This window comes from Leclercia sp. CFBP8987 (assembly GCF_034044995.2).
GTDB lineage: Bacteria > Pseudomonadota > Gammaproteobacteria > Enterobacterales > Enterobacteriaceae > Enterobacter > Enterobacter tamurae.
On record NZ_CM188255.1, the window covers coordinates 4067401 to 4182743 of the forward strand.

97 protein-coding genes, 2 tRNA genes, 3 rRNA genes and 1 riboswitch (2 of these 103 only partly in view) are annotated in these 115343 nt (G+C 56.9%); of the genes, 50 read left to right on the plus strand and 52 right to left on the minus strand.

The window, feature by feature from the left end:
- Both mltC and SOM40_RS19565 read left to right on the plus strand, forming a co-directional pair.
- On the plus strand, positions 1 to 525 hold the 3' end of the coding sequence (mltC, locus tag SOM40_RS19560; RefSeq protein ID WP_106994337.1) for a membrane-bound lytic murein transglycosylase MltC. Its footprint begins 555 nt before the window's first position; only the last 525 of its 1080 coding nucleotides appear in the window; its start codon lies beyond the left edge, outside the window; the stop codon is at positions 523 to 525.
- Between the two features lie 237 nt (positions 526 to 762).
- Positions 763 to 2022 carry a nucleoside permease gene (locus tag SOM40_RS19565; RefSeq protein WP_312997044.1) on the plus strand — a complete coding sequence of 420 codons (1260 nt, stop codon included), beginning with the start codon at positions 763 to 765 and terminating at the stop codon, positions 2020 to 2022.
- A 37-nt stretch (positions 2023 to 2059) separates the two neighbouring features.
- Here the strand turns inward: SOM40_RS19565 and SOM40_RS19570 are convergent, their stop codons facing one another.
- Positions 2060 to 4195 carry an ornithine decarboxylase gene (locus SOM40_RS19570; protein ID WP_320530581.1) on the minus strand — a complete coding sequence of 712 codons (2136 nt, stop codon included), beginning with the start codon at positions 4193 to 4195 and terminating at the stop codon, positions 2060 to 2062.
- 399 nt (positions 4196 to 4594) lie between these two features.
- Between SOM40_RS19570 and SOM40_RS19575 the strand changes: the two genes are divergently transcribed.
- Entirely contained in the window at positions 4595 to 5305 is a 711-nt protein-coding gene (locus SOM40_RS19575) for a DUF554 domain-containing protein (protein ID WP_261645056.1), read from the plus strand.
- 95 nt (positions 5306 to 5400) lie between these two features.
- Positions 5401 to 5476: transfer RNA gene (locus SOM40_RS19580), tRNA-Phe, on the plus strand.
- A gap of 79 nt (positions 5477 to 5555) precedes the next feature.
- Here SOM40_RS19580 and SOM40_RS19585 read toward each other — a convergent pair.
- From SOM40_RS19585 to SOM40_RS19610, 6 genes are all read right to left on the minus strand, one after another.
- Positions 5556 to 5774 carry a hypothetical protein gene (locus SOM40_RS19585; protein WP_225758095.1) on the minus strand — a complete coding sequence of 73 codons (219 nt, stop codon included), beginning with the start codon at positions 5772 to 5774 and terminating at the stop codon, positions 5556 to 5558.
- Positions 5775 to 5827: 53 nt separating this feature from the next.
- The gene (locus SOM40_RS19590) at positions 5828 to 6169 is read right to left on the minus strand and encodes a TehB family protein (protein ID WP_261645057.1); all 342 of its coding nucleotides are present in this window, start codon (positions 6167 to 6169) and stop codon (positions 5828 to 5830) included.
- A gap of 200 nt (positions 6170 to 6369) precedes the next feature.
- Positions 6370 to 6485, minus strand: a 5S ribosomal RNA gene (gene rrf / locus SOM40_RS19595).
- Between the two features lie 95 nt (positions 6486 to 6580).
- A 23S ribosomal RNA gene (locus SOM40_RS19600) occupies positions 6581 to 9487 on the minus strand.
- Positions 9488 to 9721: 234 nt separating this feature from the next.
- Positions 9722 to 11261, minus strand: a 16S ribosomal RNA gene (locus SOM40_RS19605).
- The 16S, 23S and 5S rRNA genes sit together here, the layout of an rRNA operon.
- Before the next feature lie 441 nt (positions 11262 to 11702).
- A complete protein-coding gene (locus SOM40_RS19610) occupies positions 11703 to 13076 on the minus strand; it encodes a PTS transporter subunit EIIC (RefSeq protein WP_312999186.1) in 1374 nt (457 codons plus the stop codon).
- A 274-nt stretch (positions 13077 to 13350) separates the two neighbouring features.
- Here SOM40_RS19610 and SOM40_RS19615 point away from each other — a divergent pair, with 274 nt between their 5' ends.
- Positions 13351 to 14550: an enolase C-terminal domain-like protein gene (locus tag SOM40_RS19615; RefSeq protein WP_320531055.1), complete on the plus strand. Its 1200-nt coding sequence runs from the start codon at positions 13351 to 13353 to the stop codon at positions 14548 to 14550.
- On the opposite strand, the gene SOM40_RS19620 is transcribed toward SOM40_RS19615, so the two are convergent.
- Positions 14538 to 15257, minus strand: a complete 720-nt coding sequence (locus SOM40_RS19620) for a GntR family transcriptional regulator (RefSeq protein WP_106996096.1) — start codon at positions 15255 to 15257, stop codon at positions 14538 to 14540. The two genes, SOM40_RS19615 and SOM40_RS19620, sit on opposite strands and share 13 nt — an antisense overlap.
- 36 nt (positions 15258 to 15293) lie before the next feature.
- A complete protein-coding gene (locus SOM40_RS19625) occupies positions 15294 to 16133 on the minus strand; it encodes an alpha/beta hydrolase (RefSeq protein ID WP_320531054.1) in 840 nt (279 codons plus the stop codon).
- Between the two features lie 188 nt (positions 16134 to 16321).
- On the opposite strand from SOM40_RS19625, the gene SOM40_RS19630 reads away from it, so the two are divergent.
- Together SOM40_RS19630 and SOM40_RS19635 are read left to right on the plus strand one after the other, a co-directional pair.
- On the plus strand, positions 16322 to 19204 hold the full coding sequence (locus tag SOM40_RS19630; protein WP_320531053.1) for an autotransporter family protein: 2883 nt from the start codon (positions 16322 to 16324) through the stop codon (positions 19202 to 19204).
- 119 nt (positions 19205 to 19323) lie between these two features.
- Positions 19324 to 19953 carry a DUF2238 domain-containing protein gene (locus SOM40_RS19635; protein WP_166183973.1) on the plus strand — a complete coding sequence of 210 codons (630 nt, stop codon included), beginning with the start codon at positions 19324 to 19326 and terminating at the stop codon, positions 19951 to 19953.
- 62 nt (positions 19954 to 20015) lie between these two features.
- Here the strand turns inward: SOM40_RS19635 and SOM40_RS19640 are convergent, their stop codons facing one another.
- The 5 genes from SOM40_RS19640 to SOM40_RS19660 are packed head-to-tail and all read right to left on the minus strand — an operon-like array spanning position 20016 to position 25413.
- Complete coding sequence (locus SOM40_RS19640; protein ID WP_313825293.1) at positions 20016 to 20993, minus strand: ABC transporter ATP-binding protein; 978 nt, start codon at positions 20991 to 20993, stop codon at positions 20016 to 20018.
- Entirely contained in the window at positions 20990 to 21967 is a 978-nt protein-coding gene (locus SOM40_RS19645; protein WP_225758090.1) for an ABC transporter ATP-binding protein, read from the minus strand. Before SOM40_RS19645 ends, SOM40_RS19640 begins: the two co-directional genes overlap by 4 nt.
- Positions 21960 to 22805: an ABC transporter permease gene (locus tag SOM40_RS19650; protein WP_166183979.1), complete on the minus strand. Its 846-nt coding sequence runs from the start codon at positions 22803 to 22805 to the stop codon at positions 21960 to 21962. The genes SOM40_RS19645 and SOM40_RS19650 overlap by 8 nt, the downstream gene beginning before the upstream one ends.
- Before the next feature lie 6 nt (positions 22806 to 22811).
- Positions 22812 to 23765, minus strand: coding sequence for an ABC transporter permease (locus SOM40_RS19655; RefSeq protein ID WP_166183981.1), 954 nt, complete (start codon positions 23763 to 23765; stop codon positions 22812 to 22814).
- A 58-nt stretch (positions 23766 to 23823) separates the two neighbouring features.
- Positions 23824 to 25413: an ABC transporter substrate-binding protein gene (locus tag SOM40_RS19660; RefSeq protein ID WP_262672069.1), complete on the minus strand. Its 1590-nt coding sequence runs from the start codon at positions 25411 to 25413 to the stop codon at positions 23824 to 23826.
- A 256-nt stretch (positions 25414 to 25669) separates the two neighbouring features.
- On the opposite strand from SOM40_RS19660, the gene yghU reads away from it, so the two are divergent.
- From yghU to fucR, 3 genes are all read left to right on the plus strand, one after another.
- Positions 25670 to 26539 (plus strand): glutathione-dependent disulfide-bond oxidoreductase, encoded by an 870-nt coding sequence (gene yghU, locus SOM40_RS19665; protein ID WP_106996087.1) that lies wholly within the window; start codon positions 25670 to 25672, stop codon positions 26537 to 26539.
- 205 nt (positions 26540 to 26744) lie between these two features.
- Positions 26745 to 27728 carry a diguanylate cyclase domain-containing protein gene (locus tag SOM40_RS19670; protein ID WP_320531052.1) on the plus strand — a complete coding sequence of 328 codons (984 nt, stop codon included), beginning with the start codon at positions 26745 to 26747 and terminating at the stop codon, positions 27726 to 27728.
- Positions 27725 to 28441, plus strand: coding sequence for an L-fucose operon activator (fucR, locus tag SOM40_RS19675; RefSeq protein ID WP_166183993.1), 717 nt, complete (start codon positions 27725 to 27727; stop codon positions 28439 to 28441). The genes SOM40_RS19670 and fucR overlap by 4 nt, the downstream gene beginning before the upstream one ends.
- Here the strand turns inward: fucR and SOM40_RS19680 are convergent.
- The gene (locus SOM40_RS19680; protein ID WP_320531051.1) at positions 28438 to 29985 is read right to left on the minus strand and encodes a methyl-accepting chemotaxis protein; all 1548 of its coding nucleotides are present in this window, start codon (positions 29983 to 29985) and stop codon (positions 28438 to 28440) included. The two genes, fucR and SOM40_RS19680, sit on opposite strands and share 4 nt — an antisense overlap.
- A gap of 517 nt (positions 29986 to 30502) precedes the next feature.
- On the opposite strand from SOM40_RS19680, the gene SOM40_RS19685 reads away from it, so the two are divergent.
- Positions 30503 to 33085: an autotransporter domain-containing protein gene (locus SOM40_RS19685; protein WP_320531050.1), complete on the plus strand. Its 2583-nt coding sequence runs from the start codon at positions 30503 to 30505 to the stop codon at positions 33083 to 33085.
- Positions 33086 to 33128: 43 nt separating this feature from the next.
- Here the strand turns inward: SOM40_RS19685 and yghX are convergent, their stop codons facing one another.
- Positions 33129 to 34016, minus strand: a complete 888-nt coding sequence (gene yghX / locus SOM40_RS19690) for a YghX family hydrolase (protein ID WP_166183998.1) — start codon at positions 34014 to 34016, stop codon at positions 33129 to 33131.
- A gap of 83 nt (positions 34017 to 34099) precedes the next feature.
- Between yghX and SOM40_RS19695 the strand changes: the two genes are divergently transcribed.
- The gene (locus tag SOM40_RS19695; protein WP_312191302.1) at positions 34100 to 35140 is read left to right on the plus strand and encodes an aldo/keto reductase; all 1041 of its coding nucleotides are present in this window, start codon (positions 34100 to 34102) and stop codon (positions 35138 to 35140) included.
- 39 nt (positions 35141 to 35179) lie between these two features.
- On the opposite strand, the gene SOM40_RS19700 is transcribed toward SOM40_RS19695, so the two are convergent.
- Both SOM40_RS19700 and SOM40_RS19705 read right to left on the minus strand, forming a co-directional pair.
- The gene (locus tag SOM40_RS19700; RefSeq protein ID WP_106995810.1) at positions 35180 to 35668 is read right to left on the minus strand and encodes a TIGR00645 family protein; all 489 of its coding nucleotides are present in this window, start codon (positions 35666 to 35668) and stop codon (positions 35180 to 35182) included.
- An 81-nt stretch (positions 35669 to 35749) separates the two neighbouring features.
- Positions 35750 to 36253: an ESA_00282 family adhesion-associated protein gene (locus SOM40_RS19705; protein ID WP_225758080.1), complete on the minus strand. Its 504-nt coding sequence runs from the start codon at positions 36251 to 36253 to the stop codon at positions 35750 to 35752.
- Between the two features lie 105 nt (positions 36254 to 36358).
- Between SOM40_RS19705 and SOM40_RS19710 the strand changes: the two genes are divergently transcribed.
- From SOM40_RS19710 to SOM40_RS19720, 3 genes are all read left to right on the plus strand, one after another.
- The gene (locus SOM40_RS19710) at positions 36359 to 36763 is read left to right on the plus strand and encodes a hypothetical protein (RefSeq protein WP_106995812.1); all 405 of its coding nucleotides are present in this window, start codon (positions 36359 to 36361) and stop codon (positions 36761 to 36763) included.
- Entirely contained in the window at positions 36756 to 37208 is a 453-nt protein-coding gene (locus SOM40_RS19715) for a cytoplasmic protein (protein WP_320531049.1), read from the plus strand. Before SOM40_RS19710 ends, SOM40_RS19715 begins: the two co-directional genes overlap by 8 nt.
- A gap of 119 nt (positions 37209 to 37327) precedes the next feature.
- On the plus strand, positions 37328 to 38224 hold the full coding sequence (locus tag SOM40_RS19720; protein ID WP_106995814.1) for an SDR family oxidoreductase: 897 nt from the start codon (positions 37328 to 37330) through the stop codon (positions 38222 to 38224).
- Between the two features lie 136 nt (positions 38225 to 38360).
- On the opposite strand, the gene exbD is transcribed toward SOM40_RS19720, so the two are convergent.
- On the minus strand, positions 38361 to 38786 hold the full coding sequence (gene exbD / locus SOM40_RS19725) for a TonB system transport protein ExbD (RefSeq protein WP_106995815.1): 426 nt from the start codon (positions 38784 to 38786) through the stop codon (positions 38361 to 38363).
- A gap of 6 nt (positions 38787 to 38792) precedes the next feature.
- Positions 38793 to 39524, minus strand: coding sequence for a tol-pal system-associated acyl-CoA thioesterase (exbB, locus tag SOM40_RS19730; RefSeq protein ID WP_320531048.1), 732 nt, complete (start codon positions 39522 to 39524; stop codon positions 38793 to 38795).
- 251 nt (positions 39525 to 39775) lie between these two features.
- On the opposite strand from exbB, the gene metC reads away from it, so the two are divergent.
- Together metC and yghB are read left to right on the plus strand one after the other, a co-directional pair.
- Complete coding sequence (metC, locus tag SOM40_RS19735; protein WP_320531047.1) at positions 39776 to 40963, plus strand: cystathionine beta-lyase; 1188 nt, start codon at positions 39776 to 39778, stop codon at positions 40961 to 40963.
- Between the two features lie 141 nt (positions 40964 to 41104).
- Positions 41105 to 41764, plus strand: a complete 660-nt coding sequence (gene yghB / locus SOM40_RS19740; RefSeq protein WP_106995818.1) for a DedA family general envelope maintenance protein YghB — start codon at positions 41105 to 41107, stop codon at positions 41762 to 41764.
- Positions 41765 to 41871: 107 nt separating this feature from the next.
- Here the strand turns inward: yghB and SOM40_RS19745 are convergent, their stop codons facing one another.
- Positions 41872 to 42768 carry an AraC family transcriptional regulator gene (locus SOM40_RS19745; RefSeq protein ID WP_106995819.1) on the minus strand — a complete coding sequence of 299 codons (897 nt, stop codon included), beginning with the start codon at positions 42766 to 42768 and terminating at the stop codon, positions 41872 to 41874.
- A 183-nt stretch (positions 42769 to 42951) separates the two neighbouring features.
- Between SOM40_RS19745 and yqhD the strand changes: the two genes are divergently transcribed.
- Positions 42952 to 44115: an alcohol dehydrogenase gene (gene yqhD, locus SOM40_RS19750; protein WP_320531046.1), complete on the plus strand. Its 1164-nt coding sequence runs from the start codon at positions 42952 to 42954 to the stop codon at positions 44113 to 44115.
- 105 nt (positions 44116 to 44220) lie between these two features.
- On the plus strand, positions 44221 to 45048 hold the full coding sequence (dkgA, locus tag SOM40_RS19755; RefSeq protein WP_225758076.1) for a 2,5-didehydrogluconate reductase DkgA: 828 nt from the start codon (positions 44221 to 44223) through the stop codon (positions 45046 to 45048).
- A gap of 88 nt (positions 45049 to 45136) precedes the next feature.
- Here dkgA and SOM40_RS19760 read toward each other — a convergent pair whose 3' ends face one another.
- The 5 genes from SOM40_RS19760 to SOM40_RS19780 all read right to left on the minus strand — a co-directional run bounded on the left by SOM40_RS19760 (position 45137) and on the right by SOM40_RS19780 (position 52586).
- Positions 45137 to 47311, minus strand: coding sequence for a YgiQ family radical SAM protein (locus SOM40_RS19760; protein WP_261644810.1), 2175 nt, complete (start codon positions 47309 to 47311; stop codon positions 45137 to 45139).
- Positions 47312 to 47474: 163 nt separating this feature from the next.
- A complete protein-coding gene (ftsP, locus tag SOM40_RS19765) occupies positions 47475 to 48887 on the minus strand; it encodes a cell division protein FtsP (protein WP_320531045.1) in 1413 nt (470 codons plus the stop codon).
- A 59-nt stretch (positions 48888 to 48946) separates the two neighbouring features.
- The gene (gene plsC / locus SOM40_RS19770) at positions 48947 to 49684 is read right to left on the minus strand and encodes a 1-acylglycerol-3-phosphate O-acyltransferase (protein WP_106995824.1); all 738 of its coding nucleotides are present in this window, start codon (positions 49682 to 49684) and stop codon (positions 48947 to 48949) included.
- Between the two features lie 122 nt (positions 49685 to 49806).
- Entirely contained in the window at positions 49807 to 52065 is a 2259-nt protein-coding gene (gene parC, locus SOM40_RS19775) for a DNA topoisomerase IV subunit A (RefSeq protein ID WP_320531044.1), read from the minus strand.
- Positions 52066 to 52184: 119 nt separating this feature from the next.
- Positions 52185 to 52586 carry a YgiW/YdeI family stress tolerance OB fold protein gene (locus SOM40_RS19780; protein WP_106995826.1) on the minus strand — a complete coding sequence of 134 codons (402 nt, stop codon included), beginning with the start codon at positions 52584 to 52586 and terminating at the stop codon, positions 52185 to 52187.
- Positions 52587 to 52724: 138 nt separating this feature from the next.
- Between SOM40_RS19780 and qseB the strand changes: the two genes are divergently transcribed.
- The 6 genes from qseB to SOM40_RS19810 all read left to right on the plus strand — a co-directional run bounded on the left by qseB (position 52725) and on the right by SOM40_RS19810 (position 56852).
- Positions 52725 to 53384: a quorum sensing response regulator transcription factor QseB gene (qseB, locus tag SOM40_RS19785; RefSeq protein ID WP_320531043.1), complete on the plus strand. Its 660-nt coding sequence runs from the start codon at positions 52725 to 52727 to the stop codon at positions 53382 to 53384.
- A complete protein-coding gene (gene qseC / locus SOM40_RS19790) occupies positions 53381 to 54730 on the plus strand; it encodes a quorum sensing histidine kinase QseC (protein ID WP_320531042.1) in 1350 nt (449 codons plus the stop codon). Before qseB ends, qseC begins: the two co-directional genes overlap by 4 nt.
- A 106-nt stretch (positions 54731 to 54836) precedes the next feature.
- Positions 54837 to 55418, plus strand: coding sequence for an NAD(P)H-dependent oxidoreductase (locus SOM40_RS19795; RefSeq protein ID WP_166184023.1), 582 nt, complete (start codon positions 54837 to 54839; stop codon positions 55416 to 55418).
- Positions 55419 to 55447: 29 nt separating this feature from the next.
- Positions 55448 to 55762: a putative quinol monooxygenase gene (locus SOM40_RS19800; protein ID WP_225758070.1), complete on the plus strand. Its 315-nt coding sequence runs from the start codon at positions 55448 to 55450 to the stop codon at positions 55760 to 55762.
- Positions 55763 to 55860: 98 nt separating this feature from the next.
- A complete protein-coding gene (gene lysM, locus SOM40_RS19805; RefSeq protein WP_106995830.1) occupies positions 55861 to 56301 on the plus strand; it encodes a peptidoglycan-binding protein LysM in 441 nt (146 codons plus the stop codon).
- Positions 56302 to 56324: 23 nt separating this feature from the next.
- A complete protein-coding gene (locus tag SOM40_RS19810) occupies positions 56325 to 56852 on the plus strand; it encodes a hypothetical protein (protein ID WP_106995831.1) in 528 nt (175 codons plus the stop codon).
- A gap of 22 nt (positions 56853 to 56874) precedes the next feature.
- Here SOM40_RS19810 and SOM40_RS19815 read toward each other — a convergent pair whose 3' ends face one another.
- The 3 genes from SOM40_RS19815 to SOM40_RS19825 are packed head-to-tail and all read right to left on the minus strand — an operon-like array spanning position 56875 to position 61175.
- Entirely contained in the window at positions 56875 to 58062 is a 1188-nt protein-coding gene (locus SOM40_RS19815; RefSeq protein ID WP_312189009.1) for a glycoside hydrolase family 88 protein, read from the minus strand.
- A gap of 28 nt (positions 58063 to 58090) precedes the next feature.
- On the minus strand, positions 58091 to 59335 hold the full coding sequence (locus tag SOM40_RS19820; protein ID WP_320531041.1) for an oligosaccharide MFS transporter: 1245 nt from the start codon (positions 59333 to 59335) through the stop codon (positions 58091 to 58093).
- 31 nt (positions 59336 to 59366) lie between these two features.
- The gene (locus SOM40_RS19825; RefSeq protein ID WP_320531040.1) at positions 59367 to 61175 is read right to left on the minus strand and encodes a DUF2264 domain-containing protein; all 1809 of its coding nucleotides are present in this window, start codon (positions 61173 to 61175) and stop codon (positions 59367 to 59369) included.
- A gap of 166 nt (positions 61176 to 61341) precedes the next feature.
- On the opposite strand from SOM40_RS19825, the gene SOM40_RS19830 reads away from it, so the two are divergent.
- A complete protein-coding gene (locus tag SOM40_RS19830) occupies positions 61342 to 62178 on the plus strand; it encodes a helix-turn-helix transcriptional regulator (protein WP_320531039.1) in 837 nt (278 codons plus the stop codon).
- A gap of 54 nt (positions 62179 to 62232) precedes the next feature.
- Here SOM40_RS19830 and parE read toward each other — a convergent pair whose 3' ends face one another.
- From parE to nudF, 5 genes are read right to left on the minus strand one after another with little or no spacing between them, the layout of a single operon-like run.
- Complete coding sequence (gene parE / locus SOM40_RS19835) at positions 62233 to 64125, minus strand: DNA topoisomerase IV subunit B (RefSeq protein ID WP_106995836.1); 1893 nt, start codon at positions 64123 to 64125, stop codon at positions 62233 to 62235.
- 28 nt (positions 64126 to 64153) lie between these two features.
- Positions 64154 to 64735, minus strand: coding sequence for an esterase YqiA (gene yqiA, locus SOM40_RS19840; protein WP_106995837.1), 582 nt, complete (start codon positions 64733 to 64735; stop codon positions 64154 to 64156).
- A complete protein-coding gene (gene cpdA / locus SOM40_RS19845; RefSeq protein WP_106995838.1) occupies positions 64735 to 65562 on the minus strand; it encodes a 3',5'-cyclic-AMP phosphodiesterase in 828 nt (275 codons plus the stop codon). Before cpdA ends, yqiA begins: the two co-directional genes overlap by 1 nt.
- Positions 65563 to 65589: 27 nt before the next feature.
- The gene (locus SOM40_RS19850) at positions 65590 to 66012 is read right to left on the minus strand and encodes a DUF1249 family protein (RefSeq protein ID WP_032614182.1); all 423 of its coding nucleotides are present in this window, start codon (positions 66010 to 66012) and stop codon (positions 65590 to 65592) included.
- Positions 66009 to 66641: an ADP-ribose diphosphatase gene (gene nudF, locus SOM40_RS19855; RefSeq protein WP_320531038.1), complete on the minus strand. Its 633-nt coding sequence runs from the start codon at positions 66639 to 66641 to the stop codon at positions 66009 to 66011. The genes SOM40_RS19850 and nudF overlap by 4 nt, the downstream gene beginning before the upstream one ends.
- Before the next feature lie 203 nt (positions 66642 to 66844).
- Here nudF and tolC point away from each other — a divergent pair, with 203 nt between their 5' ends.
- From tolC to SOM40_RS19870, 3 genes are all read left to right on the plus strand, one after another.
- Positions 66845 to 68275 carry an outer membrane channel protein TolC gene (gene tolC, locus SOM40_RS19860; protein ID WP_225758064.1) on the plus strand — a complete coding sequence of 477 codons (1431 nt, stop codon included), beginning with the start codon at positions 66845 to 66847 and terminating at the stop codon, positions 68273 to 68275.
- A gap of 173 nt (positions 68276 to 68448) precedes the next feature.
- Positions 68449 to 69114, plus strand: a complete 666-nt coding sequence (locus tag SOM40_RS19865; RefSeq protein ID WP_106995841.1) for a DUF1190 family protein — start codon at positions 68449 to 68451, stop codon at positions 69112 to 69114.
- A gap of 2 nt (positions 69115 to 69116) precedes the next feature.
- Positions 69117 to 70277 (plus strand): glutathionylspermidine synthase family protein, encoded by a 1161-nt coding sequence (locus tag SOM40_RS19870; protein ID WP_320531037.1) that lies wholly within the window; start codon positions 69117 to 69119, stop codon positions 70275 to 70277.
- 103 nt (positions 70278 to 70380) lie between these two features.
- On the opposite strand, the gene ygiD is transcribed toward SOM40_RS19870, so the two are convergent.
- Positions 70381 to 71172 (minus strand): 4,5-DOPA-extradiol-dioxygenase, encoded by a 792-nt coding sequence (gene ygiD / locus SOM40_RS19875; protein ID WP_106995843.1) that lies wholly within the window; start codon positions 71170 to 71172, stop codon positions 70381 to 70383.
- A 196-nt stretch (positions 71173 to 71368) separates the two neighbouring features.
- Here ygiD and zupT point away from each other — a divergent pair, with 196 nt between their 5' ends.
- Positions 71369 to 72142, plus strand: a complete 774-nt coding sequence (gene zupT / locus SOM40_RS19880) for a zinc transporter ZupT (protein WP_106995844.1) — start codon at positions 71369 to 71371, stop codon at positions 72140 to 72142.
- A 42-nt stretch (positions 72143 to 72184) separates the two neighbouring features.
- On the opposite strand, the gene ribB is transcribed toward zupT, so the two are convergent.
- A complete protein-coding gene (gene ribB, locus SOM40_RS19885) occupies positions 72185 to 72838 on the minus strand; it encodes a 3,4-dihydroxy-2-butanone-4-phosphate synthase (RefSeq protein ID WP_262672099.1) in 654 nt (217 codons plus the stop codon).
- 104 nt (positions 72839 to 72942) lie between these two features.
- Positions 72943 to 73093, minus strand: a riboswitch (FMN riboswitch).
- Between the two features lie 120 nt (positions 73094 to 73213).
- Between ribB and ubiK the strand changes: the two genes are divergently transcribed.
- On the plus strand, positions 73214 to 73510 hold the full coding sequence (gene ubiK, locus SOM40_RS19890; RefSeq protein ID WP_225758062.1) for a ubiquinone biosynthesis accessory factor UbiK: 297 nt from the start codon (positions 73214 to 73216) through the stop codon (positions 73508 to 73510).
- Positions 73511 to 73646: 136 nt separating this feature from the next.
- On the opposite strand, the gene hldE is transcribed toward ubiK, so the two are convergent.
- Genes hldE through SOM40_RS19905 form a run of 3 tightly spaced genes read right to left on the minus strand, consistent with a single transcriptional unit; the run spans position 73647 to position 79296 of the window.
- Positions 73647 to 75077, minus strand: coding sequence for a bifunctional D-glycero-beta-D-manno-heptose-7-phosphate kinase/D-glycero-beta-D-manno-heptose 1-phosphate adenylyltransferase HldE (gene hldE / locus SOM40_RS19895; protein WP_225758061.1), 1431 nt, complete (start codon positions 75075 to 75077; stop codon positions 73647 to 73649).
- A gap of 40 nt (positions 75078 to 75117) precedes the next feature.
- A complete protein-coding gene (glnE, locus tag SOM40_RS19900; protein WP_320531036.1) occupies positions 75118 to 77976 on the minus strand; it encodes a bifunctional [glutamate--ammonia ligase]-adenylyl-L-tyrosine phosphorylase/[glutamate--ammonia-ligase] adenylyltransferase in 2859 nt (952 codons plus the stop codon).
- Positions 77977 to 77994: 18 nt separating this feature from the next.
- Entirely contained in the window at positions 77995 to 79296 is a 1302-nt protein-coding gene (locus SOM40_RS19905; protein ID WP_320531035.1) for a CYTH domain-containing protein, read from the minus strand.
- A 238-nt stretch (positions 79297 to 79534) separates the two neighbouring features.
- Between SOM40_RS19905 and SOM40_RS19910 the strand changes: the two genes are divergently transcribed.
- Both SOM40_RS19910 and SOM40_RS19915 read left to right on the plus strand, forming a co-directional pair.
- Positions 79535 to 80155: a TIGR04211 family SH3 domain-containing protein gene (locus SOM40_RS19910; RefSeq protein WP_106995850.1), complete on the plus strand. Its 621-nt coding sequence runs from the start codon at positions 79535 to 79537 to the stop codon at positions 80153 to 80155.
- A gap of 61 nt (positions 80156 to 80216) precedes the next feature.
- A complete protein-coding gene (locus SOM40_RS19915) occupies positions 80217 to 81458 on the plus strand; it encodes a multifunctional CCA addition/repair protein (protein WP_320531034.1) in 1242 nt (413 codons plus the stop codon).
- A gap of 13 nt (positions 81459 to 81471) precedes the next feature.
- Here the strand turns inward: SOM40_RS19915 and bacA are convergent, their stop codons facing one another.
- Positions 81472 to 82290 (minus strand): undecaprenyl-diphosphate phosphatase, encoded by an 819-nt coding sequence (bacA, locus tag SOM40_RS19920; protein WP_166184058.1) that lies wholly within the window; start codon positions 82288 to 82290, stop codon positions 81472 to 81474.
- Between the two features lie 106 nt (positions 82291 to 82396).
- Positions 82397 to 82765, minus strand: a complete 369-nt coding sequence (folB, locus tag SOM40_RS19925) for a bifunctional dihydroneopterin aldolase/7,8-dihydroneopterin epimerase (RefSeq protein ID WP_106995853.1) — start codon at positions 82763 to 82765, stop codon at positions 82397 to 82399.
- A 107-nt stretch (positions 82766 to 82872) separates the two neighbouring features.
- On the opposite strand from folB, the gene plsY reads away from it, so the two are divergent.
- The 10 genes from plsY to ureG all read left to right on the plus strand — a co-directional run bounded on the left by plsY (position 82873) and on the right by ureG (position 90740).
- Entirely contained in the window at positions 82873 to 83487 is a 615-nt protein-coding gene (gene plsY, locus SOM40_RS19930; RefSeq protein ID WP_106995854.1) for a glycerol-3-phosphate 1-O-acyltransferase PlsY, read from the plus strand.
- Between the two features lie 109 nt (positions 83488 to 83596).
- A complete protein-coding gene (locus tag SOM40_RS19935) occupies positions 83597 to 85063 on the plus strand; it encodes an MFS transporter (RefSeq protein ID WP_320531033.1) in 1467 nt (488 codons plus the stop codon).
- Positions 85064 to 85273: 210 nt separating this feature from the next.
- Positions 85274 to 86086, plus strand: a complete 813-nt coding sequence (locus SOM40_RS19940; RefSeq protein ID WP_414672300.1) for an urease accessory protein UreD — start codon at positions 85274 to 85276, stop codon at positions 86084 to 86086.
- Between the two features lie 10 nt (positions 86087 to 86096).
- A complete protein-coding gene (locus SOM40_RS19945) occupies positions 86097 to 86399 on the plus strand; it encodes an urease subunit gamma (RefSeq protein WP_261644825.1) in 303 nt (100 codons plus the stop codon).
- A gap of 9 nt (positions 86400 to 86408) precedes the next feature.
- Positions 86409 to 86723 (plus strand): urease subunit beta, encoded by a 315-nt coding sequence (locus tag SOM40_RS19950; protein ID WP_320531031.1) that lies wholly within the window; start codon positions 86409 to 86411, stop codon positions 86721 to 86723.
- Positions 86716 to 88419 (plus strand): urease subunit alpha, encoded by a 1704-nt coding sequence (gene ureC, locus SOM40_RS19955; RefSeq protein WP_320531030.1) that lies wholly within the window; start codon positions 86716 to 86718, stop codon positions 88417 to 88419. Before SOM40_RS19950 ends, ureC begins: the two co-directional genes overlap by 8 nt.
- 9 nt (positions 88420 to 88428) lie before the next feature.
- Positions 88429 to 88893 carry an urease accessory protein UreE gene (ureE, locus tag SOM40_RS19960; protein WP_261644828.1) on the plus strand — a complete coding sequence of 155 codons (465 nt, stop codon included), beginning with the start codon at positions 88429 to 88431 and terminating at the stop codon, positions 88891 to 88893.
- A 9-nt stretch (positions 88894 to 88902) separates the two neighbouring features.
- A complete protein-coding gene (locus SOM40_RS19965; protein ID WP_225758052.1) occupies positions 88903 to 89442 on the plus strand; it encodes a HupE/UreJ family protein in 540 nt (179 codons plus the stop codon).
- Positions 89442 to 90113: an urease accessory protein UreF gene (locus tag SOM40_RS19970; RefSeq protein WP_312078040.1), complete on the plus strand. Its 672-nt coding sequence runs from the start codon at positions 89442 to 89444 to the stop codon at positions 90111 to 90113. Before SOM40_RS19965 ends, SOM40_RS19970 begins: the two co-directional genes overlap by 1 nt.
- A 9-nt stretch (positions 90114 to 90122) precedes the next feature.
- Positions 90123 to 90740 carry an urease accessory protein UreG gene (gene ureG, locus SOM40_RS19975; protein WP_106995862.1) on the plus strand — a complete coding sequence of 206 codons (618 nt, stop codon included), beginning with the start codon at positions 90123 to 90125 and terminating at the stop codon, positions 90738 to 90740.
- A 31-nt stretch (positions 90741 to 90771) separates the two neighbouring features.
- Here the strand turns inward: ureG and SOM40_RS19980 are convergent, their stop codons facing one another.
- Entirely contained in the window at positions 90772 to 92799 is a 2028-nt protein-coding gene (locus SOM40_RS19980) for a S8 family peptidase (RefSeq protein WP_320531029.1), read from the minus strand.
- A 263-nt stretch (positions 92800 to 93062) separates the two neighbouring features.
- Between SOM40_RS19980 and SOM40_RS19985 the strand changes: the two genes are divergently transcribed.
- Positions 93063 to 93710: a LuxR C-terminal-related transcriptional regulator gene (locus SOM40_RS19985; protein ID WP_106995864.1), complete on the plus strand. Its 648-nt coding sequence runs from the start codon at positions 93063 to 93065 to the stop codon at positions 93708 to 93710.
- Positions 93711 to 93727: 17 nt separating this feature from the next.
- Here the strand turns inward: SOM40_RS19985 and tsaD are convergent, their stop codons facing one another.
- Entirely contained in the window at positions 93728 to 94741 is a 1014-nt protein-coding gene (gene tsaD / locus SOM40_RS19990; protein WP_106995865.1) for a tRNA (adenosine(37)-N6)-threonylcarbamoyltransferase complex transferase subunit TsaD, read from the minus strand.
- 236 nt (positions 94742 to 94977) lie between these two features.
- Here tsaD and rpsU point away from each other — a divergent pair, with 236 nt between their 5' ends.
- From rpsU to rpoD, 3 genes are all read left to right on the plus strand, one after another.
- On the plus strand, positions 94978 to 95193 hold the full coding sequence (gene rpsU / locus SOM40_RS19995; protein ID WP_001144069.1) for a 30S ribosomal protein S21: 216 nt from the start codon (positions 94978 to 94980) through the stop codon (positions 95191 to 95193).
- 236 nt (positions 95194 to 95429) lie between these two features.
- Positions 95430 to 97175, plus strand: coding sequence for a DNA primase (gene dnaG / locus SOM40_RS20000; protein WP_106995866.1), 1746 nt, complete (start codon positions 95430 to 95432; stop codon positions 97173 to 97175).
- A gap of 153 nt (positions 97176 to 97328) precedes the next feature.
- Positions 97329 to 99176: an RNA polymerase sigma factor RpoD gene (gene rpoD / locus SOM40_RS20005; protein ID WP_146145547.1), complete on the plus strand. Its 1848-nt coding sequence runs from the start codon at positions 97329 to 97331 to the stop codon at positions 99174 to 99176.
- 99 nt (positions 99177 to 99275) lie between these two features.
- Here rpoD and mug read toward each other — a convergent pair whose 3' ends face one another.
- Entirely contained in the window at positions 99276 to 99782 is a 507-nt protein-coding gene (gene mug / locus SOM40_RS20010; protein WP_262672115.1) for a G/U mismatch-specific DNA glycosylase, read from the minus strand.
- 125 nt (positions 99783 to 99907) lie between these two features.
- On the opposite strand from mug, the gene SOM40_RS20015 reads away from it, so the two are divergent.
- The 3 genes from SOM40_RS20015 to SOM40_RS20025 all read left to right on the plus strand — a co-directional run bounded on the left by SOM40_RS20015 (position 99908) and on the right by SOM40_RS20025 (position 103071).
- A tRNA-Ile gene (locus SOM40_RS20015) sits at positions 99908 to 99983 on the plus strand.
- A 497-nt stretch (positions 99984 to 100480) separates the two neighbouring features.
- The gene (locus SOM40_RS20020) at positions 100481 to 101749 is read left to right on the plus strand and encodes a phosphoribosyltransferase-like protein (protein ID WP_320531028.1); all 1269 of its coding nucleotides are present in this window, start codon (positions 100481 to 100483) and stop codon (positions 101747 to 101749) included.
- Positions 101750 to 101907: 158 nt separating this feature from the next.
- Positions 101908 to 103071, plus strand: a complete 1164-nt coding sequence (locus SOM40_RS20025) for a reverse transcriptase family protein (RefSeq protein WP_320531027.1) — start codon at positions 101908 to 101910, stop codon at positions 103069 to 103071.
- A gap of 258 nt (positions 103072 to 103329) precedes the next feature.
- Here the strand turns inward: SOM40_RS20025 and SOM40_RS20030 are convergent, their stop codons facing one another.
- The 8 genes from SOM40_RS20030 to bcsO form a co-directional block, all read right to left on the minus strand.
- Positions 103330 to 103782, minus strand: coding sequence for a hypothetical protein (locus SOM40_RS20030; RefSeq protein ID WP_320531026.1), 453 nt, complete (start codon positions 103780 to 103782; stop codon positions 103330 to 103332).
- A 334-nt stretch (positions 103783 to 104116) separates the two neighbouring features.
- Positions 104117 to 105106, minus strand: coding sequence for a family 8 glycosyl hydrolase (locus SOM40_RS20035; RefSeq protein WP_320531025.1), 990 nt, complete (start codon positions 105104 to 105106; stop codon positions 104117 to 104119).
- Positions 105107 to 105115: 9 nt separating this feature from the next.
- Complete coding sequence (gene bcsD, locus SOM40_RS20040; protein WP_320531024.1) at positions 105116 to 105583, minus strand: cellulose biosynthesis protein BcsD; 468 nt, start codon at positions 105581 to 105583, stop codon at positions 105116 to 105118.
- Entirely contained in the window at positions 105583 to 109455 is a 3873-nt protein-coding gene (locus SOM40_RS20045) for a cellulose biosynthesis protein BcsC (protein ID WP_320531023.1), read from the minus strand. The genes bcsD and SOM40_RS20045 overlap by 1 nt, the downstream gene beginning before the upstream one ends.
- 13 nt (positions 109456 to 109468) lie before the next feature.
- Positions 109469 to 111934 carry a cellulose biosynthesis cyclic di-GMP-binding regulatory protein BcsB gene (bcsB, locus tag SOM40_RS20050; RefSeq protein ID WP_320531022.1) on the minus strand — a complete coding sequence of 822 codons (2466 nt, stop codon included), beginning with the start codon at positions 111932 to 111934 and terminating at the stop codon, positions 109469 to 109471.
- Positions 111931 to 114051 (minus strand): UDP-forming cellulose synthase catalytic subunit, encoded by a 2121-nt coding sequence (gene bcsA / locus SOM40_RS20055; RefSeq protein WP_320531021.1) that lies wholly within the window; start codon positions 114049 to 114051, stop codon positions 111931 to 111933. The genes bcsB and bcsA overlap by 4 nt, the downstream gene beginning before the upstream one ends.
- Positions 114052 to 114071: 20 nt before the next feature.
- Positions 114072 to 114878, minus strand: a complete 807-nt coding sequence (gene bcsQ / locus SOM40_RS20060; protein WP_106995877.1) for a cellulose biosynthesis protein BcsQ — start codon at positions 114876 to 114878, stop codon at positions 114072 to 114074.
- Positions 114869 to 115343, minus strand: partial view of a cellulose biosynthesis protein BcsO gene (bcsO, locus tag SOM40_RS20065; protein WP_320531020.1) — the 3' portion only. The gene runs 131 nt beyond the window's last position; the window shows 475 of its 606 coding nt (coding positions 132-606); its start codon lies off the right edge, out of view — the gene reads right to left on this strand; the stop codon is at positions 114869 to 114871. Before bcsO ends, bcsQ begins: the two co-directional genes overlap by 10 nt.

The window sequence follows — 115343 nt, forward strand, 5'->3', positions numbered from 1 at the left end:
GATAAACGTGCGCACAAGTACTTCGGGATGGTACGCCAGGCATCGCGTAAATACGGTGTCGATGAGTCGCTGATCCTGGCGATTATGCAGACCGAATCCTCTTTTAACCCGTATGCGGTGAGTCGCTCCGACGCCCTGGGCCTGATGCAGGTTGTCCAGCACAGCGCCGGGAAAGATGTCTTCCGCGCGCAGGGGAAATCCGGCATGCCGGGCCGCAGCTATCTGTTCGATCCTGCGAGTAACATTGATACCGGCACCGCCTATCTGGCGATGCTGAACAACGTCTACCTGAGCGGTATCGATAACCCGACCTCGCGCCGCTATGCGGTGATCACCGCCTATAACGGTGGCGCGGGCAGCGTGCTGCGGGTCTTCTCCAACGATAAAGTGAAGGCGGCAAGCATTATCAACAGCATGTCGCCAGGGGATGTTTACCAGACCCTGACCACCCGTCACCCCGCCGCTGAGTCACGGCGCTATCTGTACAAGGTCAATACGGCGCAAAAGAACTATCGTAGAAAGTAGCCCTCTCTCTTTTACCCTCTCCTCCCCGGAGAGGGTAAAGATGCTCTCCAGCTGTCCAGACCTCATCCATAGGAAAGTGTTATTTGCATCACAATCCAAACTGCAAATTAATGTTGATTGCATTTTTTTGCGGGAGGTAACAAAACATCACGCCACTCGCTGATAGAATTGCATCAAATACAAAACCCAAATGTTTCTACACCAACATACAGCCCGCTCTCTTGTGAGGAAAGTAACATGAACCTTAAGCTGCAGCTTAAAATCTTGTCGTTTCTGCAGTTCTGTCTGTGGGGGAGCTGGCTAACCACGCTCGGTTCCTACATGTTTGTCACGCTCAAGTTCGATGGCGCCTCAATCGGCGCGGTCTACAGTTCTTTGGGCATTGCCGCCGTTCTGATGCCGACGCTGCTTGGGATCGTGGCGGATAAATGGATAAGCGCCAAGTGGGTGTATGCGCTTTGCCATCTGGTGGGGGCGGGTACGCTGTTTATGGCGGCCGAGGTCACGACGCCAGGGGCGATGTTCCTGGTGATCCTGTTCAACTCGCTGGCCTATATGCCAACGCTGGGCCTGATTAACACCATCTCCTACTACCGTCTGAAAGAAGCCGGTATGGATATCGTGACGGACTTCCCACCGATTCGTATCTGGGGCACCATCGGCTTTATTATGGCGATGTGGGCTGTCAGCTTCGCCGGCTTCGAACTGAGTCACATGCAGCTCTATATCGGTGCTGCGCTGTCTGTGGTGCTGGCGCTGTTTACCCTGACCCTGCCGCATATCCCAGTCTCTAATCAGCAGAAAAACCAGAGCTGGAGCGCAATGCTCGGTCTGGATGCGTTCGCGCTGTTTAAAAACAAACGCATGGCGATCTTCTTTATCTTCTCCATGCTGCTGGGTGCGGAACTGCAGATCACCAACATGTTCGGCAACACCTTCCTGCACAGCTTCGATAACGACCCGCTGTTCTCAGGGAGCTTTATCGTTGAGCACGCGTCGGTGATGATGTCGATTTCACAGATCTCCGAAACGCTGTTCATCCTGACCATCCCGTTCTTCCTGAGCCGCTACGGCATTAAAAACGTGATGATGATCAGTATCTTCGCGTGGATGCTGCGCTTCGGTCTGTTTGCCTACGGCGACCCGTCAGCCTTCGGTACCGTGCTGCTGGTGCTGTCGATGATCGTCTACGGCTGTGCCTTCGACTTCTTCAACATCTCCGGTTCGGTGTTTGTGGAAAAAGAAGTACGCCCGGAAATCCGTGCCAGCGCCCAGGGTATGTTCCTGATGATGACCAACGGCTTCGGCTGTATTCTCGGCGGTGTGGTGAGCGGTAAGGTTGTGGAGATGTATACCACCAACGGTATTACTGACTGGCAGCCGGTGTGGCTGATCTTTGCTGGCTACTCACTGGTTCTGGCCTTCGCGTTCATGGTGCTGTTCAAGTACAAACATGTTCGTACGCCAACAGGTGCGCAGACTACTGTCGCGCATTAATCTGTAAGTCCCCCCTCCTGGCGGAGGGGGGATTTTTTTACTTCAGTACATAGCCGTACAACCGCTTAATCCCGTCCGCATCCTTCTCGCTGTAAACGCCCTGTAACTCCGGTGAAAAACCGGGCAGCAGATTGACGCCCTCTTCCAGCGCCAGGAAGTAACGCTGTACCGCCCCGCCCCACAGTTCGCCCGGCACAACGCACAGCACGCCTGGCGGGTATGGCAGCGCGCCTTCTGCCGCAATGCGCCCTTCGGCTTCACTGATGCGCACCAGCTCGACGTTACCGCGAATAAAGGCCTGGTTAGCATCCTGCGGATTCATCGCCACGGTGGGCAGGCTCTCTTTGCGGAACATCGCTTTCTGCAGATCCTTCACGTCAAAGCTAACGTACAGATCGTGCATCTCCTGGCAGAGCTGACGAATGGTGTAGTCGCGATAGCGCACCGGATACTTCTTCCAGATGGTCGGCAGGACATCGGCCAGCGGGGTGTCGTCCTCAATGTGCTGTTCAAACTGGCCCAACATTGCCACCAGTTGCGCCATCTTCTCCGCGCTCTCTGCCGGGGTGAGCAGGAAGAGAATGGAGTTGAGATCGCACTTCTCCGGGACAATGCCTTTCTCGCGCAGGTAGTGCGCCAGAATGGTCGCCGGGATGCCAAAGTCGGTGTACTTCCCGCTTTCGGCATCAATGCCCGGCGTGGTCAGCAGCAGCTTGCACGGATCGACAAAGTATTGCTCCCGGGCATAGCCTTCAAAGCCGTGCCATTTCGCCCCCGGCTCAAAGCTGAAGAAGCGCAGCTCGCTGGCAATCGCATGGGTAGGATGATCCTGCCACGGACGACCAGCCACTTCTGGCGGGATAAACGGCTTAATCATTTTGCAGTTGGCGATAATCGCCTTACGCGCTTCGATCCCGAGCTCCACGCATTCGGCCCACAGCCGACGCCCGCTCTCTCCTTCATGGATCTTGGCGTTAACGTCGAGAGCCGCAAACAGCGGGTAGAACGGGCTGGTAGAGGCGTGCAGCATAAAGGCGTTGTTGAGACGCTTGTGCGGACAGAAACGCGCCTGGCCGCGGATATGGTTATCCTTCTTGTGGATCTGCGAAGTCTGGGAGAACCCTGCCTGCTGTTTATGCACCGACTGGGTGACAAAGATCCCCGGATCGTTCTCGTTGAGTTCCAGCAACAGCGGCGAGCTGTCGGCCATCATCGGGATAAACTGCTCGTAACCCACCCACGCGGAGTCAAACAGGATGTAGTCGCACAGCTGACCGATCTTGTCGATCACCTGGCGGGCGTTATAAATGGTGCCGTCATAGGTGCCGAGCTGGATCACCGCCAGACGGAACGGACGCGCTTCACGGGCTTTTTCCGGGGCGACTTCACGGATCAGCTCCCGCAGATAGGTCTCGTCAAAGCAGCGGTCATCGATGCCGCCGATAAAGCCAAACGGGTTACGCGCCGCTTCAAGATAGACTGGCGTGGCCCCGGCCTGGATTAGCGCGCCATGGTGGTTAGATTTATGGTTATTACGGTCAAACAGCACCAGATCGCCGCGGGTCAGCAGCGCATTGGTCACTACCTTGTTGGCGGCCGAGGTGCCGTTAAGGACGAAATAGGTCTTGTCGGCATTAAACACCTTCGCCGCGAACTTTTGCGCGTGTTTGGCGGAACCTTCATGGATCAGCAGATCGCCCAGCTTCACGTCGGCGTTGCACATATCGGCACGAAAGACATTTTCGCCAAAGAAATCGAAGAACTGTCGTCCGGCGGGGTGTTTCTTAAAGAACGCGCCGTGCTGGTGCCCCGGACAAGCAAAAGTGCTGTTGTCCATCGCCACATACTGACTGAGGGTGTCGAAAAACGGCGGCAGCAGGTTCTCTTCATAGCGACAGGCCGCCGCTTCGAGCTCTAACCACTCCTGCGCTTTGCCATCGATCACCGCATCAACTCCCGCCGGGATCTCAACAGGCTGGGGCGAGAACATTAATACAGGCAGCTTAAAGCCGGTGCGTTTCAGCAACGCGAGGATGCCGCTGTGACTGTCAGCGACGGTAATGACGACTGCCGCCACATCCGTAAAATCTGTGTTATCCAGCGTCACCACTTCCCGGTGCGTGGACAAGGCGGACGCCAGCTCGCGGCTGACGGCAATTTTCATTGATTTCATAAGCGCAAATACCCGTGCAAGGCGAGAAAAAGCCCCGGACAGGGAGTCCCCCCTGCCCAACGAATGTGTCTGACCGGAGTTCAGCTCCGACCGCCAGACATCAGTAAAAGCAGAACGCGTCTGATTTTACTGTTGTCCTGCAGTGAGCCTGCAGTACCCTCACCGCATGGTGAGCGTAGAATAAGATGTGTCGATACGGCCAGCCATTCGCGCAGTAAAAGAGAGTCGGTTCATTGGCGGCCCCGTATCTGAGAGGAGAAAATTCGCGCAATAATGTCACCTTTCGCCAGGAGGCGCAACAAAGAATCATTATGCAAAAAATGGGATTACATTTGGCGATTACTCACTGAAAAGAGTAATAATAATGCAATATCAATGAGTAAATAACAGGAGTTCACAGTGGTTATTGGACCGTTCATTAATGCGGGAGCCGTGCTGCTGGGCGGCGTACTGGGTGCCGTACTTAGCCAGCGCTTACCGGAGCGTATTCGCTCCTCGATGCCCTCCATCTTCGGCCTCGCCTCACTGGGAATTGGTATTCTGCTGGTCATCAAGTGCGCCAATTTGCCGGTGATGGTGCTGGCAACGCTGCTCGGGGCGTTGATCGGGGAGTTCTGCTATCTGGAGAAAGGGATTAACGGCGCCGTCAGCAAAGCGAAAGATCTGCTCTCGCGCGGTAAGCAGAAAGTCAGTGGCCACGATGCCTATATTCAGAACTATGTCGCCATCATCATACTGTTTTGCGCCAGCGGCACCGGGATCTTTGGTTCGATGCAGGAAGGGATGACCGGCGACCCTAGCATCCTGATCGCCAAAGCCTTCCTCGATTTCTTCACCGCCACGATTTTCGCGACCACTCTGGGTATCGCGGTTGCCGCGATCTGCGTGCCGATGCTGCTTATCCAGCTCGCCCTCGCAACCTGTGCCACGCTGATTTTACCCCTGACCACACCGGCGATGATGGCGGACTTCACCGCGGTAGGCGGCCTGCTGCTGCTGGCAACCGGGCTGCGGATCTGTGGAATTAAGATGTTTGCGGTGGTAAATATGCTGCCTGCGCTGGTGATCGCCATGCCGCTTTCTGCTCTGTGGACCGCGTTTTTTGCCTGAGATAGCAGCAAACTGGCGACAGAGTGTGCGGTCAGTAACGAAATCATCAAATTCCGTTGACGGCACAAGGCAGATCGGGTTTAATTCGCCCCGTTGCCCGGATAGCTCAGTCGGTAGAGCAGGGGATTGAAAATCCCCGTGTCCTTGGTTCGATTCCGAGTCCGGGCACCACTATTTAAAGAAACCAGCCTACGGGCTGGTTTTTTGCTTTTGGAAAGCTATAAACCCCTTCCCTGTTCGACCAATAGATCTACTGATGGGTAATTTGCGCCATACAGGCTTCGTGGCAGGCTTTGACGTCTTCAGTATAGTCCAGCGTATATTTACTCTCTCCTCGCTGTCCACGCGCGATACAGTCGTTAAAAAGATACTCCTGATATTCTGCCACGAGCAGCAGAGACGGCTCTGCGCAACACTCCTGCTCACCGTAGTCCGCCTGCATTGAAGAGTTCTTGAAGAAAGTAATCATAACGCTTTCACACCGTATGAAGGGGCTCCCTCAGGGATAAGGGAGCATCGGGATTATGCCTTTTTCGTGCTGTAGACTTCATCACCGGAGAATGCTGGTTCGGCCCAGAAATTGATGTTGAACTGCGCATCGTCGGTCATCTCAATACGGTGCCAGTACTGGGGTGGGCTGGTCGCAAAGGTTCCTGCGTTAATCACAACTTTCACTTCTGGCTCTGTCGCCTCTTCATTGGCGAAACCGTAGTACGTCACCGTCCCTTCCATTACACAGAGCTGGCCAAAGATACCGGCTGCGGTGTTGTGATGGCTCAGAAGCGCTGCGGGGACGTTGTCTTTAGTAAAAAAGGGAGTGGAACGTTTGATGGTCCAGTTTTTGGGAATTCTGTGATGGCTCATAATTACCTCCGGCTTTAAACATGTATTTAAAATACATCTTTATAGTCCGCCTGTAAAGCATTATTGATAATAAATCTCATTTACGTGGGAGGATGGGTAATTAGATTGTAGGTCGGGTAAGGCGCAGCCGCCACCCGGCGGTTTTTCCCGCCGCAACGCAAAAAGCCCATCCGGGAGGATGGGCTTTTTGCTTATTTGATGCCTGGCAGTTCCCTACTCTCGCATGGGGAGACCCCACACTACCATCGGCGCTACGGCGTTTCACTTCTGAGTTCGGCATGGGGTCAGGTGGGACCACCGCGCTACAGCCGCCAGGCAAATTCTGTTGTTCACCCCGCCCTCAGGCGTGATGAGTAATCTGTAATCAGCTGAAAATCGTCTTCAAATCCGCCGAAACAGCTTCGGCGTTGTAAGGTTAAGCCTCACGGTTCATTAGTATCGGTTAGCTCAACGCATCGCTGCGCTTACACACCCGACCTATCAACGTCGTCGTCTTCAACGTTCCTTCAGGACCCTTAAAGGGTCAGGGAGAACTCATCTCGGGGCAAGTTTCGTGCTTAGATGCTTTCAGCACTTATCTTTTCCGCATTTAGCTACCGGGCAGTGCCATTGGCATGACAACCCGAACACCAGTGATGCGTCCACTCCGGTCCTCTCGTACTAGGAGCAGCCCCCCTCAATTCTCCAGCGCCCACGGCAGATAGGGACCGAACTGTCTCACGACGTTCTAAACCCAGCTCGCGTACCACTTTAAACGGCGAACAGCCGTACCCTTGGGACCTACTTCAGCCCCAGGATGTGATGAGCCGACATCGAGGTGCCAAACACCGCCGTCGATATGAACTCTTGGGCGGTATCAGCCTGTTATCCCCGGAGTACCTTTTATCCGTTGAGCGATGGCCCTTCCATACAGAACCACCGGATCACTATGACCTGCTTTCGCACCTGCTCGAGCCGTCACTCTCGCAGTCAAGCTAGCTTATGCCATTGCACTAACCTCCTGATGTCCGACCAGGATTAGCTAACCTTCGTGCTCCTCCGTTACTCTTTAGGAGGAGACCGCCCCAGTCAAACTACCCACCAGACACTGTCCGCAACCCGGATTACGGGTCCACGTTAGAACACCAGCCATTAAAGGGTGGTATTTCAAGGTTGGCTCCACGCAGACTGGCGTCCACGCTTCAAAGCCTCCCACCTATCCTACACATCAAGGACCAGTGTTCAGTGTCAAGCTATAGTAAAGGTTCACGGGGTCTTTCCGTCTTGCCGCGGGTACACTGCATCTTCACAGCGATTTCAATTTCACTGAGTCTCGGGTGGAGACAGCCTGGCCATCATTACGCCATTCGTGCAGGTCGGAACTTACCCGACAAGGAATTTCGCTACCTTAGGACCGTTATAGTTACGGCCGCCGTTTACCGGGGCTTCGATCAAGAGCTTCGCGTTGCCGCTAACCCCATCAATTAACCTTCCGGCACCGGGCAGGCGTCACACCGTATACGTCCACTTTCGTGTTTGCACAGTGCTGTGTTTTTAATAAACAGTTGCAGCCAGCTGGTATCTTCGACTGATTTCAGCTCCACGAGCAAGTCGCTTCACCTACCATCAGCGTGCCTTCTCCCGAAGTTACGGCACCATTTTGCCTAGTTCCTTCACCCGAGTTCTCTCAAGCGCCTTGGTATTCTCTACCTGACCACCTGTGTCGGTTTGGGGTACGATTTGATGTTACCTGATGCTTAGAGGCTTTTCCTGGAAGCAGGGCATTTGTTGCTTCAGCACCGTAGTGCCTCGTCATCACACCTCAGCGTTAGTAAGGTTCCGGATTTACCTGGAACCTCCGCCTACATGCTTAAACCGGGACAACCGTCGCCCGGCCAACATAGCCTTCTCCGTCCCCCCTTCGCAGTAACACCGAGTACAGGAATATTAACCTGTTTCCCATCGACTACGCCTTTCGGCCTCGCCTTAGGGGTCGACTCACCCTGCCCCGATTAACGTTGGACAGGAACCCTTGGTCTTCCGGCGAGCGGGTTTTTCACCCGCTTTATCGTTACTTATGTCAGCATTCGCACTTCTGATACCTCCAGCAGACCTCACAGTCCACCTTCAACGGCTTACAGAACGCTCCCCTACCCAACAACACATAGTGTCGCTGCCGCAGCTTCGGTGCATGGTTTAGCCCCGTTACATCTTCCGCGCAGGCCGACTCGACCAGTGAGCTATTACGCTTTCTTTAAATGATGGCTGCTTCTAAGCCAACATCCTGGCTGTCTGTGCCTTCCCACATCGTTTCCCACTTAACCATGACTTTGGGACCTTAGCTGGCGGTCTGGGTTGTTTCCCTCTTCACGACGGACGTTAGCACCCGCCGTGTGTCTCCCGTGATAACATTCTCCGGTATTCGCAGTTTGCATCGGGTTGGTAAGCCGGGATGGCCCCCTAGCCGAAACAGTGCTCTACCCCCGGAGATGAATTCACGAGGCGCTACCTAAATAGCTTTCGGGGAGAACCAGCTATCTCCCGGTTTGATTGGCCTTTCACCCCCAGCCACAAGTCATCCGCTAATTTTTCAACATTAGTCGGTTCGGTCCTCCAGTTAGTGTTACCCAACCTTCAACCTGCCCATGGCTAGATCACCGGGTTTCGGGTCTATACCCTGCAACTTAACGCCCAGTTAAGACTCGGTTTCCCTTCGGCTCCCCTATACGGTTAACCTTGCTACAGAATATAAGTCGCTGACCCATTATACAAAAGGTACGCAGTCACCTGACGAATCAGGCTCCCACTGCTTGTACGTACACGGTTTCAGGTTCTTTTTCACTCCCCTCGCCGGGGTTCTTTTCGCCTTTCCCTCACGGTACTGGTTCACTATCGGTCAGTCAGGAGTATTTAGCCTTGGAGGATGGTCCCCCCATATTCAGACAGGATACCACGTGTCCCGCCCTACTCTTCGAGTTCACAGCAGGTGTATCTTCGTGTACGGGAGTATCACCCTGTACCCTGCGACTTTCCAGACGCTTCCACTGACACACATGCTGATTCAGACTCTGGGCTGCTCCCCGTTCGCTCGCCGCTACTGGGGGAATCTCGGTTGATTTCTTTTCCTCAGGGTACTTAGATGTTTCAGTTCCCCTGGTTCGCTTCGTTAAGCTATGTATTCACTTAACGATAGTGCAACGGATTGCACTGGGTTTCCCCATTCGGAAATCGTCGGTTATAACGGTTCATATCACCTTACCGACGCTTATCGCAGATTAGCACGTCCTTCATCGCCTCTGACTGCCTAGGCATCCACCGTGTACGCTTAGTCGCTTAACCTCACAACCCGAAGATGTCTCTTTCGATTCATCATCGTTTTGCGAAAATTTGAGAGACTCGAACACACCTTCATCTGCTCTTATTACGGAGAGCAGACACAGTGTGTCGTTTCAATTTTCAGCTTGATCCAGATTTTTAAAGAGCAAAACTTCTCAATGCACTCGAAAGTACATTTAGAAGTTCATCATTCATCAGACAATCTGTGTGAGCACTACAAAGGCAGGTTCTTTAAGGTAAGGAGGTGATCCAACCGCAGGTTCCCCTACGGTTACCTTGTTACGACTTCACCCCAGTCATGAATCACAAAGTGGTAAGCGCCCTCCCGAAGGTTAAGCTACCTACTTCTTTTGCAACCCACTCCCATGGTGTGACGGGCGGTGTGTACAAGGCCCGGGAACGTATTCACCGTAGCATTCTGATCTACGATTACTAGCGATTCCGACTTCATGGAGTCGAGTTGCAGACTCCAATCCGGACTACGACGCACTTTATGAGGTCCGCTTGCTCTCGCGAGGTCGCTTCTCTTTGTATGCGCCATTGTAGCACGTGTGTAGCCCTACTCGTAAGGGCCATGATGACTTGACGTCATCCCCACCTTCCTCCAGTTTATCACTGGCAGTCTCCTTTGAGTTCCCGGCCTAACCGCTGGCAACAAAGGATAAGGGTTGCGCTCGTTGCGGGACTTAACCCAACATTTCACAACACGAGCTGACGACAGCCATGCAGCACCTGTCTCAGAGTTCCCGAAGGCACCAAAGCATCTCTGCTAAGTTCTCTGGATGTCAAGAGTAGGTAAGGTTCTTCGCGTTGCATCGAATTAAACCACATGCTCCACCGCTTGTGCGGGCCCCCGTCAATTCATTTGAGTTTTAACCTTGCGGCCGTACTCCCCAGGCGGTCGACTTAACGCGTTAGCTCCGGAAGCCACTCCTCAAGGGAACAACCTCCAAGTCGACATCGTTTACGGCGTGGACTACCAGGGTATCTAATCCTGTTTGCTCCCCACGCTTTCGCACCTGAGCGTCAGTCTTTGTCCAGGGGGCCGCCTTCGCCACCGGTATTCCTCCAGATCTCTACGCATTTCACCGCTACACCTGGAATTCTACCCCCCTCTACAAGACTCTAGCCTGCCAGTTTCGAATGCAGTTCCCAGGTTGAGCCCGGGGATTTCACATCCGACTTGACAGACCGCCTGCGTGCGCTTTACGCCCAGTAATTCCGATTAACGCTTGCACCCTCCGTATTACCGCGGCTGCTGGCACGGAGTTAGCCGGTGCTTCTTCTGCGAGTAACGTCAATTGCTGAGGTTATTAACCTCAACACCTTCCTCCTCGCTGAAAGTACTTTACAACCCGAAGGCCTTCTTCATACACGCGGCATGGCTGCATCAGGCTTGCGCCCATTGTGCAATATTCCCCACTGCTGCCTCCCGTAGGAGTCTGGACCGTGTCTCAGTTCCAGTGTGGCTGGTCATCCTCTCAGACCAGCTAGGGATCGTCGCCTAGGTGAGCCATTACCCCACCTACTAGCTAATCCCATCTGGGCACATCTGATGGCAAGAGGCCCGAAGGTCCCCCTCTTTGGTCTTGCGACGTTATGCGGTATTAGCTACCGTTTCCAGTAGTTATCCCCCTCCATCAGGCAGTTTCCCAGACATTACTCACCCGTCCGCCACTCGTCACCCGAGAGCAAGCTCTCTGTGCTACCGTTCGACTTGCATGTGTTAGGCCTGCCGCCAGCGTTCAATCTGAGCCATGATCAAACTCTTCAATTTAAGTTTGATGCTCGTGAATTAAACTTCGTAATGAATTACGTATGTTCACTCAGAGACTTTGGTATTCATTTAGTGTCCGAAGACATTAAGAATCCATGTCACTTTGAGTGCCCACACAGATTGTCTGATAAATTGTTAAAGAGCAGTGCAACGCGGCTTTCGCTCACCGTTGCGAGGTGGCGTATATTACGCCTTCCTCTTTCAGAGTCAAGCAATAATTTCACGCTTTTCTCTGCTGACCCGGCGGCTTGTTTGCCGTTGTTCCGTGTCGATGGAGGCGCATTATAGGGAGTTCTCCCGGGGCCGCAACCCTTAAATGACAGAAAAATGACTGACTGCTGCATTCCCCAGCAAAACCCCGTCTTATACGCATTTGCCCACAGAGTTATCCACAAACTGACTGATATTCTCTGCAGCACGCCCTCTAAGACGGGGTCAAAATCACTCTGCAGCTTGCTCTTTTCCTACCAGGATGGTGGTTAACGTAAAGGAAAGTACCAGCGATATCGCTACTCCCGCCAGAGCAAAGACAAAATACGGGCCTATATAAGCAGGCAAACTGAAGATGCTCGACAGAATGTAGCCATAAAGACGCACGCCGAAGAAAGCAATAAAGGCTGAAGCCAGCGAGCTGGCCACCGTGGCGGCGATAAAAGCTTTCTTGTAGCGCGTCAGGACACCAAAGAGTGCCGGTTCGGTAATGCCCAGCAGCGCAGAGATGCCTGCCGACAGCGTAACGGTCTTCTCCTGACGGTCCCGACTCAGACGCCAGATAGCAAATGTCGCCCCCGCAATCGCCATATTGGCCATAAACATCATCGGCATCAGCATATCGTAGCCACGGTCACTGAAGTTCTGCAGGGCGATTGGCGTCATCGCATGGTGCATCCCGGTCAGGATCGCCACCGGTCGGATGGCACCGACCACCAGCCCGGCAAAGCTGGACGACACACTAAACAGTCCTTCTATAAAGAAGGCGAGTCCTTTACCCAGCCAGATACCAATCGGGCCGATCACCACCAGCGCCGCCAGGGCACCTATAAAGAGGGTGAGCGTCGGCGTGAAGACGGTTTTCAGGACATCGGGCATGATGCTGTCTACCCAGCGATGGATATAGCTTAATGCCAGTACCGAGAAGATCACCGGAATGACGCTCGAAGAATAGTTAAAGACGGATACCGGGATCGCATTCATTAACCAGATGGCACTGACCGCCCCTTCCTGATGCGTCGCCAGGGCTTTCGCTGCTTCTATTAAGGAGGGATACATCAGACAGGCGGCAACCGCCGCGGCAAGATACTCATTGGTCTTGAAGATCTTCGCCGCCGACACAGCGAGGAAGAACGGCAAGAAGTAGAAGACGCCGCTGGCAATCAGGTCGATAACCATGACGGTATCGCTTTTCGCCGAGACCACCTTTAAGGCGATCAGCCCGGCGAGCAATCCTTTTATCATCCCGGCACCGGCAATGGCCGGGACAATCGGACCAAAAACGCCCGAGACGGTATCCATAAAGAGGGAGACCAGACTTTTACGCCCTTTTGTCGCCGTCGGTGATTTATCAGCGCCCTGGCCGAGCACATCCAGCATTTGCTCGTACCAGCTGTTCACCTTCGGCCCAATGATCACCTGAAACTGATCGCTCTGCAGTTGCGCGCCCAGCACCCCAGGCAGATTTTTGATCGCAGCCTGGTCAACTTTATTATCGTCGATTAAATCAAACCGTAGCCGCGTCATACAGTGCCAGACTTTATTAATATTCCCCTGGCCGCCGACCAGACGAATAATATTATTGATGGCTTCTTGCGTCCCCATAAAGACTCCTGCCGGTAGGGTTGTTGTTTTATTGATGCCACGAGAATAGATAAACCCACACTACAAAACAAACCAATAAAAGTTGATATTGCTCACACTTAGCTACCCAGGGAGCCACAAAACAGCTAACAAACCAAAATTGGTACGGTTTTTAATTAAAATAGAATCAAATAACTGACCAAAATAAATAATAAAAAAACGGTTTACCGGTAAACATTTTTAGGGCGATGATATTCCCATTCCGTATTTCCACAGAGCAGCAAAGGAGTTTTTCGTGACGCCTGAGATCATCACTAATATCGAGTGCTTTATTACCCGCCCGGATCGACATAACCTGGTGACCGTTCGCGTTACCACGGAGCATGGCCCCGTCGGACACGGCTGTGCCACCTTCCAGCAGCGCCCGCTGGCGGTTAAAACTCTGGTGGATGAGTATCTCAAGCCGCTGCTGATCGGCCGGGATGCCAGTAACATCGAAGATCTATGGCAGATGATGAACGTTAACGCCTACTGGCGTAACGGTCCGGCGATGAATAACGCCATTTCCGGTGTGGACATGGCCCTGTGGGATATTAAAGGGCAGCTGGCCGGTATGCCGCTGTACCAATTGTTGGGTGGAAAATCCCGCGACGCGATCCCGGCTTACAGCCACGCCAGCGGCGAGACGCTGGAGGAACTCTTTGCCTCCGTCGATAAACTGGTGGCGCAAGGCTATCGTCATATCCGTTGTCAGCTCGGTTTTTATGGCGGCACGCCGTCGGCGCTGCATGCCCCGGAAAACCCGACCGCGGGTGCCTGGTTCGATCAGCATGAATACATGGCGAATACCGTGGAGATGTTCCGCGCCCTGCGCGAAAAATATGGCTGGAAACTCCATTTCTTACATGATGTCCACGAGCGTCTCTTCCCGCAGCAGGCCGTGCAGCTGGCAAAACAACTTGAGCCCTACCAGCCCTACTTTATCGAAGATATTCTGCCGCCACAGCAAAGTGCCTGGCTGGAACAGGTTCGCCAGCAGAGCTGCGTGCCGCTGGCGATGGGCGAGCTTTTCAATAATCCAGCTGAATGGCACGACCTGATCGTCAATCGTCGCATCGACTTTATTCGCTGCCACATCTCGCAGATCGGCGGCATTACGCCAGCATTAAAACTGGCGCACCTGTGTCAGGCCTTCGGCGTGCGTCTCGCCTGGCATGGCCCCGGCGATATGACGCCCATCGGCGTGGCGGTGAATACGCACCTGAACATTCACCTGCACAATGCGGCCATTCAGGAGTTTATTCCGCGTTCCACGACCACCGACGGCGTCTTCCCCGGCGCGCCTGAGGTGAAGGACGGGTTTATCTATCCCCCGACCGCGCCCGGCATCGGTACAGGCTTTAATGAAGAGCTGGCTCTGGCGCATCCTGTGGCCTATCGCCCACACGAGTGGACGCAGAGCCGCCTGCCGGACGGGACGATTCATACGCCCTGATTTTGTCGCCAGGCTAAATTATCGCGGTTATAGGGGCTGACCCAGGTGCAGGTGTAGTTGATATCGATAATATCGCTCACCTCAAAAACCCGGCCCCCCTCCAGTATTCCGCGATTATTAATATGCATTGCCGGGCTGCCTTTTTTGCAGCCCAGTATTACCGCCTGCTCACGGCTGACGCTGACTGCCCGATAGGTGGTCAGCATATGGGAAATGATCAATCCTTTGCTTAATACGTACTGCTGAATGGAGCGCTCAATCGCCTGCTGATTGAGGTCGGGAAAATCGGCAACCGGCATGCTGGACACTTCCAGCTGTACGGGCTGGTCATCGACGTAGCGCAGGCGGCAAAAGTGCCAGATAAAACTCTCTTCATCGATACCAAAAATTTGCTGCGCCGCGCGATCGGGCCTTCTCTTATGCAGGCTAATCATCCGGTAGCGCATCTGATCGAATCGCTTCTCGGTGATCGAGTTGTAGATCAGCGGATTATTGCGCGCATGCTCGTTGATCCAGATCCCCGAGCCCTGCACGATCCGCACCACGCCAATGCTGACCAGTTTCTCCAGCGCCTGGCGGATAGTGAAACGCGACACGCCATACTCTTCGGCCAGTTGCCGTTCAGGGGGAAGTTTGCGTGGCCCCGCCGTGGTGTCCTGATAGATTTTGCTTAGCAGATCCTGAGTCACAAACTCTTTCTTTTTCATTGTTCGGTCCTGAAGTCATTCAATGTTGATCACCCCTCAGCAGTCCGGCATACCCTGCGCCAGCAATCGCGGCCAGACTGCCGCCCAGTCCGAGCCATGCCCCATCCCGCTAACCACCTCCGTTCGCACACACCTCTCCCCTACCGCCTGTTGAAAACGTCGGGCGACAGCGGGTGGCACGGTGGTGTCGGCGTCGCCACTGTAATGGATCTGCGGCAGGTCACGCAGTGCAGCAGCGCGATCGATAGCGCTGCGGGCTGCGGGCATCGGGGTAACATGATGCAGGGCATTGACATACGCAACATCGAGATTGCCTGCCACCGTGCGCAGGGAGCGCACATCATCTCGGCGTTCCGCCAGCAGCGCGGCGATATTGCCACCCCCGGAGTAGCCAACCAGATCGATCTTCACCCCCGGATAGCGCAGCACCATCTGGCTGAGCGCCTCGTTCATTGCATCAATAACCGCCGGTGAGAAACGATCCTGCGTCCAGACATTTACGCGGCAGGCGGCCGGTAGCGGCGGCCCGATGAACTGGCAGGGTCGGGCAAGGTAAAACACATTTGCCTGCTTATCCGCCGCAGCCAGCTTCAGACCGGTCGGATTACGCGGAGTCGGATTATCGGAGGGCGCTGTGCGGCTCTTCCAGGCAAAGCCATCCCCTTCGATGTAGACCCGCAGGGAATGAACCGGAGGGGCGATTCGCTGCCATGTCACAATCGGGAACGGATCTGTGTCAAATTTCTCACTGATCAGACCACTTTCACTGGCTATTTTTTGCGCAGCGCGGTGCGAATCGTCGGTAATACACCCTACCAATAATAAAGATAAACTAATCAATACGGTTCCCTGCAAAAAGTGAGGATATATCCTCATACCGCACCAGCCTTAACTCAAATTATCAACATGACCAAATATGTGAAATGAATTCAACCGGAAATAATTAAGCATCGCTTATTGTTTTCGGCAACGAATTGTATATTCTGCGCCCGAAGATATCGGATTAATCCGAAGAAATCACAACTGCATTTTGCATAAACATCGCAACGTTATGATGGTACACCATGGAAAAGAAACGTCTTAGCCAGCTGATCTCTCTGCTGGTGGCATCAACGACCGCCCAGGCCTACGCCACATCTCCAGAGTTAATTATTGATACCCCGACAAGCAACGTGCAGATTGCCGACGCTAAAGAATTAGTGCATATCACCCAGAATGGATTTGTGACTGGCATGCCAGTTTCTGCCCTGGCGGTAAATGCGGGGGTGACTGTAACAACGCTTACCAATGATGGCGTTATTAACGACCAGAATGGTATGCCTTTATTTTTAAGTAACAATCTTGTTCAGATAGATGGAACAGTCGATCAGCTTAATAATAACGGCACCATTGCCAGCGTTAATGAAAATCAGATTAACAGCGTGTTCGCGGTGGGCGCTTCGGGAGTGGTTAATACCTTAACCAACACCGGCACCATTAAGGGAAATTCGAATAATTACTATAGCGGTAATTACAACACCGGCACGCTCAACAATGCCGGGACAATTCATACCCTAAACAATACCGCTGATGGCAAGATCCTCGGTTCCCTCGGCATCAGTAATCAGGGAACCATTGATAACTTAATCAATGCGGGCCTTATCGGCGCCACGGATGCTGAGAATAACAACTACATTGGCCAGAACGGTGCCATTTTTAACAGTGGTACGATTGGCACGTTGCACAATACCGGTTCGATTGACGGGGGGACGTCTGATAATTACGGCCGTTCCGGGATCTCTAACCAGGGCAACATTACTACCCTCGTCAATGATAATAAGATTAATGGCAGCTTCGCCGGTATCATTAACTATGGCACCATTGGTTCCATTGAAAACAACGGCCAAATTACCGGAAATTACGTCGCAATCTATAGTTATGGTCCTCTTGACTCCATCGTTAACAATGGCCTGTTAACCGGCGGTAATTATGCTCTGATGGTCGGGAGCAATAACAGCGATGGCGTGATCCTGACCAACACGGGCGATATTGCCGGTGATATTTACGCCTTAAATGCGACAAGATTAATCATCAATGGCGGCACCACTACCACGGGCACGCTGAGCGGCATCGACGGCGCGACTGGCACTATCATGGGCTCCGACGTGGTATTCAACACCGGCTCGCTGCTGCTGAACGATAATATCGTTACCAGCCTGCCTGAATACGGCCTGATGTCACTCCAGATGAGCGATGAAAGGCCTGTGTCAAACGGCACCGTGGTGAACGAAGCGGCCTCCCTGCAGGTGAACAACAGCATCAATATCGCCGGGGATTATCATCAGAAAGCGGCCGCAACGCTGATTTCCGGTGTCTCCGATCTGGCAACTGCTAACGGCGACCTGCTTGCCGATACCGGTTATGGCCGCCTCAACGTCAGCGGCAATGCCACTATCGATGCGGGTTCCAGCGTTAATCTGTTGCGTACCGGCAGCACTTACCAGTTCGCCGAAGGCCAGCGCTATGTGGTGATCAATGCCGCAGGCACAGAGACCGACTACCACGCCGACCAGCTGAAGTACAAAGCTTTCGGCTATCGCGGTGTGGTTAACGGCAGCGTCTATGAAGAGGCTGAAAGCAAGGCCCTGGTGTTAACCCTGGGTGCAGAGCCGGTGATCCCCGATCCGGTAGAGCCTCAGCCTGAGCCAACGCCAGACGTCACGCCGCCGGTAGTGACCGAACCCGAGGTCACCCCCCCGGTTGTCACGGTGCCAACGCCGACGCAGCCTGCGCCAGCAGAACCTGCACCTGCTCAGCCGACCAAACGGGGTTATGCCACCATCCCGAGCGCCACGGCGGCGCTGGGTGGGCTCGCGCACTACTCCGGTATCTCGTCTCCGCAGCTGCTGGATCTGTATAACGCCTCGCTGGCGATCGAAGGTAAACAGGAAGCGAACCGTGCTGGCGAGCGTCTCTCTACCAGCCAGAACCTCAATACCAGCTCCGCGGCCACCGTTGCTACCTCTACCGCTCAGGCAGTAGTGGGTGCTCACATCGATGCCGTACGTAACCCTCAGGCCTCCGGCACCAGCGGTGTGGCCACCGGTGATGACTACGCCAACAACTGGATCGTCTGGGGTCAGCCGTTCGGCGGTTACGCTCGCCAGGACAGCACCGACAACGTCAGTGGCTACACCGCGAAATTTGGCGGCCTGATCATCGGTGCCGACCGTGCACTGGGTGACAACTGGCGTCTGGGGGCAGCCCTGAACTACAGCAACACCTCCGTCCACGGCAAAGACAACCTGAGCGGCAACAACTCCACCGCCAATAACTACGGGGTGATTGGTTACGCGGGTTACACCGGCAATCCGTGGTACCTGAACCTCTCTGCGGGTCTCAACCGTCAGAACTACAGCTCCGTGCGTCGCGCTGATTTCACCGGCTTCTCCGGCGCTGCTCACGGCAAGTTCAACGGTCAGTCCATCACCCTGCAAAGCGAACTGGGCTATCCAATCGCCCTGCCGGCTGACGTGGTGCTGACCCCGCTGGCGGGCCTGACCTATGGCTATCAGCATGTGGATGGCTACAGTGAAACCGGCGGCAACGGTATGGCGCTGGATGTCAGCAGCACCCATGCGCAGTCTGTCATGAGCGATATCGGTGTCCGCATCGAGAAGAGCTTCGCCACCGGTCTGGGTAACCTGACGCCGTTCGCCCAGGTCTCGTGGATCCACCAGTACGATAACCGTCAGGTCAGCAGCCATGCGACCTACGCCGCCGATGCTATCGGTGAAACCAGCTTTATCACCAAAGGGGCCTCTCCGGTGGAGGATATGGCGGGCGTGGCTGTGGGCACCACCCTGTATGACGCCAACGATCTGAGTCTCGACGCGCGTTACGATCTGCAGGCCGGCGACCGCTACCAGGCGCACACCTTCAGTCTGCGTTTACGCAAGTCGTTCTGATTGTTATGAACGATCAACGGGGCCGCGAATGGCCCCGTTTTTTTATGCTCCGCTGGCAAACATTGTATTTTTCGCCGCGTCGGTCGATAGTGTCTGTTTTTACTCAACAGTTAACTCACATGACGCAAACTGCACTCTCCTCTGGATTGAAGGTCGGCGCGCTGCTTCTGCTGCTGATCCTGATTTATACCGGTCTCTATACCTCGGACCGCATCACCTGGCTGATGGAGGTGACGCCGGTCATCATCATCGTGCCGCTGCTGCTTGCCACCCAACGGCGCTACCCGCTGACACCCCTGCTCTACACGCTGATCTTCTGGCACGCCATCATCCTGATGGTGGGCGGAATGTACACCTACGCCAAAGTGCCCATCGGCTTTGACGTACAGGAGATGTTTAACCTGAGCCGTAACCCGTACGACAAGCTGGGACACTTTTTCCAGGGGCTGGTGCCTGCGCTGGCGGCCCGGGAGATCCTGGTTCGCGGTGGCTACATCAATGGCCGCAAAATGACGGCCTTTGTGGTGTGCTGTATTGCGCTGGCGATCAGCGCCACCTACGAGCTGATCGAGTGGTGGGCGGCGCTGGCGATGGGCCAGGGCGCGGATGATTTCCTCGGCACTCAGGGCGATCAGTGGGATACCCAGTCCGATATGTTCTGCGCCCTGCTCGGGGCGCTCACAACGGTGCTGCTCCTCGGGCGCTGGCATCAGCGCCAGATTACGCATTCAGTCGTACATAATATTTGAGACCAGGTTTTGTAGGCCGGGTAAGGCAAAGCCGCCACCCGGCGGATGTTGGCACATAACCCTCAAACCTTAAACAACCAGCATGCCGCCAAATGACCGGGGGCAATCTCCTGCATCGCGGGGGCTTCGCGTCGGCATACCGGCATCACGTGCGGGCAACGGCTGCAGAACTTACAGCCCGGCAGCACGGAGGTCGGGCCGGGGATCTCCCCGCGCAGGGTCGCCTGCTCCAGATTGCGGATCCGCGGATCGGGCTGCGGTACCGAGGCTAACAGGGCCCGGGTATAGGGGTGCGCCGGATGCTGATACAGGGTGTCAGAAGGTGCCACCTCCACCAGCTTGCCGAGGTACATCACCCCGATTCGGGTCGAGATGTGGCGCACCATCGACAGATCGTGGGCGATAAACAGATAGGTCAGCCCCAGCTCCTGCTGCAGATCCTGGAGAATGTTCACCACCTGCGCCTGCACCGAGACATCCAGCGCCGACAGCGGCTCATCGCACAGGACAAACTCCGGACGCACCGACAGCGCCCGGGCAATGCTGATGCGCTGGCGCTGGCCGCCGCTGAACTCGTGCGGGAAGCGCTGGAGGTGTTCCTGCTTGAGTCCCACTTTATAGAGCAGGGTTTCAGTACGCTCCCGCTGCTCCTCGCGGCTGTAGCCGTGGATCTGCATCGGCTCTGCCACCAGCTGCTGGACGGTCATTCCGGGGTTCAGCGATGAATATGGGTCCTGGAAAATGGCCTGCATCCGCTTGCGCAGCGGCTTGAGCTGCTTTTCGCTGGCCTGGGCGATCGCCTGTCCGGCAAAATCAATCTCGCCGGAGGTGATATCAAACAGCCGCAGAATGGCGCGCCCGAGGGTCGATTTACCGCAGCCGGACTCGCCCACCAGGCCAAAGGTCTCCCCCTGGCGGATATCAAAGCTGACGCCGTCCACCGCTTTCACCGCCACCCCTTTGCGCAGCAGGCCGCCGTTGAGAGTGAAGTGCTTATGCAGGTCCCGCACGCTGACCAGCGGGGAATGGTGTTCACTCATGCCTGAATCTCCTTATCGGCCAGCAGCCAGCAGGCCGCGCGATGCCCCGGTTCGGGGCGGTAAAACGCGGGCTGACGCTCGCACTGCGGCATCCGCTGCGGGCAGCGTTCGGCAAACGGGCAGCCCGGGGGCGGATTAAGCAGGCCCGGAGGCGATCCTTCGATAGGCGACAGGCGATGGCTGGTCTGCTCCGGGTGCGGCAGAGACGCCAGTAGCCCCTGGGTGTAAGGATGTGCCGGACGATAAAAGATGTCCTCTACGCTGCCCTCTTCCATTACCAGCCCGCCGTACATTACCACTACCCGGCTGCACACCTGGGCGACGACGCCCAGATCGTGGGTGATCAGCAGGATGGCGGTGTGGGTTTTCTGCTGCAAACTTTTTAACAGCCGCAGGATCTGCGCCTGAATGGTGACGTCCAGCGCGGTGGTCGGTTCATCGGCGATCAACAGTTTGGGATCGCAGGAGAGCGCGATGGCGATCATCACCCGCTGGCGCATCCCGCCGCTGAATTCGTGCGGGTACTGGTCGTAACGGCGCTCCGCTTCGGCAATGCCCACCTGCTCCAGCATGGCGATGCTCGCCGCGCGGGCCGCTTTTTTGTTTAAGCCTTTATTCCGGATCAGGATCTCGGACATCTGCCTGCCGATGGTCACCACCGGATTAAGCGCGGTCATCGGATCCTGAAAAATCATCGCGATCTGATTCCCGCGAATGGCGCGCATCTGCTCCGGGGTTTTCTGCGCCAGATCGTCATTGTCGAACCGGATCTGCCCCCCGGTGATGCGCCCGTTGCTGCCCAGCAGCTGGATAATGGATTTGCAGGTGACGCTCTTGCCGCAGCCGGACTCCCCGACAATGCCCACCAGCTCGCCCGGCTGAACGTGAAAGCTCACCCCGCGCACCGCGTGGACATCGCCATCCCGGGTGCGGAAGGTGGTTTGCAGGTTGTCGAGTTCAAGTAAGTTATTCATCGCGGTTCGCTCCCGGCTCAAAGGCGGTGCGGAACACGTCGCCTAACACGTTAAAACTGAATACCGTCAGCAAAATCAGAATGCCGGGGAACATCGCCAGCCAGGAGGCCTCCCCGATATACGACTGGGCGTTGTTGAGCATACTGCCCCAGGAGGCAGCAGGCGCCTGCACCCCGAGCCCGAGGAAGCTGAGGGTCGACTCCATCAGAATCGCCGAGGCGATATTCAGGGTGGCGGCGACGATAATGGTCGGCAGCACGCCGGGAATGATATGACGCAGAATAATCCGTAGCGGATGCTCCCCGGAGGCGCGGGCATAGAGCACATACTCGCGTTCTTTTACTGAGAGCGTTTCGGCTCGCACCAGCCGGGACATGTTCATCCACGTCAGCAGGCTGATGATCATGATGATGTTATCCACACCGGGCTTCAGGTAGGCGTTGAGCACCAGCAGCAGGAAGAAGGCCGGGATCGCCATCAGGATATCCACCGCGCGCATCATCAGGTTATCGAGCCAGCCGCCGAAGTAGCCGCTCACCGTGCCGACGATGGTGCCGATCAGGGTTGAAAAGACCATCGCCAGACAGCCGACCATCAGCGAGATCTGCCCGCCGTACAGGGCGCGGGTAAAGTAGTCGCGTCCGTACTCGTCGGTGCCGAACCAGTGGGCGCCATCAGGCGGCAGGGTGCGCGCCCCCAGCGACATCTGATCGGGATCGTAAGGGCTCAGCCCCGCACAGAGCGCGGCGACGACAAAAATAAAGAGGACAAAAAGCGAGAACTGCGCCGGACGATTGCGGCGCAGCTGGTGACGAACCTGTTGCCAGCGTCTGCTCATCCGGGGTTACCTCAGGGTACGTATGCGGGGATCGGCGAAGCGATATAACAGGTCGGCGATCAGGTTACCGACGATCAGCATCAGCGACGAGAGCATGATGATCGCCATAATCAGCGGGTAGTCGAGGGAGGTGATCGACTGGATCCCCAGCAGCCCCATTCCCGGCCAGGAGAAGACGCTCTCGGTGACATAGGCTCCGACAACCAGCTCGCCAAACGACAGGCCAAACAGGGTGATCACCGGCAGGAGGACGTTTTTCAGCACATGGCGGAACAGGATGCTGGAACGGGTGGCCCCATAGGCCAGCTGGGTCTGCACGTAGTCAGCCGAGAGCTGCGAAATGGTATTGGAGCGGATGTAGCGCACGTAGCTGGAGAGGTTATAGAAGGTGAGTGCAATGCACGGCAGCACGCCGTGGCGCACCACGTCAAGCCAATTGTCTTCCATGCCGATGGTGCGCATCCCCATGCTGGGGAACCAGTTGAGCTGCACGGCAAAGACGGTGATCAGCAGGATACCAAACCAGAAGATCGGCACCGAGATGCCAATATAGGCGAACAGGTTCAGGACATGATCCAGCCAGCGGTGCTTAAAGGCTCCGGCCAGCAGCCCCAGCGGAATGGCAAGGATAATCGCCATCAGCAGCGAGGCCCCCATCAGCCCAAGGGTGGCCGGAATGCGCTCACCAATCATCACCAGCACCGGTCGGTGGTAGATCAGCGAATAGCCCAGATCGCCCTGCAGAATGTTTTTCAGCCACAGAAAATATTGCGTCACCAGCGGCTTATCCAGGCCCAGACTCTGGCGAATACGCTCGATGTCCTCTGGTGCCATGCGCGGGGTGATGTACGCCGCCACCGGATCGCCCGGAGCGAGTTTGACCAGCAAAAACGCCACCAGCGAGATAAAGAACAGCATCGGCACCAGTTGCAGCAGCCGACGCATCAGTAATGTGTTCACGACATGCCCTTACGACTTACCCAACAAAAAGCCCCGATCGGTTGACCGGGGCGACAGCTTATTTTTGGTAGATTTTTGACAGGTCCTGGAACAGATACACCGGCTTCGGTTCCGCTTCCTGAGTGCCGCCAAAGCGTTTATCCACCGCCACGGTGGCGTTGGTGTAGGCGATCGGGTAGTAGGTCATGTCGTTGGCCACGGTCTGCTGGATCTGCTTGTAGATCTCCGCGCGTTTGCCAGTGTCGGTTTCTACGGCACCTTTATCCCACAGGGCATCGAACTGCGGGTTTTTATAGTGGGCGTAGTTATAGGCTTCGTTGCTCATGAACAGCGATTTGTAGCCATCCGGCTCAGCGCCCATGATGTAGCCGCCAAGGTTCAGCTCCCAGGCGGTGTTGTTCATGTCGAGGCTGCGCTGGGACATAGCATTGGAGTCGAGCGGCATCAGCTCCACGTTCACGCCAATGCCCTTCAGCGCCTGCTGGATGTAGAGCGCCTGGCTCTCCTGGGTTTTGTTGGTGTTCACGTAGGCCAGACGCAGCTTGAGGTTCGCCGGTGCGCCGGAAGCCTTCAGCAGATCTTTGGCTTTCTGCTGGTCGAACTTGTACTGCTCAACGTCGTTGCTCTGGTAGAGCGTATCCGGCGTCAGGAACGAGGTCGCCGGTTTGGCGTAATCCAGCGAGGTGAACGCGGTCTGGGTCAGCTCGTCCTTATTAATGGCGTACGCGATGGCCTGGCGCAGCTCCTTGCTCTTCATCACCGGCACGTTCTGGTTGAAGGTCATGTAGGCCAGACGCCCTTCCGGGTAGACCACGAAATCAAACTTGCCGGTATTCTTCAGGCGCGACACATCCTGCGGATCGACCATCTTGAGGTTGATCTCGCCGTTTTGCAGCGCGAGGTTGGCGGAGTTGCTGTCTTTGGCGAAACGGTAGGTCACGGAGTCGAGCTTCGCTTTGCCATTCCAGTAGTCGTCAAAGCGGGTCAGGGCGTAATACTGCCCGGCGCGGTACTCTTTAAATTTGAACGGCCCGGAACCGACCGGCGCATCGTTTTTGGTGCTCTTTTCCAGATCGGCTTCATTGGCGAAGACGTGCTGCGGGATCGGGTAGATCTGCACCAGGGTGCCGGTAAAGGCGGCGCTCACCTGCGGCAGGGTGAACTTCACGGTGCGATCGTCCACCTTGCTCACCGCCACCGGCTTGCCGCCGAAGGTGAACATGCTGCGGAAGAAGCTGTGCTGTTTCTCCTCCAGCAGCTTATTGAAGGTGAACACCACGTCGTCGGCGGTCAGCGGCTGGCCGTCCTGCCATTTCAGATTCGGTTTTAAGGTCAGGGTGTAGCTGAGGTTATCGGCGGATGGCGTCAGGCTTTCGGCCAGACCCCATTCGATTTTGCCATCGTTAAAGCTGTAGAGCGGGGCGTAAAGCGCCTGCATGATCGTCAGGGTGGTGCGGTCACTGGCATATAATGGGTTGACCGCCAGCGGGTCGCCGGAGGTAATGCCAATAATCAGTGAACCGCCCTCTTTCGGCGTATCGCTTTTGGCCGCCGGGGCCGACGCGGTCTCTTTATTTTTGGCATCATCACAGCCCGCGGCAACCAGCGCCAGCGCGACCAGAACAGCAGATACTAATGGCTTACGCATATCTCACTAACTCCTTGCCTTGAAAGTTTTTTTAACTGCTCATTTTTATTTTTTACAGATATCTGTTTGCGCATCATATTCAGCTTTAAGCCCTTTCGCATTAACAATGAAAATGCCATTTTTGATTAAGCTTATGCGGAATTTATATATATAAGCGCCAGAAGGAATAGTGCATATGCTTATGCGCTCAGTTCGTTAAACCGTTCACGGAATGCCTGCTAAACTGCCTCAACACATCCCAAAAAGGCAGATCAACATGTCCGACAACAACTACCAGCCAGCGAAAGTCTGGGAATGGAAGCAGAACCCCAACGGCGGCGCGTTCGCCAGCATCAACCGTCCGATCTCGGGCGCCACCCATGACAAAGAACTGCCGGTGGGTTCGCATCCGCTGCAGCTCTACTCTCTGGGCACGCCAAATGGCCAGAAAGTAACAATCATGCTGGAAGAGCTTCTGGCGTTGGGCGTGACCGGGGCGGAATATGACGCCTGGCTGATCCGCATCGGCGAGGGCGATCAGTTCTCCAGCGGCTTTGTTGAGGTGAACCCGAACTCCAAAATCCCGGCCCTGCGTGACCACTCCACCACGCCGCCAACCCGGGTGTTTGAATCGGGCAATATCCTGCTCTATCTGGCAGAAAAATTCGGCCACTTCCTGCCAAAAGATCCGGCTGGCCGGGTGGAAACCCTGAACTGGCTGTTCTGGCTGCAGGGCTCCGCCCCGTTCCTCGGCGGCGGTTTCGGTCACTTCTATCACTATGCCCCGGTGAAAATTGAGTACGCGATTGACCGCTTCACCATGGAAGCCAAACGCCTGTTCGACGTGCTGGATAAGCAGCTGGCGCGCGGTCGCTATGTGGCGGGAGAAGAGTACAGCATCGCGGATATCGCTATCTGGCCGTGGTTCGGCAGCGTGGCGCTCGGCCAGGTCTACGGCGCAGCGGAGTTCCTCGACGCGGAGAGCTACAAAAACGTCCAGCGCTGGGCGAAGGATGTCGCCAGCCGTCCGGCGGTGAAGCGCGGGCGTATCGTCAATCGCACCAACGGCGAGCTGAACGAACAGCTGCATGAGCGTCATGCGGCGAGCGATTTTGATACCAATACCGAAGACAAACGTCAGGGTTAATGTGCTGACCCCTTGCCCGGCGGCGCTACGCTTGCCGGGCCTACGGATTGGGTTTTGTAGGCCGGGTAAGCGCAGCGCCACCCGGCAGAATTACTCTGCTGGTGCCATTATCACCGCACATAGTAAATCCCTCTCTTTTTTCAACAGCATATTTACAACCATCCGGTAAACTGGCATCAATAATTTCTTTCTTCAGATTATTCGCATGTCAGAAAAGGCGCTGGAACATCAGATTCAGATTCTCAAAAAGCATAATGCCCGGCTTGCCAGGCTGGCGCGCGACGCCCGCAGCAAGCTCAGCGCGGCGCTCGACGGGACGGGTCTCTGTTTATGGCAGCTCGACGTTCCCACCGGGAAGCTGATTATCTATAACCGCCGCTGGGGCTCAATGCTGGGCTATCAGCCCAAAGAGCTCAACGCGCAGTTTGAGATCTGGCGCGAACATCTGCATCCCGATGACAAACAGAGCGTGCTCGACGCCTTCTACGATCATCTGCACGGCAAAACCCCCTTCTACGAAGCGCTGCATCGCATGCAGCACAAAAACGGCACCGTCACCTGGGTGCTGGATCGCGGCCGCGTCACCGAATGGGATGAGCAAGGAAACCCGCTGAAGGTCACCGGCACGCACATCGACATGACCAAAGAGAAGCAGTACGAGGAGCAGCTCGCCCTGCTGGCGAATCACGATCCGCTCACCGGCCTGGCGAATCGCCATGCGCTGATCACCCACTTCGCGCAGCTCAAAACCCAGGGCCCGCTGTGCATTGCCTTTATCGATCTGGATGATTTTAAAACGGTGAACGACACCTTCGGTCACCGCAGCGGCGATGAACTGCTGATCCAGCTCAGCCAGCGTCTGCGCGACACCTGCCCGCCGGGGGCCGTTGTCGGGCGTCTGGGTGGGGACGAGTTTGTCCTGCTGCTGCCCTTCCCGCTCACCAGCCTGATGGTGAACAGCACCGCGCAACAGTGTCTGAATGCGGCCCTGACGCCGTTCGAACTGGATAACGGCCAGGCGCGGGTGGGCGCCTCGGTGGGGATCGATGAAGTGCAGGAGCAGGACGATTTCGTCAATGCATTGCGCCGCGCCGATCGGTCGATGTATCAGATTAAGCACACCGGTAAGAATGGGGTGGCGATTGGCCAGACGCTGATCTCCCACTCCCGCAGCGGAACGCATCCATGAAAAGCACCCGTCATCAGGATCTTATCCGCCTGCTGTCGGCGTCTGACTGGCTGACGACGGATGCGCTTGCCGCGGAGCTTAACGTCAGCAAAGAGACGATTCGTCGCGATCTGAAACAACTTCAGCAGCAGGGCAAGATCGTGCGCCATCATGGGCGGGCGCGGGCGATCCACCCGGATCACCGCGACGGCGGGGAACCCTTTGGCGCGCGGCTGAAAAGCCATTACGCCGATAAAGCCGACATTGCCCGCCACGCCCTCGACTGGATCAGCGAGGGAATGACCCTCGCCCTGGATGCCAGCTCAACCTGCTTTCATCTGGCTCGACAGCTGCCGGATATCGCCCTGACGGTGTTTACCAACAGCCTGCCGATCTGCCATGAAATGGCGAAGCGCGAACGCATCACCCTGATCTGTTCGGGCGGGACGCTGGAGCGCAAATATCGTTGCTATGTGAATCCGGCCCTGGTGACGCAGCTGAAGGCGCTGGAGATCGACCTGTTTATTTTCTCGTGCGAAGGGGTGGATGAGCAGGGTGTGATGTGGGATCCCACCCCGCACAGCGCCGGATTTAAATCGCAGCTGCTCAGCCGCGCCAGCCAGTCGCTGCTGCTGATCGACAGGAGCAAGTTCCAGCGTTCCAGCGAAGTGAAAATAGGCCACCTGTCACAGGTGACCCAATTGATCAGCGACGTACAGCTCGCCCGCCGCTAGCTCGCCAGACGGAACTTCTGCACCGAGCGTTGCAGCTCCTCGGTCTGACGCTCCAGGGCGGAGGCCGCAGCTGACACCTGCTCCACCAGGGAGGCGTTCTGCTGGGTCACACCGTCCATCTGGGTGATGGCCACTCCCACCTGCGAAATGCCTTTGCTCTGCTCTTCCGAGGCGGCGGCAATCTGCTTCATGATGGTGGTCACGCCGGTAATATCCCGCAGCACCGCCTCCATGGTGGTGCCGGTATCGTTCACCAGCCGGGCCCCTTCCGCCACGCGGGAGACGGAGTCAGCGATCAGCCCTTCGATCTCTTTTGCCGCACTGGCACTGCGGCTGGCGAGATTACGCACCTCCCCCGCCACCACCGCAAAGCCACGCCCCTGCTCGCCCGCTCGCGCCGCTTCCACTGCCGCGTTGAGGGCCAGGATATTGGTCTGGAAGGCGATGCTGTTAATGACGCTGGTGATCTCCGCGATTTTCTTCGAGCTGACGGAGATCCCGGTCATGGTGTTGACCACGTTCTCTACCAGCACCCCGCCGCGGCTGGCGGTGACTGAGGCTACATCCGCCAGCTCGCTGGCCTGACGAGCGTTGTCGGCATTCAACTTCACCGTGGCGGTGAGCTGCTCCATGCTGGCCGCCGTCTCTTCCAGGGCGGCAGCCTGCTCTTCGGTACGTGACGAGAGATCGTTATTACCGGTGGAGATCTCCGTGGCACCGCGCCAGATGTTCTCGCTGCCGGCGCGGATGGTGCTTACCGCTTCGCGCAGGCTGTCCTGCATCGTCGTCAGCAGCGGTACCAGCTGGCCCACGCAGTTACGACCAAAAGGAACGATCGGCTGGCTGAGATCGCCCTGCGCAATCTGACGAAAGTGATGGCGGATCTGATCCAGGGGTTTCACCAGCATCGCGACCAGGTAGCGATCGGCGAACAGCAGGATCAGCAGGCCTATAATCGTTGCGGTGATGATCACCGTACGGGTGGTGCTGGTCATGCCGTCCACCGTCACGCGGGTGCTGTCGAGAATGCTGTCGGCGGCTTTATTGAACTGCCCGGCACTTTCGCCAAAGGCGCGGCTCAGCGGCGGGGTGACGTTATTCGCCTGCTGACGATAAGCGTCGAGATTGCCCTGCTGCGCCAGCTGGAACTGGGGCTTTACGCCGTTCTCCAGCAGCGCCTGCCAGTTGGCAATCACCTGGGAGGAGATCTGCGCATCCATCGGCCCCGGAGAGATGGCTTTCATCTCATCGAGCTTGCTGCTCATCGTCTCCAGCGCCTGCTGTACGGCGGTGAGATCTGCCGTACCACCTGCCGCCTGCACGTCCATCGCCCGGGTCAGGCGGGTGACGAAGCGGAAGTACTGATCGTTACCCTGGCTAAGCACCGTCATCTGTTTGACCAGCTGGCGATCAACCTCATTGCCATCAGCCACGCGTGAAAGTGCCCAGGAGCTGTAGAGCCCGGCTGCCGCCCACATTAAACAGAAAATCCCCAGAATCGTCAGCATGACGAACCGGATAGTGAAATTACGAAACACGTGCATAGTTATTTCCTTGCCATGGGGGAGATATCGCCTGGAGGGCGAGTATTACCCTCGTTATCGGCAATAAAATGCAAAGCAATACCTTTTATCGGTTAATTTTATAAACCTTTTCATTTCTGTTTACCGGACCGGGAAATGATAATCACGCTGGAGCAAATACCCCTTCAAATAACGTGTTATTAGATTTCATACAATTTACAAATGTAAATCACATTCTCCATTCATTACCCTCATAATTCCAAAGGATTAGGCCTCTGTTTTTTATCAACAAGGAATATTCCTTTTTCTACAAGAAAAGTCTTACTTTTAGTGCGTTAATAAAACTGCAACATTCATAAAATGAATGCATTTAAAAAAACCAATTAACGCCCTTTATTAAAATGACCATTTAATCGATTGATATCACTTCAAATTTCATTACACCCTTTTCCCTTGGGAAAGTTCTTAATTACGCAAATTTCATTTAAAAAGAGCTCACTTTGATCCGGTTATATGAGATGAAAAAATGCGTATTTCAATGAAAAGGACCTTGTTGTCACAATGTGTATTACTGTCACTTGCGTCGTTTGCTGCTCAGGCAGGTGCTACCGATGCCCCCGCTTGCCAGAGTGGTGACACCACCCAGACCTGCGGCCTGTCAGAATATAAAGACGGCAGTTTCTATCAGGACCCGGGCGTCACTGATGCGGTGATGGCGAATGAAACGGCGTCCAATATTTATATGGATGGCCACCGTGAAGCGGGAGATACGCAGACCCTGACCGTTACAGGCTCTGACATGTCAGGTCATTATATTCAGGGAAGCAATGGCGGTACGGTGAATATTAACGTCACCAACAATGCCAAAGTGGATATGATCGAAGCAGGTTCTGCACTTAAGACCACCAACACCACCATCAACGTCAATGACTCCACCCTCAACGGCCAGAACAGCGACGGAACCTATCAGCGAGACAAAGATTATATGATGGGGGCCGCCATCTATCTCGATCCGCTCGATGCGGGCTACCACGATGTGAACATCAGCAACGGCAGCGCCCTGCATGGCAGTATTATCAGCGCTGGTCAGGGTACCCAAACTATCGCCATAAGCGACAGCATCATGGATAACGGTGGCATCTACGTCGGTAGCGACAAATCAGATACCTCCCTTACCCTGACTAACGCCAGCGTGGATGCGACCAACAGCCAGGTGGCGCAAAATCTCGATACCATCGTTGAAAGCCTGAGTCAGTACAAACCTTTCCAGGATATCAACGTCGATGCCTTTAGCGATCTGGCCGTGGCCCTGTATGGCACCACTCAGGATACGCTGGCACTGAATAACAGCACCGTGACCGGCGACATCGGCGTCATTAACGAAAAAGGCCAGACCAACCTCTCCTTCACCAATAACAGCGTCGTGAACGGCAACGTTACGCTGAGCGGTAACTCCACCAATACCCTTCTGGTGGATAACAGCACCATCAATGGCGATCTGAACGCCAGCCAGAACAGCGGCGATACCACCGTCACCCTGCAAAACGGCGCCAACGTTGACGGCAATATTACGACCGGCGCAGGCAATGACACCGTGGTCCTGGTGAATGATTCCCACGTCACCGGCAATGTTACCGGCGGGGACGGCACCGATACCCTGTCGATGGATGCAGGCAGCTCTATTTCCGGGCAAATTAATCAGTTTGAAACCGTAAATACCACCAGCGACAACAGCATCACTCTCGACACCATTAATGATTCCACCACCTGGAGTCTGCAGAACGGCTCTACCCTGACCGCCGCCACGACCGGCAGCAATGCCGAAGTGAACATGAGCACCGACAGCAGGGTTAACTTCGGCCAAATCACCGGCTCCCGTAACGCTGTAGTGGTCAATAACATCACCGCTTCGGCGATCAATCAGCAAAACATCGTGCTGGGAACCTTTACCACCACGACGGCAACCACCACGCCGCAAACGGCCGCCAATGCGACCTTCAGCAACGGTCAGCAGCAGGTTGAAAACCGCAGCGCAGCCTACAACTACAACAATGACCTGAGCATCGTGGCCGCTGATACGGCGCCGCAGAGCCTGCTCACCGCTGATAGTAGCCAGAACTGGAATATTGTCTTTAGCAGCTCACGCGGCGCACTGGCCAGCGATGTCCAGGGGATGATTGCCGGGCTGGATGCGGCCGAACAGGCGGGCCATCAGGTCACCGATGACATCACCAGCCATCTGGATCGCCTGCACTTTGCTGGCCTGATGGGCGATCGGCAGGAAGGGGCGCAGCTGTGGGGCGATTTCCTCTATCAGAACGGTAACTTCAGCAACGATGTGGATTACAAGAGCATCACTCAGGGCGCGCAGGGTGGCGTTGACTGGACGGCTTACCTCGCTAACGGGGACAGTCTGACCGGAGGTGTGGCGCTGGCCTGGACCCGCAGCCGCGTTGAAGATACCGACAATGGCCCGGACAGCTTCAAGGACACCGTCTATGGTAACTACTACAGCCTGTACGGCGGCTGGCAGCAGGCGCTGAACGGTCGTCAGTGGGGAATGTTCGCCGACGCCAGCTTCAGCTATGGCGATATGCGCTACTCCCTCTCCGCCCACAACGTCACCGGCGACACCAGCGGCATGACCGAAGCGCTGCACGGCTCCACAGACGGTAGCCTGTATATGGCCCAGGCACGTACCGGGGTGAACGTACTGCTGCCGGGCGAAACCGTGCTGCAACCGTACGCCATTCTCGGCTGGGATCAGACCAAAGCTAACGGCTTCTCCGACAGAGAAGTGACCTTTGCTGACAGCCAGGTCTCTTCCTGGAACGGCGGCGCGGGTCTGCGTCTGACCACCACCCTGACCGATCTGAACAAAAACGTGGCGATCATGCCATGGCTGGATGTCCGCGTGCAGAAAGAGTTCAGCGATGATACCGATATCCAGGCAGCGGATTATCACAACACCGAAGGTCATAACAACAGCATGGGAATGTTTGGTGCGGGCGTGAATGCCACTATCGCGCACAACTTCTCGGTGAATACCGGCATTTACTATGGCACAGGCGATGTCGATAACGACGCCAGTGTTCAGGCAGGTATGAGCTACAGCTTCTGATGACCACGCCTGCCCGGCAGCCTGAGGCTGCCGGGCATTTTTGTTAGCTCAAATACTTCTCAAACCATCCCAGGGTTCGTTTCCAGGCTAATTCGGCAGCGGGTTCGTCGTAACGCGGGGTCGAATCGTTGTGGAACCCGTGGTTTACGCCAGGGTAGATCCAGGCCTCATACACCTTACCGTTCGCTTTTAACGCGGCTTCATAGGCAGGCCATCCCTCGTTAACATTCTTGTCGTTTTCCGCATAGTGCAGCAGCAACGGTGCCTTAATTTTGGCGACGTCGGCGGTCGGAGCCTGTCGGCCATAAAACGGCACGGCGCACGCCAGCTCTGGCCAGGCCACCGCCGCGGCGTTAGAGACCCCACCGCCATAGCAGAAGCCGGTGATCCCCACCTTGCCCGTGGCGTCCGGGTGTTTCTGCATAAACCCGACCGCGGCAAAGAAGTCGTTCATCAGCTTCGTGGGATCGACCTTCTGCTGCAGGACTTTCCCCTCCTCATCGTTGCCGGGATACCCCCCCACCGAGCTTAAGCCATCCGGCGCCAGGGCGATGTATCCTGCTTTCGCCACCCGACGCGCCACATCCTCGATGTAAGGGTTGAGGCCGCGGTTTTCGTGCACCACCACCACCGCCGGGACTTTGCCGGTAGCGTGAGCGGGTTTCACCAGATAGCCACGCACCTGGCCATGACCGTCTGGCGAAGGATAGGTGATGTATTCAGGCAGAATATCGGGATCGGTGAACTTTACCTGCTCGGCAAGGGCGTAATTCGGCTTGAGCATATTGAACAGTGCCAGCGCCGTAACCCCGCCGACGGCATAGCGGGCAGCCAGATTGAGGAACTCACGTTTGTTGATTTTGCCGTGAGCGTAATAATCGTAGTAGTCGAGCAATTCCTGAGGAAAGTCTTTGGCGGTCATACGCGTCATCGCATATCTCCATGAATTGTGCACTGAGTAAGGTTAGAATAGAAACGCTGTTTCGAAAATCAAAAACCTTGAAAGGAGACATCATGCCCTGGAACGCTTCCCCTGAACGCTACGAGAATATGCAGTACCGGTACTGTGGAAAAAGCGGCCTGCGTTTACCCGCCCTGTCGCTCGGTTTGTGGCACAGCTTTGGCCACGTTCACGCCCTCGACTCGCAGCGCGCCCTGCTGCGAAAAGCCTTTGACTGCGGCATCACCCACTTTGATCTCGCCAATAACTATGGCCCACCGGCGGGCAGTGCGGAGGAAAATTTTGGCCGCCTGCTGCGGGATGATTTCGCAGCGTATCGCGACGAGCTGATTATCTCCACTAAAGCGGGCTATGACATGTGGCCGGGCCCGTACGGTGCGGGTGGTTCGCGCAAGTATCTGCTCGCCAGTCTCGACCAGAGCCTGAAGCGGATGGGGCTGGAGTATGTGGATATCTTCTACTCGCACCGGGTAGATGAAAATACGCCGATGGAAGAGACCGCCTCGGCGCTGGCGCAGGCGGTGCAGAGCGGGAAGGCGCTGTACGTTGGCATCTCGTCCTATTCGCCGGAACGCACCCAGAAAATGGCGGAGCTGCTGCGCGAGTGGAAGATCCCCCTGCTGATCCATCAGCCTTCCTACAACCTGCTTAACCGCTGGGTGGACAAGAGCGGCCTGCTGGATATCCTGGCCGCTAACGGCACCGGCTGTATCGCCTTTACGCCGCTGGCGCAGGGCCTGTTGACCGGCAAATATCTGAACGGCATTCCTGACGGCTCCCGCATGCAGCGCGAAGGCAAAAAGGCGCGCGGCCTGACCGAAAACATGCTGACCGAGGCCAACCTCAACAGCCTGCGCTTGCTGAACGAAATGGCGCAGGCGCGTGGTCAGACGATGGCGCAGATGGCCCTGAGCTGGCTGCTGAAAGACGATCGCGTGACGTCAGTATTGATTGGTGCCAGCCGGACAGAGCAGCTGGAGGAGAACGTGCAGGCGTTGAATAATCTGCACTTTAGCGAGGATGAGCTGCAGCGGATCGATCAGCATGTGGCTGACGGGCAGCTCAATCTGTGGCAGGCGTCGTCAGATAAGTAGTTAAATGCCGGGTGGCGCTGCGCTTACCCGGCTTTTTTATTACTTGCGACTCAGCTTATCCAGATACCCCATCACAAACGCTGACAGCACAAACGTCAGGTGGATAATCACATACCACATCAGCTTGTTATCCGGGATATTTTTGGCATCCATAAACACCCGCAGCAGGTGAATCGACGAGATAGCCACAATCGAGGCAGCCACTTTATTTTTCAGCGACGAGGCGTCCATTTTGCCCAGCCAGCTCAGCTTCTCTTTATCCGCGGCAATGTCCAGCTGCGACACGAAGTTTTCGTAGCCTGAGAACATCACCATCACCAGCAGGCCGCCCACCAGGGTCATATCCACCAGCGACAGCAGGAGCAGAATCAGGTCGGATTCCGCAACGCTGAATATGTGCGGCAGGACGTGAAAAATTTCCTGAAAGAATTTAATACAGAGGGCCACCAGCGCCAGCGAGAGGCCAAAATAGACCGGGGCTAACAGCCAGCGGGAGGCATACATTGCGTTTTCAAAAAAGCGTTCCATAGAGTCCTGTCTGCAAACGAAACCAGCGTGCAGTATATCGCAACGCGACAAAGTGTTTGCAACAACTAAACAACAAAGACCCTATACCTGCTCCGGCTTAACCTCAGGCCGCTGATACTCCGGCCACACCAGCACCACCAGCGCCGGATAGGCCTCCAGGCTGAACTCACGAAAACACTGGCGCAGGTTCATCACCTCCAGATCGGAATGCGACACTTTCTCACCATTCAGGCAGCGCTTCTTGATATTGTCGTAATATTTGTACACCGCCGAGTTGAGATCGCTGCAACGACGCTGCGCATCAAAAAGGTCAGGCGTACTATTTATTTCCACCATATTCATTCGTTTAATTGTGGCATGAAGGAAATCAATATATTCATGATTAACACGCCAGTACCAGACCGGCGTAATCGCATTCATTAACACAGAAAAATGGTCTTCGCCCTCTTCTTTTGACATCCGTTCTGGCTGCGCATGGGGGTGCGCGTTATCCGCTTCGCTACTTTTATTGAACTCGCGCATCAATAAAAGAACCACGGCAGTAAGCAATAACAAAGTAATGACAGTATAAAAAATGCTGTTCATATAGGCAGGCTCCATTTTTTTTGATTTTAAATTTGCCTCATGTTATTGTCAACGAATCTCACACTCCAGACAAGCCCACCCCGTTGAAATTAAAGGAAATATAAAATGTTGCCCGACAATCTGGTCCCGGCTAAGTTTCACATTTCTACCGTGGAACCGAAACCACCAGAAGCAGAAAGCAATGCAAATTTCACTAAGGGGAAAAGAACACTCGCTGATTACGAGCCTGATATATTAATTGGTGTTACCCGTACCGGTAACTCCCGCAATATGTTGCTCGAAGAGCACGACCGCCATATAAAGGACCGGTTATTCCGGGTGGTTAAAATCGAGGTGTTCGCCCGCCTGCTCAATGACCTGCAAGCGGAAGGGGAAATAGATGCCCAGGCACTAAGTCAAATATTGTCGGAAAAAACCGCTGAGATAAACGAAGCTGGTAATGATATCTGGCTGAATCTAATTACCTGTGAAAAAAACACGCCCATTTTTTATAAGCTAGAGGATGAATAACGTGAAGGATGTTGATAACAACAACGTTTATTTAGCTTTAGATGATAAAAAGAGCGATGAATTTATCTTAGAGCAAAATCTGGCTGCGCTGAAAGAGATTAAAAACGCTGAAATACAACGTATTGCCAAAGAATTGCTCTCGATTCCAGCAGGTCTGGTGCGGCTGAAATGGCAGAACCGCCGTGAAATTTATCCGTTACAGGTTAAAGAAGAGATCTACGGTGCGGCAATTAATGCCATTATGCAGCAGCGCCCAGACTTAAAAGAGAAAATACTGGCCCGGCTGGAAACCAATTATCAGTATTTGCGGGCCCGTGAAACCGCCACCCTGCGCGTTACCCGTAAACTGGCCGATGAAGGCTATCGTACCACCAGCGTGAGCACCGTCGCGCTGAATGAAGACGTACTCGCCGCGAAAACGACACCCCCTGCGCAAAAGCCGTAACCCCCAGCGCGTCCCGCTCCGCCTGTTGCTATTGGTTTAAGGATTATCCTGAATGATCCTCACTTCCCGGTTGATTCTTCTAAGCTTAAAGCCTGATCACCCACTCAAGGAGAACCTCAATGGCAAATTCCCAGAGCAAAATTCAGGACCCAACCACCCAGTACTACACTGGCGAATTCCCGAAGCAAAAACAGCCCATCCCCGGGGTGCAGAGCAAGATGGATCCGGTCCCGGATTGCGGCGAGAAGAGCTACAAAGGCAGCGGCAGACTACAGGATCGTAAGGCACTGGTGACAGGGGGCGACTCCGGTATTGGACGCGCTGCCGCCATCGCTTACGCGCGTGAAGGCGCAGACGTTGCGATTAACTATCTGCCTGCCGAAGAAGAAGACGCGCAGCAGGTTAAGCAGCTGATTGAAGAAGCCGGACGCAAAGCGGTACTGATCCCCGGTGACCTGAGCGATGAAAAATTTGCCCGTTCGCTGGTGCATAAAGCCCATCAGGAACTCGGCGGACTCGATGTGCTGGCGCTGGTGGCCGGTAAGCAGGTGGCAGTCGAGAATATTGCTGATATTACAACGGAGCAGTTTACACAGACATTTACCGTGAACGTGTTCGCCCTGTTCTGGATAACCCAGGAGGCGCTGCCGCTGCTGCCGGCCGGGGCGAGTATCATCACCACCTCGTCGATTCAGGCCTATCAGCCAAGTCCGCACCTGCTGGACTATGCGTCTACCAAAGCGGCGATCCTTAACTTCAGCCGCGGGCTGGCGAAGCAGGTGGCGGAGAGCGGCGTGCGCGTTAACGTGGTGGCCCCAGGCCCTGTCTGGACGGCGCTGCAAATTTCCGGCGGTCAGCCGCAGGAGAAGATCCCGCAGTTTGGTCAGCAGACCCCAATGAAGCGCGCAGGGCAGCCTGCGGAGCTGGCACCGGTGTACGTCTATCTGGCGAGCCAGGAATCAAGCTATGTGACGGCGGAAGTGCACGGCGTGTGCGGCGGGGAACATCTGGGGTAGTTGTGCAGTGCCGGGTGGCGGCTTCGCCTTACCCGGCCTACCGATTCTTTGCGGGCTGATGCCCTCACCCTGACCCTCTCCCACGGGGAGAGGGAACAAACATTAAAAAAGGCAACTTACGTTGCCTTTTTGCGTTTTATTTCGCCACAGTCTTCTCTTCGCCTACCAGGCCAATCTTCAGGTAACCCGCCTGATGCAGCGTGTCCATTACCCTCATCATGGTTTCGTAGTCGACGGTCTTGTCAGCACGGAAGAAGATGGTGGTCTCTTTCTTGCCGTTAGTCAGGGTATTCAGCGCCGGGATCACCGACTCATCCGTTACCAGATCGTTACCCAGGAACATGGATTTATCGGCTTTCACGGACAGATAAATCGGTTTTTCCGGGCGCGGCTGCGGCTGACTGGATGATGCAGGCAGATTGACCTTCACGTCTACCGTCGCCAGCGGCGCAGCAACCATGAAGATAATCAGCAGAACCAGCATGACGTCGATAAACGGCGTCACGTTGATTTCGTGCATTTCGCCGTTATCGTCCAGATTTTCATTAAGACGCATTGCCATGACGAATCAACCTAAGTGTAATTTCTGAGCAGAACGGACCGGCTTCACGGCGCTGGCACTGAGGTCCAGATCGCGGCTTTGCAGCAGCAGGACCTGAGCGGCAACGTCACCGAGGGTCGCTTTGTAGCTGCCGATCATACGGGCAAAGATGTTATAGATGACCACCGCCGGGATAGCGGCAACCAGACCAATCGCCGTCGCCAGCAGGGCTTCTGCGATGCCGGGGGCCACAACCGCGAGGTTGGTGGTTTGGGTCTGGGCGATGCCGATGAAGCTGTTCATGATGCCCCAGACCGTACCGAACAGACCGACGAACGGTGAAATCGCACCGATGGTCGCCAGGTAGCCGTTACCGCGCCCCATATGACGACCAATGGCCGCCACGCGACGCTCCAGACGGAAGCCGGTACGCTCTTTAATCCCTTCGTTGTCTTCGCTGCCTGCAGAAAGCTCAAGCTCGTTCTGGGCTTCGTTGATTAACTGGGTGGTCAGGCTTTTGGCCTGGAAGGAAGAGGTCATGTCGCTCGCCTGATTCAGGTTGCGGGCCTCGGCCAGCTGCTGCTGCTCGCGCTTAAGACGGCGCTTGTGAGAGATAAGCTCCACGCTCTTGCTAAAGAAAATAGCCCAGGTGACGACGGACGCCAGAATCAGGCCGATCATCACAATCTTCACCACGATGTCGGCATGATTATACATACCCCAGACGGAGAGATCCGTCTGCATCAAATTATTACCCACTCGGTATCTCCAGGACGCAAATCACAAAATCTGAGCATAATAATATCAAAACAACGTCGAATTGATAGTAGTTCTCATTAGTATTTACATAGTGCCGTAAATTCGTTTCATTTTCCTTGCGCTTACGCAGGAAAAATTTCCCGGAAACATATTTTAAAAAATATTCCGCTGATCCCACCACCCTTATCGCGACCATTTTTACTTTCGTGATAGTGTGGACGTCCAGACGTATAAAAACAGGTTGCGCAGACATGAAAGAGAAGCATCTTGATACCACCCTTGTCCAGGCGGGACGCAGCAAGAAATATACCCTCGGTTCGGTGAACAGCGTGATTCAGCGCGCCTCGTCGCTGGTGTTTGAGACCGTCGAGGCGAAAAAGCACGCCACCCGCAACCGGGCGAAGGGCGAGCTGTTTTACGGGCGTCGCGGGACGCTGACCCACTTCTCATTACAGGAAGCGATGTGCGAGCTGGAAGGCGGCGCAGGCTGCGCCCTGTTCCCGTGCGGTGCGGCGGCGGTGGCCAATACTATTCTGGCGTTTGTTGAACAGGGCGACCATATCCTGATGACCAACACCGCCTACGAGCCGAGCCAGGACTTCTGCACCAAAATCCTCAGCAAGCTGGGCGTGACCACCGGCTGGTTCGATCCGCAGATCGGCGCGAAGATTGCCGATCTGATCCAGCCCAATACCCGGATCGTGTTCCTCGAATCGCCTGGCTCCATCACCATGGAAGTGCATGATGTGCCGGCCATCGTACAGGCGGTACGCAGCAAAGCGCCGGACGCCATCATCATGATCGATAACACCTGGGCGGCAGGGGTGCTGTTTAAGGCGCTTGATTTTGGTATCGACATCTCTATTCAGGCGGCGACCAAGTACCTGATCGGCCACTCGGACGGCATGATCGGTACGGCGGTCTCCAACGCCCGCTGCTGGGAGCAGCTGTGTGAAAACGCCTATCTGATGGGACAGATGGTGGATGCCGATACCGCCTACATGACCAGTCGCGGCCTGCGTACCCTGAGCGTCCGCCTGCGCCAGCATCATGAAAGCAGCCTGAAAGTCGCCCAGTGGCTGGCGCAGCATCCGCAGGTGGCGCGGGTTAACCATCCTGCCCTGGCGGGCAGCGTCGGGCATGAATTCTGGCAACGTGATTTTACGGGCAGCAGCGGCCTGTTCTCGTTTGTGCTCAACAAGCGCCTGAGCAATGACGAGCTGGCAAACTACCTCGATAATTTCTCCCTGTTCAGCATGGCCTACTCGTGGGGCGGCTTTGAGTCGCTGATCCTGCCCAACCAGCCAGAGCAGATTGCCGCCCTGCGTCCGGGCGGAGAAGTAGACTTTACCGGGACCCTGATCCGTCTGCATATCGGCCTGGAAAACGTCGAGGATTTGATTGCCGATTTAGAGGCCGGATTTGCGCGTATCGAATAACACCGGGTCATAAAAGCACTCCGCGGACACTTTTCTCCTCAATCGATGCAGAAAAGTCTGATTTGTTGCGCCTGCGATCAAAGCCCGCAGGCGAAATAGGGAGTACAATAGGCCCATATACGCTGTTCCACAGGAAAGCCCATGGCTGTTATTCAAGATATTATCGCTGCACTCTGGCAACACGATTTTGCAGCACTGGCGGACCCTCACGTGGTTGGGGTTGTTTATCTCGTGATGTTCGCCACGCTGTTTCTGGAAAATGGGTTACTGCCTGCCTCATTTTTACCGGGTGACAGCCTTCTGCTGCTGGCGGGGGCGTTAATCGGGAAAGGGGTGATGGATTTTGCGCCGACGATGGTGATCCTGACCTCCGCCGCCAGCCTGGGCTGCTGGCTCAGCTATTTGCAGGGCCGCTGGCTGGGCAATACGCGGGTAGTGAAAGGCTGGCTGGCGCAGTTGCCGCATAAGTATCACCAGCGCGCGGCCTGCATGTTTGATCGCCACGGCCTGCTGGCGCTGCTCGCCGGACGTTTCCTGGCCTTTGTGCGCACCCTGCTGCCGACCATGGCGGGCATCTCCGGGCTCTCTAACCGCCGCTTCCAGTTCTTTAACTGGCTGAGCGCGCTGCTGTGGGTCGGCGTGGTGACCACCTTCGGCTATGCCCTGAGCATGATCCCATTCGTGAAACGCCATGAAGATCAGGTCATGACCTTCCTGATGATCCTGCCGGTGTTCCTGCTGGTGGCCGGGCTGGTGGGCACTATCGTCGTGGTGATCCGTAAGAAATACTGTCGCGCCTGACAGTAATACCCCTCACCCTAACCCTCTCCCCATAGGGGAGAGGGAACCTGGACACCCTCTCCCCTATGGGGAGAGGGCCGGGGTGAGGGGACAAGCCCGCACCATCACTATCCCTGCATCATCCTGATCCGCGCCGCGTCTTCCCCTGGCGTCACCCCGAAGTAACGTTTGAACTCCCGACTGAACTGCGACGCGCTTTCATAGCCTACCCGCAGCGCCGCCGCGCTGGCTTTCATCCCGTCGTGGATCATCATCATCCGCGCCTTGTGCAGGCGGTAGCTCTTGAGATATTGCAGCGGCGAGGTGCTGGTCACCGATTTGAAGTTATGGTGGAACGCCGAGACGCTCATATTGGCCTCGGCCGCCAGCTGATCGACACTCAGGTTTTCGGTGTACTGGCTCTCGATGCGCTTCAGCACCCGGCTGATGAGGCTGAAGTGAGTCTGCCGGCTGACCAGCGCCAGCAGCGCCCCGCCGCCCGGCCCCAGCAGCACGTGGTAGAGGATCTCACGAATAATCTGCTTACCCAAAATGCGCGCATCCAGCGGGCGCTCCATCACATCCAGCAGGCGCTCAATGGCACAGAGTATCTCATCCGTCAGCGTGGCGGAGTTGATCCCGCTTGCCGCCATCGACGGGCAAAACAGCTCGTCCTCGCCAATATCCATCAGCAGCTCCTGCAGCTGCAGGATATCCACATTTAAACGAATACCTGCCAGCGGCACGGCTTCTGTCGCGAAGGTTTCACATTCGAAGGGTAAAGGTACTGTCAGGAGCAGATATTCGCGCGGGTCATAGCGGAATACACGCTCATTGATATAGCCAATTTTATGCCCGGAAAAGAGAAAAATGATACCTGGCTGATACATCACCGGCGTGCGGGTGCCGGGCTGGGTACCGTACAGCAGACGTACATCCGGCAGCAGTTCGCTGAGCTTATTTGCATTATCTTTCAGTCTGTTAATTTGCGCCGTTAGCTGCAGGCAGGTTTCATCGCGGTTCATCTTTGCTCAATCCGGGTAAGGTTTCCGACGTTTGCAGTGTGCGCGGTTTTTCGCAGTTTCTCCAGCACCCTGTAGAAATGGGCAAGACAACGGCAGAAATGTGCATTGAGAGGAGCGCTGGCGCTCGCCACAATGGGCACCATCAGTTAGCCCGGTATTTTCACCCACCCAAGGGAAAGAACAATGAACAATTTCAATCTGCATACCCCGACCCGCATTCTGTTTGGTAAAGACGCTATCGCCGATCTGCGCGAGCAGATCCCGGCCGACGCCCGCGTGCTGATCACCTACGGTGGCGGCAGCGTGAAGAAAAACGGCGTGCTGGATCAGGTCTACAGCGCCCTGCAAGGTCTGGACGTGCGTGAGTTTGGCGGCATTGAGCCGAACCCGTCTTACGAAACCCTGATGAACGCGGTGAAAATCGCCCGCGACGAGAAGATCACCTTCCTGCTGGCAGTGGGCGGCGGCTCGGTGCTGGACGGCACCAAGTTTATCGCTGCGGCGGCCCACTACGCTGACGGCATCGACCCGTGGCACATCCTGCAGACCGGCGGCAGCGACATCAAAAGCGCCATCCCGATGGGCTCCGTGCTGACCCTGCCTGCTACCGGCTCCGAATCCAACAAAGGCGCGGTGATCTCCCGTAAAACCACCGGCGACAAACAGGCCTTTATGAACGAGCACGTGCAGCCGGTGTTTGCGGTGCTGGATCCGGTTTATACCTACACCCTGCCGCCGCGTCAGGTGGCGAACGGCGTAGTGGATGCCTTTGTTCATACCGTTGAGCAGTACGTTACTTACCCGGTAAACGCCAAAATTCAGGATCGTTTCGCCGAGGGCATTCTGCTGACCCTGATCGAAGACGGCCCGCTGGCCCTGCAAGAGCCAGAGAACTACGAAGTACGTGCCAACGTGATGTGGGCCGCGACTCAGGCGCTGAACGGCCTGATCGGTGCCGGCGTGCCGCAGGACTGGGCCACCCACATGCTGGGCCACGAGCTGACGGCGATGCACGGTCTCGATCATGCCCAGACCCTGGCGGTGGTGCTGCCTGCGCTGTGGAATGAAAAACGCGACACCAAGCGCGGCAAACTGCTGCAGTATGCTGAGCGCGTCTGGGGTATCACCGACGGTTCGGACGACGAGCGTATCGATGCCGCTATCGCCGCGACCCGTAACTTCTTCGAACAGTTGGGCGTGCCAACGCGTCTTTCCGGCTACGGCCTGGACGGGAGCTCCATCCCTGCCCTGCTGGCGAAACTCGAAGAGCACGGCATGACCCAGATCGGTGAGCATCACGACATTACCCTCGACGTGAGCCGCCGTATTTACGAGGCTGCTCGCTAAGCGATTTTGCGCGCTTACCTTTCGTTTTTCGGCATTTAGGCCAGGCTTAATGCACATACGCCACCAGAGGATTACCTCTGGTGGATGTCCCATGAAGGAGGAAAGATGGCAAACCAAACCGTAATCAAGCTTCAGGACGGCAACGTAATGCCCCAGTTGGGGCTCGGCGTATGGAAAGCCGGTAACGACGAGGTCGTGTCCGCCATTCACAAAGCACTGGAAGTCGGCTATCGCTCTATTGATACCGCAGCCGCCTACAAAAATGAGGACGGCGTGGGCAACGCGCTGGCCAGCGCCGGTGTGTCACGCGATGAGTTATTCATCACCACCAAGCTGTGGAACGACGACCAGAAACGTCCAGCGGAAGCACTCCAGGAGAGCCTGGACAAGCTGCAACTCGATTTCGTCGATCTCTATCTGATGCACTGGCCGGTTCCGGCGATCGATCACTATGTTGACGCCTGGAAAGGGATGATTGACCTGCAGAAAGCCGGGCTGGTGAAGAGCATCGGGGTCTGTAATTTCCAGGTCCACCATCTGCAGCGTCTGATTGATGAGACGGGCGTTGCCCCGGTGATTAACCAGATTGAACTGCACCCGCTGATGCAGCAGCGTCAACTGCACTCATGGAATGCGACCCACAAGATCCAGACCGAATCCTGGAGCCCGCTGGCCCAGGGCGGCGAAGGGGTCTTCGATCAGAAAATCATTCGCGACCTGGCCGATAAGTACGGCAAAACCCCGGCACAGATTGTCATTCGCTGGCATCTGGACTGCGGCCTGGTGGTGATCCCGAAATCCGTTACCCCAGCGCGTATCGCGGAGAACTTCGCGGTGTGGGATTTCCGTCTGGATAAAGATGAGTTAGGTGAAATTGCGAAGCTGGATAAAGGCAAGCGTTTAGGCCCGGATCCGGACCAGTTTGGCGGTTAGTCCCCTCACCCTGCCCTCTCCCCATAGGGGAGAGGGTAAGATATTGTAGGCCCGGTAAGCGCTAGCGCCACCGGGCATTTTTACAGGTTTAACCAATCTTACGTTTTACATTTTTCTTCGCCGTCGCGCCCGCGTTCGAACGCTGGTGCACAATCGGCGTGTGCTTGGTCAGTGCCGGGCGCGTATTGCGATTCTGGCGACGCGCTTCGCGCATCTCATCCAGCGTCGGGGCAGGCACCAGGCAGTCACGACGTGAGCCGATCAGGTGCTTTTTACCCATCTCTTCCAGCGCCTGGCGGATCAGCGGCCAGTTAGCCGGATCGTGGTAGCGCAGCAGGGCTTTATGCAGGCGACGCTGTTTGTCCCCCTTCGGCACCACCACATCTTCACTCTTGTAACCAATCTTACTCAGCGGGTTCTTGCCGGTGTAATACATGGTGGTCGAGTTCGCCAGCGGTGACGGGTAGAAGTTCTGCACCTGATCCAGACGGAAGCGGCGCTGCTTCAGCCACAGGGCCAGGTTCACCATGTCTTCGTCACGCGTACCCGGGTGCGCGGAGATGAAGTACGGGATCAGATACTGCTCTTTCCCGGCCTGTTTGGAGTAGGTATCGAACAGCTCTTTGAAGCGGTCGTAGCTGCCCATCCCCGGCTTCATCATCTTCGACAGCGGGCCTTCTTCAGTATGCTCAGGGGCAATCTTCAGGTAGCCGCCCACGTGGTGGGTCGCCAGCTCTTTGATGTAGCGCGGATCTTCCACGGCGATGTCGTAACGCACGCCGGAAGCGATGAGGATCTTCTTGATGCCTTTCAGGTCGCGGGCGCGGCGATAGAGGTTGATCGTCGGTTCGTGGTTGGTGTCCATGTGCTCGCAAATGCTCGGATAGACACAGGAGAGACGACGGCAGGTCTGCTCCGCACGCGGCGACTTACAGCGCAGCATATACATGTTGGCCGTCGGGCCACCCAGATCGGAGATCACGCCAGTAAAACCCGGAACCGTGTCGCGAATAGCTTCGATCTCGTTAACAATCGACTCTTCGGAACGGCTCTGGATAATACGGCCTTCGTGCTCGGTGATGGAGCAGAAGGAGCACCCGCCGAAGCAGCCGCGCATGATGTTGATCGAGAAGCGGATCATCTCATAGGCCGGAATGCGGCTGTCACCGTATGAAGGGTGCGGCACACGCTTGTACGGCAAGGCAAAGACGCTGTCCATCTCTTCGGTAGAGAGCGGGATGGCCGGCGGGTTGACCCAGATATAGCGCTCGCCGTGCTTTTGCATCAGCGCACGGGCACAGCCCGGGTTGGTTTCGTGGTGCAGAATTCGGGAAGCGTGAGCGTAAAGCACTTTGTCCGCTTTAACTTTCTCAAAGGACGGCAGCAGCACGTAGGTCTTTTCCCACGGCTTTGGACGCGGCGGCTGAACGGTGATCGCTTTAGCTTCGGCTTTCTTCGGCTCGACGGGCTTATTATCGGCGCACGGCAGATCTTCGCCATACGGGTGCGGGATCGGGTCGATTTTGCCTGGCATATCGATGATACGGGAATCCACCCCGCTCCAGCCCGGCAGGGCCTCTTTCACCATGATCGCGGTATTACGCACGTCGCGGATGTTGCCTACCGGCTCGCCCTGAGAGAGACGGTGCGCCACTTCCACCAGCGGACGCTCGCCGTTGCCGAAGATCAGCATGTCGGCTTTGGAGTCCACCAGCACCGAACGGCGCACGGTATCAGACCAGTAGTCGTAATGGGCGGTACGGCGCAGGCTCGCTTCGATGCCACCCAGGATGACCGGCACGTCTTTCCATGCTTCTTTGCATCGTTGGGTGTAGACGAGCGTCGCGCGGTCCGGACGCTTGCCCGCCACGTTATCCGCGGTGTAGGCATCGTCGTGACGCAGTTTGCGGTCGGCGGTGTAACGGTTGATCATCGAGTCCATGTTGCCCGCGGTGACGCCGAAGAACAGGTTCGGTTTACCGAGGCGCATAAAGTCCTCTTTGCTGTTCCAGTCCGGCTGGGCAATGATCCCGACGCGGAAGCCCTGGGCTTCAAGCATACGACCGCAGATCGCCATGCCAAAGCTCGGGTGATCGACATAGGCATCGCCGGTCACCAGAATAATGTCGCAGCTGTCCCAGCCAAGTTGGTCCATCTCTTCACGAGACATCGGCAGGAACGGCGCCGGTCCAAAGCAGGCCGCCCAGTACTGGGGCCAGGAGAAGAGGTCACGATCCGGCTGGATCAGGGAAATTGCGCTCATAATGCTTCCGAAGAAAAAATAGACAAAAGGAGCGGGATTATACGCTGGAACAATGTGGGAAATGAAGGAGTATTGTGCGCAGATATTATTGCCCGGTGGCGCTGCGCTTACCGGGCCTACGGGGCATGTAGGCCGGGTAAGGCGAAGCCGCCACCCGGCACAATTACGGTGCCGGATTAATTAACATTTGCCCTACCGAGCCCCTGTCCATCATCTCCAGCGTCTGGCTGTGGAACAGGAACGGGAAGTGCGGCCAGGAGGGCTGACTGTAATAGACCAGCAGTTCAACCTGCCCGTCGACCCAGACGGTATCTTTCCAGCCCCGGTCTTCCGGGAACGGCATGGCGCCGTTGACGTTACGCACCAGGAACTTCACCCCTTCGATATGGAATGACTGCGGCATGTCGGCGCGTACCGTCCAGCGCTCCCAGGTGCCCTGCTGGGCGGTGATATCAATGCGGTTCACATCCCATAGCTGGCCGTTAATGCCCGGATCGTCACCGAGGCTGATATCCCGGCTGCGCACCGGCGTCCCGCTCAGCACCTCGTCCGGGAGCAGGCGCATCGGCAGGGTATCGGTCACCAGCGGCAACAGCCCGGTTGGTCGCAGGGTCAACACCAGGGTCGACACCAGAATGCTCGAGGGTTCAAAGAAGCCGCGCAGGCGGTCAACGATGCTCGCCGCCTCGCCGCAGGTGATCGACACTTCATCGCCGTTGGTCATATCCACCAGGATTTCGCGTCGCTCGCCCGGCGCCAGCGCCAGCTGCTTAACCGGTACCGGGGCCGGTAAGAAGCCCTGATCCCCGGCAATCACGTGTAGCGCCCGGCCATCGCTCATCTGCAGCTGATAGCGGCGCGAGTTGGACGCATTCAGCAGACGCAGGCGCACCCAGCCGCGGGAGACTTCGACATACGGGCTTTGCGCGCCGTTCACCAGCAGCGTGTCACCGACAAAGCCGCCGCTGCCTGGCTCGCTGTACTCCGGCGTACCGAAGTTATCCAGCCGCTTGTCCTGAATGATGATCGGGAAGTCGTCGACCCCGTAATGATTCGGGATCGGCAGAGATTTGCTGACCTCATCTTCCACCAGCCACATCCCCGCCAGGCCGGTATAGACCTGCTGCGCGGTGCGGTTTGGGGTGTTGGCGTGATACCAGAGGGTGGCAGCGTTCTGGCGAATCGGCAGAACCGGCGCCCAGTCGGCGCTCGGGGACATCATGCGAGGCGCGCCGCCCAGCAGCGGGCCCGGCACCTGCAAACCGCTGACGGTCATGGCAACGTTCTCCGCCAGACGGTTGCTGTAGATCAGTTTGACGTCATCGCCGCTCCAGACGCGCACGGTCGGGCCAAGGTAGCGCCCGTTAACGCCCCAGACATTAGCCCGCGTCCCCTGGGTGAACGACCAGTGGGAGCGCTGTAACGTCAGGAACAGCGGCTGACCACGACGGGACTCGAGTAACGGCGGGATGGGCAGCGGCTGTTGCTGCCCGGCGGCGTTTGCCCTCAGCGGAACCGCACCTGCACAAAGGGCGATACCCGATGCCTGAATAAACTGACGGCGACTGAGTGACATATTAGCTCCATGGATAAACGTACTAACAACGCGGGAATTCGTTTTCCCTTCAGGCCGGCTTAAACCCTGCCAGCGGCTTCGCGCTCTGCGACTTCTTTATCGAGCTCAGCGATTTTATTCAGCATTAATTCGCGGCAATGGGCCGCCAGCTCACGCACCTGATCTTTGCCATATTTACTGACATCGACCGGCGGCAGCATCTCGACGATCACCAGGCCGTTACGCAGGCGGTTGAGGTTAATCTTATTCGATGTGTTGGAAACACACACCGGAATAATCGGTACACCTGCCGCAATTGCGGCGTGAAACGCGCCAGTTTTGAACGGCAGCAGGCCGCGGCCGCGGCTGCGGGTCCCTTCCGGGAACATCCAGATGGAGATCCTGCGCTTTTTGAAGTGGTTCACCACCTCGGCAATGGTGCCGTGCGCTTTGGCGCGGTTGTTACGATCGATCAGCAGGTTGCCGGTCAGCCAGTAGAGCAGGCCAAAGAACGGCACCCACAGCAGGCTTTTTTTGCCCACGGTCACGGTTGGCGGCTGGACGATTTTGGCGGCGGTGATCATATCGTAGTTGTTCTGATGGTTACCGATATAGATAGCGTTGCCGTGCTTCTCTACCCCTTCCGGCAGACGCGTCTCGACTTTCACACCAAACAGCGGCCCCAGACGGGCAAACATGTGGCCAAAGGTGGCAACGTGCTTTGGATTGCGCGGGCTGAACAGGCAGTAAATACAGCCGAAAATACAGACCAGAATGCAGTAAATCACGGCAAGAATGGAACGAACAATTAATAGCATAGCGACCTCAAAAACCCCTGACAGCTGACGATTATACTGCAACTGTAAGCGGGTAACTCTTTTGTTTTTATAACGGATGTTTTACGCGAGACCCCCTCCTGAACGGAGGGGGAGGTGCTCTGTTACGCTTCGTTATCGCCCGCTTTAGCGCGGTGCGGCGAGTCGATCTCCACGCGTTCAATGCGTTGCAGGCCACGCATCAGCGACCCTTTGCGTCCACGTTCGCCGACCACTTTCTGCAGCTCCTCCGGACGCATTTTGATTTTGCGTTTGCCCATGTGGATGGTCAGGGTGCTTTGCGGCGGCAGAATAAAGAGGTGCGCCAGGCTGTCTTCGCCTGAGGCCGCGTCCGCCGTCGGGATGTTGATGATCTTGTTGCCCTTCCCTTTCGACAGCTGCGGCAGATCGCTGAGCGGGAACATCAGCATGCGGCCTGCGGCAGAGATCGCCAGCAGCATATCGCTCTCGTTTGCAATCACCAGCGGTGTCATGACGCGGGCGTTTTCCGGCAGGCTAATCAATGCCTTGCCCGCACGGTTACGCGATACCAGATCGTTAAAGGTACAGATGAAGCCGTAGCCCGCATCGGAGGCCAGCAGCAGCTTCTGCTCATCGCTTTCCATCAGCATGTGCTCAACCGTGGCACCCGGCGGCAGCGTCAGCTTGCCGGTCAGCGGCTCGCCCTGCCCGCGCGCCGATGGCAGGGTAATCGGATCGATGGCGTAGCTGCGTCCGGTGGTGTCGATAAAGGCCACCGGCTGGTTGCTCTTACCCTTCACCGCGGCTTTGAAGCTGTCCCCCGCTTTGTAACTCAGGCCCGGGGCGTCGATGTCGTGACCCTTGGCGCTGCGTACCCAGCCGCTTTGTGACAGCACGATGGTCACCGGCTCGGACGGCAGCATGTCATGCTCGTTCATCGCTTTCGCTTCTTCGCGCTCGTGCAGCGGAGAACGACGCTCGTCACCGAAGGCTTCGGCATCCGCCTGCAGCTCTTTCTTCAGCAGGTTGTTCATCTTACGGTCGGAGGCGAGGATCGCCTGCAGCTGATCGCGCTCTTTTTCCAGCTCATTCTGCTCACCGCGGATCTTCATCTCTTCCAGTTTGGCGAGATGGCGCAGTTTCAGCTCGAGGATCGCTTCAGCCTGGGTTTCGCTGATGCCAAAGCGCGACATCAATGCCGGCTTCGGCTCATCCTCGGTACGAATGATCTCGATCACTTCATCGATATTGAGGAACGCCACCAGCAAACCTTCAAGGATATGCAGGCGCTTAAGCACTTTTTCCAGACGGTGATTCAGACGACGGCGCACCGTATCCCGACGGAAGGTCAGCCATTCGGTGAGGATCTCCAGCAGGTTTTTCACCGCCGGACGACCGTCGAGGCCGATCATGTTCAGGTTGATACGGTAGCTTTTTTCCAGATCGGTGGTGGCGAACAGGTGGTTCATCACCTGTTCCATGTCCACGCGGTTAGAGCGCGGCACGATCACCAGACGGGTCGGGTTTTCGTGGTCGGATTCGTCGCGCAGGTCATCCACCATCGGCAGCTTTTTATTGCGCATCTGGGCGGCGATCTGCTCCAGCACTTTCGCGCCGGAGACCTGGTGTGGCAGCGCCGTGATCACCACCGCGCCGTCCTCTTTGGTCCACACCGCGCGCATGCGCACCGAGCCGCGACCGTTCTCGTAGATTTTGCGGATTTCCGCGCGGGAGGTGATGATCTCCGCTTCGGTCGGGTAGTCCGGCCCCTGGACGATATCCAGCAGCTCATCCAGCGAGGTTTTCGGCTGTTCAATCAGGGTGATCGCCGCTTTCGCCACTTCACGCAGGTTGTGCGGCGGGATATCCGTCGCCATCCCCACGGCAATGCCGGTGGTGCCGTTCAGCAGGATGTTCGGTAGACGCGCAGGCAGCATTTTCGGCTCCTGCATCGTACCGTCGAAGTTTGGTACCCACTCCACGGTGCCCTGGCCCAGCTCGCTGAGCAGCAGTTCGGCATATTTAGAGAGGCGGGATTCGGTGTAACGCATCGCCGCGAACGACTTCGGATCGTCCGGCGCACCCCAGTTCCCCTGACCGTCGACCAGCGGATAGCGGTACGAGAACGGCTGGGCCATCAACACCATCGCTTCATAACAGGCGCTGTCGCCGTGCGGATGGTATTTACCCAGCACGTCACCGACGGTACGGGCGGATTTTTTAAACTTGGCGCTGGCATTCAGACCCAGTTCAGACATCGCATACACGATGCGGCGCTGAACGGGTTTCAGCCCATCACCGATAAACGGCAACGCCCTGTCCATGATGACGTACATGGAGTAGTTCAGGTAGGCGTTTTCCGTGAATTCATGTAGCGCGAGGCGCTCTGCCATATCGCTCATTAAATGGGATTCCTCAACTCAGAAACCAGTTGGTTTCAGGCAATATTGCCGCAGATACTACCTTATCTGGCGAGTCGAGTCACAAAGAAAAAGGGGCCGAATAGCGGCCCCTTTCCGGGTTATTTGCTCAGCTTGATAACCTGTTTCACGTCGATTTCGAAATCGTTCCACTCTTTATCGACCTTGCCCTGCAGCTCAACCTTATCCTGCGGGGAAATGGTCTGGCCGTTCCAGTGTTTGTTGTCGATCTCAACGTTCACCGTGCCGCTCTCATCGCGGAAGGTGTAGCGGTCGTCGGACAGGCGCTCGGTGATGTTCCCGCGCAGTTTTACCCAGCTGTCGTCCTTCAGATCCTTGACCTTGGCGGCGGTGGTGAGGTTGGCGTCGTTATCGACAAAACCGCCCTGCTGGGTTTGCGTCTGGGTTGCCGTCGCTGACGGGCCATTGAACCCGCCCTGAGCAGCAAACACCGGCGCGGTGGTGATCATCATGATGGCAGCAATCGCAGCATATTTTTTCATCTTAACTCTCCCTTTAATGTCGTTTCGCAATCCATTAAACAGGGTAAACCTTAACAACTTCTTAAGCGGAAAATTTAAATTTTTTTACTGTACAGCCGGGCGTGACAGAGGGTTTACTGGCCGCGACAGGGAGGGAACATGCGCATTTTACTGGTAGAAGACGACAAGCTGATCGGCGACGGCATCAAGGCCGGGCTGACAAAACTGGGCTTCAGCGTGGACTGGTTCACCGAGGGTGAAACCGGCAGAGCAGCGCTCTACAGCGCCCCCTATGACGCGGTGGTGCTCGACCTGACGCTGCCCGGCATCGACGGGCTGCAGCTCCTGCGCGAATGGCGGGAGCAGGGCCGCAGCGAGCCGGTACTGATCCTCACCGCGCGGGATGCGCTTAACCAGCGCGTCGAGGGGCTGCGTCTCGGGGCCGACGACTATCTCTGTAAACCCTTCGCGCTGATCGAAGTGGCCGCCCGCCTTGAGGCGCTGGTGCGCCGTAGTCACGGTCAGGCGCACAGCGAATTGCGCCACGGCGGCGTCACGCTCGATCCCACCCGGCTGGTGGCCAGCCTTAATGGCGAAACCCTGCTGCTCAAGCCGAAAGAGTTCGCCCTGCTGGAGCTGTTAATGCGCAACGCGGGCCGGGTGCTGCCGCGCAAGCTGATTGAAGAGAAGCTCTATACCTGGGACGACGATGTCTCCAGCAACGCCATAGAGGTCCACGTCCACCATCTGCGCCGCAAGCTCGGCAGCGATTTTATCCGCACCGTGCACGGCATCGGTTATACCCTGGGTGATGCATGAAACTGACCCAACGCCTGAGCCTCAAGCTGCGCCTGACGCTGCTATTCCTCGTCCTGTCGCTGACGGCGTGGTTTGCCGCCAGCCTGGTCGCCTGGCAGCAGACCAGCGAGAAGCTCGATAAGCTATTCGACACCCAGCAGATGCTGTTTGCTAAACGGCTCCTGACCATGGATCTGGATGAGATCCGCGCCCCGGAGCGGATGCGCGAGGTGCCGAAAAAAGCGAAACACGGGCATCTGGATGACGATGCGCTGGCCTTTGCCATCTACACCCCCGACGGCAAAATGGTGCTCAACGACGGCGAGAACGGGCGCGAGATCCCGTATCACTATCGTCGGGAAGGGTTTGATAACGGCCAGCTCAACGACGATAACGACGACTGGCGCTTCTTATGGCTTACCGCACCGGACGGCAAGTACCGGGTGGTGGTGGGCCAGGAGCGGGAGTACCGCCAGGAGATGGCGCTGGACGTGGTGAGATCCCAGCTCACCCCGTGGCTGGTGGCCCTGCCGGTGATGCTGCTGGTGCTGATCGTTCTGTTGAGCCGTGAACTCTGGCCGCTGAAAAAGCTGGCGCAAACCCTGCGCGCTCGCTCCCCCGATGCCACCGACCAGCTGCCGACGCACGGGGTGCCCGCGGAGGTCAGCCCGCTGGTGGAGGCGCTGAATCAGCTTTTCGCCCGCACCGGGGAGATGATGGCCCGCGAGCGCCGCTTTACCTCGGATGCTGCCCACGAGCTGCGCAGCCCGCTAACCGCCCTGAAAGTGCAGACCGACGTCGCGCAGCTCTCGCTGGACGACCCGCAGGCGCAGGCGAAAGCCCTGGACCAGCTGCACGCCGGGATCGACCGGGCATCAAGGCTGGTTGAGCAGCTCCTGACGCTGTCGCGGCTGGATTCGCTGGAAAATCTGGACGATGTCGAACCCCTTAAGCTGGCCGATTTACTCCAGTCGGCGGTGATGGATATCTATCACCCGGCGCAGCAGGCCGGGATCGAGATCCGCCTCCATATTCACGACCCGCAGGTCACCCGCACCGGGCAGCAGCTGCTCCTGAGCCTGCTGGTGCGTAACCTGCTGGATAACGCCGTGCGCTACAGCCCGCGCGGCAGTGTGGTGGAGGTGACGCTGGATACCCACAGCTTTACCGTGCGCGACACCGGCCCGGGTATTGCGCCCGAGGCCCTGGCGCGGATCGGGGAGCGTTTTTATCGCCCGCCAGGCCAGGATCAGACCGGCAGCGGCCTGGGTCTGTCGATCGTCAAGCGCATTGCCACGCTGCACCGGATGCAGGTTTCTCTCCGCAACGGGCAGGATGGCGGGTTTGAGGTCAGGATCGGCTGGTAAGGGATTATTGCTGTTTCAGCAAAAGACTTTGCACATTTTGCTAATTTCACCGCACCGCTGTCGCGCGTAGAATGGCCCTCAGACTCGCTACTCTGAGGACAACGTAATGAGCAATATTCTGATTATCAACGGCGCGAAAAAATTCGCCCACTCTAATGGCCAACTGAATGACACCCTGACCGAGGTCGCGGACGGCTTCCTGCGCGACGCCGGGCATGATGTTAAGGTCGTGCGCACCGACGGTGAGTACGATATCCAGGCCGAAGTGCAGAACTTCCTCTGGGCTGACGTGGTTATCTGGCAGATGCCTGGCTGGTGGATGGGCGCGCCATGGACCGTGAAAAAGTACATGGACGACGTCTTTACCGAAGGTCACGGCGCGCTGTATGCCAGCGACGGCCGCACCCGCTCTGATGCCTCGAAGAAGTACGGCTCCGGCGGCCTGATTCAGGGGAAAAAATATATGCTCTCCCTGACCTGGAACGCCCCGATGGAGGCCTTCACCGACGAAGATCAGTTCTTCCACGGCGTGGGCGTTGACGGTGTTTATCTCCCGTTCCACAAGGCCAACCAGTTCCTGGGGATGGAGGCGCTGCCGACCTTTATCACCAATGACGTGATTAAAATGCCGGATGTGCCACGCTATATCGCAGAATATCGCAAGCATCTCGCGGAAATTTTTGCTTAACTGGTGGCATGTTATCAGGAGAAATGACCATGCTTACCGTTATTGCTGAAATCCGCACCCGCCCAGGTCAACATCACCGTCAGGCGGTGCTGGATGAGTTTGCGAAGATTATCCCGACCGTTTTAGAAGAAGCAGGCTGCCACGGCTACGCGCCAATGGTGGATACCGCCGCTGGCGTCAGCTTCCAGACCACTGCCCCGGACTCCATCGTCATGGTTGAGCAGTGGGAAACCGTGGCCCACCTCGAAGCCCACCTGCAGACCCCGCACATGAAAGCGTGGAGCGAGGCGGTGAAAGGTGATGTTCTGGAAACGCATATCCGTATTCTTGAGCCCGCGTCTTAATAAAATCCGATTCAGTCTTCTTCGGACCGGGGAAGACTGAATACCTGCCATCTGCCTGCTATGCTTATTCTGAATTCATATCTTACAGGAGATTCAGGATGGGAATTTTTAACTTCGTTAAAGAAGCCGGTGAAAAGCTGTGGGACAACCTGACCGATCACAAAGGTCAAAGCGATAAAGTCTCTGAGCACCTCAAAAAGCTCAACATACCGGGCGCTGAAAAGGTGCAGGTCAACGTCAACGACGGTAAGGCCGTGGTGACCGGTGACGGGCTCACCCAGGAACAGAAAGAAAAAATCCAGGTCGCGGTGGGGAATATCGCGGGCGTCAGCGAGGTGGAGAACACCATCAACGCCACTGACACCCAGCATGAGGCCACCTACTACACGGTTAAATCGGGCGACACCCTGAGCGCCATCTCCAAAACCGTCTACGGCGACGCGTCGAAATACAACAAAATCTTTGAAGCCAACCGCCCTATGCTCTCCAGCCCGGATAAAATTTATCCAGGGCAGACGCTGCGTATCCCTGAAGCCTGATAGCAACGCACAGAGAGAACAGGATGAAGATAGCCTGCCTGGGCTGGGGCTCATTGATATGGAAAAGCGGCTCACTCCCCGTCGCCGGGGAGTGGCACACCGACGGACCGTCGCTGCCCATCGAATTTTGTCGGGTCAGCGACGGCGGTGAGCTGGCTACCGCCATCTGTATGAATGCCCCTGCCGTGCCGGTGCTCTGGGCGTGGCTCAACGCGGAAACGCTGAGTGTGGCCTGTCAGGCCCTGCGCGAGCGCGAAGGGATCCCTGAGGAGCGCTGCGACGGCATCGGCTCGCTGCCGATCGCCGGTCGCCACACCGGCCTGCTCTCGGGATGGGCGGTTGAGAGAGGCATCGAGGCGGTGATCTGGACCGGATTGCCACCGCGAAGCGCCTCGCTGGAGGGACGGGTACCCACCGTGGACGAAGCCATTGTTTATCTGGACAGTCTGAGCGGTGAGGCCCGCCAGCACGCGCGGGACTATATTGATCAGGTGCCGCAACAAATCGACACCCCCTATCGGCGGGTCATTACTGAAGTGCTGGGGTGGTGATAAGCGCACCCCAGCGCTTTTCTTACCAGTATAATTTCCAGCTTTGCGTAAAGCGCACCAGCGCCTCAACGTAGAAGTAATCCCCCCAGCTGGCACACTCATCCACCCCCTTGTTGCTGGCGAGATGATAAACCGAGTGCTTGAGCAGGCCGTTGCCCTTCTCCTCTTTACCCATCAGATAGTGCTTCGTCAGCGAGGACATGATCCCTTTCGCCCACGCCAGATAGCGCTCGCGATCCGGATCGGTTACCGGCAGGTGCTTCACCAGCTCCAGCAGGCCACATACCGCAATCGCCGCCGACGACGAATCGCGCAGGGCATCGGTGCCCACCAGAGCCAGATCCCAGTGACAGACGTGATCCTCCGGCAGGCGGTTGAGGAAGTAGTTCGCCAGCCGTTTCGACAGGGCGATCATCGTCGCGTCGCCGGTATAGATGTAGCTCAGCAGGAAGCCGTAAATCCCCCACGCCTGGCCACGCGACCAGCAGGAGTCATCCGCATAGCCCTGCTGGGTGTTTCCGTAGCGCGGCGCGCCGGTGACCACATCCATATAGTAGGTGTGGAAGGTCGAGGCATCTTCACGGATGAGGTACGTCGCGGCCTGCATCACGTGGGCTCTGGCGGCTTCGGCAAAGCGTGGATCTCCAGTCTGCTCGGTCGCCCAGTAGAGCAGCGGCAGGTTCATGTTGCAGTCGATGATCATCCGCCCGGCCTGCTCCGGATCCGCCAGATCCCCCCACGCCTGGATGATCTTTGCTTTCTCGTGGAAGCGCTCCAGCAGCGCTTCGGCGGCCAGCAGCGAGAAGCCGCGCGCCTCGCGGCTGCCGGTCAGACGCCAGTCCGCCACGCAGGAGAGCGTGTAGAGGAAGCCGAGATCGTGGGTATTCGTGTCGCTGCGCCCGGCGATGCGCAGGCCAAAGGAGCGGGTGTGTTTCTCGGCCATGGCGCGGAATTTCTCCTCGCCGCTCATCTCCCACGCCAGCCACAGCTGCCCGGTCCAGAAGCTGGTAGTCCACTCGACGTTTTCCGTCAGCGGGTAAAATCCGTCCTTGCAGGTTTCCGCCGGGAACTGTTCACCGAACTCCGTTAAATGACGGCTAATCAGGTCGAGGACATGGCTGCGCGCCGAGCTTAATTCATCCCGGAAGGCGCGTTCATCTACGGGCGCGGGAATATCGGCCAGACGTTCCTCGGTGATATGACTTAACATAATTCGATTCCTTCTTTGACGGCGTAAATTAGTGGTGTTCTGCAACGTTCAGCGTTTTAGCCCCGCGCCATTTGCTCTGGCAGGCGGATAAGGTAAACGCAGAAATAAGAGTGAAGGTCAGCGCCGTGGCGCCCATGATGATATAGGTCTGCTCGAAGCCGATGCGGTCATACATATACCCGGCCGGGGAGGACACCACGACGTTACCGACGTAAAGCATCGCCTGGTAGCCCAGCAGGTACATGGTGGCATTCACGCGTTTATCGAAATGCTCGGCGATATATTTAAATACCGACACCAGCAGAAGACAGATTTCCAGACCGTACAGCGGCTTGAGCACCGAAATTAACAGGTGCGAGTCGCACATCCCGGAAATAATCAGTCGCGCGCCGACAATCAGCCCGACGATTAACAATCCACGCTTAGCCCCGATAAAGTTCACGAACAGCGGGATCACCATATACATCACGAATTCCATCCCCGACTGCACGGTACCGAGATAGCCAAACACCGAGTTGCCCTGGTGAATATCATCGAAGAAGGTGACGAAATAGCGGGAGAACTGCTGCTCGGCGATAAACATCATCCACGCCACGCCCGCCACGTACAGGCAGAAGGCCCAGAACTTGCGGCTGCGCAGTAAGGCATAGACATCCGCCGGGGCGATTTTCTCTTTGGCCAGCACCTCACCGGCATGCTCGGAGTTGGTGTTCACCTTCAGGTTCAGCAGGACAATCAGCATAATCACCGATGCCACGCTGCCCATAATAAAGTTGTAAGAGGGAGAGAGGTTAAACAGCAGGCCAGAGAACGACGACGCCACCGCCCAGCCCAATGAACCCCACATGCGGATCTGACCAAACTCCATGCCGTTCAGGCGGCTGAAACGGTCGGAATAGGATTCGCACGCCGCCACACCCGCGTACCAGGCGAAGCTTAAATAGAGCGCGCCGATAATAATCCCCAGCATGGTGTTGGACATTAATAGCGGCTGATAAACGTAAATAAAGAACGGCGCCATCAGGGCGGACATCGCCACTACAAAATAGAGCAAGTATTTGCTCATGCCGATCTTATCCAGAATATAGCCGTAGATCGGTTTGAGAATAACGGAGAAGATGCCGTTCACCGCAAAGACGGTGCCGATCACCGACCCGCTGAGATTGGCTTTTTGTCCAAGCCAGATCGCCAGCAGACCAATACTTGCCGACCAGGTAAAGAAATAGAGAAAGATAAAACTGCTGATTTTGTAATATTCAGTTTTGTTATTCATACCATCCTCGCCGATATCCAGGGTAAGGGCTTTATAAAATGAACGACAGCTGACGTTCGCTTCCAGGTGCGCGAATCACCACCTGGTTATTGTTGATTTGCAGTTGGGGGCTTTCCGCCCGGTTTTTATTCTGAGCCGAGGCCGTCACCGCGCAGCACAGCCAGCTTTCACCCTGCGGGAGGGTGCTGGTGAGCACGGGGATGGTGGCGCACCCGGCAAACATGATGCTGCTGTTCGGCGGCGTCACCACGCTGTCCGGCTGGCGGCTGATGTTTGGTGAGAGATCGACAATGGTGCTGCTGCCGTTATCGGCGCTCAGGTAACTGCCCCGCCCATGAAGCTGCGGGTCGGTCTTCATCACCGCGAAGCCACCCTCAACCGTTTGCAAGGTGCGCGTGCTGGTGATGCGATGCAGACGCAGATGCCACTCGCCGAACGGCACCAGCCAGCTATCAATGTGAACGTCATGCCATGGCGACCAGCGCGAGAAGATGTAATTCTCGTCCACACGCACCGTCTCGCACTCGCGGCGTCCGCGGAAGTAGTTATCGCCATCGGCCAGCAGCAGCATCGAATCACAGGCGGCGTGCTTAAGGCCGAAGCGTCCGCGCTCAATGGTGAAACCAAACCGGCTGGAGTAGGCAAATTTGGTGTATTTCGCCTCGGTGTTGACGTAGTTGTTCAGCTCCAGCTGTCCGGCGGTAAGCAGGGTCACATGGTCGGTGTGGATAAGGATCTGCTGGGCATGGGGAATGACGCGCTTCTCAGCAAGCGCAGGCAGCGGCTGCTCGTCGGCCTGCCAGAACGGATGGCTCTCCGGCAGGGCCAGGATCAGGTACGTTTTCAGCGCCCAGTACGGCGAGCCGGGGGAGTTATAGTCCTCGCACATCGCCAGATTCGGGTAGGCAAACCCGAGGGTCAGGATCCCGTCGCGATCGGTTATCGGCTGCTGCTGCCACCAGCGCAGATGACGCAGGATAATCCCCTTCACGATACCCGGCGTGAACACCTCCAGCCCGGAGAAGGCGACCGCGCTCCAGAAGGCAACCATCGCGAAGCGGTAGGTCAGGCTGCGGCCAAAAGGCACCGAAGCGCCATCCGCAGCGGACATATAGATAAAGTCTTCGGCAAACAGACGCGAACGCTGGCGCAGCACTTTCGCCCGAGTCTCATCCCCACTCAGGGTGGCGTAGATCAGGCCGTAGAAGTGAAACGCCATCGAGATGTAGTAATCCTTTGGCCGACCCGGGCCGTCGGAGTACCACCCCTCCCCCAGATAGTAGGCATCCATCATCGCGAAGCGGCGATCGATGGCCTGTTGATCATACGGCAGTCCGGCACGCTTAAAGCCGAGCTGGACCATGATGGCGAAGTAGTTCCAGTTGCTGTCCGGCATCGTCGCATCGGTGATTTGGTTCAGCCAGGCGTGCAGGTTCATCAGCTCGCGTTCGTTAAACAGTGCAGTGAGTTTGTCCTGCAGCAGCGCCAGCCCGAGGCCATAGGCCGCCATCTCCACCAGTCGCTGATCGTAAGGCCCGGCTTCGCCCCAGTAGCCTGCGCTTTGCGGGTCGGTGCCCTGCTTAATGGCGGCGATGTATTTTTCGCTGTACGGCGTACTGTCGCCCGCGGCCAGCAGCGGAAACAGTCCCCACAACACCCGGGAGAGCCCCTCCATCTGCGCGACATCCGTGGCGTAATGGGCGCTGGTATCCCCCAGCGAAAAGCGGGAACTGCCCGCCGGGAACTGGGTGTCTACCGCCGCCAGCAGGGTATTCAGGGCCGCCACCAGATCCTGGCGGGATGACAACGGATTTGATTTTTCTTTATTTGCCACGCACATAGGCTGGTCCTCGTAATCAACTGCGGCAAAGAATAGTTAATCAGCGAGGGGTAGAAATGTTAGCCGGGTCACAGGAGTGAGAGATGAATAAACAGGCAGTTGAGGAAATTTAAAAAGGTGGTTTATAAAGAGGCAGGAAAAGGGAAAAGTTGAGTTTTATTGCACTATGCGCGAGACACCTACGGCGGAACATCTTGAGTTGATTGCCCTGAACGATACTATCGTGTCGTTCAGCCGCCTGTTTGCCAACACCGTGCGCTATCACCACTGGCACCAGTGTCTGGAAATTCTCTATGTGGAAGAAGGCTTTGGCGTGGCGATTGTCGATAATCGCCACTACACCATGCGCCCGGGACGGCTGTTTTTCTTTCCGCCTTTTACCCTGCACAAGGTGATGGTCGACCCGCAGGCCGAAGCGAACTACCGGCGGACCATTATTCATCTCGATCAGCATGCGGTTCTGAAGGCGCTGCGCGATTTTCCCCAGACGCAGCAGCGGCTGCAGAAGCTGTCCCGGCGCGGAGGCGAAGCCTGGGTGGCGGATATGGCGCACTGTCACAGCCATCTCGATCATCTGTTCAGCTGCTATCCGCCGCCGATGAACAGCGAGCGCGTCGCCAGCCTGCTGATCGGCCTGTTTGCCATGCTGCCGCCCGATAACGAAGGCCAGCCCGGTAACAGCCAGGGGATCGCCAGCCAGGTGATGTTCTGGCTGGATGAGCATTACCAGCAAAAGTTCAGCCTCGATGCGCTGGTAGGCGAGCTGGGGAAATCCCGCAGCTACGTGTCACGGAAGTTTCATGCCGAAACGGGGGAGAAAATTCACGATTACCTGAATACGTTGCGCCTGCGTAAGGCCTGCGAGAGTTTGTTGCACAGTGAGGCGAGCGTGCGGGAGATTGCCGCGCGGGTGGGGTTTTCGGATGTAACGTATTTTATTAGCGCATTTAAAAAGGGCATCGGAGAGACGCCCTTGCAGTACCGGAAGAATCATGCGGCCTGAGGAGATGCCGGGTGGCGGCTACGCCTTACCCGGCCTACAAAACCTGTCGTTATATCAACCTTCGATATCCGCCAGGTCGCCCTTCTCCTGCAGCCAGTTGCGGCGGTCTTCCGAGCGCTTCTTGGCCAGCAGCATATCCATCATCGCGTTGGTCTGCTGCTCGTCTTCATCGCTGATGGTCAGCTGCACCAGACGGCGGGTATTGGGATCAAGGGTGGTTTCACGCAGCTGGAGCGGGTTCATCTCACCCAGCCCTTTAAAGCGCTGCACGTTCGGTTTGCCCTTCTTGCGCTTGAGTTGTTCCAGCACGCCCGCTTTCTCTTCTTCCGTCAGAGCGTAATAGACCTCTTTGCCGAGATCGATACGGTACAGCGGCGGCAATGCCACGTGAACGTGACCGTTTTTCACCAGCGCACGGAAGTGCTTCACAAACAGCGCGCACAGCAGGGTGGCGATGTGCAGACCATCGGAGTCCGCATCCGCGAGGATACAGATCTTGCCGTAACGCAGCTGGCTCAGATCCTCGCTGTCCGGATCGATACCGATCGCCACGGAGATGTCGTGCACCTCCTGCGAGGCCAGCACTTCATCGGAAGAAACTTCCCAAGTATTCAGGATCTTACCCTTTAGCGGCATGATCGCCTGGTATTCACGATCGCGCGCCTGCTTGGCCGATCCGCCTGCGGAATCCCCTTCCACCAGGAATAGCTCGGTGCGGTTCAGATCCTGTGCGGTACAGTCCGCCAGCTTGCCCGGCAGCGCAGGGCCGCTGGTCAGTTTTTTACGCACCACTTTCTTCGCCGCACGCAGGCGGCGCTGGGCGCTGGAGATCGCCATTTCGGCCAGCATCTCTGCGGCCTGCACGTTCTGGTTCAGCCACAGGCTGAAGGCATCTTTCACCACGCCCGACACAAATGCCGCACACTGGCGCGAGGAGAGGCGCTCTTTGGTCTGCCCGGCAAACTGCGGGTCCTGCATTTTGACCGACAGCACGTAGGCGCAGCGATCCCAGATATCTTCCGCCGACAGCTTCACGCCGCGCGGCAGGATATTGCGGTATTCGCAGAACTCGCGCATCGCGTCCAGCAGCCCCTGGCGCAGGCCGTTAACGTGGGTCCCGCCCTGCATGGTCGGGATCAGGTTGACGTAGCTTTCGGTCAGCAGCTCGCCGCCTTCCGGCAGCCACAGCAGCGCCCAGTCCACCGCTTCCGTATCACCGGCAAAATTACCGATAAAGGGTTTTTCCGGCAGGGTTGGCAGACCGTTGACCGCTTCGCCCAGGTAGTCGTTCAGACCGTCCTGGTAGCACCAGCGCTGCTCGCTGTTGTTGACCTCGTCCTTGAAGGTGATCTCCACCCCAGGACAGAGGACCGCTTTCGCTTTCAGAATGTGCGTTAAGCGCGAGACCGAGAAACGCGGGCTGTCGAAGAAGCTCTCGTCCGGCCAGAAGTGGACGCTGGTGCCGGTATTGCGTTTACCGCAGGTGCCGATCACCTTCAAATCCTGCACTTTGTCGCCGTTCTCAAAGGCGATGTTGTACACCTGGCCGTCGCGGCGCACGGTGACTTCAACCCGTTTTGACAGGGCGTTGACCACGGAGATACCTACCCCGTGCAGGCCACCCGAGAACTGGTAGTTTTTGTTGGAGAACTTGCCGCCCGCATGCAGACGACAGAGGATCAGCTCCACCGCCGGGACACCCTCTTCCGGATGAATATCCACTGGCATGCCGCGACCGTCGTCGATGACCTCCAGCGACTGATCGGCGTGCAGAATAACGTCGACGCGTTTGGCATGACCCGCCAGCGCTTCGTCGACGCTGTTATCAATTACTTCCTGGCCCAGATGGTTTGGGCGCGTGGTATCGGTGTACATCCCCGGACGGCGGCGAACCGGCTCAAGCCCGGTGAGTACCTCAATGGCATCAGCGTTATAGGTTTGCGTCATGATTTAAACTAGCAATTCGCAGCGATTGTCACAGGCTGTGCAGACCAAGAAAATCGACAATCTGGGTGAAATGATCCTCAAAGCCCGTGAAGGCATGATTACCGCCCTCTTCTATAGTCTGGCGGCAGGAGGCGTAGTACGCCACCGCCTGGCGGTAATCCAGCACTTCATCACCCGTCTGTTGCAGCAGCCAGATAAGATCTGGTGCTTCCAGCGGATCAATCTGCATAACTTTGAGGTCGTAAATATGGCGTGACTCTAGCACATATTGCTGTCCGGTGTAGGGGTTCTCGTTGTGCCCCAGATAGCCCACCAGCAGCTCAAAAGGCCGCACCGCCGGATTGACCACCACCGCAGGTACCATGAAGCACTGAGACAGCCAGGTGGCGTAATAACCGCCGAGGGATGACCCCACTACACCAAAGGGCTCGCCGCCGTGCTCCAGGACAATCGCCTCCAGCATGTCGGCGGCCTCGGCCGGGTATGGCGGCAGCTGCGGGACGATCATCTCGACGTGGGGATGATGCACCTCCAGCCACTGTCGAAACAGCGTTGCTTTTGCGGAGCGCGGGGAGCTGTTGAACCCGTGCAGATAAAGGAGCGCAGACATCAGTAGCCTTCTGACGCAGTATCCGGGCGGAACTGCGTGCTTTGCAGGCGGCAGACTTCGGTCGTTAACGAGCCGTCAGCATGCAGTTCCAGCCAGCGCCAGCCAGGCGCAATGGTATCTAAGGTGAAGTTCGCACAGTGCGGTTTGAACTGCACGCAGGTAGAGGGCGTAGCCAGCAGGCGACGACCGTTCCAGTCGAGATCCAGCTCCTGGTGAATATGGCCGCAGAGTAAGTTATTCACCCGCGGGAACTTCATCAGCACCCGATCGAGGGCAGCGGAGTTGCGCAGGCTGTGCTGATCGAGCCAGCTGCATCCTGCCGGCAGCGGATGATGGTGCAGTAAAAGCAGGGTATGGCGCTCAGGATCGGCCTCAAGTTTTGCTTCGAGCCACTCCAGCTGAAACTCGCTCAGCTCGCCGTGCGGCACGCCGAAGACCTGGCTGTCGAGCAGCATAATTTGCCAGTTGTCGCCCGTGTGGACCCGTTTCGCAGGCGAAATCCCCGCATCCTGAAGCGCGCTATACATTGAAGGTTGAAAATCGTGATTACCGGGTAACCAGACACAGGGCGCGTTAAAGCTCGCGATACCCTCAGCAAAATGCTGATAAGCCGCGGAGGTTTGATCCTGCGCCAAATCGCCCGTGGCGACAATCAGATCGCACTCGCGCTTCTGGGCATGAATGGCTTCCAGAACAGCCTGATAACTCTCCCAGGTATTCACACCTAACAGGGTTTCATGCTTATTGGCAAACAGGTGAGTATCAGTAATTTGCAATACCCTGACTGGCGCCCCACCAGCAACAGTCAGGTTCAACAGGCTTTCCAAATGGTGTCCTTAGGTAGGTTTACGACGCTAACAAACCGGAATCGCCATCGCTCCATGTGCTAAACAGTATCTTAGCCAATCGGCCAAAAACTGATTAATTTGATGCTTTTCGTCACGTTGATGCAACTTTTTATTTGGGTAATCATAACGCGCTTTGAAGCGGAAGATCTGCTGACTTGAACACACTTCAGCGACCATCGCGTCATGGTAGAGCCGCACCGTCATCGACGGCAGGCTCCAGTAGCTGATGGAGGGAGCGGTTTGCTCAATTTCCACCAGTGTAGTGTAACGGGTTGATTCAACAATAGTTAATCGATACTGCGCGTTGCTCACCTGATAGCTCACTGTTTCACCCACCGCATCGTTACGCGGCAGTAATCGGCGCAATTGGGCGAAATTGGTCTCGCACAGGCGCATCATTTCAGGGAAGTCAGGTGTATAACGCTTCATTTTTTCCACTCGTTTCGTAAGTCCTGATAATGCAGCTGGAGCCATTGCAAAGCGATGACAGAAGCCGCGTTGTCGATTTTCCCCTCTTCTACCCATTGATAAGCCTGCTCCCGACTTACCACATGAACACGAATATCTTCGTTTTCATCAACCAGACCGTGAATCCCTTGCGCGGTCGTGGCGTCCACTTCGCCAACCAGAACTGACAGGCGCTCGCTGGTGCCGCCAGGGCTTGCCAGATAGCTGGTGATCGGTTTTGTACGACCGACATCAAGCCCGGCCTCTTCCATCGCCTCGCGGCGGGCGACATCGTCCGGCGTCTCGCCCTCTTCCACCATCCCGGCCACCATCTCCAGCAACCACGGGCTTTCGCTGGTATCCAGCGCGGCAATGCGAATCTGCTCTATCAGTACCACTTCGTCACGCACTGGGTCAAAGGGTAGCAAGACTGCAGCATGCCCGCGCTCAAAAATTTCGCGTCTGACTTCGCCACTCATTTCACCGTTAAACAGACGATGGCGAAAACGGTATAATTCCAGTGAAAAAAATCCGCTGTAGAGCGTTTCTCGTGCAATAATTTCTACATCGTTTGTTGTGAAAGTCACTGGCAACTTTTCTGGTTTATCCATGTTTGCATCCTGATATAAATGGTGGCGTCAAGGTGAAATTCAATTCAGCTAAACTGCGGTTTCTACTACAGTATGGTAAATTGATGCAAGTTACTGCCGCATGGCACGGAACGCCAACCTTTTGCAGTGGCGAAGTCTGCTAGAATCGGTAGATATTTTTTAATTAGATCAGCGCTAACTAAGCTTCACAACAAGGAAAGCAAATGAAGAAATTGCTCCCCATCCTCATCGGCCTGAGCCTGACGGGTTTCAGCGCGTTGAGTCAGGCAGAGGACCTGATGCAGGTTTATAAGCAGGCACGTCTGAGCAACCCGGAACTGCGTAGGTCCGCCGCCGATCGTGATGCTGCCTTTGAAAAGATTAATGAAGCACGCAGCCCATTATTACCGCAGCTGGGTTTAGGTGCAGATTATACCTATAACAACGGTTACCGTGATGCTAACGGTGTCGACTCTAACGTCACCAGCGGTTCACTCCAGTTAACCCAGACGCTGTTTGATATGTCTAAATGGCGTAACCTGAGCCTGCAGGAGAAATCTGCCGGTATTCAGGATGTCACCTATCAGACCGACCAGCAGACGCTGATCCTTAATACGGCAACCGCCTACTTCAAAGTGCTGAGCGCCATCGATACGCTCTCCTACGTTGAAGCACAGAAACAAGCTATCTATCGTCAGCTCGATCAGACCACCCAGCGTTTCAACGTGGGCCTGGTGGCGATCACTGACGTGCAGAACGCCCGTTCACAATACGACAACGTGCTGGCGAACGAAGTTACCGCGCGTAACGACCTGGATAATGCCGTCGAAGAGCTGCGTCAGGTAACCGGTAATTACTACCCGCAACTGGCCTCGCTGAACGTTGATCACTTCAAAGCCGAAAAGCCGCAGGCGGTGAATGCCCTGCTGAAAGAAGCTGAAAACCGTAACCTCAGCCTGTTGCAGGCGCGTCTGAGCCAGGATCTGGCCCGCGAGCAGATCCGCCTGGCACAGGATGGCCATCTGCCAACCCTGAGCCTGAGCGCCTCCAGCAGCATTTCTAACACCAGCTACAGCGGTTCCAGAACCAGCGGTGCCAACGCCGGCCAGTACAACGATAGCGATGTTGGCCAGAATAAAATCGGCCTGAACTTCTCCCTGCCAATCTATCAGGGCGGCCAGGTGAATTCGCAGGTCAAACAGGCGCAGTACAACTTTGTTGGTGCCAGCGAGCAGCTCGAAAGCGCGCACCGCAGCGTAGTGCAGACCGTGCGTTCCTCCTTCAACAACGTGAACGCCTCTGTCAGCAGCATCAATGCCTACAAACAGGCCGTGGTCTCTGCCCAGAGCTCACTGGATGCGTCGGAAGCCGGTTACTCTGTCGGTACCCGTACCATCGTTGACGTGCTGGACGCGACCACCACGCTGTACAACGCCAAACAACAGCTCTCCAATGCCCGTTACAACTACCTGATTAACCAGCTGAACATCAAGCAAGCGTTGGGTACATTGAACGAGCAGGATCTGCTGGCGCTGAACGGTGCCCTGGGTAAACCGATCTCCACTACCCCGGAAGCCGTGGCCCCGGAAAACCCACAGCAGGATGCCTCTGCTGACGGTTACACTGCCGCCGCTGCACGCACTACCAGCAACTGATAATGATACCGGCCTGGGTTCACCAGGCCGGTTAAATCCTGCCTGCCCGACAAAAAAACGTAAGCCAACGTAAAGATCCCCCTGTTTGACGCCGATCGCTTCAATTTCCACCACTCATCCTCTATTCTGAGCGTTATTTTCTGTGTTTTACCACTGGGTCCTGGAAGACAATTATGAAACGGACAAAATCCATTAATCACGCTTCGTTCCGCAAAAGCTGGAACGCGCGTCATCTCACCCCTGTCGCCCTGGCGTTTACCGCTGTTTTTATGCTGGCAGGCTGTGAACAAACTGACGAAACGGTTTCGCTCTATCAGAATGCCGATGACTGTGCTGCAGCCACCGGTAAAAGCGCGGAGTGTACCGCCTCTTACAACAACGCCCTGAAGGAAGCGGAACGCACCGCGCCGAAATACGCCAGCCGTGAAGACTGCGTGGCAGAATTTGGCGAAGGTCAGTGCCAGCAGGCACCGGCTCAGGCGGGTACCGCCCCGGAAAACCAGGCTCAGGCACAGTCCAGCGGCAGCTTCTGGATGCCGCTGATGGCGGGCTATATGATGGGCCGTCTGATGGGTGGTGGCGCGGGTTATAAACAGCAGCCGCTGTTCAGCTCGAAAAACCCGGCCAGCCCAGCTTACGGCCAGTACACCGATGCCAGCGGCAAAGGTTACGGCGCTGCCCAACCAGGCCGCACCATGAACGTGCCTAAGACCGCCATGGCGCCAAAACCAGCGACCACGAATACCGTTACCCGCGGCGGCTTCGGTGACTCTGTTGCTAAACAGAACACCATGCAGCGTAGCGCGACCGGCACCTCAACACGCTCTATGGGCGGCTGATAATGGAACGAGTCAGTATTGTTGAGCGCCCGGACTGGCGCGAAAAAGCCACCGAATACGGTTTCAACTTTCACACCATGTACGGCGAGCCGTACTGGTGTGAAGATGCCTATTACAAGCTGACACTCGACCAGGTTGAAAAGCTGGAAGCGGTGACGGCTGAACTGCATCAGATGTGCCTGAAGGTCGTGGAGAAGGTCATTGCCAGCGATGAGCTGCTGACTAAATTCCGCATTCCGAAGCACACCTGGGGCTTTGTGCGTCAGTCATGGCAGACGCATCAGCCGTCGCTCTATTCGCGCCTCGATCTGGCGTGGGATGGCGTCGGTGAGCCGAAGATGCTCGAGAATAACGCCGATACGCCAACCTCGTTGTACGAAGCGGCTTTCTTCCAGTATATCTGGCTCGAAGATCAGGTCGCAGCGGGCAACCTGCCTGAAGGCAGCGATCAGTTCAACAGCCTGCAGGAAAAGCTGATTGAGCGTTTCGCTGAGCTGCGCGAGCAGCACGGCTTCAACCTGCTGCACTTCGCCTGCTGTCGTGACACGGTTGAAGATCGCGGCACGGTGCAGTATCTGCAGGATTGCGCAGCCGAGGCCGAGGTTGCCAGCGAGTTTCTCTATATAGAAGATATCGGGCTGGGCGAAAGAGGCCAGTTCACCGATACGCAGGATCAGGTTATCAGCAACCTGTTCAAGCTCTATCCGTGGGAATACATGCTGCGCGAAGTGTTCTCTACCAAGCTGGAAGATGCTGGCGTGCGCTGGCTGGAACCGGCGTGGAAGAGCATTATCTCCAACAAAGCCCTGCTGCCACTGCTGTGGGAGATGTTCCCGGACCATCCGAATCTGCTGCCAGCGTACTTCGCGGAAGATGACTATCCGCAGATGGATAAGTATGTCAAAAAGCCGATTTTCTCCCGCGAGGGGGCCAACGTGTCGATTATCGAAAACGGTAACACCGTGGAAGCGGTAGAAGGCCCGTATGGCGAAGAGGGAATGATCGTCCAGCAGTTCTATCAACTGCCGAAGTATGGCGACAGCTATATGCTGATCGGCAGCTGGTTGATCAACAATCAACCCGCCGGGATTGGTATTCGTGAAGATCGGGCGCTGATCACCCAGGATCTGTCACGGTTCTATCCGCATATCTTCGTGGAATAATCGTATTGCCGGGATTGTGCGGCGTGATGCCCTCACCCCGGCCCTCTCCCACAGGGAGAGGGTGCAAACACTAAAAACGGTAACTCTTGTTACCTTTTTGCCTTTATTTCCCCACCTGCACCGACAACATACTCAAACTGCCCATCTCGATGCCCTCTACCGGTGTGGTAATCGGCTCCTGACCATCCCACGCGCCCAGGATATAGAGCAGCGGCAGGAAATGTTCCGCCGTCGGGTTCGAGAGCGAGCCGCCGTCGTGTGCCAGGTAATTGACCAACGGATGCTCCTCTGCCGGCCCCTGCCAGTTCAGGTTCATTTTCACGTAATCATTAAATGACGTTGCCCACGGATAAGGCGTACTTTCCCCGTGCCAGCGAGCGGTGCGCAGGTTATGCACTACATTACCACTGGCCACCAGCATAATGCCTTCGTCACGCAGAGACGCGAGCTTACGCCCCATCTCCAGGTGCCAGGCCGCCGGTTTGGTGCTGTCGATGCTGAGCTGCACCATCGGGATGTCGGCATCCGGATACATCTTGATCAGCACGCCCCAGGAGCCATGGTCAAAGCCCCACGCCTCTTTATCGAGGGTGACCGGGATCGGAGCCAGCAGATCCACCAGCTGCTGCGCCAGCGCCGGGGAGCCCGGTGCCGGATAGTGTGTGTCGTACAGCGCCTGCGGGAATCCACCGAAATCATGGATGGTTTTCGGGGTTTCCATCGCGGTGACGCCGGTGCCCCGGGTAAACCAGTGCGCGGAGACCACCACAATCGCCTTCGGACGCGGCAACGTCTCGCCCAGATGCCGCCAGGCGCGGGTGTAGACGTTATCTTCCAGCACATTCATTGGGCTGCCGTGACCCACAAACAGTGCTGGCATACGAGAAGAAGTCATGATGATATCCTTACACAAGGTGTCGATTTGATAGCTTTACCTTAACCGTTAACCCGATAAGATGAACTCAGATAACCATGATGAAGATCATCAGGAAATTTGAATGTAAGGGATCTGTAAAGGCGACTGTACCCTCTCGCATTGTGCGAGTTTAGCCTTTAATATTAATGAGAATCATTATCATAAGGAGAGGTGAATGTCAGTTCCGCTGATTCTGACTATTCTTGCTGGTGCTGCCACGTTTATCGGCGCCATGCTCGGCGTCCTGGGCCAGAAGCCCTCTAACCGCGTGCTGGCCTTTTCCCTCGGCTTTGCGGCCGGGATTATGCTGCTCATCTCCCTGATGGAGATGCTACCCGCCGCCCTCGGCACGGAAGGCATGTCGCCGGTGCTCGGCTACGGGATGTTTGTCGTTGGCCTGCTGGGCTACTTTGCGCTGGACAGAATGCTGCCCCACGCGCACCCGCAGGACCTGATGCAAAAAGGGAGTCAGCCGCTGCCCGCTAACCTTCGGCGCACCGCCCTGCTCCTGACCCTGGGCATCAGCCTGCACAACTTTCCGGAAGGCGTTGCCACCTACGTGACCGCCAGCAACAATCTGGAGTTAGGTTTTGGTATTGCGCTGGCAGTGGCGCTGCACAATATCCCTGAGGGGCTGGCAGTGGCGGGCCCGGTCTATGCAGCTACGGGATCAAAGCGTAAAGCGGTGTTCTGGGCAGGCATTTCCGGCATGGCGGAGATCCTCGGCGGGGTGCTGGCGTGGTTGATCCTCGGCAGCCTGATTTCGCCGGTGGTGATGGCAGCCATTATGGCAGCGGTAGCAGGCATTATGGTGGCGCTGTCGGTGGATGAGCTGATGCCGCTCGCCAAAGAGATCGACCCGAATAACAATCCCAGCTATGGCGTATTGTGCGGGATGTCGGTGATGGGGCTCAGTCTGGTGTTACTCCAGACGGCCGGAATAGGCTAAAAAAAACGCCGGGTTATCCCGGCGTTTTTTATTGATGCGTTATCAGCTGGCTTTGCGCTCGTGCGCCTGGCGATACGCCACCAGATCTTCGATAGTGACTACCGCCATGTTGTGCTTACCGGCAAACTCGATGCACTCCGGCGCGCGCGCCATAGAGCCATCATCATTGGTCAGTTCACAGAGCACACCGGCAGGCTTGAAGCCAGCCAGCGTCACCAGGTCGATGGTCGCTTCGGTGTGGCCGCCGCGGGTCAGGACGCCGCCCGGCTGCGCGCGCAGCGGGAATACGTGGCCCGGACGGTTCAGGTCAGAAGGTTTTGCGCCATCGGCAATGGCTGCACGCACGGTGGTTACGCGGTCAGCAGCAGACACGCCGGTGGTCACACCGCTGGCCGCTTCGATGGTCACGGTAAAACCGGTTCCGTAGGCGCTGGTGTTGTTCTCTACCATCATCGGCAGATCCAGCTGCTTACGGTGATCTTCGGTGATACACAGGCAAACGATGCCGCTGCCGTGACGGATGGTCAGTGCCATCTGCTCAACGGTCATGGTTTCGGCGGCGAAAATCATATCGCCTTCGTTTTCACGATCTTCATCGTCAAGCACCATCACGCCGCGACCTTCGCGAAGCGCAGCAAGCGCCTGTTCTACACGGTCAGCAGAGGTGCCAAAAGAGGAAAGGAGCGTCTGATTCATGGTAAAAAAACCTCATTAAAATTATGGTTACCAGAATCAGGGCAGTCTTAGGAGCGCCGTTGTGCGGCAAAAAAATAACGTGAGCGGGCCTCGCCCGACTGGTTCGTTACTCTCTCCCATCCGGACTTTAACCGTCGGCCCCGGAATTACACCGGATCTGCTGACCTTTGAGTTTGCACCCAAAGCGCTCGCGGGCTTTCAGCATAGAGCTGATTTACCGCCGGTGGGGAATTTCGCCCCGCCCTGAGAATAAGCGGGATAACTATAACGCTAATGATTATGTTCGGCAACGCATAAGCTTCACACAAATCTGGTTTAAGGATCGCAGTTACGCGCTACAATGGTCGTTAACACCTTTTCTTCAAGGGAACTACCATGATCGACCCAAAAAAAATTGAACAACTTGCCCGCCAGGTCCATGAATCTATGCCGAAAGGCGTACGTGAATTCGGTGATGACGTTGAGAAGAAGATCCGCCAGGTGCTGCAGTCGCAGCTGATGCGTCTGGATCTGGTCAGCCGTGAAGAATTTGACGTACAGACGCAGGTGCTGCTGCGTACCCGCGAGAAAATCGCCCTGCTGGAGCAGCGTCTGACCGAGCTGGAAAACCGCAACGTCGTTGAAGAAGTGCGTCCGGCACCGGCGATCCCACCGGTTAACGACGTAGAATAACGCTGTAACGCCCGGTGGCGCTTCGCTTACCGGGCCTACGAGGCAAAAGCAAAACGGCAACCCAGGTTGCCGTTTTTAATGTTTGCGCCCTCTCCCTGTGGGAGAGGGTTGGGGTGAGGGCATCAGCCCGCACGAATTACTGACTGTCTTTCTGGATCTTCTTGATGATGTTGGTGGTTGAACACCCGTCCTCAAAGTTGAGCACCATCACTTCCCCGCCGTTGGCCCACACCTCTTCGCTACCCGCGATCTGTTCAGGCTTGTAGTCACCGCCTTTGACCAGCAGATCCGGCAGGATCCCGGCAATCAGGCGCTGCGGCGTGTCTTCCTCGAACGAGACCACCCAGTCTACCGCTTCCAGCGCGCCGAGTACGATCATGCGCTGCTCAAGCGGGTTCACCGGCCGGGTCTCGCCTTTCAGGCGTTTGGTGGAGGCATCGCTGTTAACCGCCACAATCAGACGGTCGCCCAGCTTGCGCGCATTCGCCAGATAGGAGACATGACCCGCGTGCAGAATGTCGAACACGCCGTTGGTCATCACTACTTTCTCGCCACGCTTACGGGCGGCGGCAACCGCCACTTTCAGCTCATCTTCGCTCATCACGCCAAAACCGGTATCGGCACGACCGCGCACCGCGTTTTCCAGTTCGATTGGCGAAACGGTAGAGGTACCCAGTTTACCCACCACCACGCCCGCGGCGGCATTGGCAAAGTAGCAGGCCTCTTCCAGCGTATTACCTGCGGCAAGCGTTGCCGCCAGCACGCCGATAACCGTATCACCGGCACCGGTGACGTCATACACTTCCTGCGCCTGGGTTGGCATATGCAGCGGCGCTTTGCCCGGCTGCAGCAGGGTCATCCCCTGCTCGGAGCGGGTCACCAGCAGCGCGGAGAAGTCGAAGTCGGCGATGATCTTCATGCCGCGCTCAACGATCTCCTCTTCGGTTTTGCATTTACCCGCTACCGCTTCGAACTCAGACAGGTTTGGCGTAAGCAGCGTCGCCCCGCGATAGCGTTCGAAATCGGTGCCTTTCGGATCGATCAGCACCGGCACACCGGCATCGCGCGCCAGGGTAATCATCTGCTGCACGCTGGCCAGCGCCCCTTTGGCGTAGTCAGAGAGCACCAGCGCGCCGATATTGCCCAGCGCCTGGTTGATGCGCTCATGCAGCGGCTCCGGATCCACGCCTTCAAAGCCCTCTTCGAAGTCGAGGCGGATCAGCTGCTGGTTGCGCGACAGCACGCGCAGTTTGGTGATGGTCGGGTGCGTCGGAACAGAAACGAAGTCACATTTGACGTTCACGTCCGCTAGGGTCTTGCTCAGCGCACGCGCCGCGTCGTCGATACCGGTCAGCCCCACCAGACGCGAATGCGCGCCGAGGGAAGCAATGTTCATCGCCACGTTTGCCGCGCCGCCAGGACGCTCTTCAATGGTATCCACCTTCACCACCGGGACCGGGGCTTCCGGGGAAATGCGGCTGGTTGGCCCATACCAGTAGCGATCCAGCATCACATCGCCAACCACCATAACTCCAGCACGTTCAAACTCTGGCAGTGTTACTTTCATTCCTGACTCCAGAAAGATTCACAATTTGCGCGCGATAATATCACACTTGTTTTGTTACGCACGGTTCCACCAGCCACTTCTGCCAGCAGGCCCGCACCAGCTCTCGCTCGGGGTTAAAACACTCGAGCGGCAGATGGCCTGGCTGCTCCTGCAGGGCGAGATGGTGCAACTCATCGCGCAGCGTGGTGTAGGCGCGAGTCAGTGCCAGCGCCTCGTGCTCGTCCATAATGTCGTTTTGCGCCAGCAGCTCCAGAATGCGCACGTTATCCGACCAGCGGGTGAGCTTCGGCTTGCTGTGCGCGTCCCGCAGCACCAGATACTGGGTAATAAATTCAATGTCGGTGATACCGCCTTCATCGGCTTTGATATCAAAGCGATCCTTGTGCTTATTACCCAGATGAGCGCGCATCTTCTCGCGCATCTCGCGCACTTCGGTTTGCAGCGTCGGGCCCTCGCGCGTGGCGGTGAGCACGTCGCGACGAATGGTATCGAACTGCGCGTTCAGCTGCGGATCGCCATACACCACCCGGGCACGCACCAGGGCCTGATGCTCCCAGGTCCAGGCTTCGTTCTTCTGGTAGTCGGCGAAGGCGTCGGTAGAGGTGACCAGCATCCCCGCCGCCCCGGACGGGCGCAGGCGGGCATCCACTTCATACAGAATGCCGGACGAGGTCCGGGTGCTGAACAGGTGCATGATGCGCTGGGCGAGGCGCAGATAGAACTGACGACCGTCGATCTCACGTTCGCCGTCGGTCATCACATCCACCGGGCAGTCATGCAGGAAAATCAGATCCAGATCGGAGCTGTAGCCCAGCTCCCAGCCGCCCAGCTTGCCGTAGCCCACCACCGCAAAGCCACGCCCTTCACGATCGGCCAGGTGCTTCGGCTGGCCGTAACGGGCCACCATCTGCACCCACGCCTGATGGACCACCGCATCAATAATCGCTTCCGCCAGCCAGGTTAAGTGATCGCTCACTTTCATCACCGGCAGGGTTCCGGAGATATCCGCCGCCGCCACGCGCAGCAGCTGCGCCTGCTTAAACTGACGCAGCGCCTCCAGCTGTTGCTCTTCGTCCTCTTCCGGCACGCGCAGCAGGTACTGGCGCAGCTCGTCGCGATAGGCGTCGGTCGCCGTCGGCTGGTAAAGGGTGTTGGGATCGAGCAATTCATCCAGCAGCAGCGGATAGCGCGCCAGCTTGCTGGCAATCATCGGCGAGGCGGCGCAGAGGGAGATCAGGTGCTTCAGCGCCCCGGGGAACTCGCTGAGCAACTCCAGATAGGTGGTACGGGTGATGATCCCGCTCAGCAGCGGGGTCAGGCGCGACAGGGGTACCGGCGCATCGGCGCGGGAGCAGACGTCGCTGAGCAGGTGCGGCATCAGGTGATCCAGCACCTGGCGGCCGCGCGGGCCGATGGCACGCTTGTTCAGCTCCAGGCGGAAATCGGCAATCAGCGCCACAACCCGATGGCGATCGTCATCGCTGAGGTGGGTCAGCACCGGTGTGGTGTCGTCCTCCTGCAGCGCATCCTGCCACAGCTCGCGCCAGTGCTCGGACAGCTCATCGTCCTGGGATTCGCTCTCATCGTCGCCGATCAGGTCGTTAAATATGCGCCGCACCGCCGCCATGTGCGCATCCAGTGCGTCGGTCAGTGCCTGCCAGTCGTCAACGCGCATCCCCCAGGCGAGACGGGCGCGATTGAGCTCATCCCCCGGCAGGGTCTGGGTTTGTTCGTCATTGATGCTCTGGAGCAGGTTTTCCAGTCGCCGTAAAAAGAGGTAGGCCTCGCGCAGGATCCGGTCATCGCCTTCCGGCAACAGGTTCAACTGAGCGATGGCGGCCAGGGTGGGCAGCAAAGAGCGGGACTGCAGCGAGGGCTCGCGTCCGCCGCGGATCAGCTGGAACACCTGGACGATAAACTCAATCTCGCGAATGCCGCCCGCCCCCAGCTTGATGTTGTCTTTCAGGCCGCGACGACGCACTTCCCGGGCAATCATCCCTTTCATGTTACGCAGCGACTGAATAACGCTGAAATCAATGTAGCGACGGAACACGAACGGGCGCAGCATGGCGCGCAGCTCGTTGGCATACGCATCGCCGGTATCGCCCATGATCCGCGCCTTCACCATCGCGTAGCGTTCCCAGTCGCGGCCCTGCTCCTGGTAGTAATCTTCCAGTGCAGCATAGCTCAGCACCAGCGGGCCGCTGTCGCCAAACGGGCGCAGGCGCATGTCCACGCGATAGACAAAGCCATCCTGAGTAGGTTGATCGAGGGCCTTAATCAGCCGCTGCCCCAGGCGGGTAAAGAACTGGGCGTTATCCAGCTCGCGGCGTCCGCCGCGGGTGGCGCCCTTCTCCGGCCAGGCGAAGATCAGGTCGATGTCCGAGGAAAAGTTAAGTTCGCCCCCGCCCAGTTTGCCCATGCCCAGAATCATCAGCGGCTGCGGGGTACCCTCCTCGCTGCACGGCGTGCCCCATTCCCGGCAGCAGGCGTCGTACAGCCAGTCCCGTGCGGCGACGATCAGCGTCTCCGCAAGGTGACTTAACTGCTGCAACGTGCTCTCTTCACTCACCAGCATCAGCGCCTGCGCCCAGGCGATGCGCACCATCACCCGACGGCGGAACTGGCGCAGCACGCGCATCAGCGCGGGTTCATCGCTGATATCCACCAGCGCGTCCTGTAACCACTGCGCGTAGTGCTGCCACTCGTCCGCCTGGGGTGGCGAAGCTTCAAGCTCTGCCAGCCAGTCAGGATGGGCGGTGACGCTCTCCTGCACAAAATCGCTGAAGGTCAGTACCTGCCGGGCCTGCTCGCTTAATGACGAGGCGGGTAATGCTTCCGGCAGACGTTCACATACCGTCTGCCACTGCTGCTGTAAGGGTGAAGAAAGCGGCATCATGGGGGTTCCTTGCCTGCGTTAACGTTTTCCGCTGTGCAGCCAGAATGGCTCCTGCGAAATGGCTTCGTTGCGGAAATGCTCAATTTCAATGTGCTGGCGGGTCTTGATGGCATACAGCAGCCCTTGCCAGTTCTCCAGCCATGCGCGGGCGACCGGTCCGTCATAGGCCCCTGCGAGCAGCAGGATGCTGTCGATATTGCGCGCCAGACGGATCAGCTGATCGCCATACTGATCGCCCAGCGGATGTCCGAAAATGGTTTTCAGTTCAGCGGCGTGGCGGGACAGGTGGGTATCGGCAAAACGCTTAAAGGAGTCGTCGATTTTGGCCTGCGCCTTCGCATCGAGGAAGGTGCGCCAGCCGCGATTGATCAGGAACTCGGTGAGGGTCAGTTTCGCCGTCGCGGTTTGCGGGCTGTAGATCGCCGTCTCAGCAGACACCTCAGAAGCCATCAGGGCTTCAACCTGGGTCAGCAGATCACGTAAGTGAGCGCTAGCTTTACGCGGCACAATGCCGCCGAACAGCGTCAGGCTGTGACGCACCAGCGCCATCGCCGCCAGTACCTCGGCTTTCGCCCCCTTCACGCCGCGGACCCACAGCTCCTCGTGGTATTGCCACTGGCTCAACGCCAGCTCCAGCGAGGCTTCAAAGCCCTGCTCGACAGAGGATTTTGGCGCAACGCGCAGAATCTCGGTCGGCTTCAGAACACGCGGAGCATTGCCCTGGGCCAGATGATAGCCGCGGGCGGCTTTGCTCAGGCTGCCCTGGCGCAGACCGTTCAGCGTCACCAGCTTGCGGGCCAGCTTCAGGACGTCATCGGCGTGACCTTCCAGCAGCTCAAGCTCGAGTTCGCAGATCGGCTCCTGGAACTCACCGGCTTTCACTTCCCCCAGGTCGAGGGCGATTTCGATCCGGCTTTTACCTTCGTTCACCAGCCACTTCTCGCGCCAGAAATCGGTGCTGAACAGCGGGTTAACGCGCTCCGCCAAATCGTCAGGGAGTTGGCCTTCCGGCCACACTTCCGCCGGGAAACGCGCCAGCTCCAGCTCAGGCTGGCTGATATCGATGTTGTATTCCGGGCGCTGATGCAGGCCGCCGACCACGCGGCCGCCGACCTTCATGGTCATCTCGTAGCGTCCGTCCACGCCGCGGATACGCAGACCCCGGTCATGACGGCGCAGCCACAGGTCCTGGGTTTCGTAATAGATGTTGAGCAGTTGCACCGGAGCGTGATGCTCGCCGGTCAGCTGATGCAAATGAGTTCGCAGCGCATCGACGCTGCCGTTTTCAACGATAAACTTTAATTCGATTTCCTGAGCCATGGCCTTGTTCTTTTGATTGCAATATCGTGGGGTAAATTACGGCGAACTTACTCGCCACTTTTTTGTCAGTAGATAGTATTTTGCGCCAGATTGCCACGCAATGGGCAATTTGACGGGCGTAAAGTTTGCTACAGTGGCCAACAGAGCACAGAGGATTCCGAATGCTGACGAATCCTTTGAGCCTGAAGTCTGTTTCCACTAATATCGTTCCACTTTTCATGAAAATAACGACTGCCTGATGCCTAAATTACGCCTGATCGGACTGACATTACTTGCTTTAAGCGCCGCGACCGTGGTCCACGCAGAAGAGAAGCGCTACGTTTCTGACGAACTGAACACCTGGGTACGCAGTGGTCCGGGTGACAATTATCGCCTCGTGGGTACGATTAATGCCGGCGAGGAAGTGGTGCTGTTGCAGAGCAACGCGGAATCCAACTACGGCCAGGTGCGCGACAGCAGCGGCCGTACCGCCTGGATCCCCCTGAAAGAGCTTAGCACTGACCCGAGCCTGCGCACCCGCGTGCCGGATCTGGAAAACCAGGTCAAAACCCTGACTGACAAGCTGACCAACATCGACGCCACCTGGAACCAGCGCACCGCTGAAATGCAGCAGAAAGTGGCCCAGAGCGACGGGGTGATCAACGGTCTCAAAGATGAGAACCAGAAGCTGAAGAACGAGCTGATCGTCGCCCAGAAAAAGGTGAGCGCGGCCAACCTGCAGCTGGATGACAAACAGCGCACCATCATCATGCAGTGGTTTATGTATGGCGGCGGCGTGCTGGGGATGGGTCTGCTGCTGGGTCTGGTGCTGCCGCATCTGGTGCCGAGCCGTAAACGTAAAGACCGTTGGATGAACTAAGTCGCCATCTCTGCCACACTTACGTATTATTTTGCCAATATTTGATACGGGAGAGTGTGGCGTGAAGATTTATCTGGTCGGTGGTGCGGTTCGTGATGCGTTGTTAAGTCTGCCGGTCAAAGATAAAGACTGGGTGGTGGTGGGAGCCACCCCTCAGGCAATGCTCGACGCGGGTTACCAGCAGGTAGGCCGCGATTTCCCTGTGTTTCTGCACCCGCAAAGCCGCCAGGAGTACGCTCTGGCGCGTACCGAACGCAAATCCGGCGTCGGTTATACCGGTTTTACCTGCCATGCCGACCCTGACGTTACCCTCGAAGAGGATTTACAGCGTCGGGATCTGACCATCAATGCCCTCGCGCAGGATGAAAACGGCCATATCATCGATGCCTATGGCGGTCAGCAGGATCTGCAAAACCGCATCCTGCGCCATGTTTCCCCGGCTTTCTCTGAAGATCCGCTTCGCGTACTGCGCGTGGCGCGCTTTGCGGCCCGCTATGCCCATCTGAGCTTCCGCATCGCCGACGAAACCATGGCGCTGATGGCGGCGATGACCGACGCGGGCGAGCTGGAACACCTCACCCCGGAGCGCGTGTGGAAAGAGACGGAGAATGCGCTCACCACCCGTAATCCGCAGGTTTACTTCCAGGTGCTGCGCGACTGCGGAGCGCTCAAAGTGCTGTTCCCGGAACTGGACGCGCTGTTTGGCGTGCCAGCCCCGGCGAAGTGGCACCCGGAAATTGATACCGGCATCCACACCCTGATGACCCTGAGCATGGCGGCGATGCTCAGCCCGGAGGTGGACGTGCGCTTTGCCACCCTCTGCCACGATCTCGGCAAAGGCTTAACGCCACCCGAACTCTGGCCACGTCATCACGGCCACGGCCCGGCAGGGGTCAGACTGGTTGAACGGGTTTGCCAGCGCATGCGGGTGCCGAACGAGATCCGCGATCTGGCGAAGCTGGTCGCCGAGTTCCATGACCTGATTCACACCTTCCCAATCCTCAAACCGGCCACCATCGTGAAGCTGTTCGACAGCATTGACGCCTGGCGCAAGCCGCAGCGCGTGGAGCAGATCGCCCTGACCAGCGAAGCAGACGTGCGCGGGCGCACCGGGTTTGAAGCCAACGACTATCCGCAGGGGCGACTGTTGCGTGAAGCCTGGGAGGTGGCGAAAGCCGTGCCGACGCAAGCGGTGATCGAGGCCGGATTTAAAGGGCCAGAGATTCGGGAAGAGTTAACAAAACGGCGGATTCAGGCAGTAGCGGACTGGAAGGAACAGCGTTGCCCTCAGCCGAAAGACTGAGGGCAGTGAGTCATCAGAAGAAGACCACGTAAACCGCGGCCGCCACGATAAAGCGATAGATGGCGAACGGGATAAACGAGATGCGCTTGATCAGCTGCAGGAAGGTTTTAATGGCGATCAGCGCCACGATAAACGCAGTGATAAAGCCTACGGCAAACATCGGGATGTCGGCCGCCGTCAGGAAGTGGTAGCTCTTATAGAGATCGAGCGCGGTCGCCCCCATCATCATCGGCACCGCCAGCAGGAACGAGAACTCCGAGGCCGCATAGCGGCTCACGCCCACCAGCATCCCGCCGGAAATGGTCGCTCCGGAACGGGAGAAGCCCGGCCACAGTGCCAGACACTGGAAGCAGCCAATCATAAACGCCTGGCGGTAGGTCATATCATCCAGACCCGGCGCGCGTGGCTCTTTTGGCTTGAACAGCTCGGCGGCAATCAGCAGGAAACCACCCACCACCAGCGCGTACATCACGTTAATCGGGTTGAACAGCGATTTGATGGTGTCGTGCAACACCAGCCCCAGCACCACCGCCGGGATCATCCCGAGCAGAATGTGCAGCAGCGTTAAGCGCCCTTTGCCGGTGCCTTCATGGGGCGGGTGGCCAAAGTGAATGCCAATCAGCCCGAACAGACGGCGCCAGAACATCACCACCACTGCCAGAATGGATCCTAACTGGATCACCACCTCAAAGGTTTTCGCCGTTTCGCCTTCGAAACCCAGCAGATGGCCAACAATAATCATATGGCCCGTACTGGAAACCGGCAGAAACTCTGTCAATCCTTCGACCACACCCAGTATTGCTGCCACCAGCAGGGAGTGCATATCGCTCATCAATAAACCCCTAAAAAGACAGAAAAAAACGGGTTACCCAGGGGGTAACCGCAGAATGAACAGCTGTAAGACTGATTTAACAGGAATTGGTTTAACGATGATACCGTTAAATATTTCCTTTCAGATTTTGGCTACGCTCAATGATAACGCCCACATTGGCCGCCCGCGCTACCGCGCCCGGCTTGCTGACTTTGATGCGCACCCACGGGGAATTAAAGCGGCTGAGCAGCAGTTCCGCCACCTCTTCCGCCACGCGTTCCACCAGCGCAAAACGCTGCCCTTCCACGTGGCTGATGACCGTTTCGCTAACGTCGGCATAGCTCAGACAGTCGTTCACATCATCGCTTTTCGCGGCGGCGACGTTATCCCAGCCCATTTCGATATCGAACACTAACTTCTGTTCGATGGTCTGTTCCCAGTCATACACCCCGATAGTGGTGATTACCGAAAGTTGCTCTATAAATACTATATCCATCACGACCTGCCTGGTTTTTGGCTAAACCGGATACCACTCCCGGCGAATTATGCGTATTATCCACAGATGCTAAGTACAAAACGATATTTTCAAAACGGAACAGCGTTATGAGTGCAATCGCGCCTGGAATGATCCTCCTTGCTTACCTTTGCGGCTCAATTTCCAGCGCCATTCTGGTCTGCCGTATCGCCGGGTTACCTGACCCACGCGAGAGTGGTTCCGGGAATCCGGGGGCGACCAATGTACTACGAATTGGCGGCAAAGGAGCAGCCGTAGCGGTTCTGATTTTTGACGTCCTGAAAGGCATGCTTCCCGTCTGGGGCGCGTATGCGCTGGGCGTTACGCCATTCTGGCTGGGGCTGATTGCTATCGCCGCCTGTCTGGGCCACATCTGGCCGGTATTCTTCCGTTTCAAAGGCGGTAAAGGCGTGGCCACCGCATTTGGTGCCATCGCCCCCATTGGCTGGGATCTCACCGGCGTGATGGCCGGCACCTGGCTGCTCAGCGTATTGCTCAGCGGTTACTCCTCCCTTGGCGCTATCGTCAGCGCCCTGATTGCCCCGTTTTACGTCTGGTGGTTCAAACCCCAGTTCACCTTCCCGGTGTCGATGCTCTCCTGCCTGATCCTGCTGCGTCATCATGACAACATCCAGCGCCTGTGGCGTCATCAGGAGACTAAAATCTGGTCGAAGCTGAAGAGAAAGAAGAAAGAGCCGCAGTAGCGCCCTTTCGCCTTCGCCCCTTAGTTATGCCTTATAACCAAATGTGATTTAGATCGTTTTCTTGCTGTGAGTACTCTTTTTGTTCGTACAGCTAACACAACATAAGAAAATGACAGAGATCGCAGATCCAACCTCACTTGCAACGACAGGAAACACTCCCGACGGGGAGATCAAATGGGTCCGCAACGCGGCGGACGTCACCCAACTGGTAAACGAAGGCTCACAGGGCCGGGCCAATGCGCGTATCGTCATCGGGATCGCCCTTGGCGGCATCTTTCTGGATGCCTACGACCTGGGCGCGCTGGCGTTCGGCATCAAAGATATTACCCGCGAGTTCAACCTCACCCCCGCAGGCACCGGCATGGTGGCTTCAGCCATCACCTTCGGTGCGATTGTCGGGGCGCTGATTGGCGGCTACCTGACGGATAAAATCGGGCGCTACCGGGTCTTTATGGCCGACATGGTGTTCTTCGTGGTCGCGGCCATCGCCTGTGCCTTTGCCCCTAACGAGTACGTGCTGGCCGGGGCGCGCTTTGTGATGGGTCTGGGCGTGGGGATCGATCTCCCCGTGGCGATGGCCTTCTTAAGCGAGTTCGCGAAGCTGAAGGGCCCCGGCAACAAAGCCGCCAGCGTCGCCATGTGGTGCCCTACCTGGTATGCCGCGATCAGCATTTCGTATCTGCTGGTGCTCTTCTTCTATAGCGTATTGCCAGAGACGCACAGCGACTGGCTGTGGCGTATTATCCTCGGCTTCGGGGCGATCCCCGCGCTGGTGATCATTGCCATCCGCAGCCGGTATATGAGCGAATCCCCGGTGTGGGCAGCGAATCAGGGCAACCTGAAAGAGGCGGCGGCGATCCTGCGCAAGGCGTACAACATTAATGCCCACGTGCCGCAGGAGGCGCTCGACCAGCCCGCCCCGGTGGTGAACAAAGCCAGCTGGGGTAACTACCTGAATCTGTTCCGCGGGGTCTATCTGCGCCGCACTACCCTGGCCACGCTGCTGTCGATTGTCTCGTCCTTCGCCTATAACGCCGTGGCCTTTGGCCTGCCGGTGATTATCTCCAGCTTCTTTGTGCAGTCGATGCTGACCACGATTCTGATCTCACTGGCCCTGAACCTGCTGTTCGCCTTTGTCGGCGGTCTGCTGGCGGTGCGGCTGGTGCCGCGTTTTGGCGCATGGCGGATGTCACTGGGAGGTTATACCTGCCAGCTGATTGCCCTGCTGGTGCTGGCGATTATCGGTCGTCCGGAAGGTGCCGCAGAGGGGGTTACGGCGGTGGCGATGCTGGCTCTGTTCCTGTTCGGCCAGGGCTTTGGGCCGGGGGCGCATACGATGACCTTTGCTTCGCTCAGTTACCCGACCTCGCTGCGCGGTGTGGGTGTGGGGCTGAACCAGACGCTGATGCGCAGCAGCTCGACGCTGTCGCTGTTTATGTTCCCGCTGCTGGTGGCCTCGATGGATACGGCTGTTTTCTGGGTGATTGCCCTGGCGCCGTTGATTGGGTTGGTTTCGCTGCTGGCGATCCGCTGGGAACCGTCCGGGTATGATATTGATGCGGAGGATTACCGGTAAGTTCAGGCGACGGAGAAGCCGGGTGGCGGCTGCGCCTTACCCGGCCTACAAACCCCACAACATGCACGACCTGTAGGCCCGGCAAGCGCAGCGCCGCCGGGCAATGCCGCCCCATCCATAAGTGACTCATATGACAGCCTTCATTTCCGCCAGGGCATACTAAAAAAATCCCGACGGCGAGCAGATGGATGAAGCATGTCAGCACCTCAGATGGTTGATAAAACAGTAAAAGGCTGGCAGGCATCGCTTGCTTTGCAGTTTTGTCACACCCCTGAAAAAACCCTCCTTCACTCTGCTCGTCATGTCGGCCCCCTTACCGTACAACGCCCGTTCTATCCCGAAGACGACACCTGCCACCTCTATCTGCTGCACCCGCCGGGCGGGATTGTTGGCGGGGATGAACTGACGATCGACGTCCACCTTGAGGCCCGCAGCCACGCGCTGATCACCATGCCCGGTGCCAGCAAGTTCTACCGCAGCAACGGCGCGCTGGCGCGGCTGGATCAGCACTTCACCCTGGATGAGCACGCCACGCTGGAGTGGCTACCCCAGGACACCATTTTCTTCCCCGGCGCGAATGCCGCCCTGCGCTCGGTGTTTCATCTGCAGCGCAGCAGCACGCTATTGGCCTGGGAGCTGTTCTGCTTAGGCCGGCCGGTGATCGGCGAGATCTTCAGCCACGGGCAGATCGAAAGCCGCCTTGAGGTCTGGATCGACGGCGAACCGCTGCTGATCGAGCGTCAGCACCTGGCCGACGGCGATCTGACCCCCGTGGCGGGACACCCGTGGATCGGCACCCTGCTGTTTTACCCGGCCAGCGAAACGCAGCTGGAGGAGGCCCGCGAAGCCCTGGCACCGCTGGAGCATTTCGCGGGGGCGACCCTCACCGACGGCCTGCTGTCGGTCCGTTTTCTGGCCCATGACAACCTGATTTGCCAGCAGGCGATGCGCGAGATCTGGCAGCGCCTGCGCCCGCAGCTCACCGCCAAAGCCCCCTGCTCGCCCCGTATCTGGCACACCTGAGAGACGCACGATGGAACTGACCCCCAGAGAAAAAGACAAGCTGTTGCTGTTTACCGCCGCGCTGGTGGCCGAGCGCCGCCTCACCCGCGGCGTGAAGCTCAATTACCCGGAATCGGTAGCCCTGATCAGCGCCTTCATTATGGAAGGGGCGCGCGACGGGCAGACGGTGGCAGAGCTGATGGAAGCCGGTCGCCACGTCCTGACCCGCAGCCAGGTGATGGAGGGCGTACCGGAGATGATCCCGGATATTCAGGTGGAGGCCACCTTCCCGGACGGCTCCAAGCTGGTCACCGTTCACAATCCGATCCTGTAAGGGGGCAGCATGATCCCAGGCGAATACCAGATTAAACCCGGCCAGATCGTGATCAACGCAGGCCGTAACACCCTGAGCGTGATCGTCGAGAACCACGGCGACAGGCCGATCCAGGTCGGATCCCACTACCATTTTTACGAGGTGAATCCGGCCCTGAAGTTCGATCGTGAGCCCACCAGAGGCTACCGGCTAAACATTGCCGCTGGCACCGCCGTGCGCTTCGAGCCGGGGCAAAAAAGGGCCGTGACGCTGGTTCAGGTGGCAGGCGCTCAGCGTATTGTCGGCTTTCGCGGCGAGGTGATGGGCGAGGTGAACCATGGCTGAGATCTCGCGCCAGGCCTATGCCGACATGTTTGGCCCCACCACCGGGGATAAAGTCCGGCTGGCCGATACCGAGCTGTGGATCGAGGTGGAACAGGATCTGACGATCTACGGCGAAGAGGTCAAATTCGGCGGCGGGAAGGTGATCCGCGACGGCATGGGTCAGGGGCAGATGACGGCGCAGGATTGCGTCGATCTGGTGCTGACCAACGCCCTGATCGTCGATCACTGGGGGATCGTTAAGGCCGATATCGGCGTGAAGGATGGCCGGATCGTCGCCGTCGGCAAAGCCGGTAACCCGGACATTCAGCCCGGCGTGACCATCCCAATTGGCGCGGCCACCGAGGTGATCGCCGCCGAAGGCAAGATCGTTACCGCGGGCGGGGTCGATACCCACATCCACTGGATCTGCCCCCAGCAGGCCGAAGAGGCGCTGGTCTCTGGGGTGACCACCATGATCGGCGGCGGCACCGGGCCTGCCGCTGGCACCAATGCCACCACCTGCACGCCGGGGCCGTGGTATATCGCGCGGATGCTGCAGGCCGCCGACACCCTGCCGGTCAACATTGGCCTGCTGGGCAAGGGCAACGCCTCCAACCCGGATGCCCTGCGCGAGCAGGTTGCCGCCGGGGCGATTGGCCTGAAAATTCATGAGGACTGGGGGTCAACGCCCGCAGCCATCGACTGCTCCCTGACGGTGGCGGATGAGATGGATATCCAGGTGGCGCTGCACAGCGACACCCTCAACGAGGCCGGGTTTGTCGAAGACACGCTGGCCGCCATCGCCGGACGCACCATCCACACCTTCCACACCGAAGGGGCGGGCGGCGGCCATGCGCCGGATATCATCACCGCCTGCGCGCACCCCAATATTCTGCCCTCCTCCACCAACCCGACTCTGCCGTATACGGTCAATACCATCGACGAACATCTCGACATGCTGATGGTCTGCCACCATCTCGACCCGGATATCGCCGAGGACGTCGCCTTTGCAGAATCGCGCATTCGCCGGGAGACCATCGCCGCCGAAGACGTGCTGCATGACATCGGGGCCTTCTCCCTCACCTCGTCGGATTCGCAGGCGATGGGCCGGGTAGGCGAAGTGATTATCCGCACCTGGCAGGTGGCGCACCGGATGAAGGTGCAGCGCGGCCCGCTGGCGGACGAATCGGGTGAGAACGATAACCTGCGGGTGAAACGCTATATCGCCAAGTACACCATCAACCCGGCCCTGACCCACGGCATCGCCCACGAGGTGGGGTCGATTGAGGCTGGCAAGCTGGCGGATCTGGTGGTCTGGTCCCCCGCCTTCTTTGGCGTCAAGCCAGCCACCATCGTCAAAGGCGGGATGATCGCCTGTGCGCCGATGGGCGACATTAACGCCTCGATCCCCACCCCGCAGCCGGTGCACTACCGGCCGATGTTTGGGTCGCTGGGTGCCGCCCGCCACGCTACCCGGCTGACGTTTCTCTCGCAGGCCGCCGCCGATAACGGTATTGCACAACAGTTGAACCTGCAGAGTGCCACGGCGGTGGTCAAAGGCTGCCGGACGGTGAAAAAGGCCGACATGATCCACAACGGCCTGCAACCGAACATTACCGTCGATGCGCAAACCTATGAGGTGCGCATTGACGGGGAACTGATCACCAGTGAGCCGGCAGAGGTCCTGCCGATGGCACAACGCTATTTTCTGTTCTGAGGAGAAATCATGATCACCTTAACCCAACGCCTCGACCATCCCCATCCCGTGACCGCCCGGGTGACGCTGCCGATTGATGTCCGGGTCAAGAGCCGCGCTCGCGTGGTGCTGGACGACGGGCGCGATGCAGGCCTGATATTGCCGCGCGGCCTGCTGCTGCGGGGCGGCGACCTGCTCATCAGCGACGACGGGCGTGAGGTGGTGGAAGTTATTGCCGCCGCTGAGCCACTGTCGGTGGTGCGCTGCGCCGATCCTTTCCTGCTGGCGCGCGCCTGCTATCACCTGGGCAACCGCCACGTGCCGCTGCAAATTCTGCCCGGCGAGCTGCGTTATCACCATGATCACGTCCTCGACGAGATGCTGCACCTGTTCGACCTCGAAGTGACGTTCGCCAGGCTGCCGTTTGAACCGGAAGCAGGGGCCTACGCCAGCGAAGGCCATTCCCATTCGCACTCTCACGCTCATTCACATTAAGGATTAATCATGCGCAAGTTATTACCCCTGCTGCTACTGGCCTTCTCCCTGCCCGCGCTGGCCCATCCGGGACACGGCAGCGACAGTTTTCAGGCCGGCTTTTTCCATCCCCTGACCGGGCTGGATCACCTCCTGATGTTAACCGGCGCAGGCGTGCTCGCCGCCCTGAGCGGCCGCAAACTGCTGATGCCTTTTGCCACCCTCGGCATGATGCTGACCGGCGCGATCGCGGGCAGCCTGCTTGGCGGTTTTAGCGGGATGGAGATGCTGATTATCGCCTCGCTGGCGGTATGCGGCGTGATGATGTTCAAAACCGAAAACCGCCTGTTGCTGGCCGTCCCGGCGCTGGCGATGTTCCACGGCTGGGCGCACGGCGTCGAGATGGCAGGCCACAGCTTCTGGCTGTTCACCAGCGGCTTTATGCTCGCCAGCGCTGCGGTGCTGTGCGTCAGCTTTGCCGCCGGGTTGCTGCTGCGCCGCCACGACGGGCTGCGTAAAACCTTTGGCGGCGGGCTGATCGCCTCTGCGCTGCTGGCGCTGATGAGCTGATGGATCTGTCCCGCCAGCTGCGCCTGATGCAGCTCGCCAGCAGCAGCCTGCCGGTGGGATCCTATACCTGGTCCCAGGGGCTGGAGTGGGCGGCGGAAGCGGGCTGGGTCACGACGCCCGCCGGGTTCAAAGCCTGGCAATGTCAGCAGATGGAGCAGAGCTTTTTCTGCGTCGATCTGCCGCTGTTTGCCCGCCTGTATCGCGCCTGCGAGCAGCAGGATATTGCCGCCGCCTCGCGCTGGACAGCGTACCTCCTCGCCTGCCGCGAGACCCGCGAGCTGCGGGAAGAGGAGCGCAACCGCGGGGCAGCCTTCACCCGGCTGATCAAAAGCTGGGAGACGGACTGTCCACCCGACTGGCTGCCGCTGTTCTCGCAAAGCCAGCTGTGCGGCATGGCGTGGCTCGGCGTGCGCTGGGGTATCGGCCTGCGCGAGATGGCGTTAAGCCTCGGCTACAGCTGGATTGAGAGCGCAGTGATGGCGGGCGTTAAGCTGGTGCCCTTTGGTCAGCAGGCGGCCCAGCTGTTGATCATCGATCTCTGCGATCGCTTTGCCGACGGGCTGGAGCAGGCCCTTCTGCGCCGCGATGACCAGTTGGGGGCGGCCACGCCGCTCTCGGCCATCGCCTCGGCGCGTCACGAAACCCAATATTCACGGTTATTCCGTTCCTGAGGAGTCTCTATGTCTGAGTACAAACATCCCCTGCGCGTGGGCGTCGGCGGCCCGGTGGGGTCGGGCAAAACCGCCCTGCTGGAAGCGCTGTGTAAAGCGATGCGCGACCAGTATCAGCTGGCGGTGGTGACCAACGATATCTACACCAAAGAGGACCAGCGCATCCTCACCGAAGCGGGGGCACTCGAGCCGGAGCGCATTGTCGGGGTAGAAACCGGCGGCTGTCCGCACACCGCGATCCGCGAAGATGCCTCGATGAACCTGGCGGCGGTGGAAGCGCTGAGCGAAAAGTTCGGCAATCTGGATCTGATCTTTGTCGAGAGCGGTGGGGATAACCTGAGCGCCACCTTCAGCCCCGAGCTGGCGGATCTGACCATCTACGTGATCGACGTCGCCGAAGGGGAGAAGATCCCGCGCAAAGGCGGGCCGGGGATCACCAAATCCGATTTTCTGGTGATCAACAAAACCGATCTGGCACCGTACGTGGGGGCCTCGCTGGAGGTGATGGAGCGCGACACCAACCGCATGCGCGGCGAGCGTCCCTGGACCTTTACCAACCTGAAAGCGGGTGACGGGCTGGGGACGATCATCGGCTTCCTGGAAGAGAAAGGGATGCTGAAGGTGTAAAAAAAGCCTGGCATCACGCCAGGCTTGCTGATTATTTACAGCTGTTGCTCGATGCGCCCTGCTCACGCCAGACGCCCCAACTGCTGAACCCTTTACCCGGCTCTTCCTGACCCGGGTTGACGTACCACTGGTTCATCCAGATTTTGCCGTTGTGGGAGACTTTGGTGCATTTGATTGGGTAAGCAATCTTCGCATTGTAAGCCGGGGTGGTCTCCTTCGCCGGGGTCTCATCCTGCGCCGGGGTAGCTGGCGTCTCGTCCTGCGCCGGGGTCGCCGGTGTTTCATCCTTCGCTGGTGCCGCCGGTTTGCTCACTTTAATGGTCATGCTGTCCTGAGCAGTACGACCGTCCGCCCCGGTGGTGGTCAGGGTATAGGTCACTTCACCTTCGCTATTGGCCGGGATCGCCGCATAGGCATGGGCGCTGTTCAGGCTGTTAACCAGGGTGCCGTTCAGCTTCTCCTGCAGCCAGAAGGTGCCAGCCCCTTTGGTCACGCTCCAGTTATACGATTTCGCATTCAGGCTCTTGCTGCCATCCAGTGGCCAGGTGCTCACCCCCGTGGCAGACGAAACCATGGTGTAATCCGCCCCGGCTACCGCCGTCGGTGCCGGTAGGGTTTCACCGCCGTTCTTCAGGGCCATGATGCGGGCAACAGCCCGCTCCATATCCGGCTGCGTCCCGATGATCGCCCCGGTGCCATTGGCGGCTGGGGTACCGGTCTCCTGCAGGATCTGGCGCATCTGCAGCGGGGTCACCGTAATACCGTGAGCTTTGGCAATCCCCGACAGGCTGGCAACCACCCCGGCGACAATTGGCGTGGACGATGAGGTTCCCCCGAAGTTATTGGTGTAGTTGGCATTGACGGTATTATTGAGGGTGCCGTAGCCGGTGGTGACGACATCGCTGCAGCCCCAGGATGAGCTGGTCACCCGCTTGCCGTAGGTGCTGAAGTGGGCCCGCTGACCGGTCTTCGCACAGAAGGCCCCGGCGATAATCGCCCCGGAATCCCGCACCTGGGTATCCCATTTGCCATTGAACGCTGGCGAGTCGAGGTTGATATTGCCATTGCCCGCGGAGGTCACCACAAATACGCCTTTGTCGGTGAGCGCCTTAATGACGTTGAAATAGCTGACATCGTTTTCGATAGGGATATAGCAGGCCGAGGTACAGGTTCCGGCCACTTCTCCGCCCCAGGTCTGCATATTTAATGAGACCACATCCCCCGCGTTTAATTGAGGGATCATGTTATAGAGGTTGGTCGATGGCCAGGCAGCATAGGCGACTTTACTCTTATAGCTCAGGCCACGCACGCCGGAGCCAATATCCCGCGCCGCCAGAATGCCGACGGAAGCGGTATTATGTTGCCGTTCGGTGCAGGTCTCTTTATTGGGCCCCTGCAGGAAAGCAATCGGCGGTAAATTCAGATGTTTATCATTCCAGCCACAGTTTTCGGACGAGACGATAGTAATGTCTTCACCCTCATTGCCCTTATAGGAATTCACACTGTCACGGTTAACGCCACCCATATAATAGCCAGCACGTTTTTCACCAGGTGATTTTAAATAATCCTGCAGGTGGCGATAATCCGGAATGGATGAGGCGGTGAGATTGCCGTTTACCGACGACTTTAATTTCGGTTTGGTTTGGGTTGTTTCCTGCTGGGTATCATCTAACGAAACGGGAATACTTTCAGGATAAACAGATTCAACATTCTGGTTGTGTTCCAGCTCGGTAATAATTGTGTTGATGAAATTTTTATCCTGCGCTTTACTCTCCGGCAGGGTGACACGCAAATAACGGTCAAAACCGTAACGCGTATTTAGCTCATTCAGTTCGGCAGACTTATCCGCCTGGAACATGGGGGTGAGGACCAGGGTCGGGTCGCTCAGGGTCAGCTTGCGGGCCGCAGTGGTTGTGCCCTCGGTGCCCGGCTTCAGCGTCACGATGATCGCTGCGTAAGAGATACCTTCCTGAGCCAGCTCCGCCTGAGGCAGCGTTGCAGCGTGCGCAGAACAGGTAACGGCTGCGCAAATTAACAGCGATAAAATACTTTTTTTCATTTTAGCCAACGATCCTTTATGACATTAATTAAAATCCTTCTTTTTCAGCATGAATTAAAAAAGTAAGCGGACCTATAAGAGCGCTCTTTCAAAAAATAAGAAATCTCTTGTCATTAAACGTTGGCTTAGCAGCGGCGCCATTTAAATCTGTCAAGCCCTCGCTGCGGGTAAAAATATTTATTCCTTTGCAATCCATCCGGGTACGCACAATATAAAATTACATCCTGGGCAAACTCTAATTAACGCCGCTAAAGGAAAATCCAATGACAATTAAAATGGTGATTGCGGATGAGCATACCGTGATCCGCCGGGGGATCGGCGCCATGATCGGCGATAACGCCTCTCTGGCGCTCTCATTCTGTGGCGAAGCCGCCTCAACCGTAGAGCTTCTGGCGTTGCTGGCGCGCGAAACCCCCGACATTTTGTTGCTGGGCTATACGCTGCGGGATCCGCAGAACGGCATGGAGGGGCTGGCGCTGGTGAAGTGGTTAACCCGCCACTACCCGTCGCTGCAGGTGATGATGCTCTCGCCCGATACCAACCCGCTGCTGATCCGCCTCGCACTGGAAGCAGGCGCGAAAGCCTGGCTCAGCCGTCACAGCGATGAAAAGATCCTCAGCCAGGCGTTACAGTCGGTGATCGATGGCGAGGTGTACGTCGAGCGCACCCTGATGAACGCCCTGTTTAAAGGCGGGAAAATGATGAATGAGGCGCTCTCCGTCCGGGAGACTGACGTGCTGCGTTTGATCTGTAGGGGACTGAGCCTGACGGATATCTCGCGGCGGATGCATCTGAGCATTAAAACCGTGAGCGCCCATAAAATGCGGGCGATGGACAAGCTGGGAGTGAAGAACAGCTGTCAGCTCTACTGCCTGCTAGCAAAAACCCGGATGTTTGATATCGCACTCTGACATCCGGGTCACTTTCATCAGGCGGCAGGCAGTTCTGCCAGCGGCCAGCGCGGACGGACGGAGACGCTGAGATCCGCCGTAGCTCCCGGCTTCATACGCACCATCCCGGCATAGGCGATCATCGCCCCGTTATCGGTACAGAATTCCGGACGGGCGTAGAACACCTCACCGCGACGCTTTTGCATCATTTCCGCCAGCTTCGCGCGCAAGGTACGGTTGGCGCTGACGCCACCCGCCATCACCAGACGCTTAAAGCCGGTCTGATCCAGAGCGCGCTTGCACTTGATCATCAGCGTATCCACCACCGCATCTTCAAAAGCACGCGCGATGTCAGCGCGAGTCTGATCGTCATCTTCATTATTACGGATGGTATTCGCCGCGAAGGTTTTCAGCCCCGAGAAGCTAAAATCCAGACCCGGACGATCCGTCATCGGACGCGGGAAGACAAAGCGCCCTTCCGTGCCCTGGGATGCCATCTTCGACAGCATCGGGCCGCCCGGGTAATCGAGACCCAGCAGCTTGGCGGTTTTATCGAAAGCTTCACCCGCCGCATCGTCAATGGACTCGCCCAGCAGTTCGTATTCACCAATGCCGGTGACGCTGATCAACTGGGTGTGGCCGCCGGAAACCAGCAGCGCCACGAACGGAAATTCCGGTGGATTGTCTTCCAGCATCGGCGCCAGCAGGTGCCCTTCCATATGGTGAACCGGGATTGCCGGAACATCCCACGCGAATGCCAGCGAACGTCCGATCGTCGCGCCCACCAGCAGCGCGCCCACCAGCCCTGGACCGGCCGTGTAGGCCACGGCGTCGATATCTTTTGCCGTTAAGCCCGCCTCTTTCAGCGCCGCCTGAATCAATGGCACCGTTTTACGCACATGGTCGCGGGAGGCCAGCTCCGGCACCACGCCGCCGTAGTCAGCATGTAATTTCACCTGACTATACAGTTGGTTGGCGATCAGCCCTTTTTCATCGTCGTAGATCGCGATGCCGGTTTCATCGCAGGATGTTTCAATACCCAGTACACGCATGACTTGTTTTACCTCACTCAGATACCGCGCAGTGTAGAGCCTGGGCGGGTTGATGTAAAACTTTCCTCACCCCTGGAGTTCTCTTCGTGTATACTCCTCACCCTTATAAAAGTCCCTTTCAAAAACGGCCGCGGTGCTTTACAAAGCAGCAGCAATTGCAGTAAAATTCCGCACCATTTTGAAATAAGCTGGCGTTGATGCCAGCGGCAAACCGAATTTATAAAGGTGAGAGTTACATGCCGGTAATTAAAGTACGTGAAAACGAGCCGTTCGACGTAGCACTGCGTCGCTTCAAGCGTTCATGCGAGAAAGCAGGTGTTCTGGCTGAAGTTCGTCGTCGTGAGTTCTATGAAAAACCAACGACCGAACGTAAGCGCGCTAAAGCTTCTGCTGTGAAACGTCACGCGAAGAAACTGGCTCGCGAAAACGCACGCCGTACTCGTCTGTACTAATCTTTTGAGGACGCACGTCCTCAATTGTCAGACAGAGTAATAGTCGTAAGGCCGTGCTTCCGGAAGGAATGCGCGGCTTGTTTTCGTTTATGAATCAGGACTTACACAAAATCATTCACACTGTATCAAGGCGGCAAGTGAGTGAATCCCCGGAGCTTACTTAAGTAAGTGACAGGGGTGAACGAGCGCAGCCAACGCAGAGACAGTTTGAAGGATGAAGTGTAATCGCGGGGCCTATGGCTGGACGAATTCCACGTGTATTTATTAATGATCTGCTGGCAAGAACCGACATCGTCGATCTCATCGACGCGCGGGTAAAGCTGAAGAAGCAGGGCAAAAACTACCACGCGTGCTGTCCATTCCATAACGAGAAAACCCCCTCTTTCACCGTTAACGGTGAAAAACAGTTCTACCACTGCTTCGGCTGTGGCGCGCACGGCAACGCCGTCGACTTTTTGATGAACTACGACAAGCTCGAGTTCGTTGAAACCGTCGAAGAGCTGGCAGCCATGCACAACCTTGAAGTGCCTTATGAAGCAGGCAGTGGCCCCAGCCAGATAGAGCGTCATCAACGACAAACGCTGTATCAGCTGATGGACGGCCTGAACGCATTTTACCAACAGTCTCTTAAGCAACCTGCCGCTGAGCCTGCGCGTCACTATTTGAACCAGCGCGGACTGAGCGACGATGTTATTGCGCGTTTCGCTATTGGTTACGCCCCTCCCGGTTGGGATAACGTGTTAAAGCGTTTTGGCGGCAATAGCGAAGATCGTAAATCCCTCATCGACGCGGGCATGCTGGTCACGAATGACAAGGGACGCAGCTATGACCGCTTCCGCGAGCGGGTGATGTTCCCCATTCGCGACAAGCGTGGCCGGGTAATTGGTTTTGGTGGACGCGTGCTGGGCGATGCCCTGCCGAAATACCTGAACTCCCCGGAAACCGACATTTTCCATAAGGGCCGCCAGCTGTATGGCCTGTATGAAGCCCAGCAGGATAACGCTGAACCGCAGCGCCTGTTGGTGGTCGAAGGCTATATGGATGTGGTGGCGCTGGCGCAGTTCGACATTAATTATGCCGTTGCGTCTCTGGGCACCTCCACGACCGCCGACCATATTCAGCTGCTGTTTCGGGTGACCAACACCGTGGTTTGCTGTTACGACGGCGACCGTGCCGGACGCGAAGCCGCCTGGCGCGCGCTGGAAACGGCGCTGCCGTATATGACCGACGGACGTCAGTTACGCTTTATGTTTCTGCCCGACGGCGAAGACCCGGATACGCTGGTGCGTAAAGAGGGCAAAGCGGCATTTGAAGCGCGGATGGAGCAGGCTCAGCCGCTCTCCACATTTCTGTTTAACAGCCTGATGCCGCAGGTCGATTTGAGTACCCCGGATGGCCGCGCCCAGCTGAGCACGCTGGCGTTACCGCTGATTACTCAGGTGCCCGGCGAAACGTTGCGCATCTATCTGCGTCAGGAGTTGGGTAAGAAACTCGGCATTCTGGATGACAGTCAGCTTGAACGTTTAATGCCAAAGCTGGCGGATAGCGGAGCGGCTCGCCCGGCGCCACAGCTAAAACGCACAACCATGCGTATACTGATAGGACTGCTGGTGCAAAATCCGGAACTGGCGCCGAAAGTGCCCTCTCTGGAAGGTTTGAACCACGAAAAGCTGCCGGGACTTGGCTTATTTGCAGAACTGGTCAACACTTGTCTCTCACAGCCAGGTCTGACCACAGGGCAACTTTTAGAGCACTATCGCGGAACAAAAGCGTCCGCCACCCTTGAAAAACTGTCGATGTGGGACGATATAGCAGATAAAGATATCGCTGAAGAGACCTTCACCGACTCGCTCAACCATATGTTTGATTCGATGCTTGAACTGCGCCAGGAAGAGTTGATTGCTCGCGAGCGCACACACGGTTTAAGCAGCGAAGAACGCCGGGAGCTCTGGATGATTAACCAGGAACTGGCGAAGAAATAAAAGAATTTAACGGCTTAAGTGCCGAATACCGTTCGGGTAGATCCCGACAGCCGCACTGAGAGGCAGCGGCACAAATACAAGTACGCCCTCGCTTTAAAGGTTGGCAGCCGTATCGCCGACACCAATCAAACGAATAAGTGTGGATACCGTCTTATGGAGCAAAACCCGCAGTCACAGCTGAAACTTCTTGTCCAACGTGGTAAGGAGCAAGGCTATCTGACCTATGCCGAGGTCAATGACCATCTGCCGGAAGATATCGTCGACTCCGATCAGATCGAAGACATCATCCAAATGATCAATGACATGGGTATTCAGGTGATGGAAGAAGCCCCTGATGCCGATGATCTGTTGCTTGCTGAAAACTCAAACAACACTGACGAAGATGCAGAAGAAGCTGCTGCACAGGTTCTGTCGAGTGTTGAATCAGAAATCGGCCGCACGACGGACCCGGTGCGCATGTACATGCGTGAAATGGGGACCGTTGAGCTGTTGACCCGTGAAGGCGAAATTGACATCGCCAAACGTATCGAAGACGGGATCAACCAGGTTCAGTGCTCTGTTGCCGAATACCCTGAAGCCATCACCTATCTGCTCGAGCAGTACGATCGTGTGGAAGCGGAAGAAGCACGTCTGTCCGATCTGATCACCGGCTTTGTCGATCCGAACGCGGAAGAAGACATGGCGCCTACGGCGACGCATGTCGGCTCTGAACTGTCTCAGGAAGAGATGGACGACGACGAAGACGAAGAAGAAGAAGAGAGCGACGACGACAGCAGCGACGATGACAACAGCATCGACCCTGAACTGGCGCGCGAGAAGTTCGGTGAGCTGCGTACACAGTATGAAGTCACCCGCGACACCATTAAAGCCAAAGGCCGTAGCCATGCTGCCGCTCAGGAAGAGATCCTGAAGCTTTCTGAAGTGTTCAAACAGTTCCGTCTGGTGCCAAAACAGTTCGATTACCTGGTTAACAGCATGCGCGTCATGATGGACCGCGTCCGTACCCAGGAACGCATCATCATGAAAATGTGCGTTGAACAGTGCAAAATGCCGAAGAAGAACTTCATCACCCTGTTCACCGGCAACGAAACCAGCGAAACCTGGTTCAACGCGGCTATCGCGATGAACAAGCCGTGGTCTGAAAAGCTGCGTGATGTGGCTGACGACGTCCACCGTGGTCTGCAGAAGCTGCAGCAGATTGAAGAAGAGACCGGCCTGACCATCGAGCAGGTAAAAGACATTAACCGTCGCATGTCCATCGGTGAAGCGAAAGCCCGCCGTGCGAAGAAAGAGATGGTTGAAGCGAACTTGCGTCTGGTTATCTCTATCGCCAAGAAATACACCAACCGCGGCCTGCAGTTCCTGGATCTGATCCAGGAAGGTAACATCGGTCTGATGAAAGCGGTTGATAAGTTCGAATACCGTCGTGGTTACAAGTTCTCCACCTACGCAACCTGGTGGATCCGTCAGGCTATCACCCGCTCTATCGCGGATCAGGCGCGCACCATCCGTATTCCGGTGCATATGATTGAGACCATCAACAAGCTCAACCGTATTTCCCGTCAGATGCTGCAGGAGATGGGCCGCGAGCCGACACCAGAAGAGCTGGCCGAGCGCATGCTGATGCCGGAAGACAAGATCCGTAAAGTGCTGAAGATTGCCAAAGAGCCAATCTCCATGGAAACGCCAATCGGCGACGATGAAGATTCGCATCTGGGTGATTTCATCGAGGATACCACCCTCGAGCTGCCGCTGGACTCTGCGACCACCGAGAGCCTGCGTGCCGCCACGCACGACGTGCTGGCTGGCCTGACCGCCCGTGAAGCGAAAGTCCTGCGTATGCGTTTCGGTATCGATATGAACACCGACCACACGCTGGAAGAAGTGGGTAAACAGTTCGACGTTACCCGCGAACGTATCCGTCAGATCGAAGCGAAGGCGCTGCGTAAACTGCGCCACCCGAGCCGCTCTGAAGTGCTGCGTAGCTTCCTGGACGACTAACCCAGGTAAACAGCAAAAAGCTCCCAATGGGAGCTTTTTTTGTTTATTCCCTCTCCCTGTGGGAGAGGGTCAGGGTGAGGGCATCAGGCCGCACCGTATTTAAAGCCCTCGCGTCACCAGCGCCTCATCCAGCTCCCGATACGCCTCCACCAGCTTCTCTACCGTCGCCCTGTTGAGCCCGCTCGGATTAGGCAACACCCACACCTGGGTCACGCCGATGGTGATGCTCTGCTTTCCCCACTGCACCCCACGCTGGCTGAACGCCTGCTCATACGCCTGCTTGCCGAGGATCGCCAGCGCCGCCGGCTGATAGTCCTCCATCTTCTTAATCAGTTCCCGCCCGCCGCTGCGCAGCTCATGCAGGTTCACCTCGCTCGCCTGCACCGTCGGCCGTTCCACCAGCATGGTGATGCCGCAGCGGGTATCCAGCAGCTGTTGCTCCTCTTCCGGCTTCAGAAGTTTGTCGGTAAACCCGGCCTGGTAGATCACCTTCCAGAAGCGATTCCCCGGATGGGCAAAGTGAAAACCGGTATGGGCAGAGGACTTGCCCGGATTGATGCCGCAGAACACCACCCTCAGGCCTGGCGCAAGGATGTCGTTGATCATGATTACTCCCGCTTAATGGTTCAGGCTCTAAGTATAAGAGATTGAAAATGGGTTGTTTATAAAAACAGCAGGCAGGCGGGTATGTCTGGATTGCAGCGAGGAGTTACTTTATAATCCTCCGCCACGGCCCCTTAGCTCAGTGGTTAGAGCAGGCGACTCATAATCGCTTGGTCGCTGGTTCAAGTCCAGCAGGGGCCACCAAATAAAACAAGGAGTTAGATGAGAAATCGTCTGACTCCTTTTTTATTGGACGGAATTCAGATGATCTAGTAGGTGACTTTAGCAATTAGTAGGCATTGAAGCCTCAAATAGCGCTGAACACTGCCATTGTCGAACTCTGTGTATAGCGCACCAAAAGAGCTCAAATTCCAGCACGAAGTGGATGTCGCCTGAAAACGCCAGATGCTCAATATGATCCAACGATATTCATAGCTTCGTTTAATCTATGTGCCATATGCCCAGCTTGGTGTATGAATCGTACCATCTGCTGTGAGCCGAGTATGTTATTGCTTCTTGTAACGCCAGGGTTGGGATCGGCATAGTCAGAGCTGACTGGCAGTTCAAAAAGTATTTGTAAGCTGGATGACGGCATGCAAAGCTCGACTTTGTGAGCTGTCAGCAACAGACAAGCCGCAACAGGGACGCGGCAGTCATGTAAAATAGTTATCTTAATCCCCCAAATTTCCAGAGGTGCTGCCTTGTTAATTTCACTGAAAAGAGAAGCGGAAATATGGTTGTCACAGTTCTCACACAATTTTGATGACTATATGACAGCCAAAAAACTTATTTCATTCTGTCATTTGATACGTCAAGATGATTTCATTTTGAGCATGAATCAATTAATTGACATTAATTTTTCGAATGAAATAAAAACCGCATTCTTTGTTGAGAAGGAACTAAGAAAAAACAAATCAATACCTCAAAAAATGTATAAGGTCAATTTAATTCCAAAACCAGGGCGGCGACGTCATATCAGAAGGGCATACGGTGCAGCATTACATCCAATTCAATCTCCAAGATTGGATAGTCATGTAATCGGTAGTGAAGCTTTAATCGCTCACCTTCTTTCCAAGCAATGTTCTTTGAAAGAAAATCAAGATAAATATTTCCTCCACCCAAGTGCAGATGAATTCAGGAGGAAAAAGATAAGAAGAATTGTGATAGTTACAGATCTTATTGGTTCAGGGCAAAGAATTATTGATATGTTAGAGTCATTATGGAAGGTAGAAACAATAAAGAGCTGGCGATCCTATAAAAAAATAAGCTTTCATATTTTATGCTATAGCGCTACTGAAGCAGGAGAACAAAGAATAAAGCACCATAAAACACACCCATCAATAATAAAACTAATGGATTGCCCAACAATTTATAACTCATTCTCAAGTAGCGAGATTTCTTCCATTATTACTCTTTGTAATTCTTACGGTAGTTTTGCCAAAGAACCCTTGGGTTACAATAATAGTGGCGTATTAATTAGTTTTTCACATTCAATACCAAATAATTCTCCAGCTATTTTATCAAAGTCTCATTCAGGAAAAGGGAAAACATGGGGGAAGTTTTTCCCAGACCCTTATAATATGGAGGGTAGCTATGACAGCATACTTTTATCCTTCAGTAAATTTGAGGACCATGCTTATAAGATCTTAGGCATGAATTATATGAAGGATTTTACGGATGACTATAAGTTTAACCAGAAAGCTGCTATGTTATTTTTATGTCTTATTGGTAAAGGGCTAAATCATGACAATGAGATATTACACATACCCCATTGTTTACCCTATCATATACTAAATATGGAAAACCAGGCATCAAGAGAAAAATTAGTAAATATAATGGGGCGGTCAATGACATCTAAAGGTAGGTCACTGTTCAATAAACTCCTTGAACAAAATGATAAAATGAAGAAAGCAGTTGAATCTCAGTCAGGTTTTTATTACCCTACGCAATTGAGGGCTCCAAAATCTTGAGTCTAGAATCCTCCATATTTTGGAGGGCTATCTGGGAAGCTATTTGCTAACCCGTAGTTTGAACTAACGCTTACAGGGAATGCTCGACTCACGCTGAGCGCCGATGAGGCCTTGCTGCTTAGAGCCGAGGATTCGCTGCGCGATGGAGTCTAAGGTAGATGAAAATCTGGAGCCCTCAGCAATATATTTCTGAAAGTCAAAAATTTGGTGTTTCACCAGATGTTTTGAGTAATGCCATTGCCGTGAGCAATCAAATGATCTCTTCTGATTTTCCGGTCATATTTACTCTTAAGCATTTGTCCCAGCTTACTAATATACATTACGCTGCTTTACGTTCAATTGTTGAACGAAACCCTCAAAGAAAAATTTACAAGGTATTTAAATTAAAAAAGAAAAGAATGAACTGTGATCCTTATCAATTTCGGATAATTACAGTACCAGAACCTGCTTTATTGACAGCTCAGCGCTGGATACACGAAAGAATTTTAAAAAAAATGGCATTTCACCCTTGTAATACGGCATTTGTACCAAATGGTGGAATATTGATGGCTGCCATGCCGCATTGTGGTTGCTCATGGATGATAAAGATTGATATTAGAAATTATTTTGAATCGATTTCTGAAGGCAAAGTTTACAAAATATTTAGGAGTATAGGTTATCAGCCACTAGTTTCTTTCGAGTTAGCGAGATTATGTACGCGAGTCAGAGATTATTCAAATCCTGTCAAAAAAAATTATGCGGAGTTTAGTAAAGAAGGTAGTTTACCTTATAAGACGATCGAGATCGGACATCTCCCACAAGGAGCTCCGACCAGCCCTCTGCTATCTAATTTGTGCACAGTTAAACTGGATAAGAGACTTTTAGCGTTTTCTATAAAAAACAATCTTACCTATACACGCTATGCAGATGACATAATCTTTTCTGCAACGAGTGATTTCAACAGAAGCAATTGCGTGTCATTCATTAAAGAAATTAATAGCATTCTTGCTTTAAATGGATTTTGGCCTAACAAAAATAAAACAAAGATTATTACCCCAGGTGCAAGAAAGATTGTTTTAGGAATGTTAGTTGATGGACCTAAGCCAAAACTTACGAAAGAGTATAAAAAAGAAATATCTACTCATTTATATTTCCTCTTTAATGGTAAGGTCGGTTTAAAAAAACATTGCCTCCACAAGGGATTCAGATCAGAGCAAGGATTATTAAATTATTTAGAAGGAAAATTGAGTTTCGCATCATATATTGAACCTGAATGGGCAGCAAAGATGAACATAAGATACAAAGCCATTAAAATGAAATTTGAATCCGGAATTATACCTTGATTTCAGATTGAATGCTCATCACAACATTTAATTTACATCAACCTCTTTATAAAAATTCACTTTAATTATGTTTGATACTTAAAAATTACCATCCCTACGTTATTTTAGATATTTCAATAGTGTCGCTGTGATTATTCAGGGATAGGGATATTAATTAATCGTGCAACGGCTTAAACGCAACTTGTCACAGGCAAAATCGTTGACCTAGCTCGTTAATGGACAAAAGCTGGCGTTCACCGCCAGCCTCCTTCTCTACCCTCAGTGCGTCCGGTACGGCTCCCTTACATAATCCCGCAGGATATACACCATGTCATGCAACAACCCGGCCAGGTCTTCCGCCACCGCTTCCGGCAGCGCATTCCCCAGCAGTGCCTGATTCAGCGAGCGCAGATATCCCACCATCAGATACGTGTCCTGCCAGCAGTCCGGCATTGCAGACTGGGGCGGTTCATCAACAGTGAGTTGCGCCACCAGGTCCGGGGGTAAATCTTCATCGCACAGTTGCGCCAGGCGCGCCAGTACCTGCGATAAGCGCCCACACAGCGCCAGACGGGCGGATACATCGTGAGTTTCCAGCAGAACATTCACAAATGAGACGCACAGGTCCGTTACTTCAAACAGGTCGGCAGACACGGGCAGCGGCGCGGTGAGCAGATGATGAATAATGCTTTCGTCAAATTCGGGATAAGACGGGGTTGGGATCGTAGCCATATGGCATCCTCCGTTGAGTTTAATGAGCCACAACCTGAGTTCCTAAGCTCATGGGAGTGGCAGCGCTGACAGGGTTAGGAACCGGAACTCAACGGCAACCGGCCAGCCTTTCGGCTGCCCTGCCAGCGCCACCGAAGATTTTACCGTGGTGTGCGCTGGCCCGATACAGAAACCTGTATCGCAGTTGAGTTGTTCGGGTTCCTACGCCCGGTTGCAGTTTCTCCTGCAACACGGCGACTCTACACCCTGCTCTTCCCCCCAAAAAGCAAAAAGCGCCACCGCAATTCATTCTTGCGAGGCGCTTTCCAGAATCCCGACAACGGGTGGGTAAAACCTATTTCGCTAACGACACCAGCATCTTCAGGCTCGCAGAATAATAATCTTCCTGCGTCGTGATCTGCGGATCGCCCGCCGGAAGTTGCCCCAGCGCCAAATCACGCACCGCCAGCAACCCGCCCGCCATCATATACGGCGCCGGATCGCCGGTGGTGACATTCACCCAGGCTGGCGTCTGGGTACGGGCAAACCGTCCCCAGTACGCGGTGTAAGGGGCCATCAGCGGGCTGGAAGCATTCGCCCACTTGATATACAGCGGGACGCGGATCGCATCGTAGCTAAAGCGCGCCGGCCACTCTTTGGCCGGGGTCACGCGACCGTCGGCGTACAATGAAACCCAGTCTGCGGGAAGCTGGGTATTGCCGAAGCGCATCTTCACCAGCAGCTTCTGTCCGTCATTGATCAGGTCACGCCACACCGTCAGATGACTGCGCTTCGCGAAATCCTCCCACGCCGGGAAGATAAAATAGGACGGATTAAGATTCACGTAGCTGTTGAGGTTAAAGCCCTTCGCGCCAGGCAGCATCACGCGGTAACCGGCAAAGCTGATCACGTTGCGGGCCAGCAGCGATTTGGTGATGGCGTCCGAGGCGTTCAGATAGTTATTGTCATTCCACTGGGTACCCGCTTTTAACAGCGCCCAGGCGATAAAGGTATCGCCGTCGGTGGCGTTGTTTCTGTCGGCGATCGGGTCCGGTGCCACCGGGTTATAACGCCAGTAGAACAGTCCGGTCTCGGGATTTTGCAGGTTCTTTTTCGTCCAGCCCCAGATTTTGTCAAAACCGGCGCGATCGTTGTTACGCACCGCCATCATCATGGCGAAGCCCTGCCCCTCAGTGTGGCTCACACTGTTGTTGCCGGTATCAATGATGCGACCATCCGCCATCAAAAATCGTGCTTTGTAGCTGTCCCAGGCGGGGCCGGCAAAGGCCTGATGACTTAACAACAGTCCCAGCACCAGAACCAGGGTTTTACTTCGCTGCCACATGGCCGATCCTTATTGATTGTTTTGATATCTGAAATGGATAACCGTAGCCGAGGGGGATGCCTCCCGCCACAGTGATACGTGTGATTTTCCGCCCTGCTCGCGCAGCCAGCGGGCGTAGAGCCCTTCCAGCACCGCGCTGAAGGCGTGGTTCCACGCCAACTGCTTTGGCTCTTCCGGCGGAACCGGCAGCGCCGTATGGGCAATGCGGATCGCCGTCTCGCTGGCATCAATATCAATATAGCCCCAGTTGAAGGCCGCGAGCCGGGCATTGATCTGCGCTTCGAGCTCGCCCACGGTGTGGGCCAGCGCCAGCGGGAAACGCTCGCCCAGCGCGTCGCCCATCTGCACGAGGAACGAGCGGCTCTGCGCCTCACCGACGTTGGCTACCATACTCTCAATCATCACGTGGATCAGCGAAAACCAACCCGACTGCGTCTGTTGATGCTGGTAATACTGCAAAAGCTGTTGATCGTTCATTACTTATTCCCCAGAAGGTAGCGGAAGTAGAGGCTCGCGGTACTTTCGTTGTAATCACCAAAGGTGTCATAACCCACCTGTCCGCCGATGGTCATGTCTTTATTGAGTTTGTAGTCAGTCGATGCGCGCAGGGTGTACCCCAGGCCGTTCTCACTGCTGCCCTTGTAGAACGCCTCTTTGGCAAATCCACGGGAGACATAATCTTCCAGCTGTCGCTGCATGGCGGAATCCGTCGGGAAGTACGGGCTCTCATCCTGGGAGTAGGACTGATACCCCACCGATGCCCCTAAGCCCAGCTTCCAGTTGTCATATTTCTGGGTGTAATCCACCGGGAAGGAGACGCTGATGTAATCCTGCGGACTGAAATAGCCACCCTGACCGTAGCTGAAGTAGCTCAGGTTCTTGTCAAAGTTCATGTAGTTCATGTTGATGCCGGCTTTTAACTCGCGATCGGCAGCATAGTACGGACGGAAATAGACCCCCGCCGAACCATTGACGCTGGTGTTGCTCGGGACGTTCTCCCCGATGTAGTCATACACGCCAAACCCGGCGTAGAAGCCCGCATCGGTATTGTCATAGCTCAGCTGGGCGCTGCCGCCGTTTTTGGTGACCTGGCCCCACTTCTTGCCGCTGTACTTATCTTCCACCCCGACGTACGACAGCAGGCTATCCACCACCGCACGACGTTCGCCGGTCAGGATCAGCTTGAGGTAATCGGTCAGCTGCGGCGACCACTGCACGCCCCCTACCAGCGTATTCAGATCCTGGCCCAGCGGCGTGGACCCGACATCAATTTTGTACTGCTCCCCGGTGAGCGCCATTGCCACTTCGACGCCCTGGGCACTTTGCGAGCCCTGGGACGGCACCTTGATTTTGTCGATGTTCGGCAGCTCAGGCGGCGTGGTGGTGGAGGCGTTATACAGCTCCTCGGCCACCCCACCCTGGATCAGCGCCCCGGTACCAAACCGGCGGCTGGATTCATCGGACGAGGTGCCTGCATCGAGGCTGATCGGCGTGACGTTAACATCCAGACGCGAATCGCCGAACGGCACGGTGGACCACTGCAGCGGGGCCTTGATCTCCGTCAGCTTGCTCAGCCCCTCTTCGCCGTCACGCGCGCGCAGGGCAGTTGAACCCCGCGCCCAGGTGGCGGTTTTGTCGACCAGCATCTCCATCATGTTATCCACCTGACGCAGCGTGCCCGCCTGGGCAGTTTCTACCGGCAGATCGGTGCGCACGGTACCCGGCGGCGCGGTCTGTGGATTACGCGCCAGCTGGGCCACCTGCCACGGCATCGCCTGGCCGTAGAGCGACGGTGAGGCCGCCTCCACGCCCTGGCTGGAGGTACCCACAAACGGGTTGTCGGCCAGGGCCAGACCACCCAGCATCGGGGCGGTTTCGCCGTTGTTGTTCTGCAGGCCGAGCAGCTTGCCGCGGGCGGTGCGCAGATAGCTCATCGCCTGCTGATGATTGCCCTGAGCCTCGGAGACCCGGGCCAGCAGCAGTAAGCGTTCCGGGGTGCTGTCGTTGGTCAGCCCGGCGGAAAGCTGCTTCGCTTTATCCACGTTGTTGCTGGCCAGCGCCACGTCGATGGCCCCGGCGCGCGCGTCCTGCTGCGGCGTGTCGCGGGTCATCAGGTAGTCGTAAACCACCCCGGCCTCTTTGTTCATCTTCCCGGACTGATAGACGCGGGCCATGGCGAACATCAGATCGGTGTTCTGCGGATCGTTTTGCATGGCGCGGATCAGCTTGTCGTAAGCCGCCGCATAGTTGCCCTGCACGCGCAGACGATCGGCCTCGTTGATCACATAGCCGTTGCGAATGCTCGCCAACTGGGTCGGGGTACTGCGCGACTGCAGTTCCGGGTTAGCAAGCCACGCCTGAGCTTCGCTGCCCAGTCCGGCCTGGTTCAGGACCGCAACCTGATCGGCATAGTCCCCGGCATTACCCTGCACGCCACGACGCATATTGTCGTGCACCACGCTCACCGCAGTGGTGACATCGCCGCTCTGGGCCAGCATCCGCGCCAGCTTGCCGGCGTCAGCCGGGCTTTGCGGCGGACGTGATGCCAGGGCTTTCAGGGTGTTGGCCGCCGCGGTCCGGTCGCCCTGAGCCAGATAGCGTTCGGCAACATCCATCTGCAGGTTGTAATTCACCCGCTGGGACAGCTCGCGCATATCGCCGTTCTGGCTGGAGGCCGGAATGCGTGACAGCAGGGTTTGCGACTGCTGCCAGGCGTTGTTTTCGCTGGCGAACAGGGCCGCCGCGTAGAGTTCGCTGTTGCTGGCGTTCGGGCGGAAGGCTGGCGTCATGACGTTAGCCGCCTCCGCGCTGCGCCCCTGCTTCTGCAGCAGACGGGCTAAATCCAGACGCAGCCAGGGATCGGATGGATAGCGGGCCGTACCCTGCTGTAACAGGGCGATAGCGCGCTGCGGATCGCCGTTGGCCACCGCCTGCTGGGCCTGACGACGCAGCGGATCGGTGGGGTTACCGCCGGAGACGCGCGGCTGCAGCCTCGCCTGCAGGCTGGCAGGCAGGGTTTGCAACATCGCCTGGGCTTCGGCGGTTTTGTTCTGCTCCCGCAGGACGTAGTAGAGGTTTTCCCGCGCCGCGCCGTTATTTGGCTGCTCGGTCAGCAGGCCGCGCAGGGTCTGCTCTGCCGCGGTGTAATCTTTGTTATGCCGCTGGACGTCGGCCCGGAACAGCTTCGCCGCCGCCCCCTGTTCGCCGCTGCGTTGGGTCAGGGGCGCGCTCAGCGCCAGGGCCTGGCTGACGTTACCCTGCTTGTAAGCCGCCTGCGCCTGGGCCAGCTGGCCGTAGAATTCGGCGTCCTGCGCCTGCTGTTTACGCTCGTCAGAAGCGGCACCGCCAAGGCTGGCCGCGCGGTTCAGGTACTGCGCACCTGCGGCATAGTCGCCCTTGCGCAGGGCCACATAGCCCATCCCGGCCAGCGCATCGGCATCTTCCGGGTTGGCCTTCAGCACCTGCTCAAACTGGTTGCGGGCGGTATCGGTATTGCCGCTGTTCAGCGCCACAAAGCCTTCGCCTTTTGCCGCCCCACCGATGCTCTTGCGGTAGTGATCCTGCACCGCGGTATCGTTGGGATGACGCTGGAGGAAGGTCTGGTAGTACGCTTCGTCCCCCGCCTGCGGGCCCAGCCACAGCAGGGCCTGACGCAGGGATTTATCCGCATCCTGACTGCCGCTCGCCAGATCCTGCAGGATGTTCATCCCCTCGCGACGGGTGCTTTCCTGATAGGTCAGGACTTTACCCAGCGCAATTTTGACGTTGTTATCCTGCGGATACTGGACGCGCAGCTGACGCAGCTCGCTCACCGCCTGCGGATAGAGGGACTTGTCCCCCGCCATGGTCAGATAGTACTCCGGGGCCAGGCTCGGCGGCGGCTGATTGCCGGTAAACAGGCTCTGCCAGGTGGCCAGCGCGGCGGGAATGTTGCCGCTGCGCGCCTGCTGACGGGCCAGCTCCAGCTGCCCTCGCGGCACCTGCTGCATCTGTTTGGCGTTATCCAGCGCCTGCAAATTCGCATCCTGCGGCGAGACCGCCGTTAAGCGCTCGCGCCACTGGGCCGCCCCTTTGATGTCGCCAGCCTGCTGCGACCAGAGGGCCATCAGGTACAACGCCTGGGTGTTGTTGGCGTCGACCATCAGCACTTTTTTCAGCGATTCCATCGCCAGATTATCGTGAGACTTTTCGTGCCAGTAGTTGGCCTGATCGAACAGCGCTTTCAGCGCCGGGTTATTGGCCGACTGGGCGGCATCCGCCGCCTGGGCACCCTGGATGCCCCCGATCGCCAGCCCGCTGACCAGGCAAAGTACAGGCAGATGTCCGGCGGTTTTGTTTTTATTTTCCATAGTGTTACCACCCTTACTCACGATCTGAATCCTGTGGGTTAAGACGTTTGTGCGCGCGTTTTTTCAGTAACGAGTAGAGGCTCAGGCCAATAATCGTCGCGAACAGCAGTCCAAAAATCGCCAGCATGGCGGAGTGCTGCGTGGCATACCACACCACCATCATGTAACAGGGCATCTGGCCGCTCGGGAACTGCGGGCCGACGCGGAAACTGCGTACGCCGTTCTCATCGGTGATGATCGCGGTATCGCCGCGGATCCCGGCATTGATGCGGGCGGAGTTGAGGTCGGTATGCAGACGCGCCAGCTGGGCGTCATCGCTGCCAATCGCCATCACCACCAGACGTTCCGGGTTCCACTGGGAGCGGAAGCTGACAAAGCCGCGCCAGGATTCGTTGGACGAGAAGTAGCGGTCGGCATCGACGCCGGACGCGTTCCAGTCCCCCTCCAGCAGACGCTGCGCTTTTTCCCACAGTTTCGGTTCCCGCACGCCAAAGCTGTGCTCGTTGCTGACAAACGGCGACTGCGCCAGCAGGGCGCGGTTAAAGGCGGTTTGATCCAGCGAGGAGACCGCCAGCACGTCGCTGTTGCTCAGGCGCAGCAGGTTCGCGCCGCCGGACGGCAGACCAAACATCACGCGGTTATTGTTCAGCGCGGTGCCGGTGGCGTTACCGGAACGGGCAGAGAGATCCAGCAGGGTGCCGATCTCGCTTTCGCTCGGGTTCTCCGGCAGGAGCAGTACGGTCTGGGAGAAGTCCGCCAGACGGGTGAACGGGAACGAGGCGCCGACGAAGTACGACAGGTTCGGCAGCAGCGTGAAGTGGCGCGTGTTGCTCAGATCGATACTCGAGTCTTCGTCGATACGGCTCTTGATGTTGTTATTGAGCAGGACGCTACACGGCGCAGTCTCTTTAGTCTGGATGTTGAAATAGAGCTGCAGCTGGTTGTCGCCGTAAATCAGGTACGGCTCCAGCGGCACCTCAACGTTTTCCTGACGCGCATCGCCGCCGAGCTTATGCCACAGCCCTTCGAGCAGCCCCTGCTTGTTGACCGGCAGGTTGCGCAGGAACGCGCCGTTGAAGGTCATCGACAGGTACGAACGCTGCTCGTCAATCCAGCTTTCGGACGGGAAGCGGTAGGCCACTTTCAGCGGAATGGTGTCCCCATCCCACATAAACAGATCCGGCGCAGCACGGAAGGCCAGAGTCAGCGGTTCGTGCCAGATGCCGGTCACGGTCAGGCTCTGATCCTTACGCATCAGCTCGCTCAGCAGCACCGGGCGATCGGTCGAGATCCAGCGCGGGGCATCGTAAGGTTTGCTGACCGGGATGTTCTGCGCCTCAACCGGCAGGCTGGTGGTCTGGCCGTTGAACTGCCCGCGGGTCAGACGGTACGCGGCGCTTTTCAGCTGCTGCTCGTTATTCCCTACCACCAGCAGCAGCTTGTAGATCGGGTTGCCGGGGTTATCTACCACCTGCAGCGTGGCTCCGTTCGAGGCTGGCAGCGTTAAGCCGCCGATAGACTCACCCGGTTTACCAAACAGGATGCCGTTTTTCTCCGGCAGCTGATCGTGTAATGCATCAAAGGCGATGCCGCGATAATCCGCTTCGATACCCAGCCAGGAGGCGATCAGCGCCGCGGCACCCACCTGCTCCGGCAGGGTTTTGGCCGGGAACGCGAAGGTCAGCGTGGTCGGCGTCATCTGCATTTCGTCGAGGAACGGACGCGGGAAGTGGCTGAGATCCGCAGCAATGTTCAGCTGCTGCGCCTCCAGGTCCAGCCGCGTGTTCGGCATGATGGTGACCTGGTAGCTGTCGGACAGATCGCGCTGGCACAGCAGCGCATCGCCGTCGTTAATTTTGAAGCTGATGTTGTTGCGGGATACCACCATCGCCGCCGGAATATCCAGCTGATAGCTGGAGACATTGCTGTCGGCGGAGCCCAGCGGCACCGTCCCCAGCGGCTGGCCGTTGAGCATCAGCTGCAGGGTAGTATTACGTGCCGCCATCGCCGGAGAGACCTTGAGGTTCAGCTCCAGCTGCGCATTAGTGATCACCTGGTCCGCCGAGAGGGTAAAGTCGATCCCGCCCTGCAGCTGGCCGCCGCTCAGCACCACGCCGTTTGGCTGCCCCATCTGGGCGACGGAGATGCTGGTGGTGGTGCCGGGAGTGATGCCCATTGGTGCCGCAGACGCGGCATCGGGTGTCGGTATCGCAGGCGCAGCCTCAGGCACCGGGGTCGTCTCCTCGACTGGCGGGGTCTGGAAGGCAGGCAGCGTGTCGGGGGCGGGCAGCGTGGCCGGAGCCGTGTCGGCCGCTGCAGGCGTTGCATCAGCCAGAGGCTGGGCCGCATCCGTTACCGGCGGCGGGAGATCCACCGGCAGCAGCGATTCCACGGTGGTCGGCTCTTCCGCCGTCACCGGCTGCACCAGCACGCCGAACATCAGCGCCATCTGCAGCGCTTTACGGGTCATCCCTTTCATACAGCGGTATCCTCGTTGACGTTATTCCCGCGGCGGGCGTCATCATGCCGATGACGGCGCTTTTCACGACGGTCCTTCCAGGTCAGCCAGAACAGATCGAATACGCTGCGAATAATGATAAACAACGAGCGGAACGGGTTGTCCTGCGCTTTTGGCGGGTTGATCCACGCATCGGCGCGGGCCAGTACTACGCGCACCAGTTCGCGACGGCGGTCCAGCGGGATCTCGTCAAACATCAGGCGAATGTACTGCTGGTCGTGGGCAATCACGCTCACCGGAATGCTGATGGCCCCGGACTGCAATTGCAGCTCTATCTCTTCGATCTCGTCGTTGAGGTGACGGTCATCCACCACCGCAATACGGCAGCCGCCCATGGAGAGATCCAGGGTATGGCTGCGCGAGGAGATGCCGCTGGCGTAGTGAATTACCACCGGCACGGTGGCATCAATACGGATGGTTTTACGCGTCTGACGGGTCTCCCGCGCCACGGCAATGGCGGCCAGCAGGAAGATCAGGCTGTAAACGCCCCAGCCGACGTTGAGGGCGATAACCATCGGGTCCACCCCGAAGTAGTCATGGCCGACGGCGCGCACAATCCCGGCGACAACCCCTGCCGCCAGCAGCACCGCAATAATCAGGTGCGGGCGGACAATGCTGAAATCGAAATAGCCCACGTCCAGCAGCGCGCCTTTATCGGTCACGTTGAACTTGCCGCGTTTCGGGAAGATCAGGGTAATCACCGTCGGCAACACCAGGTGGAAAGCCAGCACCAGGTCGTAGATCTCCCCCCAGAAGCTGTAGCGGAACCGCCCGTTGACCCGTGAGTTCACATAGATACAGAGGAACAGGTGCGGCAGCATGTAGGCGAAAATCAGGCTGGCCGAGGAGTGGATAATGTTCAGGTTAAACAGCAGGTACGCCAGCGGCGCGGTGAGGAACGCCACGCGCGGCAGCGCAAACTGGAACGAGAGCATGGCGTTGAGGTAGCAAAGACGCTGCTGCCACTTCAGACCCCGGCCCAGCAACGGGTTATCGACGCGCAAAATCTGGGTCATGCCGCGCGCCCAGCGGGTACGCTGAATGACGTGCACCACCAGACGCTCGGTCGCCAGCCCTGCCGCCAGAGGAATATCGAGATAGGCCGACTTCCAGCCCAGACGCTGCATCTTCAGCGCGGTGTGGGCATCTTCGGTCACGGTCTCAACCGCAAAGCCGCCAATCTCCTCCAACGCGCTGCGACGGATCACCGCACAGGAGCCGCAGAAGAAGGTGGCATTCCAGTTATCGTTGCCGCGCTGGATCTGCCCGTAGAACAGCTGACCTTCGTTGGGAATATCGCGGCCCGCGGAGAGGTTACGCTCGAACGGATCCGGCGAGTAGAAGTAATGCGGGGTCTGCATCAGCGCCAGACGCGGATCCTGCAGGAAGGCCCCGACGGTCGCCTGCAGGAAAATACGCGTCGCCACGTGGTCGCAGTCAAAAACGCAGATCAGCTCGCCCTTGGTGAGCTTCATGGCGTGGTTGAGGTTACCCGCTTTGGCGTGGGAGTTGTCGTTACGCGTGATGTACCCTACCCCGACGTTGGCGGCAAATACCGCAAACTCGTTGCGCTTACCGTCATCCAGCAGGTAGATCTTGAGCTTGTCTGCCGGGTAATCCAGGCATTGCGCCGCCAGCACCGTATCGCGCACCACGTCCAGGCTTTCGTTATACGACGGGATATAGATATCCACCGTCGGCCACTGCGCCATATCATCCGGCAGCGGTACGATCTTGCGCTGGAGAGGAAACAGGTTTTGCAGATAACTCAAAATAATGGTTATCCAGATATAGAGTTCGGCAAGAAATAACCCGATCCCCAGTATGGCCTCTATTTCTGAATTAAAGTGCAGCGTCTGTGTGGCCCGGAACCAGATATATCGTGTGGACATTAAGACCGCCACAATCATCATAATGACCGACACACGATGATGTTTGCTAAAGCCAAGCAGCATCAGCGCCCCAATGCTGATTAAGCCGAAGATATACTGCTTCTGGCTATCCATTGGGGTGATAATAATTAATACGGCGATGGGTGCTAAGACCAATAGCAGTAGATAAAACAGCGCCTTTTTCATAGGACGTCCTGAAATTGTCGTCAGAAACTGGAGGTTCTCAGGTTGGCGTGCACGGCGCCGTCACCGACCTGGATACCCAAAATACCCGCGATACGCTTACTCACCAGCTCGATATCAAACGCCGCCGCCGAGGTGGCGCTGAAATCCAGTATCGATTGCTGTGAGGCATTGGCCTCAGGCACGCTTTCATCCCGGTTGATCACACCAAGCAGACGGTCCCCGAGGCGTTGCTGTAAGAAGGCGGTGACATCACGGCTGATATGGCGCCGGTTGTCACTCTGGTTCACCAGGAAATAGTATCCGGCCTTGTTATCTGGCGGTGCGCCGCCGGTCAGCCGGTGATTTTCGATGTGGGGCAGCAGGGACAGGGAGGCGGTGTCGGCCAGTAAAGTCACCAGATGCAGATCCGCCAGCGGCGAGATCGCCTTCAGTGCCGGGTTCGGCCCTGGAGGGAAGTCGGCCAGGATAATCAGCCCGGGATAGTTCAGCAGAGAGCTTAAGCCTCGCGCCAGGAAATTGCTGTCGCTGGTGAGGTTATGCTCAAAGATCAGGCGCTGTTCTTCCGTCACTTCGCCATAGGGCAGGACGAACATATTGCTGCCCGCCGTTAGCACCGACTGGCTCCAGTCCGCCGACTCATTGGCACGCGCAACATAGCCACGCCCGTCAGATAACGGCACGCCAAAATGCAGACGCAGCGCGTTCTGAACATCGAAGTCAATGGCCAGAACTTTATTGCCGGCACGTGCCAGAGCATAAGCGAGGTTGGCCGTGACCGTGGTTTTCCCTACTCCGCCTTTTGGCGAGCAAATACACACTAACGGCATGAAGCGATTTTCTCCAGGAGCGGTTGTAACGGAAGGTCCTTGACCGGATGGCTGGCCGTCGCGGAGGTTTTGGTCGCGAACAGCTGCTCAAAGCGCACCGGCTCCGCCGGTTTTGGCGGAGTCACTGTCTCAGCAGGCGCTTGTACAGGCGCGAGCACGGGTGCTGGATGGAATGCCGATGGCGCCGCCGCGACAGGTGTCTCTTTTACGTTCGCCTGGGGGGTTGCCTCAGGGCGCAGCTGATCGAACAGAGAAGGTACCGCCGGATTAAGCTGCGTCTGTGCGGTTTTATCTGCGCTTTCAACCTGTAAGCTCTGCATAATAGACGGGGCTGAACCGGCAGGCTCCGCCACGGGCGTCTTCGTCAGGCTGGCAAACGCCGCATCCAGTTCGCCGGGTTTAACGGCCTGCGGCACGGGCACCGCAACGCTGCCGGCCTTCGCCAGCGCCGCGTCACTGTCTACA

Excerpts from the sequence above, each read along its gene's own strand:
- SOM40_RS19565 (WP_312997044.1), top strand. The coding sequence starts at position 763 with ATGAACCTTAAGCTGCAGCTTAAAATCTTGTCGTTTCTGCAGTTCTGT.
- SOM40_RS19570 (WP_320530581.1), bottom strand. The coding sequence starts at position 4,195 with ATGAAATCAATGAAAATTGCCGTCAGCCGCGAGCTGGCGTCCGCCTTG.
- SOM40_RS19585 (WP_225758095.1), bottom strand. The coding sequence starts at position 5,774 with ATGATTACTTTCTTCAAGAACTCTTCAATGCAGGCGGACTACGGTGAG.
- SOM40_RS19590 (WP_261645057.1), bottom strand. The coding sequence starts at position 6,169 with ATGAGCCATCACAGAATTCCCAAAAACTGGACCATCAAACGTTCCACT.
- SOM40_RS19610 (WP_312999186.1), bottom strand. The coding sequence starts at position 13,076 with ATGGGGACGCAAGAAGCCATCAATAATATTATTCGTCTGGTCGGCGGC.
- SOM40_RS19620 (WP_106996096.1), bottom strand. The coding sequence starts at position 15,257 with ATGAAAAAGAAAGAGTTTGTGACTCAGGATCTGCTAAGCAAAATCTAT.
- SOM40_RS19625 (WP_320531054.1), bottom strand. The coding sequence starts at position 16,133 with ATGAGGATATATCCTCACTTTTTGCAGGGAACCGTATTGATTAGTTTA.
- SOM40_RS19630 (WP_320531053.1), top strand. The coding sequence starts at position 16,322 with ATGGAAAAGAAACGTCTTAGCCAGCTGATCTCTCTGCTGGTGGCATCA.
- SOM40_RS19635 (WP_166183973.1), top strand. The coding sequence starts at position 19,324 with ATGACGCAAACTGCACTCTCCTCTGGATTGAAGGTCGGCGCGCTGCTT.
- SOM40_RS19640 (WP_313825293.1), bottom strand. The coding sequence starts at position 20,993 with ATGAGTGAACACCATTCCCCGCTGGTCAGCGTGCGGGACCTGCATAAG.
- SOM40_RS19645 (WP_225758090.1), bottom strand. The coding sequence starts at position 21,967 with ATGAATAACTTACTTGAACTCGACAACCTGCAAACCACCTTCCGCACC.
- SOM40_RS19650 (WP_166183979.1), bottom strand. The coding sequence starts at position 22,805 with ATGAGCAGACGCTGGCAACAGGTTCGTCACCAGCTGCGCCGCAATCGT.
- SOM40_RS19660 (WP_262672069.1), bottom strand. The coding sequence starts at position 25,413 with ATGCGTAAGCCATTAGTATCTGCTGTTCTGGTCGCGCTGGCGCTGGTT.
- yghU (WP_106996087.1), top strand. The coding sequence starts at position 25,670 with ATGTCCGACAACAACTACCAGCCAGCGAAAGTCTGGGAATGGAAGCAG.
- SOM40_RS19670 (WP_320531052.1), top strand. The coding sequence starts at position 26,745 with ATGTCAGAAAAGGCGCTGGAACATCAGATTCAGATTCTCAAAAAGCAT.
- fucR (WP_166183993.1), top strand. The coding sequence starts at position 27,725 with ATGAAAAGCACCCGTCATCAGGATCTTATCCGCCTGCTGTCGGCGTCT.
- SOM40_RS19680 (WP_320531051.1), bottom strand. The coding sequence starts at position 29,985 with ATGCACGTGTTTCGTAATTTCACTATCCGGTTCGTCATGCTGACGATT.
- SOM40_RS19685 (WP_320531050.1), top strand. The coding sequence starts at position 30,503 with ATGAAAAGGACCTTGTTGTCACAATGTGTATTACTGTCACTTGCGTCG.
- yghX (WP_166183998.1), bottom strand. The coding sequence starts at position 34,016 with ATGACGCGTATGACCGCCAAAGACTTTCCTCAGGAATTGCTCGACTAC.
- SOM40_RS19695 (WP_312191302.1), top strand. The coding sequence starts at position 34,100 with ATGCCCTGGAACGCTTCCCCTGAACGCTACGAGAATATGCAGTACCGG.
- SOM40_RS19700 (WP_106995810.1), bottom strand. The coding sequence starts at position 35,668 with ATGGAACGCTTTTTTGAAAACGCAATGTATGCCTCCCGCTGGCTGTTA.
- SOM40_RS19705 (WP_225758080.1), bottom strand. The coding sequence starts at position 36,253 with ATGAACAGCATTTTTTATACTGTCATTACTTTGTTATTGCTTACTGCC.
- SOM40_RS19710 (WP_106995812.1), top strand. The coding sequence starts at position 36,359 with ATGTTGCCCGACAATCTGGTCCCGGCTAAGTTTCACATTTCTACCGTG.
- SOM40_RS19715 (WP_320531049.1), top strand. The coding sequence starts at position 36,756 with ATGAATAACGTGAAGGATGTTGATAACAACAACGTTTATTTAGCTTTA.
- SOM40_RS19720 (WP_106995814.1), top strand. The coding sequence starts at position 37,328 with ATGGCAAATTCCCAGAGCAAAATTCAGGACCCAACCACCCAGTACTAC.
- exbD (WP_106995815.1), bottom strand. The coding sequence starts at position 38,786 with ATGGCAATGCGTCTTAATGAAAATCTGGACGATAACGGCGAAATGCAC.
- metC (WP_320531047.1), top strand. The coding sequence starts at position 39,776 with ATGAAAGAGAAGCATCTTGATACCACCCTTGTCCAGGCGGGACGCAGC.
- yghB (WP_106995818.1), top strand. The coding sequence starts at position 41,105 with ATGGCTGTTATTCAAGATATTATCGCTGCACTCTGGCAACACGATTTT.
- SOM40_RS19745 (WP_106995819.1), bottom strand. The coding sequence starts at position 42,768 with ATGAACCGCGATGAAACCTGCCTGCAGCTAACGGCGCAAATTAACAGA.
- yqhD (WP_320531046.1), top strand. The coding sequence starts at position 42,952 with ATGAACAATTTCAATCTGCATACCCCGACCCGCATTCTGTTTGGTAAA.
- dkgA (WP_225758076.1), top strand. The coding sequence starts at position 44,221 with ATGGCAAACCAAACCGTAATCAAGCTTCAGGACGGCAACGTAATGCCC.
- SOM40_RS19760 (WP_261644810.1), bottom strand. The coding sequence starts at position 47,311 with ATGAGCGCAATTTCCCTGATCCAGCCGGATCGTGACCTCTTCTCCTGG.
- ftsP (WP_320531045.1), bottom strand. The coding sequence starts at position 48,887 with ATGTCACTCAGTCGCCGTCAGTTTATTCAGGCATCGGGTATCGCCCTT.
- plsC (WP_106995824.1), bottom strand. The coding sequence starts at position 49,684 with ATGCTATTAATTGTTCGTTCCATTCTTGCCGTGATTTACTGCATTCTG.
- parC (WP_320531044.1), bottom strand. The coding sequence starts at position 52,065 with ATGAGCGATATGGCAGAGCGCCTCGCGCTACATGAATTCACGGAAAAC.
- SOM40_RS19780 (WP_106995826.1), bottom strand. The coding sequence starts at position 52,586 with ATGAAAAAATATGCTGCGATTGCTGCCATCATGATGATCACCACCGCG.
- qseB (WP_320531043.1), top strand. The coding sequence starts at position 52,725 with ATGCGCATTTTACTGGTAGAAGACGACAAGCTGATCGGCGACGGCATC.
- qseC (WP_320531042.1), top strand. The coding sequence starts at position 53,381 with ATGAAACTGACCCAACGCCTGAGCCTCAAGCTGCGCCTGACGCTGCTA.
- SOM40_RS19795 (WP_166184023.1), top strand. The coding sequence starts at position 54,837 with ATGAGCAATATTCTGATTATCAACGGCGCGAAAAAATTCGCCCACTCT.
- SOM40_RS19800 (WP_225758070.1), top strand. The coding sequence starts at position 55,448 with ATGCTTACCGTTATTGCTGAAATCCGCACCCGCCCAGGTCAACATCAC.
- lysM (WP_106995830.1), top strand. The coding sequence starts at position 55,861 with ATGGGAATTTTTAACTTCGTTAAAGAAGCCGGTGAAAAGCTGTGGGAC.
- SOM40_RS19810 (WP_106995831.1), top strand. The coding sequence starts at position 56,325 with ATGAAGATAGCCTGCCTGGGCTGGGGCTCATTGATATGGAAAAGCGGC.
- SOM40_RS19815 (WP_312189009.1), bottom strand. The coding sequence starts at position 58,062 with ATGTTAAGTCATATCACCGAGGAACGTCTGGCCGATATTCCCGCGCCC.
- SOM40_RS19820 (WP_320531041.1), bottom strand. The coding sequence starts at position 59,335 with ATGAATAACAAAACTGAATATTACAAAATCAGCAGTTTTATCTTTCTC.
- SOM40_RS19825 (WP_320531040.1), bottom strand. The coding sequence starts at position 61,175 with ATGTGCGTGGCAAATAAAGAAAAATCAAATCCGTTGTCATCCCGCCAG.
- SOM40_RS19830 (WP_320531039.1), top strand. The coding sequence starts at position 61,342 with ATGCGCGAGACACCTACGGCGGAACATCTTGAGTTGATTGCCCTGAAC.
- parE (WP_106995836.1), bottom strand. The coding sequence starts at position 64,125 with ATGACGCAAACCTATAACGCTGATGCCATTGAGGTACTCACCGGGCTT.
- yqiA (WP_106995837.1), bottom strand. The coding sequence starts at position 64,735 with ATGTCTGCGCTCCTTTATCTGCACGGGTTCAACAGCTCCCCGCGCTCC.
- SOM40_RS19850 (WP_032614182.1), bottom strand. The coding sequence starts at position 66,012 with ATGAAGCGTTATACACCTGACTTCCCTGAAATGATGCGCCTGTGCGAG.
- nudF (WP_320531038.1), bottom strand. The coding sequence starts at position 66,641 with ATGGATAAACCAGAAAAGTTGCCAGTGACTTTCACAACAAACGATGTA.
- tolC (WP_225758064.1), top strand. The coding sequence starts at position 66,845 with ATGAAGAAATTGCTCCCCATCCTCATCGGCCTGAGCCTGACGGGTTTC.
- SOM40_RS19865 (WP_106995841.1), top strand. The coding sequence starts at position 68,449 with ATGAAACGGACAAAATCCATTAATCACGCTTCGTTCCGCAAAAGCTGG.
- SOM40_RS19870 (WP_320531037.1), top strand. The coding sequence starts at position 69,117 with ATGGAACGAGTCAGTATTGTTGAGCGCCCGGACTGGCGCGAAAAAGCC.
- ygiD (WP_106995843.1), bottom strand. The coding sequence starts at position 71,172 with ATGACTTCTTCTCGTATGCCAGCACTGTTTGTGGGTCACGGCAGCCCA.
- zupT (WP_106995844.1), top strand. The coding sequence starts at position 71,369 with ATGTCAGTTCCGCTGATTCTGACTATTCTTGCTGGTGCTGCCACGTTT.
- ribB (WP_262672099.1), bottom strand. The coding sequence starts at position 72,838 with ATGAATCAGACGCTCCTTTCCTCTTTTGGCACCTCTGCTGACCGTGTA.
- ubiK (WP_225758062.1), top strand. The coding sequence starts at position 73,214 with ATGATCGACCCAAAAAAAATTGAACAACTTGCCCGCCAGGTCCATGAA.
- hldE (WP_225758061.1), bottom strand. The coding sequence starts at position 75,077 with ATGAAAGTAACACTGCCAGAGTTTGAACGTGCTGGAGTTATGGTGGTT.
- glnE (WP_320531036.1), bottom strand. The coding sequence starts at position 77,976 with ATGATGCCGCTTTCTTCACCCTTACAGCAGCAGTGGCAGACGGTATGT.
- SOM40_RS19905 (WP_320531035.1), bottom strand. The coding sequence starts at position 79,296 with ATGGCTCAGGAAATCGAATTAAAGTTTATCGTTGAAAACGGCAGCGTC.
- SOM40_RS19910 (WP_106995850.1), top strand. The coding sequence starts at position 79,535 with ATGCCTAAATTACGCCTGATCGGACTGACATTACTTGCTTTAAGCGCC.
- bacA (WP_166184058.1), bottom strand. The coding sequence starts at position 82,290 with ATGAGCGATATGCACTCCCTGCTGGTGGCAGCAATACTGGGTGTGGTC.
- folB (WP_106995853.1), bottom strand. The coding sequence starts at position 82,765 with ATGGATATAGTATTTATAGAGCAACTTTCGGTAATCACCACTATCGGG.
- plsY (WP_106995854.1), top strand. The coding sequence starts at position 82,873 with ATGAGTGCAATCGCGCCTGGAATGATCCTCCTTGCTTACCTTTGCGGC.
- SOM40_RS19935 (WP_320531033.1), top strand. The coding sequence starts at position 83,597 with ATGACAGAGATCGCAGATCCAACCTCACTTGCAACGACAGGAAACACT.
- SOM40_RS19940 (WP_414672300.1), top strand. The coding sequence starts at position 85,274 with ATGGTTGATAAAACAGTAAAAGGCTGGCAGGCATCGCTTGCTTTGCAG.
- SOM40_RS19945 (WP_261644825.1), top strand. The coding sequence starts at position 86,097 with ATGGAACTGACCCCCAGAGAAAAAGACAAGCTGTTGCTGTTTACCGCC.
- SOM40_RS19950 (WP_320531031.1), top strand. The coding sequence starts at position 86,409 with ATGATCCCAGGCGAATACCAGATTAAACCCGGCCAGATCGTGATCAAC.
- ureC (WP_320531030.1), top strand. The coding sequence starts at position 86,716 with ATGGCTGAGATCTCGCGCCAGGCCTATGCCGACATGTTTGGCCCCACC.
- ureE (WP_261644828.1), top strand. The coding sequence starts at position 88,429 with ATGATCACCTTAACCCAACGCCTCGACCATCCCCATCCCGTGACCGCC.
- SOM40_RS19965 (WP_225758052.1), top strand. The coding sequence starts at position 88,903 with ATGCGCAAGTTATTACCCCTGCTGCTACTGGCCTTCTCCCTGCCCGCG.
- SOM40_RS19970 (WP_312078040.1), top strand. The coding sequence starts at position 89,442 with ATGGATCTGTCCCGCCAGCTGCGCCTGATGCAGCTCGCCAGCAGCAGC.
- ureG (WP_106995862.1), top strand. The coding sequence starts at position 90,123 with ATGTCTGAGTACAAACATCCCCTGCGCGTGGGCGTCGGCGGCCCGGTG.
- SOM40_RS19980 (WP_320531029.1), bottom strand. The coding sequence starts at position 92,799 with ATGAAAAAAAGTATTTTATCGCTGTTAATTTGCGCAGCCGTTACCTGT.
- SOM40_RS19985 (WP_106995864.1), top strand. The coding sequence starts at position 93,063 with ATGACAATTAAAATGGTGATTGCGGATGAGCATACCGTGATCCGCCGG.
- tsaD (WP_106995865.1), bottom strand. The coding sequence starts at position 94,741 with ATGCGTGTACTGGGTATTGAAACATCCTGCGATGAAACCGGCATCGCG.
- rpsU (WP_001144069.1), top strand. The coding sequence starts at position 94,978 with ATGCCGGTAATTAAAGTACGTGAAAACGAGCCGTTCGACGTAGCACTG.
- dnaG (WP_106995866.1), top strand. The coding sequence starts at position 95,430 with ATGGCTGGACGAATTCCACGTGTATTTATTAATGATCTGCTGGCAAGA.
- rpoD (WP_146145547.1), top strand. The coding sequence starts at position 97,329 with ATGGAGCAAAACCCGCAGTCACAGCTGAAACTTCTTGTCCAACGTGGT.
- mug (WP_262672115.1), bottom strand. The coding sequence starts at position 99,782 with ATGATCAACGACATCCTTGCGCCAGGCCTGAGGGTGGTGTTCTGCGGC.
- SOM40_RS20025 (WP_320531027.1), top strand. The coding sequence starts at position 101,908 with ATGAAAATCTGGAGCCCTCAGCAATATATTTCTGAAAGTCAAAAATTT.
- SOM40_RS20030 (WP_320531026.1), bottom strand. The coding sequence starts at position 103,782 with ATGGCTACGATCCCAACCCCGTCTTATCCCGAATTTGACGAAAGCATT.
- SOM40_RS20035 (WP_320531025.1), bottom strand. The coding sequence starts at position 105,106 with ATGTGGCAGCGAAGTAAAACCCTGGTTCTGGTGCTGGGACTGTTGTTA.
- bcsD (WP_320531024.1), bottom strand. The coding sequence starts at position 105,583 with ATGAACGATCAACAGCTTTTGCAGTATTACCAGCATCAACAGACGCAG.
- SOM40_RS20045 (WP_320531023.1), bottom strand. The coding sequence starts at position 109,455 with ATGGAAAATAAAAACAAAACCGCCGGACATCTGCCTGTACTTTGCCTG.
- bcsB (WP_320531022.1), bottom strand. The coding sequence starts at position 111,934 with ATGAAAGGGATGACCCGTAAAGCGCTGCAGATGGCGCTGATGTTCGGC.
- bcsA (WP_320531021.1), bottom strand. The coding sequence starts at position 114,051 with ATGAAAAAGGCGCTGTTTTATCTACTGCTATTGGTCTTAGCACCCATC.
- bcsQ (WP_106995877.1), bottom strand. The coding sequence starts at position 114,878 with ATGCCGTTAGTGTGTATTTGCTCGCCAAAAGGCGGAGTAGGGAAAACC.